The organism is Streptomyces sp. NPDC016851 (assembly GCF_055562795.1).
The window spans coordinates 1-112,475 of the sequence record NZ_JBVHEP010000020.1; the positions used below are offsets into that span (position 1 = coordinate 1).

Consider the following 112,475-nt stretch of genomic DNA (forward strand, 5'->3'; position numbering starts at 1 on the left):
TTGTCGATCGTGGTGTTGTTGGAGCCCGCCAGGTCGGCCGAGCCGCCCCACAGCTCCGGGATCACCGCGCCGAGCGCCTGGAGGACCTTGCCGGAAGCGGCACGCGTGGCCACGCCCTTGCCGACCTCGAAGACCGGGATCTTCTCCTCCCAGCCGGTGGGCAGCTCACCCTGGGCGACCCGGTCGTACTCGGCGGCGCGCTCGGGGTTGTTGTCCCGCCACTGCTGGTAGGCCTTCTCCCACACCGCGCGGGCCGCCTGGCCCCGCTCCAGCGCCTTGCGGGTGTGCGTGATGACCTCGCCCGCGACCTCGAAGCTCTGCTCCGGGTCGAAGCCCAGCACCCGCTTGGTCGCCGCGACCTCGTCCTCGCCCAGCGCCGAGCCGTGCGCGGCCTCGGTGTTCTGCGCGTTCGGGGCCGGCCAGGCGATGATCGAACGCATCGCGATGAACGACGGCCGGTCCGTGACGGCCTTGGCCTGCTGGATCGCCTCGTAGATCGCGGCCGGGTCCAGGTCGCCGTTCTCCTGCGGCTCCACCCGCTGCACGTGCCAGCCGTAGGCCTCGTAGCGCTTGGCGGTGTCCTCGGAGACGGCCGTCTCGGTGTCGCCCTCGATCGAGATGTGGTTGTCGTCCCACAGCAGGATCAGGTTGCCGAGCTTCTGGTGGCCCGCCAGGGAAGAGGCCTCGGCGGAGATGCCCTCCTGGAGGCAGCCGTCACCGGCGATGCAGTAGACGAAGTGGTCGAAGGGGGACTCGCCCTCGGGGGCCTCCGGGTCGAACAGACCACGCTCGTAGCGGGCGGCCATCGCCATGCCCACCGCGTTGGCGACACCCTGCCCGAGCGGGCCGGTCGTCGTCTCCACACCGGTCGTGTGCCCGTACTCCGGGTGACCCGGCGTCTTCGAACCCCAGGTGCGGAAGGACTTCAGATCGTCCAGCTCCAGGCCGAAGCCGGCCAGGTACAGCTGGGTGTAGAGGGTCAGGGACGAGTGGCCGGCGGACAGCACGAAGCGGTCCCGCCCGACCCAGTCGGCGTCCGCCGGGTCGTGCCGCATCACCTTCTGGAAGAGGGTGTAGGCGGCAGGCGCGAGACTCATCGCCGTACCCGGATGGCCGTTACCGACCTTCTGTACGGCATCGGCGGCCAGGACACGCGCGGTGTCGACGGCCCGCTGGTCCAACTCGGTCCACTCGAGGTCTGTTGTGGTCGGCTTGGTGCTCACCCTGGGTCAGGGCTCCTCTCCACATGTCGGATGCCGGTGTATCGGGGCGTCCACCGGCCGCAGCCGAGCCTACCCCCGTGGGACGTGCGTTCTTTCGAGTCACTCCAGAGTGCCGGGACACGTTTCGATCCGCCTCCTGACTGGGCCGTATCCCGTTCGACAGGTGAATACGGAGCCGCTCATCCGGGTGCTCAATCGAGCTTCCGCACGCCCTTCCGAAGCCGCCCTCCAACACGAGCCGACCCCCGCGAATGTCCGACTCTGGGCAACGTCTAAAGTGGCGTGGTACGCGCGAGCCTTTACCGGGACTTCACACGGGTGAGGCTTGCTGGGATGTCTCTGTAGGGGTGTGCGTGACGGCCGTTGAATCCCGTCCAGCGGGGATGCTCGGGACGGACCAGAGCCCGGCCCACCGGCCGTTCGGGGCCCGTGTCAAGGCGTTCGTGGCTCTCACCAAGCCGCGGATCATCGAACTGCTTCTGATCACCACCGTTCCGGTGATGTTCCTGGCGCAGCAGGGTGTGCCCGACCTGACCCTGGTGCTGCTGACCTGCGTCGGCGGTTACATGTCCGCGGGCGGCGCCAACGCGCTCAACATGTACATCGACCGCGACATCGACGCCCTGATGGACCGCACCTCGCAGCGGCCGCTGGTCACCGGCATGGTCAGCCCACGCGAGTGCCTCGCCTTCGGCATCACCCTGGCGATCACCTCCACCCTGCTCTTCGGCCTCACGGTGAACTGGCTGAGCGCCTGGCTCGCCCTCGGCGCGCTCCTCTTCTACGTCGTCGTCTACACGATGATCCTCAAGCGCCGTACCTCGCAGAACATCGTGTGGGGCGGCATCGCCGGCTGCCTGCCCGTGCTGATCGGCTGGTCCTCGGTCACGAACTCCATGTCGTGGGCGCCGATCATCCTGTTCCTCGTCATGTTCTTCTGGACGCCGCCGCACTACTGGCCGCTGTCCATGAAGGTCAAGGAGGACTACGCGCGCGTGGGCGTCCCCATGCTGCCGGTGGTCGCCTCCAACAAGGTCGTGGCCAAGCAGATCGTGATCTACAGCTGGGTCATGGTCGCCGTCTCGCTCCTGCTGACCCCGCTCGGCTACACCGGCTGGTTCTACACGTCGGTCGCCCTGCTGGCGGGCGGCTTCTGGCTCTGGGAGGCGCACGGCCTGCAGAACCGCGCGAAGGCGGAGGTGACGGGCGCGAAGCTGAAGGAGATGCGCCTGTTCCACTGGTCGATCACGTACGTCTCGCTGCTGTTCGTGGCCGTAGCGGTCGACCCCTTCCTGCGCTGACGTACATCACAGGCTCCAGCTCTCGCCTGTTGATCTACTCCTGAGTAGCATCCTGGTCATGGCAGAGACGCAGCAGGCAGACCCGAAGGCCGAGCGCAAGGCGGCCCGGCTCGCCAAGCAGATCAGCTCCTTCTCCAAGGCCCACGGCGGCGCCGAGGGCCAGCTCGCCTACCTCGGCGAACGCGGCGCCCGCATCGTCCTGGTCGGCGAGGACGGCAACTGGGGCGACATGGTCGCCCCGTCCGTCGAGATCGCCGAGAAGGCCGTGGAGAAGTCGGGCATCACGACCCACGAGTCCTTCGACGGCGAATTCGCCGCCAAGGTGAAGACGGGCCGCTACGAGTGGTCACGCATGGCAGGGATCCAGGTAGGCGGCCCCAAGAACAACTGACCTTCTTGGGGGCGCGGGGAACTGCGCGACCAGCCACGGACGGCCCGCACCCGCCAAACACACAGGCGCTCCCCACCGGAACCGCGACCTCAACCCGGTTCACCCGTTAAGACCCTCAGGAACAACAGGGTCCACACCGGGGAGCCCGGATGATCGAAACGCCGTCCCTAGTGGACCAGTACTGCCACGGAGTACTCCGCACGGAGCTGGGCCTCGGCACCTTCGAGGCCCACCTCTCGCACACGGAGGGCCCACCCGCCCCCGGCACCACCCTCTTCGACACCCAGACCGGCTTCGCCGTGCGGCGCTGGTGCCCACCCCTGCTCGGCCTGGAACCGCACTGCACGCCCGCCCGCTACCTGGCCCGCCGCCGCGAACTGGGCGTCCTGGAGTCGGCCCGCCGCCTCCTGCGCGGCAGCGGCATCACGACGTACCTGGTCGACACGGGCCTGCCCGGTGATCTGACCGAACCCGGCGAACTGGCCTCCGCCGGGGCCGCCGAGGCCCGCGAGATCGTCCGGCTGGAGCTGCTCGCCGAGCAGGTCGCCGACACCTCCGGGACCGTCGAGTCCTTCCTCGCCAACCTCGCCGAGTCCGTGCACGCCGCCGCCGCGAACGCCGTCGCCTTCACATCGGTCGCGGGCGTACGGCACGGCCTCGCGCTCGCGCCCGAGCCGCCCGGGCCGGGGGAGGTGCGGGGAGCCGCCGGCCGCTGGATCGCGGGGCGCGAGGTCGGCGGGGAGCTCAGCGACCCGGTACTGCTGCGGCACCTGCTGTGGAGCGCCGTCGCCTCGGGCCTGCCGCTCCAGCTGCACGCGGGGCTCGGCGCGCCGGGCCTGCGGATCGACCGTACGGATCCGGTGCTGCTGACGGACTTCGTACGGGCCACGGCCGGTCTCGGCACGGACCTCGTCCTGCTGCACGGCTACCCGTACCACCGGCAGGCCGCCCACCTGGCCGGTGTCTTCCCGCACGTCTACGTAGATTCCGGCGCGGCTCTGGTCCGCACCGGCGCCCGCGCCGCGACCGTCCTCGCGGAGATCCTGGAACTGGCCCCCTTCGGCAAGATCCTCTTCTCCACCGGCGCCCAGGGACTGCCCGAGCTGCACGTGGTGGGCGCCCGGCTGTTCCGCGAGGCGCTCGGCCGGGTACTCGGCACCTGGGTCGCCGAGGGCGCGTGGTGCCTGGCCGACGCGCAGCGGGTGGCGGGGATGCTGGCGTCGGGGAACGCGCGGCGGGTGTACGGGCTCGACTAGGCCTTTGTCAGGGTCGCCTCGGGTGCGGGGCCGGGGACGTCCACCGTCACCTCGCCGCGCTCACGCAGCGACAGCACCACCCGCAGCACCCAGATCCACATCACCGCGGATCCGAGCATGTGCAGGCCGACCAGGACCTCGGGCAGGTCCGTGAAGTACTGGACGTAGCCGATGACGCCCTGTGCGAGCAGGATCAGGAACAGTTCGCGCGTGCGGTTCAGCGGGCTGCGCGGCGCGTCGACCGCCTTGAGGACGAACCACAGGGCGAACGTCAGCGTCACCACGATCCACGCCAGCACGGCGTGCAGCTTGCTCACCGTCTCCCAGTCGACCGGCATCCGCTCGACCTCGCTGGAGTCGCCCGCGTGCGGACCCGCGCCGGTGACCACCGTGCCGACCAGGATGAGCAGCACGGCGGCGGCGACCAGGAACCACACCAGCTGCCGCACGGCCTTGCCGACCAGGGGGCGCGGCGGAGCGTCGCCCTCACGGGTGCGCTGCCACATCACCGTGGCCACCGCGATCAGCGCGGACGTCGCGACGAAGTGCGCCGCGACCGTGTACGGGTTGAGCCCGACCAGCACCACGATGCCGCCGAGCACCGCGTTGCTCATCACGATCCAGAACTGCGCCCAGCCCAGCCGGGTCAGGCCGCGCCGGTGCGGCTTCTGCGAGCGCGCGGCGATGATCGCCCAGCCGACGGCGGCACACAGCACGTACGTCAGCATGCGGTTGCCGAACTCGATGGCGCCGTGGAAGCCCATCTCGCTGGTGGCGGTGAGCGAGTCGGCGGTGCACTTGGGCCAGGTCGGGCAGCCGAGGCCCGAGCCGGTCAGCCGTACGGCTCCGCCGGTGACCACGATGAGCACCGACATCACGATCGCGGAGAGGGCCGCGCGCTGGACCGTCCGGGATTCCGGGGTCCAGCGCTCGGCGATGAAGGCGAGGGGGTTGCGCAGGGCAGCCCTGGCGTCGGCGCGGGTCACTTTTGGCACGCGACCCATCGTAGGACGCCGCTTGTGCACGCTTTCACGAGGGTCGGTCATGGCTTGCTCCGGTGCTCATTCCCAGCGGAAGAACCGTCCGGCCGCCGCCAGCCCCACGACCGCCCAGATGCCCAGGATCCCCAGGTCGGCCCAGGGCATCCCGGCCCCGTGCTGGAGCACGTCCCGCAGGCCGTCGGACAGGGCCGAGATGGGCAGCAGGCCGAGCACGTCCTGCGCGGCGGAGGGGAACTTGTCGAGCGGCACGATGACCCCGCCGCCGACGAGCAGCAGCAGGAACACCAGGTTGGCGGCGGCGAGGGTCGCCTCGGCCTTCAGCGTCCCGGCCATCAGCAGCCCGAGGCCCGAGAAGGCCGCCGTCCCGAGGATCAGGAGCAGCAGCACGGCGAACGGATTGCCCTGCGGCGACCAGCCGAGCGCGAAGGCGATCACCGTCAGCAGGATCACCTGGAGCACCTCGGTGACCAGCACGGACAGCGTCTTCGCCGCCATCAGACCCCAGCGCGGCAGGGGCGAGGAGGCGAGCCGCTTCAGGACGCCGTAGCGGCGCTCGAAGCCGGTCGCGATCGCCTGCCCGGTGAACGCCGTCGACACCACCGCGAGCGCGAGGATGCCGGGGGCGAGGAAGTCGACGGCCTCGCCGGCGCCCGTGTCGACGATGTCGACGGTGCTGAAGAGCACCAGGAGCAGGGTCGGGATGACGACGGTCAGCAGCAGCTGCTCGCCGTTGCGCAGCAGCATCTTCGTCTCGAGCGCGGCCTGGGCCGCGATCATGCGGGTCAGGGGCGCGGCCCCCGGCTTCGGCGCATAGGTGCCGGTGGCGGTCACGAACGCAGCTCCTTACCCGTGAGCTCCAGGAAGACGTCTTCGAGGGTGTGCCGCTCCACCGAGATCTTCTCCGGCATCACGCCGTGCTGGGCGCACCAGGAGGTGACCGTCGCGAGCAGTTGCGGGTCGATCTTGCCGACGACGCGGTACGAACCCGGTGTCAGCTCGGCGGCCGAGCAGTCGGCGGGCAGGGCCTTCAGCAGCGAGCCGACGTCCAGCCCGGGGCGGCCGGAGAAGCGGAGCGTGTTCTCGGCGCCGCCCCGGCACAGCTCCTCCGGGGAGCCCTGGGCGATGACCCGGCCCGCGTCGATGATCGCCACGTCGTCGGCGAGCTGCTCGGCCTCGTCCATGTAGTGCGTGGTGAGGATCACGGAGACGCCGTCGTCGCGCAGGTCCCGGACCAGGTCCCAGGTGGCGCGGCGGGCCTGCGGGTCGAGCCCGGCGGTCGGTTCGTCGAGGAAGACCAGTTCCGGTCGCCCTATCACGGCCATGGCCAGCGCGAGCCGCTGCTGCTGCCCGCCCGACAGCCGCCGGTACGTCGTACGGCCGCAGGAGCCGAGCCCGAGGCGTTCGATCAGCGCGTTCACGTCGAGGGGGTGGGCGTGCAGCTTGGCCACGTGGCGGAGCATCTCGTCGGCGCGGGAGCCCGAGTAGACGCCGCCGGACTGGAGCATCACGCCGATGCGGGGCCGCAGGTCCCGGGACTGTCCGACCGGGTCGAGGCCCAGGACGCGCACCGTGCCGGAGTCCGGCTTCCGGTACCCCTCGCAGGTCTCGACCGTGGTCGTCTTGCCCGCCCCGTTCGGGCCGAGCACGGCGGTCACGCCCTCCCGGGCCACCAGGTCCAGCCCGTCCACCGCGGTCTTCGTGCCGTACCGCTTCACCAGGGCCTGGACCTGGACCACGGGCTCACTTCGCATGGGTCCAGAGTCTAGGTTCGTGCGGCCCGGCTCAGAGCGGCGGGTGCAGGTACTCCTCGTCACGGGGGCGGTGGACCGTCAGCCACTGTTCGGCGTAGGCCACCGCGTCCGCCACCGGGAACAGCCGCGCCTCGGCCGCCCCGACCTTTCCCCGTACGACGGGACGGTCCCGCTCGAAGTCGTAGCCCAGCTCGTCGAAACGGTCCGAGCTGATCGACACCTCCGTCACGGTCTCCCAGCCGTCGGGGCCCGGCCGGCCCACGGCGACGCGCGGGGACGGTATCCGGTACTCGGCGAGGTGGAAGCTGGTGCAGGAGGCGTAGCCGGCGCCGAGCAGCAGGACCCGGGCGCCCATGGCCTCCAGCTTCGCGAGCGGGCTGCGCTCGCCCAGCCGGCAGTCGGGCGCGTGGCCCTCGGTCACCTCCGCCGCGCGCGGGCCGACCGCCGCGAACGAGGTCTGGGGATGGGCGCTGCGCAGCGCGCCGGGCCAGGTGCGCACGGTCTCCGGGACGACGCCGACCCCGCGGGTGGGCGTGATCCGGGGGTCGTAGGCGGGCATCGTGGCGCGGATGGTCTCCCACCAGTCCGGAGGTACGGGCGGGTTGCCCCACAGCGCCGGGTCGGAGAGGTCGCCGGTCTGCGTCGGAACCACCAGCGTGCCCTGAGGGCCGAGCGCGTCGAGCAGTCCCTGCACGACCGCGACGGCCCCGCCGTTGACCCAGCCGAGGGAGCTGAGCGAGGAGTGCGCGAGGAGGGTCTCACCGGGGCGCACACCCAGCTCGGACAGCTGCGCGCGCAGGGTGTCCCGGGTGACAAGTGGGCCGGTCGGAGGGGGTGTGGACATGGTTCGGGAGTGTCCCCCATGGTGCTTCGGCATGCCACCGTTTTGATCGATCAGAGATCGTTTCCGCAGGTCAGGTTAGCTTTACCTAAGTGACGCAGGGCACCCCCGGGGTGGACGGGCGCCGCTTGCCCGCCCCCGATGAATTACGCAACAATGGCGTTGTGAAAAACGTCGGCGAGGCTCGGGAGAACCCCACGGGGTCCCCTCAGGAGGAGCTCGCGACCGGGGAGCGGTCCACCCGCAACCGAGTCGCGCGGTCCATCCTGGACCACGGCCCGTCGACCGTCGCCGAGCTCGCCGAGCGGCTGGGTCTCACCCAGGCGGCCGTGCGCCGGCACCTCGACGCCCTCGCGGGCGACGGTGTCGTGGAAGCGCGCGAGCAGCGGGTCTACGGCGCGCGCACCCGCGGCCGGCCGGCCAAGGTGTTCGCCCTGACCGACTGCGGCCGGGACGCCTTCGACCAGTCGTACGACAAGCTGGCGGCGGACGCGCTGCGCTGGATCGCCGACCGCGAGGGCGGGAACGAGGCGATCGCCGCCTTCGCCCGCGCCAGGATCGCCGCGCAGGCGGGCGCCTACCGCGAGGCGGTCGAGGCCGCCGCGCCCGAGCAGCGAACACAAGCGCTGGCCAAGGCGCTGAGCGCGGACGGGTACGCTGCTACGGCGCGCAGTGCGCCCCACCCCCAGAAGGGTGAGCAGCTCTGCCAGCACCACTGCCCGGTCGCCCACGTCGCCGAGCAGTTCCCGCAGTTGTGCGAGGCGGAGACGGAATTTTTCGCCGAGTTGCTCGGTACACACGTACAGCGGCTCGCCACCATCGCGCACGGCGACGGCGTCTGCACGACGTTCATCCCCAAGATTTCCCACAACGCATCTGCAAGCACGGCCGGGAGGAACCCCGCATGACTCTCCCCACGGAGACTGCCCACCCTGAGCTCGAGGGCCTGGGCAAGTACGAATACGGCTGGGCCGACTCCGACACGGCCGGCGCCTCTGCCAAGCGCGGCATCAACGAGGACGTCGTCCGCGACATCTCCGCCAAGAAGAACGAGCCGGAGTGGATGACCAAGCTCCGCCTCAAGGGCCTGCGCCTCTTCGAGAAGAAGCCCATGCCGAACTGGGGCTCGGACCTGTCGGGGATCGACTTCGACAACATCAAGTACTTCGTGCGCTCCACGGAGAAGCAGGCGGCCTCCTGGGAGGACCTGCCCGAGGACATCAAGAACACGTACGACAAGCTGGGCATCCCCGAGGCCGAGAAGAACCGCCTCGTCGCCGGTGTCGCCGCGCAGTACGAGTCGGAGGTCGTCTACCACCAGATCCGTGAGGACCTGGAGGAGCAGGGCGTCATCTTCCTCGACACCGACACGGCCCTGAAGGAGCACCCGGAGCTCTTCAAGGAGTACTTCGGGACCGTCATCCCCGTCGGCGACAACAAGTTCGCGTCGCTGAACTCCGCCGTGTGGTCGGGCGGCTCCTTCATCTACGTGCCGCCGGGCGTCCACGTGGAGATCCCGCTCCAGGCCTACTTCCGTATCAACACGGAGAACATGGGCCAGTTCGAGCGGACCCTGATCATCGTCGACGAGGGTGCCTACGTGCACTACGTCGAGGGCTGCACCGCGCCGATCTACAAGTCGGACTCGCTGCACTCCGCGGTCGTCGAGATCATCGTCAAGAAGAACGCCCGCTGCCGCTACACGACCATCCAGAACTGGTCGAACAACGTCTACAACCTGGTCACCAAGCGCGCCGTGGCCTACGAGGGCGCGACCATGGAGTGGGTCGACGGCAACATCGGCTCCAAGGTGACGATGAAGTACCCGGCCGTCTACCTCATGGGCGAGCACGCCAAGGGCGAGACGCTGTCCATCGCCTTCGCCGGCGAGGGCCAGCACCAGGACGCGGGCGCAAAGATGGTCCACATGGCGCCGAACACGTCGTCCAACATCGTGTCGAAGTCCGTCGCGCGCGGTGGCGGCCGTACGTCCTACCGCGGTCTGATCGAGATCGGCGAGGGCGCCGCGGGCTCCAAGTCGAACGTGCTCTGTGACGCGCTGCTGGTCGACACGATCTCCCGCTCGGACACCTACCCCTACGTGGACGTCCGCGAGGACGACGTGTCCATGGGTCACGAGGCCACCGTCTCCAAGGTCTCCGAGGACCAGCTCTTCTACCTGATGAGCCGCGGTCTGAGTGAGTTCGAGGCGATGGCGATGATCGTGCGCGGCTTCGTCGAGCCCATCGCCAAGGAGCTCCCCATGGAGTACGCGCTGGAGCTCAACCGGCTGATCGAGCTGCAGATGGAAGGCGCGGTCGGCTGACGCCCACCGCAGTCCCATCAAGCCCTTACGTAACGGAAAGCGAGCACTACGACAGCCATGGCTGAGGCTCAGAACATCCCGGTGGGGTCCACCACCACCGGCTCGATCGCGGTGGCGGCCGAGTCGACCGTCGCCACCCGCATGAGCGCGCCCCCCTCCTTCGACGTGGCGGACTTCCCCGTTCCGCACGGCCGTGAGGAGGAGTGGCGGTTCACCCCGCTGGAGCGCCTGCGCGGCCTGCACGACGGCACCGCCGTCGCCAACGGCAACGGCGTGAAGGTCGACGTCCAGGCACCCGAGGGCGTCACCGTCGAGGCCGTCGGCCGCGACGACGCGCGGCTCGGCAAGGCCGGCACCCCGGTGGACCGCGTCGCCGCCCAGGCCTACTCGGCGTTCGAGAAGGCCTCGGTCGTGACCGTGCCGAAGGAGACCGTCCTCACCGAGCCGATCCGCATCGCGGTCCACGGCGAGGGCGGCACCGCCTTCGGCCACCAGGTGATCGAGCTGGGCGCCTTCGCCGAGGCCGTCGTGGTCATCGACCACACCGGTGACGCGGTGCTCGCCGCCAACGTCGACTACATCCTGGGCGACGGCGCCAAGCTGACCGTCGTCTGCGTCCAGGACTGGGACGACAAGGCCGTCCACGTCGCCCAGCACAACACGCTCGTCGGCCGTGACGCCTCCTTCAAGTCGGTCGTCGTCACCTTCGGCGGTGACGTCGTCCGGCTGCACCCGCGCGTGCAGTACGCCGGGCCCGGCGGCGAGGCCGAGCTGTTCGGCCTGTACTTCACCGACCAGGGCCAGCACCAGGAGCACCGCCTCCTGGTCGACCACAACGTCCCGCACTGCAAGTCGAACGTCGTCTACAAGGGCGCCCTCCAGGGCGACGACGCCCACGCGGTGTGGATCGGCGACGTGCTCATCGAGGCCAAGGCCGAGGGCACCGACACGTACGAGATGAACCGCAACCTGGTCCTCACGGACGGGGCGCGCGTGGACTCCGTACCGAACCTCGAGATCGAGACCGGCGAGATCGTCGGCGCCGGCCACGCCTCGGCCACCGGCCGCTTCGACGACGAGCAGCTGTTCTACCTCATGGCCCGCGGCATCCCGGAGTACGAGGCCCGCCGCCTGGTGGTCCGCGGCTTCTTCGCCGAGCTGGTCCAGCAGATCGGCCTCCCCGACATCGAGGAGCGCCTGATCGCCAAGATCGAGGAGGAGCTGGAGGCGGCGGTCGGATGACCTTCGTACGCGCCTGCGGACTCGGCGAGCTGGAGGACGACACCCCGAAGCGGGTGGAACTCGACGGCACGCCCCTGTCCATCGTGCAGACCGAGGGCGAGGTGTTCGCGATCCACGACATCTGCTCGCACGCGAACGTCTCCCTGTCGGAGGGCGAGGTCGACGACTGCCACATCGAGTGCTGGCTGCACGGCTCGCGCTTCGATCTCCGCTCCGGCAAGCCCGACGCCCTTCCCGCGACGCGCCCCGTCCCCGTATACCCCGTAAAGATCGAAGGGGACGACGTGCTCGTCTCCCTCACCCAGGAGTCCTGAGGCACCCATGGCAACGCTTGAAATCCGAGACCTGCACGTCACCGTCGAGGTCGAGAACGGCACGAAGGAAATCCTCAAGGGTGTCGACCTCACCGTGAAGCAGGGCGAGACGCACGCCATCATGGGCCCCAACGGCTCGGGCAAGTCGACCCTCGCCTACTCCCTCGCGGGACACCCGAAGTACACGATCACCGGCGGCACCGTCACCCTCGACGGCGAGGACGTCCTGGAGATGTCCGTCGACGAGCGCGCCCGCGCCGGTCTGTTCCTCGCGATGCAGTACCCGGTCGAGGTCCCGGGTGTCTCCGTGTCGAACTTCCTGCGCACCTCCGCGACCGCCATCCGCGGCGAGGCCCCCAAGCTGCGCACCTGGGTGAAGGAGGTCAAGGAGGCCATGGAGCGCCTCAACATGGACCCCGCCTTCGCCGAGCGCAACGTCAACGAGGGCTTCTCCGGCGGTGAGAAGAAGCGCCACGAGATCCTCCAGCTGGAGCTGCTCAAGCCGAAGATCGCGGTCCTCGACGAGACCGACTCCGGCCTGGACGTCGACGCCCTGCGCGTCGTGTCGGAGGGTGTGAACCGCGTCCGCGAGACGGGCGAGGTCGGCACCCTGCTGATCACGCACTACACGCGCATCCTCCGCTACATCAAGCCCGACCACGTGCACGTCTTCTCCGGCGGCCGGATCGTCGAGTCCGGCGGTGCCGAGCTCGCCGACAAGCTGGAGGAAGAGGGCTACGAGGCATACACGAAGGGTGGCGCATCCGCGTGACACAGCTGCCGGGCCTCCTCGACACAGAGGCGCTCCGCAAGGACTTCCCCATCCTGGACCGCCAGGTCCACGACGGTAAGAAGCTCGTGTACCTGGACAACGCGGCGACCAGCCAGAAACCGCGTCAGGTGCTGGACGCCCTCAGTGAGTACTACGAGCGCTACAACGCCAACGTCCATCGTGGCGTGCACGTCCTCGCCGAGGAGGCCACGGCGCTGTACGAGGGCGCGCGCGACAAGGTCGCGGACTTCATCAACGCGCCCTCGCGCGACGAGGTGATCTTCACCAAGAACGCCTCGGAGTCGCTCAACCTCGTGGCGAACATGCTGGGCTGGGCCGACGAGCCCTACCGCGTGGACTCCGACACCGAGATCGTCATCACGGAGATGGAGCACCACTCCAACATCGTGCCGTGGCAGCTGCTCGCGCAGCGCACGGGCGCGAAGCTGAAGTGGTTCGGCCTGACCGACGACGGCCGCCTGGACCTGTCCAACATCGACGAGGTCATCACCGAGAAGACGAAGATCGTCTCCTTCGTGCTGGTCTCCAACATCCTGGGCACCCAGAACCCGGTCGAGGCGATCGTGCGCCGCGCCCAGCAGGTCGGTGCGCTGGTCTGCATCGACGCCTCGCAGGCCGCGCCGCACATGCCGCTGGACGTGCAGGCCCTGCAGGCCGACTTCGTGGCCTTCACCGGCCACAAGATGTGCGGCCCGACGGGCATCGGCGTCCTGTGGGGCCGCCAGGAGCTCCTGGAGGACCTGCCTCCGTTCCTCGGCGGCGGGGAGATGATCGAGACGGTGTCGATGCACTCGTCGACCTACGCCCCTGCGCCCCACAAGTTCGAGGCGGGCACCCCGCCGGTCGCCCAGGCGGTCGGTCTGGGCGCGGCGATCGACTACCTCAACTCGATCGGCATGGACAAGATCCTCGCCCACGAGCACGCGCTCACCGAGTACGCCGTGAAGCGGCTGCTGGAGGTCCCGGACCTGCGCATCATCGGCCCGACCACGGCCGAGGAGCGCGGCGCGGCGATCTCCTTCACCCTCGGCGACATCCACCCGCACGACGTGGGTCAGGTCCTCGACGAGGAGGGCATCGCGGTCCGGGTCGGCCACCACTGCGCGCGGCCGGTCTGCCTGCGGTACGGAATTCCTGCGACCACGCGAGCGTCGTTCTATCTGTACTCCACGCCGGCCGAGATCGACGCGCTGGTCGACGGCCTGGAGCACGTACGGAACTTCTTCGGCTGAAGGGCGTGCTGAACGGTGAAACTGGACTCCATGTACCAGGAAGTCATCCTGGACCACTACAAGAACCCGCACGGGCGGGGCTTGCGGGATGGCGACGCCGAGGTGCACCACGTCAACCCGACGTGCGGTGACGAGATCACACTGCGCGTGAAGTACGACGGGACGAAGATCGAGGACGTCTCGTACGAGGGCCAGGGCTGCTCGATCAGCCAGGCCTCGGCCTCCGTACTGAACGAACTCCTCGTCGGCAAGGACTTCTCCGACGCGCGGAAGATCCAGGAGACCTTCCTGGAGCTGATGCAGTCCAAGGGGAAGCTCGAACCCGACGACGCGATGGAGGAGATCCTGGAGGACGCGGTCGCGTTCGCCGGGGTGTCCAAGTACCCGGCCCGGGTCAAGTGCGCCCTGCTGAGCTGGATGGCCTGGAAGGACGCGACGGCCCAGGTGCTGGGCGGCGCCGACGCCGAGAAGGAGACGACGGCATGAGCGAGACCGTTGAGATGAAGCCGGCCTCGGAGGAAGAGGTCCGTGAGGCGCTGTACGACGTCGTAGACCCGGAGCTGGGCATCGATGTCGTCAACCTCGGCCTGATCTACGGCATCCACATCGACGAAGCGAACATCGCGACGCTCGACATGACCCTTACCTCGGCGGCCTGTCCGCTGACGGACGTCATCGAGGACCAGGCCAAGTCCGCCACGGACGGCCTTGTCAGCGAGCTGCGCATCAACTGGGTCTGGATGCCGCCGTGGGGCCCCGACAAGATCACGGACGATGGGCGGGAGCAGCTTCGGGCGCTCGGGTTCAACGTCTGAGATCCACTGACTGACGAAAGGGCGGCACCCTCCCGGGGTGCCGCCCTTTCGCGTGTTCAGTCCAGCCCGGCCACCAGCCGGAACGCCGAGTCCGCGCGGTACAGGCCGTCGTGCTGGTACGGCTCGACGCGGAGCTGGAAGTTGCGGTGGCGCAGGAAGCGGCCCGGATAGTTCACGGACTCCAGCATGACCGCGCCCGACGCGGCCGAGGGGCGCGGGCAGAAGGTGGCGTCCCTGCGGAACAGGGCAGAGCCGTCGTCGGTGTCCTCGACCAGGACGAAGCTGCGGTGGCGGAGGTAGCGGCCGTCCGCCGTGGTGAAGGAGTGGCAGGAGGAGTCGGCGAGGCCGGAGACGCGCTCGAAAGTGGCGTCCTCGCGCTGCTCGGGGCCGGAGCCGATCTGATCCAGGCGCACGTAGCCGTCGCGGACACGCCAGTAGCGGTCGGGGTAGTTGACCGAGCGTATGGATATCCCGTGCGAGGCCGGGGGCTTCGGGGGCTTCGACGTGCCCTGGGGCGGCGTCGGCTTGGGGGTCTTCTTCCGCGGCTCCGGGCTCGGGTCGGCGTTGGAGGGCGCGCTCGTGGTGGGCGTGGGAGTGGGGGACGGGCGGCCACCGTCCGTGCCCCGCGTTTCGCCGGCGCCCTTGGAGGGAGTCGCGAAGGAGATCAGACCGCCCGGGGCCGAACTGCTGAGGGTGGTCGGTTCCGCCGCCTTTCGGACCGGCTCGCCGGACTCTTTCTCCAGCACGGTGACGGCCGTGACGCACGCGGTGACCGTGGCGACGGCGAGGGCGCCTGCCAGCCAGAGGCGGCGGGTTCCTGGTGCCCGGGTGGTGTCCGGGGCCCAGCCGCTCTCCCACGGGCGGTCCAGTGGGGGCCGGGACTTGTCTTTCGGCATGCTCTTGTTTCCTCCGGCGGGCTCCCTTGACGGCGGTGCAGTTGTGGTCGCCCGGTGTGTGATCGGGGTGACACCGTAGTGGACCAGTGGGTCCGCTGTGAGGCGTTTGTTGAAAGCGGTATCTCTTCCCCCGTTGCGTACGCGTGTACAGACGTTGTGTACGCTCGTACATATGGGTTATCTGCTGCTGGCCGGGGCCATCGCCGCCGAAGTGGGTGCGACGACCGCCATGAAGTACAGCGAGGGCTTCAGCAGGCTCGGACCCTCGCTGCTGACACTTCTCGGCTACCTCGTCTCCTTCGCGCTGCTCGCGCAGACGCTGAAGACCGTCTCCGTCGGAACGGCCTATGCCATCTGGGCCGGCGCCGGCACCGCCGCCATCGCCGCCATCGGGTTCGTGTTCCTCGGGGAGGGGATGACCGTCGCCAAGGCCGCAGGGATCGCGCTGATCATCATCGGGGTCGTGGTGCTGAACCTGGGAGGTGCGCACTGATGCCCCGGCGCCACGACCCCGAGCGGCGGCAGCGGATCATCGACGCGGCGATCCGGGTCGTCGGGGCGAAGGGCATCGCCGGGCTGAGCCACCGCACGGCCGCCGCCGAGGCCGATGTGCCGCTCGGCTCGACGACGTACCACTTCAAGACCCTCGACGAACTGCTGGTGGCCGCGCTGCGGCAGGCCAACGAGGGCTTCGCCAAGGTCGTCGCCGGGCGGGGCGGCCTCGAGGACCCCCGGACCGACCTGGCGGCCGAGCTGGCCGGCTGGATGGGGGAGTGGCTCGCGGGTGACCGCACGGGCGTCGAGCTCGAGTACGAGCTGTACCTCGCCGCCCTGCGCCGGTCCGCCCTGCGGCCCGTCGCCGCCGAGTGGGCCGAGGGCGTCGCCGAACTGCTGTCCCGGCGTACGGATCCGGTGACCGCGCGGGCGCTGGTGGCGGTCGTCGACGGCATCTGCCTCCAGGTCCTGCTGACCGGGGTGCCCTATGACGAGGCGTACGCCCGGGAGGTGCTGGGGCGGGTTGTCGCGGGGGCGCGTGAATCGGGGATGCGTGAGCCGGGGGGCGCGTGAGTCGAGGATGCGTGACTCGGGGATGCGTGAGCCGACGGGTGCGTGAGTCGGGGTACATGATTCGGGGGTGCGCGAGCCGGGGTGCGCCAGTGATGCTCGCGCGGGTGAGGGAGCGCCGGGGCGACCCCGACGGAGGGGCTGTTGCCGCGCGCCGCCGACCAGCGGCGGGACGTACCGCCCGGCACGTGAGACGCCCCCGCACCGGTTCGCATCGACCGCTGTCCGCCGGTTAGGTTGCCCTCATGACCGACACGACTGCTCCTCGCTCCACCGGCGCCGTGGCCGCCGGGCTCGCCACGATCGCCGCCGACGGCACCGTCCTCGACACCTGGTTCCCCGCGCCGGAGCTGGCCGACGCGCCCGGCCCGTCCGGCACCGAGCGGCTCTCCGCCGAGCAGGCCGCCGAGCTGCTCGGCGGCGGTGCGACCGCGGCGATCGGCCCGGACGCCCGCCGTGGCGTCGAGGTGGTCGCGGTCCGCACGGTCATCGCCTCGCTCGACGAGAAGCCGATCGACGCGCACGACGTCTACCTGCGTCTGCACCTGCTCTCCCACCGCTTGGTCAAGCCGCACGGCCAGAGCCTGGACGGCATCTTCGGTTTCCTCGCCAACGTCGCCTGGACCTCGCTCGGCCCGGTCGCCGTCGACGACCTCGAGAAGGTCCGGCTGAACGCCCGCGCCGAGGGCCTGCACCTCCAGGTGACCTCCGTCGACAAGTTCCCGCGGATGACCGACTACGTGGCCCCCAAGGGCGTGCGGATCGCCGACGCCGACCGGGTCCGCCTCGGTGCGCACCTCGCCGAGGGCACCACCGTCATGCACGAGGGCTTCGTCAACTTCAACGCCGGCACGCTCGGCACGTCGATGGTCGAGGGCCGCATCTCCGCGGGCGTCGTCATCGGCGACGGCTCGGACATCGGCGGCGGCGCCTCGACCATGGGCACCCTGTCCGGCGGCGGCAACGTCATCATCTCCATCGGCGAGCGCTGCCTGGTCGGCGCCGAGGCGGGCGTCGGCATCGCCCTCGGCGACGAGTGCGTCGTCGAGGCCGGCCTGTACATCACCGCCGGCACCCGCATCACCATGCCCGACGGCCAGATCGTCAAGGCCCGTGAGCTGTCCGGCGCCTCCAACATCCTCTTCCGCCGCAACTCGGTCACCGGCACCGTCGAGGCCCGGCCGAACAACGCGGTGTGGGGCGGGCTGAACGAGATCCTGCACAGCCACAACTGATCACCCCGTACGAGGTACTCCGCGTGACCTCGTGGTGGTTTTGGCAGATGAACGGGTGGGCGCAGGGTCCTATGAACGGATGGACGCCGTGTCCGGTCAGAAGTCGAAGCTACGGAAGAGGACCGGGGTATGAGGAACGAGCGGGGGCGGGGCGTGGCGCGCTTGCTGGTGGGGGCCGTCGCGGGGCTGGTGGTGTGCTGGCTGCCGGCGGGGGCCGCGTACGCCGACGAGACCAACACGGGGTCGCACAACGGCCATCGGGTCGGGCTGATCAACGTCAACGTCGGCCAGGTCGACGACCCGGCGGAGGACGTGCTGGAGCACACGCTGCTGTTCGGTGACGGGTACGCCTGGAACTGAGCCGGCAGTCCGACGGGCCGGGGCCCGTACCGCGCACACTTGCGGTACGGGCCCCGGCCCGTTTTTCGTGTCCGGCGGGTGGCATAGCGGGAGGCTCCCGCGCGCGTCACAAGGGGTACGGGGGCGGGCAACGGGTCCGCCCCGGGGGAAGGCGAAGGTGACGATGGATGCCGAAGCGCAGGAGAGCTTCCGGGAATTCGTGGCGAACAGGTCGTCCACGCTGCTGAAGACCGCGGTCCTGCTGAGCGGCGGCGACCGGCACGCGGGCGAGGACCTGCTCCAGAACGCGCTGATCAAGGCCGCGGGCCGCTGGCACCGGATCGACGAACCCGAGGCGTACGTCCGGCAGATCCTCTACCGCCAGCAGGTCAGCCGCTGGCGGCTGAAGTGGCCGAGGCGCGAACTGAGCGTCGCCGAACCGCCGGAGACCACCGCCGCCCCGGACGCCTCCGGCGCGGCCGAACTGCGTCTGCTGATGCGGGGCGCGCTGGCCCGGCTGACCGCGCGGCAGCGCACCGTGCTCGTGCTGCGCTACTTCGAGGACCTGCCCGAGGCGGAAGTGGCCCGCATCCTGGGCTGCTCCGTCGGCACCGTACGGTCCGCCACCCACCGCTCCCTGGCCCGGCTACGCGCCCTCGCGCCCGAGCTGACCGCCCTGGGCCCGGCCGCCGCGGAAGAGCGGCCGTCCCGTGACTACTCGCCCGTGGAGGTGCGTCAGTGAACGTCGACGAACTCGTGCGCGACGCGCTGCGCGACCAGGCCGAGGGGCAGCCGCCCGTGGCGCCCGGCTTCGCCGACCGGGTGCTCGCGGTCCGCCGGCGCCGCCGCAGCCGCCGGCTCGCCTCCGCCGCCGCGGCGGCCGCGGCCGTGGTCGCCGTGGCCGTGGCCGTGCCGATGCTGGACTCGGGCAAGCAGGACGTACGCCCCTCGGGCGGCGTGGAGCAGACCAGCATCACCCCTCGTCCGGACCAGTCGCCCCCGCGCGACCTGATCGCCGCCGGGCGGGTCGCCCTGGCCGCGTACTTCACCAGGTCGATCGTCGAGCAGTCCGCCGACCGTGCTATTTCCCAGCGCACGTACTGGCTGCTGAACCCGAAGACGAACAAGTACGTGAAGGACGACCGGTGGTCGTACGTCGCGGTCGCTCCCGGGATGACGACCGCCGCCGTCCTCGAACGGGACCTGCCCGTGCCGCGCATCGGGCTGCTCGACCTGGCGAGCGGTCAGGTCAAGCGGTGGATCCCGGTCGACCGGCCGGTGGCGGGGGTGGAGTTCTCCACCGACGGCAGGAAGCTCGTCGCGACGTCGTACAGCGAGAACCCCGACCGCCGGGTGAAGATCGACGGGTCGGAGGGCTGGGACGCCCCCTTCATGGAGTCGGACCGGACCGGGTTCCACGTCATCGACGTGGCCTCCGGGAGCAGTTCCTGGGCGGGGGTGGAGGTAGGCGGGGGTGCGCACAATCCCGAGGTGTTCCTCAACTCGCGCCAGGACTTCGCGTTCACCCGCGACGGCCGTCTCGTCTGGTCGGGGATGCCCAGCGAACCCGGAGAGAAGTTCTACGACTTCACCGGCAAGGAAGTCCCCGCGCCCGAGCTGGAACGGGACCGGGACTGGTCCGTCGAGGCGGGCGTGTCGCCGGACGGGCAGCTCGTCGCCGGCCCGTTCGCGGGGCGGAAGTGGAAGACGTCCTCCTTCGTGCTCGACGCGCGCACGGGGAAGCAGCGCGAGGTACGGGGGCAGCAGTTGCTCGCCTGGGCGGACGGGGACTCGCTCGTCGCCTGGGACATCGGGCCGGACGGGAACGAGTACCACCAGCGGCTGGTGCTGGTAGACATCGGTGGCAAGAAGACGACACCGCTCAGTGATTTCCGGTCGCCCAAGGACAACACCAAGGGGCGGTGGGAGCCGGTGTTCGCGGAGCGGTGATCAGGCCCGGGTGAGGTCCGCGTGGAGCGCCAGCAGGGCGTCGGTCGTGGCCGGGCCGGCCGGCCGGAGCGGGGCGCGGACCGGGCCCGCGGGGAGGTCCAGGGCGGTGAGCAGCGCCTTTGTCGTCACCGTGCCCGGCAGGCCCGCCGACATGATCGCCTCGATGAGGGGGGTGGCCTGCTGCTGGAGGCGGGCCGCCTGTGCCGTGTCGCCGGCGTCGAACGCGTCCAGGACCGCTCGCAGCCGGGCCGGGACCACGTTCGACACCGTGCTGACGTAGCCGGCCCCGCCCACGGCGTACAGGGCGAGGTTGTGCTCGTCGCAGCCCGCGTAGTACGCCAGCTCCGTGCGGGCCAGTACCTTCTGGGCGGCCAGGAAGTCGTAGGAGCAGTCCTTGACCGCGACGATCCTGGGGTGTGCGGAGAGGCGGAGGATCGTCTCCGGTTCGACTCGGACGCCGGTGCGGTTCGGGATGTCGTAGAGCATGAGCGGGAGTTCACTGGCATCGGCGATCTCGCGGAAGTAGGCCTCGATCGCGTCCTGCGGGGGCTTGCTGTAGTACGGCGCCACCACCAACAGGCCGTCCGCGCCCGCCTTTTCCGCCTCCCGGGCCAGGTCGACGGTGTGGCGGGTGTCGGGCGTGCCGATGCCCGCGACGATCGACGCCCGGTCGGCCACGGCCTCGCGGACGGCTGCGATCAGGGCCGACTTCTCGGCGTCCGTGGTGGTCGGTGACTCGCCCGTCGTGCCGGACAGGACGAGGCCGTCACAGCCCTGTGCGACCAGGTGGGCGGCGAGGCGCTGGGCACCGTCGAGGTCCAGGGCGCCGGACGACGTGAACGGGGTGATCATCGCGCACAGGGCGCGGCCGAAGGGGGGTGTCATGTGAGTAGTGTCGGCAGCGTGACTGTGTAGCTCCAGTTAATTCTGCTACCCGGTATCTGTTAGGAGTGCTTTCCGGTGCCGTCGGCTTCAGGGGAGCCGGCGGCACCGGAGGGGTGGCGCCGCAGGGCCGGCGCTGCAGGGGTAGCGGGTGGCGGGCCGGGTACTCGGGGCTTCCTACGTCGAGAGGAGGCGGAACACCGTGACCGGGACCATCGATCATCGGGTCGTGCACGACGAGCGCCATTCCGTGGGCGAGCTCGTCTCACAGGCCGCGGAGCAGCTCTCCCGGCTCGTGCGGCAGGAAGTGGCTCTGGCCAAGGAGGAGCTGGCCGAGAAGGGGCGGCGTGCGGGGCGTGGCGGTGGGCTGCTCGGCGCGGCGGGCGCCGTCGCCTACGCCGGGCTGCTCGCACTGGCCGGGACGGGGGTCGCCGCCCTCTCGCTGGTGCTGCCCGTCTGGGCCGCTGCGCTCATCGTGACGGGGGTGCTGTTCGTGATCGCGGCCGTACTGGGCGCTGCCGGCCGGGCGCAGTTGCGCCGGGCCACGCCTCCCACGCCTGAGGAGGCGCTCGGCAGTGTCAGGGCGGACGTGGAGGAGATCAGGGAAAGGGCGCATCGATGACGGACGCGACGGGTGGGGCCAAGGGGCCCGATGAGCTGCGGCAGCAGATCGAGCGGACCCGTGGTGAGCTCGGGAACACGGTGGAAGAGCTGGCGGGGAAGGCGGATGTGAAGGGGCGTGCGCGGGCGCGGGCGGCCGATCTCCGGGACAAGGCCGGGGCGATGACCGTGCAGTTGCGGAGCAGCGCCGCGCAGGCCGGTCACACGGTGCACGACAAGGCGACGCATGTGACGCATGCGGGGCCTGGGCCAGTGCGGGGTGTCGTCCGGGCCGGGGTGAAGCATCCCAAGCCGGTGCTGGTCGCCGGAGCGGCTGCGGGGGCTGTGGTGGTGACGGTCGGAGTGCTGCGGCGTCGGCAGCAGGCTGCGCACGGGCCTGTCTGGCGTTTCGTGCATCGCTGAGCGCTGAGCGGGGTGGGGGTGCGTGTAGCGCCTACGCGCCGGGTGGTGGGTCGGGGCCGCGCCGGGGGGTGTCCGTCCTCGGAACGGCGCGATGGGGTTGCGTACCGACTAACCGTCCGTTGACGCGCCAACCGCTGCGGGCGGACACCCCCCGACACGTCCCCTTCCGTGCGTCGGCGCCTGCGGGTGCGTAGTGGCTTAGCTGCGCCCCGCTCCGGGCTGCGCACCCGCCCGACTCCAGTGGTAGCCCGCCGGGCTGCACAGCACCCTCGCTTGACCTCAACCTTGGTCGAGGTTGAAAGCTGGGGTGCAGCAACCGGCGCATACGACTGGAGTGTTCAAATGAGCCGTCGAACCGAGCAGCACCCTGACCTCACCGACCCCCGGACCGGTGCTCCCTTCTTCAGTACCTGGCGAGTCGGTACTCCGGAGCGGCAGCAGCAGACCGTGGAGGTGATCGCGCGGACCTGGGAGCGGCGGCCGTGGCCCGCCGGTGATCTGCTGGGGTACCACGTGTACGCGGGACACGACGGGTCCACGCTGATGCACTACTCGCAGTGGAGCGACGAGCAGGCCTATGAGGCCTTCGTCAAGACGCATCGGCAGGAGCGGGTCGACGAGGTCGACACCGCCGTGCCGGGGATCGAGCGGGTGGGGCTCGGGCGGTACCGGCGATATCGCAGCCGGGAGCGGAACGTCGGGGACGTGCGGGTGCCGGGACTGATCGTCACCGTGCGGATCGACTTCGAGGAAGGGGCCGGGGAGCGGCGCGAGGAGTGGGTCGATCTCGTGCTCAAGGCCCTGGCTGAGGATCCGGAGGGGCACGCCGGGCTGATCTCCGCCCATTTCCATCTGAGTACCGACGGCGGGCACGTGCTGAACTACGCCGAGTGGGAGAGCGACCAGGCCTACGACGAGGCCTTGGCGGCGCCCGGGACCGACGCGTGGGAGCGGGTGCGGACGTACCCGGGGGTGCACGGGGTGAGCGGGAGCCGGTATCGGCATGCCCTGGGGCTCATCCCCGGGTGAGGGGCCGGCTGGACCTCCGGTGCAGCCGGCCCCTGGCCGGGGTTACGGGCGGAAGCGCAGGACCTGCGGGTCGTGGTCGCTGATCTGGTCGTTGAACTCCGCGTTGACGTGCACGCTGTCGTACGCGAAGTCGCAGTCGCGGCGGATCGACGGGCTGATCAGGATCTGGTCGAGGACCTGGCTGTTGCCCTGGTAGACGTACGAGTAACGCTCGCTCCTGGGCAGCGACTTGATCGCCGACCAGAGTTCGCCGCGGCCTTCGAGGAGCTTCGCGGTCTGCGAGAACTCGAAGTCGTTGATGTCGCCCAGGGCGATGACGTCCGCGTTCTTCTGGGTGTCGAGGATGTCCTTGACGAAGGCGTTCACCAGCGTGGCCTGCCGGTGGCGCTGGGTCTCGGAGCTGCGGACCGGCGGCTGGTACTGGGAGGTCAGGCCCTGGTCACCGCCCTTGGAGTTGAAGTGGTTGGCGATCACGAAAACCGTGCGGCCGCGGAAGGCGAACTCGCCGGCCAGCGGCTTGCGGCTGTTCTTCCAGGCCTCGTCGGCGGGGGCGATCCGGCCGGGGCTGAGCGTGAGGTGCGCCTTGCCGCGGATCTTCGTCACGCCGGTCGCCGTCGTGGCGTCGCCGCCCGCGCGGTCCGTGAAGGAGACCCGCTCCGGGTTGAACAGGAACGCCTGGCGGATGTTGCCGCCGGGCTCGCCGCCGTCCGTGTTGTCGGCCGGGTCGATCGAGCGCCAGTCGTACCTCGGGCCGCCGGCCGCGACGATCGCGTCGATCAGCTTGGTCATCGTCTGATCGGCGGCGACCGTACCGTCGTTCTTCGCGCCGTTGTTGTCCTGGATCTCCTCCAGGGACACGATGTCCGGCGACTTCAGGTTGTTCACGATCGCGGACGCGTGCTCGGTGAAGGTGTCGTCCGTCGGGTCGAGGTTCTCGACGTTGTAGGTGGCGACCGCGAGTTCCGAGGAGCGCTGCTTGCGCGTCGTCTCGCGCTTCAGGCCCGCGGACTTGAGCGTGCCGAGTTCGCTCGCGACCAGGGTGTAGCCGCCGAACTGGTTGTAGTCCAGCGGGCCCGCCGTCGTGCCGGTGAGCGTGTCGCCGACGTTCGCCTTCGGGAAGTCCGCCGTCGCGCCGAGGGGCTGGATCTGGAGGCGGCCGGTGTTCTGGGCGTCGTAGGAGCCGTAGACCGTGCCGCCGTTGCGGCTGCGGTTCTCGTGCGGCTTCACCGTCACCCAGAGCTCGGTGTACGGGTCGGTGGCGCCCACCACCCGGGTGTCGGTGACGCGGACGGTCATGCCCTCCAGTGCCTCGTAGTGGTCGAGGGCGTATGCCGAGGGCTTGAGGGGGAGGGCGTTGACGGAGCCGTTCGCCGTGGTGTCGCCGGCCGGCGCGTAGGCGGCGGGGACGGACTTCGCGTCGATCGTCGTGGCGGCGGGGAGCTGGTTGCCGCTGGAGACGACCGTGGTCGTCGGCTTGGTGATCTCCGTCAGGGACTGGTTGCCGGAGGCGGTGCCGCCGGGGACGTACTCCGAGACCGTGCCGCTGACCGTGACGGAGTCACCGACGGCGACCCCCTTCGGAGCGGAGCTGGTGAAGACGAAGACGCCTTCGCTGGTCGCCCGGTCGGCGTCCGGGTGCGGGTCCTGGATCCAGAAGCCGCGGGACGAGCCGTAGGTCCGGATGCCGGTGACGATTCCGGCCACGTCCGTGACCTGCTTGCCTGCGTATGGCGATATCCGGGTGCTGCCCTGGATGTCGTGGATGCGGACCGAGTCCGCGTGGGCGGGTGTGGTGAGGACGATCGTGGATGCCGCGGAACACACGGCGGCGACGGTGAGCGCGGCGAGGCGCGCGGACGACTTGCTCGGCAACGGGAATCCCTCCGGGGACGTGACAGGGCGCCGGGACGAGGGTGGAGCGTGGACTGTCTGCCGCTACCTGTGGGGCGGGCGGTGTGACGCGCGTAGAAGGCGGTGGACCGGCAGGCCTGTGGGGCTGGCCCGGTGAACAAGTGTCCGCCGACTTCTACGCGCGTCAATCTCCAGCCTGCTCAGGGCACTTGTCAAGGTTTCGGCCATGTACAACACCTGACGGGGACATGAAGTAGGCGGCATGGGTGGAAATCCGTCTAGGCTGAGCGGCTGAGTCGTACGAGGCGCCGCTAGGAGAAACAGCCGATGTCAGACAGCTCCCCCCTGCCGCCGGTTCGGCTGACGTCCGAAGCGGAGCTGGCGCGCGACGCGCTGTCCACGCCGTTGCTTTCCCGGGCCGCCCGGCTGGCCCGCTGGGCCGGGCCTCAGACCCGGGTCGACGCCGGGGGAGGGCTCGTCGACGAGCAGGTGCCCGCGGCCGCCGAGGCGCTCGGACTGAGCGGGGACGACGCCGCCGCCGACGCCAGCGAGGCGTGGCGGGTGGCCGTGGACACCGGGCTCGTCGAGATCGTCGACGAGGAGGAGGGAACCGTCACGGCGGGCGAGGACCTCGCGCTGCTCACCGGCGGCTCGCCGCAGGACGTGCTCGCGGTGTGGCTCGCGGCCCTGGAGACGGTGCTCGCCGACGCGAGCGTGCCCGACCTGGACGGTCTCGTGGCCGAGGACGGCGAGGTCGACCTCTCCGCCCTCGACTGGGACCCGGAGGCCGAGGCCGAGTTCCTCGACGGCGTGCTCGGCAGCCTCTATGTGCTGACCGCAGGCGAGGACACACCCGCCGAGGCGCCCGTGCCGCTGCCCGCGCTGGCCGCGTCGGTCATCGTGCCCAGCGACATGGGCGAGCCGACCAACGACGTCCTTGAGCAGGTGTCCGACGCGATGATGCGGCTGGACGACCAGTTCCGGATGCTGGAACCGGTGGGCCTCGTGGCCTACCAGCCCGTCGACGAGGCGCTCATGGCCGATGCCGACGAGGAGCCCGCCGCTCCCGTCGACGACACCGACGTCTCCCGGTACGGCATGGTCCGGCTCACCCCGCTCGGGCTGTACGGCCTGCGGGCCCGGCTGCTCGAGGCAGGGTTCGAGGCGCCGGCCGTCGGGGACCTCTCGGACAAGGGAGCCGACGCGCTGCTCGACGGCACGGCGGCGTACCCGCCCGGTGCTGCGCAGGCCGAGACGGAGCAGTGGCTCCGGCGGCGGGAATCGCTCGACGCGGCCAGGGAGTTGCTGGCGGCGGCCCGGGGCACGGACGCCGGGGCGCCGCTGCGGCGGTTGCGATGTCAGCAGGCCTTGTCGCTGGTGGGTGCTTCGGCCGAGCCGGCGTTGCGGGAGGTGCTCGATGACGCCGAGCTGGGCGGGCTCGCCCGGGTGTGGCTGACCGAGCACGGTGCGGTGGATGTGCCCGCGCCGTCGGAGGCGATGGTCTACTGGCTGACCATCGATACGGTGGCCGCGCAGCTGGCCGCCGAGGGGAACTCCGAGGAGCTGCGGGCGTTGGTCGAGGGGCTTGCGCGGCAGCACGGTGGGTTTTTCGAGGCCGTGTGGCGGGTTGAGCATCCCGCTACGGCTGATGTCCTGGAGGCGATGGGGCGGTTGCATCCCGACAAAAAGGTTGCGAAGGAGGCGCGGAAGGCGGCCTTCAAGGCGCGGTCGCAACAGGGGGGTTGATCCCGTTATGCGGGTGCGGCGCCGTCGTGGCTTGTCGCGCAGTTCCCCGCGCCCCTGGGGTGTTGTTCAACCGGTGTTCATGGATGAGCGGGACGGTGGCGGTGATCGAGGTCCGCCACCCTCCACGGCAACCCCCCGTCACAGGAGACACCCATGTCGCTCACCCGCAGGGACTTCGCCAGAAACTCCGCGATCACCGGTGCCGGTGTCGTGCTGGCGGGCAGCGTCGGCTCCCTCGCCACCGCGCCCAACGCCCTCGCGTCCTACGACACCGACAGTGCGGAGGGCGCGGCGGACGCCCGGCACGGGGTCGGCTACGGGCCACTCGTACCGGACCCCGAGGGGATCCTCGCCCTGCCCGAGGGCTTCACCTACCGCATCATCACCCACAGCGGTAAGACCAAGCTGGAGTCCGGCGAGTTCACGCCGTCCAACCACGACGGCACCGCCACCTTCGACGGCCCCCGCGGCACCACCCTGCTCGTCAACAACCACGAGCTGAAGGGCCCGCGCGCCAACTGGAAGTACCCGGTGCCGCTCACCGAGGGCCTCGTCTACGACCCGGCCGCGGCCGGCGGCTGCACGGTCGTCGAGATACGCCCCGACGGACGGGTGGCGGAGTGGGTCGGCATCGCGGGCACCTCCACCAACTGCGCCGGTGGCAGTACGCCGTGGGGCACCTGGCTCACCTGCGAGGAGAACTCCGACAGGGCCGGCGTCAACGGCATGACCAAGGACCACGGCTACGTGTTCGAGGTCGACCCGAGCGACCGGCGGGCCAACCGCAGCCCCAAGCCGCTGAAGTTCTTCGGCCGCTACGACCACGAGGCCGTCGTCATCGACCCCAAGCGCGGCCACGCCTACCTCACCGAGGACGACGACGAGCCCAACGGTCTCTTCTACCGCTGGACCCCGCCCAAGGGCTTCGCGTACGGCCCCGGAAAGTTCCGTGGGCTCGCCGACGACGCCGGTGTCCTCCAGGCGCCCAAGTGCTTCGACTCCGGTGGGAAGTTCGTCGACGACCTGTCCCGCGCCACCAAGACCGGGACCGTCTACGGCGTCGACTGGGTGGACGTGCCCGACCGTGACGCCCGTACGACCCCCGTGCGCAAGCAGTTCGCCGCCGACGAGGTCACCCGCGCCCGCAAGCTGGAGGGCATGTGGTGGGGCGACGGCGGTGCCTACATCGTCTCCTCGTACGCCCGTGAGGAGAGCCCCGGCCGGCACGACGGCCAGGTCTGGTTCTACGACCCCAAGCGCCGGACACTGACACTGAAGGTGCTGCTCGGTGTGAACCCCGACCCGTCCAAGGACGGCGCGTTCGACGGTCCCGACAACATCACCGTCTCCCCGTACGGCGGCATCGTCCTGGCCGAGGACGGCGAGGGCGTCTCGCACCTCTTCGGCGCCACCGAGAGCGGTCGCACGTACCCGATCGCCCGCAACGACCTGAACGTCGGCACCGAAGAGGAGCCGGAGTACAGCGAGTTCGCCGGTGTCACCTTCTCGCCCGACGGCAAGACCCTTTACGCCAACATCCAGGACCCGGGCATCCTGCTCGCCATCACCGGCCCCTGGAAGCGGCAGCAGCGGTAATTAATTCGCTCGCAGTGCCCGCGCTGCGCCTCCTACAGTGAGATCACAACGTCACGCACCTCCCGGTGCGATGGCAGCGGCTACTTCTCTTCCAAAGAATCCGACGCCGCCGCCGACTTGATCTCGGGAGGCGCAGCATGGGGTGGGTGCCCGGTGCGCAGGCAACGGTTACTTCATTTGATCGGAATGTTGCGGGTTCGAATCCCGTCAGCGACTTCGGGTCGCTGTAGCTCAATCGGCAGAGCATCCGGATAAGTCCGTCGCCGCTTCTGTCCTCGGGCGCCCACCTTTCTCATGCGCGCTTCCCCCGGAAACCTCTCAAGCATTCGGGAACCTGTAAAGAATTCGGGGGAATTCATCATGGCGCGATTCAACGGCAAGGCGGCGCGGGCACGTCCCGTCTCCCGTGTGACCTCCACCGGGCGGGTGCTGCGCACCTACGAGGGCGGCCGGGGCCGCGAGCGTGACGCACGCTCCGAGCTCTTCCTGCTCGCCGTGTCCAACTTCGTTTCCCAGCAGACCTTCTACGAGACCGGCGCCGACCGCGACGACCGCTTCGCGAAGCTCGTGCGCGAACTCGCCGTCACCGACCCGGCGTGGACGGCCGGCCTGCTCGGCTGGCTGCGCGGCGAGGGCAACCTGCGCACGGCCTCCGTCGTCGGCGCCGCCGAGTACGTCAAGGCCCGCCTGGACGCGGGCGCGACCGGCGGCCCGACCGGCCGGCAGGTCGTCGCCTCCGTGCTCCAGCGGCCCGACGAGCCCGGCGAACTGCTCGCGTACTGGACGGCGACGTACGGCCGCAGCGTGCCCAAGCCGGTCAAGCGGGGCATCGCCGACGCCGTACGCCGGCTCTACCACGGCAAGGCGCTGCTGAAGTACGACACCGCCTCCAAGGGCTACCGCTTCGGCGACGTCCTCAACCTCGTGCACGCCGCCCCGGACCCGGACAAGCCCTGGCAGGGCGAGCTGTTCCGCTACGCCCTCGACCGGCGGCACCACCCCGACACCGCGGTGCCGCCCGCGTCGGACCGCGTCCTCACCGCGCACCGCGAGCTCATGGCGCTGCCGGTGGCGGAGCGGCGCGCGGTCGTGACCGCCGAGGGCGGTGCCGAGCGGCTGGCCGCGGCCGGGATGACGTGGGAGACGCTGGCGGGCTGGCTGCAGGGGCCGATGGACAAGGCGGCCTGGGAGGCCGTGATCCCGTCCATGGGCACCATGGCTCTCGTGCGCAACCTGCGGAACTTCGACGAGGCCGGGGTGTCCGACGAGGTCGTCGAGCGGGTCGCCGCGCGGATCAGCGACCCGGCCGAGGTCGCGCGCTCACGGCAGTTCCCCTTCCGGTACCTCGCCGCGTACCAGCACGCGCCGTCGCTGCGCTGGTCGTACGCGCTGGAGCGGGCGCTCGGCCACTCGCTGGCCAACGTGCCCGCGCTGCCCGGCCGGACGCTGGTGCTCGTGGACCGCTCGGGCTCGATGTTCTGGTCCCGGCTGTCCGACCGGTCGGAGCTCAACCGCGCCGACGCCGCCGCGATCTTCGGCACGGCGCTCGCGCTGCGGGCGGAGCGCGCGGACCTGGTCGAGTTCGGCTCGACGAGCGGCCGCGTGAAGTTCCGTAAGGGCGAGTCGGTGCTGAAGATCCTCGACCGCTTCGGCGACCTGGGCGGCACCGACACCACCGAGGCGGTGCGCCGGCACTACCGGAAGCACGACCGGGTGCTGATCGTCACCGACGAGCAGTACACGCACCACCACCAGGGTGACCCGACGGAGCAGGTCCCGGCCGGCGTGCCGGTCTACACCTGGAACCTCGCCGGATACCGGGCGGGCCACGGTCCGTCCGGCACCGCGAACAGGCACGTCTTCGCAGGCCTGTCGGACGCGGCATTCCGGATGGTTCCGCTGGTCGAGGCCTCCCGGGACGCCGACTGGCCCTGGGCGGCCTGAGGGGCCGTGGCCCGCACCGCGAGGGGAGTGCGGGCCACGATCTCGTCCGGGCCCTTGTTCTCACGGAGACTGACATCTAACATTTCAGTTATGGAGGCCATCCGGCCCGTGCCCCGGACCCTGCTCAGGGACCGCGCGTACGAGGCGATCCGGGACGCCATCGTGGCCGGGGAGATCGAACCCGGTGCGGTGGTGCGGGACGCCGAGCTGGCGGAGCGGCTGGGGCTGTCCCGGGCGCCGGTGCGGGAGGCGTTCTCCCGGCTGGTGGACGAGGGGCTGCTGCAGAGCAAGCCGCAGAGCTACACCCGGGTGACCCCGCTCGTGGCCTCCGACGTCAGGGACGCCGCCGCCGTGGTCGGCGCCATGCACGAGCTCGTGACGCGGGTCGCCGTGCCCCGGCTGGGTGCCGCGGACATCGAGGCGATGCGCGCCGCCAACCAGCGGTTCGCCGCGGCCGTCGGCACGGGAGACGTGGTCGGGGCCCTGAGCGCCGACGACGCGCTGCACGACGTCCTCGTCCGGGTGAGCGGCAACCGCGCCGCCGCCGCCACCGTCGCCCGCTACACCCCACTCATCCGCCGCCTGGAGCGACAGCGCTTCGGCGAGGGCGGCAGTTGCCGTTCGGCCGGGCTGCACGAGCGGCTGATCGAGGCCTGCGCGGCCGGTGACGTGGCCGAGGCGGTCCGCGTCACGGCGGAGATCTGGCGCGGGCTCGAAGAGCTCGCCGACTGAGACCGATCGCCATCCCGTCCCGACTCCGGGAGGACCCATGTCCCTTTCCCCGTCCCCTTCCCCTTCCCTTGCCTCGTACGAGCGTTACCCCCTGCTCTTCGGGCCCTCGCCCGTCCATCCCCTGGAGCGGCTCACCGCGCACCTCGGCGGCGCCGCCCTCTGGGCCAAGCGCGAGGACTGCAACTCCGGTGTCGCCTACGGCGGCAACAAGACCCGCAAGCTGGAGTACCTGGTCGCCGACGCGCTCGCGCAGGGCTGCGACACGCTCGTGTCGATCGGCGGGGTGCAGTCCAACCACACCCGTCAGGTCGCGGCGGTCGCCGCCCGGGCCGGGCTCAAGTGCGTGCTGGTGCAGGAGAGCTGGGTGGACTGGCCGGACGCCGTGTACGACAAGGTCGGCAACATCCTGCTCAGCCGCCTCGCCGGAGCCGACGTACGGCTGGTGAAGGCCGGGTTCGGGATCGGGTTCAAGGAGAGCTGGGAGCAGGCGCTCAGGGAGGTCGAGGAGGCGGGCGGCAAGCCGTACGCCATCCCGGCCGGGGCTTCCGACCATCCGCTCGGCGGCCTGGGTTTCGCCCGGTGGGCGTACGAGGTCGCCGAGCAGGAGCGTGAGCTGGGTGTCTTCTTCGACACCGTGGTCGTGTGCTCGGTGACCGGCTCCACCCAGGCCGGCATGGTCGCCGGGTTCGCCGCGCTGGAGGAGGCGGGCGGGCGGCCCCGGCGCGTGCTCGGCATCGACGCCTCGGCGAAACCCGCCGCGACCCGTGGCCAGGTCGCCCGGATCGCGCACAACACCGGGCAGCTCATCGGCCTCAAGCGTGAGGTGACGGAGTCCGACGTCGAACTCGACGAGCGGTACCACGCGGGCACGTACGGCATCCCCGACGAGTCCACCCTGGCGGCGATGCGGCTCGCGGCCCGGACGGAGGGGATGGTCACCGACCCCGTCTACGAGGGGAAGTCCATGGCCGGGATGATCGACCTGGTCTCGCGGGGCGAGATCGGCCGGGACTCCACGGTCCTCTATGCCCACCTGGGCGGGCAGCCGGCGCTGAACGCGTACAGCGCGCTGTTCTGAGCAGTGACTGTGAGGACCCCGCGGTAGCGCTGCGCCGGGCTTCGCGTCTGCCGGGTAGCGGTGGTGGACGGCTGCGGGTGCGTCGTGGTTGTTCGCGCAGTTCCCCGCGCCCCTGACGGGGCGCGCGGGAATCACCCGGCCGGCACGTGGGTTGTCAGCGGTTGACCGAGCCCCAGGAGGAGCCCCCATGCCCGACGAACCAGCCGTGCGAGAACTCCGTCTGGTCGTGACCGCGGACGACTACGACGCAGCCCTGCACTTCTACCGGGACGTGCTCGGCCTGACCGAGCAGGGCGCGTTCGCGTCGGAGGACGGGCGGGTCACGATCCTGGAGGCCGGGCGGGCCACCCTGGAGCTGACCGACCCGAACCACGCCGCCTTCATCGACGAGGTCGAGGTGGGGCGGCGGGTGGCCGGACACGTCCGGGTCGCCTTCCAGGTGGACGACTCCGTCGCCGTCACGGCGAAGCTGGCCGCCGCCGGAGCCGAGGTGGTCGCCGAGCCCACCCGCACCCCCTGGAACTCCCTGAACTCCCGACTCGAAGCCCCGGGCGCCCTCCAGCTGACGCTCTTCACCGAGCTCGACGCCTGAGGGGCCCGAGCGGTCGCCCCTGCCGGGCGGGGTCCCCAGCCGGATAAAGTGCTCAGCATGTGGACCGACGATCAGCGGGCGGAGCCGGGTGCCGAGCGGCCCGAGGGTGCCCGGCGCCGGGCCACGATCCACGACGTCGCACGACTGGCCGGGGTGTCACGGCAGACGGTCTCCCGGGCGGTCAACGACAAGGGCGAGATCGACCCGGCCACCAAGGAACGGGTCCTGGAGGCGGCCCGGCTCCTGGACTACCGGCCCAGCCGTTTCGCGCGCGGACTCGTCCAGAAGGGCGCGGTGACGGCGGGCCTGGTCATCCCGGACCTGAGGAACCCCTTCTTCCCCGAGGTGGCCGCCGGGGTGCTGGAGGCGGCCGAGCAGCGCGGCTGGCAAGTGGTCGTGTGGGACTCCCGGATCGACGAGGCCAGGGAGCGGCAGGCGCTCGACGTGCTCTCCCACCAGGCGGACGCGGTCGTGGGCTACTTCAAGGACCCGGACGACGTCCTCACCAAGCACCTCGGAGGCGTGCCGCTGGTCCTGCTGGAGCGCGGCCCGCAGCAGACCCGGTTCGCGGCCGTGGGCATCGACGCCGCCACCGGGGTCGAGCAGGGCCTGAACCACCTGTTCCGCGCGGGGCACCGCAGGATCGGCATGCTGGACGGCGTGCACGGCCCCGGCCCGCGCAGGCTGGCCTTCCTGGAGCAGGTGCGGCGGCTCGGACTGCCGGTCGACGAGGAGTGGGTCGTGGTGTGCCCGGAGCACAGCGTCGCCGGTGGCGAGGCCGGGATGGAACGGCTCCTGGCGGCGCGGCCCGAGATCACCGCGGTCTTCGGCTTCAACGACCTGATCGCGGTCGGGGCGATGCGCGCCGCCCGCCGCCATGGCCGGAGTGTTCCGGACGATCTGGCGGTGCTGGGCTTCGACGGCCTCTCCCTGGGTGAGCTGGTGGAGCCCGCCCTGACCACCCTGCACATCGACAAGCGGCAGCTGGGACGGCTGGCCGTGGAGCAGGTGGCCCGGCTGCGCGCGGGTGAGGAGCCGCTGCGGGGCGCGGACGCGTGGGTGGTGCCCGAGCTGGTGGTCCGCGCCTCCGCCTGACCCGCCCGGCCCCGTACGAGCGGGCGTCGGCAGATCGTTCCGTGCAGCTCCCTTGACACCGGTTTTCGGACGCCTCGATACTCGACGGCAACGCTCACGTGAACGTTCACGAGCTCCTGAAACCCCCACCGCCACACCGTCGGCCCGACCACCACGCGCCCGCCGACATCGTTGTCTTCCCTTCCCTCACCAGGGGAAGCCTCCCCCCATCCCCGTGAGATGCGAGTGCCGCGCCATGGAACACCGAACGATGTCCCGCAGACGCTTTCTTGGGGCCTCCCTGGGCGGCGCGGGGGCGGGTCTGCTCGCACTGTCCGGATGCGGGTCGGCGGAGGGATCGGCCTCCGCCGGCACCGATCACCTCAGCCTCTGGTACTGGAAGGGCTCGCTCAGCGACAGACTGCTCGCCACCGCCCGGCGGGGCGTACCGGGAGTGCCGGGTCTGAAGGTGCGCGGCTCGCAGATCCCCGACGGCGACATCGACTCCAAGGTGCGCACCAGCCTGGCCGCGCGCGCCTACGTGCCGGATGTGACGGTCGTGAACAACGACAACCTCGCCACGTTCTTCCCCGACGAGAACGAGTTCCTCGACCTGCGGGAACTCGGCGCGGAGTCCGTCCGCGACCAGTACCTCGAGTGGAAGTGGAAGGCCTGCTTCACCCCGACGGGCAGGATGATCGGCTTCCCTCTGGACGCCGGCCCCACCGCGCTCTACTACCGCAGGGACCTCTTCCGGGAAGCCGGACTGGCCCATGAACCGGCGGACGTCGCCGAGGAGATGGCCGGCTGGGAGAAGTTCATCGCCGCCGGGCGGACCCTGCGGGCGAAGGGACCCGGCAAGCCGTACCTGGTGAGCAACATCGGCAACGTCTTCCAGCAGGTCCTGCTCCAGAGCCCCCGGCAGTTCGTCGACGCCGACAACCGCTTCATCGGCGACCAGCAGCACGTCCGGCGGGCCTGGGACCTGTCCGTGGACATCCTCCGCCAAGGGCTCAGCGCCCGGATCACGGACGGCACACCCGACTTCAACGCGGCGATGAGCGGGGGCCGCATCGCCACGATGACCACGGCGGTGTGGGCCATCAACGGCCTGAAGGACACCGCCCCGAAGACCGCGGGGTCCTGGCGGCTCACCACCATGCCGGACGGCCCCGCCAACTACGGCGGCTCGTACATGACGCTGACCCGCTACTGCCGGGACCCCGAGGCCGGCTTCGCCTTCCTGAAGTGGCTGCTCAGCCCGGCGAACCAGCTCGAGAGCTACCAGGAGATGGCCCTGTTCCCCACCACCCCGGCCGCGTACGCCGACCCGGCGATGCACAAGCCCGACCCCTTCTTCGGCGGTCAGCAGCCCATCGACGTCTTCGGACCGGCCGCCGAGAAGGCCCCGGTCGTCTACTTCAGCCCCTACGAGGAGTCCGCCAACACCCCGTTCTTCCAGGAGCTGACCAATGTGGAGATGCTCGGCAAGAACCCCGACCGGGCCTGGCGGGACGCCGTGCACACCGCCGAGACCACGCTGTCCCGGGTGGGGGTGAGCTGACATGGCGACCGTGCTCGACCCGGCAGGAGCGCCCGCGGCGAACGAGAAGCCGCCGGCCGGCCCGACGAAGCCCATCACCCCGGGCGGCCGCAGGCGTCACTTCCCGCCGCTGCTCGCCATCTCCCCGTTCTACGTGCTGTTCGCGGTCTTCGGCGCCTTCCCGATCCTCTTCTCCGTCTACCTGTCCTTCCAGGACTGGGACGGCATCGGCGACATGCGCTACGTCGGGCTCAAGCAGTACGGCTGGCTGCTGCAGGACTCGGTGTTCTGGCACTCGGTGCTCAACACCTTCGAGATCTGGTTCCTGTCCACGGTGCCGATGCTGTTCCTGGCCCTGGTGCTGGCGTTCCTGCTGCACTCGCAGGTCCGCTTCGCCGGGGCCTACCGCGTGGCGTACTTCGTCCCCAACGTCACCTCGATGGTCGCCATGACCGTCGTCTTCGGCTCGGTCTTCGCCCAGGCGGGCCTCGCCAACTCGGCGCTGCGGGCGATCGGGCTGGACGGGGTCGGCTGGCTGTCCTCGGAGTGGGGCATCAAGTCGTCCGTCTCCATCATGATCATCTGGCGGTGGGTCGGCTACAACGCGCTGATCTTCCTCGCGGGCCTCCAGGCCATCCCCACCGAGCACTTCGAGGCCGCCCGCGTCGACGGCGCGAACAGCAGGCAGACCCTCTTCCGGGTCGTCCTGCCGCAGCTGCGGCCCGTGGTGCTCTTCGCCGCCGTCACCTCCACCATCAACGGGCTGCAGATCTTCACCGAGTCCCAGGTGCTCTTCCAGTCGACCGACGTCGGAACCACGGGCGGGCCGGGCCAGGAAGGGATGACCATCGTGCTCTACCTGTGGCAGAAGGCCTTCAAGGAGCACCAGTTCGGCTACGGCGCCGCCATGGGCTGGGTGCTCTTCGCGATCATCGCGGTCTTCACCGTCATCAACTGGCGGCTGGTCGCCGGCTCGGACGACGACCGCCGGCCCGGCATCGCCGGTCTGCTGCGCCGCAAGGGGGCTCGCCGTGGCCGCTGACGAGAGGTCGACCGGGAGCGCGGGCCTGGCCATCGGCTCCGGCAGCAGGCTCGGCCGCAGCTGTGTCCGGGCGGTGCTGCTGCTCGGTGTGCTGGTCTCGCTGTTCCCCTTCTACTGGCTGGTGGTGCTGGCCTCCGGCACCACGCAGGACATCTACCGCTACCCGCCCAAGCTGGTGCCGGGGCCGCATCTGCTGGACAACATGGGGCGGGTGCTCGACACCGTCGACTTCTTCGGCTCGCTGTTCAACACCGTCGTCGTCGCCGTGCTCGGGACCGTGCTGGTGCTGTTCTTCGACTCGCTGGCCGCGTTCGCCTTCGCCAAGTACGAGTTCCCGGCGAAGAAGTTCCTCTTCGGCATGCTGCTGGTGACGTACATGATCCCCGCGCAGCTCTCCCTGGTGCCGCAGTTCGTGACCATGGCCGAGTTCGGCTGGGCCGGATCCCTGAAGGCGCTGATCATTCCCGGCGCGGCGAACGCCTTCGGCATCTTCTGGATGCGCCAGTACGCGCAGAACTCGCTGCCGGACGAACTGCTGGACGCCGGGCGGATCGACGGAGCCGGCTTCTTCCGCCTCTACTGGACGGTCGTCCTGCCACTGTTCCGGCCGGCTCTCGCCTTCCTCGGCATCTTCACGTTCATCGGCCTCTGGAACGACTACATCTGGCCCCTGGTCGTCATGATCGACCCCGACAAGGTCACCCTCCAGGTCGCCCTGGCCAATCTCAACATCCTCTACAACACCGACTACTCGCTGGTGATGGCCGGTGCGCTGATGAGTGTCATCCCGCTGATCGTCGTCTTTCTGATCGGGGCGCGGCACTTCCTGCGGGACCTGGCGGCGGGGGCGATGAAGATGTGAGGCGTGACGTGCGACACCGGGTAGTGCCTTGGAGGGCGAAATGAACGACGGAGTGGCGTGGCTGGCCCGCGAGGACCTCACCTGGCTGGGGTACTGCGTCACTCTGGCCCGGGGCGTGGAGCCCGAGGAGCTGGTGCGGCGCCTCGCCGGCGGCGAGCCTCCCGTGGAGCTCGGCGACCACAGCGCCGACGAGCTGCTCGGGTTCCTCGCCCGGCGCGACCGGGACCGCGGCCGGGACGACAGTGTCGCGGTGCGCTACGGCACGAGCGCGGACCTGTCCTATGCCGTGGCGTACGGGGAGTGGCCCGGGCGCATGGGGCCCGGCTACACCGATGGCCTGTCCGAGCAGGGCGACCACGTGTTCCAGCTCTCCTACGAGACGCAGAATCCGAAGCTGCCGCCGCCGGAGTTCGGCTACTTCCGTGACGGCGCCTACGTGTGCGGCTTCCAGATGTACATGCACACCTGGTCGCACGAGATCACCGATCCTCGCCCGGAGCTGCTCGCCGAAGCGGTGCGGGCCGCGGGCATCCCGGACGAGGACGACAGGGACGCGGCCCATGCCAAGTCCCTCGCCGTCGTGGAGGAGACGTTCCGCCTGACGCTCCCTCGCGAGCAGGTGCTGCACCAGGCCGTTCCCGCCGCTCTGATCAAGGGGCAGTCGCCGGCGTGATGGGCCGGCGTTCTCCGCTCCGACTCCGAATTAAGGTACGGAGAGGTTCCCCGGTTCGTGAGGAGTGGCTGCATGGCGCAGGTCAGGCCCATGCGGGCGGATGCTCGGCGCAACTACGAGCGGTTGCTGAACGTGGCCGTGGAGGCCTTCGCCGAGCACGGGGAGGGCGCGTCGCTCGACGACATCGCCAAGCGTGCCGGGGTCGGCTCCGGCACGCTGTACCGGCATTTCCCGACCCGGCACGCGCTGCTGGAAGCCGTGTACCTCGACCGTGTCGAGGCGATCGCGGCCCGGGCCAACGAACTCGCGGCGGAACTGCCGCCGGGTGAGGCGCTGGGGGAGTGGCTGTACGAACTCGGCGCCGGGATGATCCGGATGCGCGGCCTGCGGGCCCTGCTGGGCCCGGCCGTCACGCAGAGCGGCTCGACCGTCGCCACGGCCTGCGGCGACTCGGTGAGAAGCGCGGCGGGGCGCCTGGTCCGGGCGGCACAGGAGGAGGGCACGCTCCGGCGGGACGTCGACCCGGTCGACGTACTGCGACTGGCTCACGGCGTGTCGACGGCGGCGGAGCTGGCGGACGGGGAGGGCGGGCACATCCGGCGGTATCTGGCGCTGCTGACGGAGGGGCTGCGGCCATCGGCGCGGACCTGAAGGGCCGCCGACCGGCGCGGTGCCGTCGGTTTCTCCAGGGGTTCCGCGGGTACTCCGGCTCTCTCCGTGCCCGACCGACACAGGTGGCGAGAACGATCGACAACCCGGCCCGAACGACGGCACACCGGTACGCGGACGTCGACGGGACCCGCGTCTTCTACCGTGAGGCCGGTCCCCCCGACGCCCCCGCCGTACTGCTGCCGCACGGCTATCCGTCCTCCTCGTTCCAGTTCCGCGCCTTCATGCCGGCCCTGGCCGACCGGTGGCGGCTCATCGCACCCGACTTCCCCGGCTTCGGCTACAGCGACACCCCGGACCCGGCCGGCTTCTCGTACACCTTCGACGGGTACGCCGGCTTCCTGGAGCGGTTCACCAACGCGCTGAGGCTCCGGCGGTACGCGCTCTACCTGCACGACTACGGCTCGCAGATCGGGCTGCGGCTGGCGATGCGCGCACCTGAGCGGGTCGCCGCGCTCATCATCCAGAACGGGGACATCTACGAGGACGAGCTCGGCCCGAAGTACAGCTCGCTCCGGGAGTACTGGGACCACCCGACGCCCGAAGGGCGGGCGCGGCTGCTGGAGGCGGTGACCGAGGAGGGGCTGCGCGACGAGTTCGTCGGCGAGATCGACGAGCGGCTCGTCGAACGGATCAGTCCCGACCTGTGGAAGCTGTCCTGGCCGCTGCTGGCCTCACCACAGCGCCGCGAGATCATGGTCGGGCTGATGGAGGGCCTGCGGGAGAACCTCGACTGGTTCCCGAAGTACCAGACGTATCTGCGGGAACACCGCCCTCCGACGCTGATCGCCTGGGGCCCTCAGGACGGCTACATGCCGGAGGGCGCCGCACGTGCCTATCTGCGGGACCTGCCGGACGCCGAACTGCACCTGCTCGACGGCGGGCACTGGCTGCTGGAGACCCACCTGGAGGAAGTCGTCGCCCTGGTGCGGGACTTCCTCGGCAGGGTGCATGTCCAGCAGCCGGCCCACTAGCTTCGGCGGATGCCGGCTCCGGCCCCTGGCTACAGGGACTGGGCCGCCGGCTTCACCATTCCCCTGACCGTGCGGGACTTCACGAAGTCGCCGATCGCCGTCATCTCCCACTCGCCGGAGAACTGGCGGATCAGCTTGGCCATCATCACGCCGGTCTGCGGCTCGGCGCTGGTGAGGTCGAAGCGCACCAGTTCCTCGCCGGTCGCGCCGTCCAGGAGGCGGCAGTAGGCCTTCGCGACCTCCGTGAACTTCTGGCCGGAGAAAGAGTTGACCGTGAAGACCAGGCCGGTGACCTCCTGCGGGAGGCGGCCGAGGTCGACCACGATCACCTCGTCGTCACCGCCGCCCTCACCCGTGAGGTTGTCGCCGGAGTGCTTGATGGCGCCGCCGACGATGGACAGCTTGCCGAAGTAGCAGCTGTCGATGTGGTTGCGCTGCGGGCCGTAGGCGATGACCGAGGCGTCCAGGTCGATGTCCTTGCCCCGGTACGCCGGCTCCCAGCCGAGGCCCATCTTGACCTGCGAGAGCAGGGGGCGGCCGCCCTTGATCAGGGAGACGGTCTGATTCTTCTGGAGGCTGACGCGGCCCTTGTCGAGGTTGATCTTCCCGGCGCCGGGCGCGGGCGGCGGGGGCGTCGCCGGGGCGGGGGGCGCCGCGGGTGTGGTGACGGGCGGGGCCGGGGGTGCCACCGGCGGCTGCGCCGGGGCCGGCGGCGGGGTCACCGGCTGGGCCGGGGCTGCCGCGGCCGGCTCCTCCACAGAGACTCCGAAGTCCGTGGCGATGCCCGCGAGGCCGTTGGCGTAGCCCTGGCCGACGGCCCGGGCCTTCCACTGGCCGTTGCGCAGGTAGATCTCCACGATCACCAGGGCCGTCTCGTCACCGAGCTGCGGGGGCGTGAAGGACGCCAGGACGGAGTTGTCGTCCGCGTTGCGGATCGTGGCGGTCGGTTCGATGCCCCGGAAGGTCTGGCCCGCGGCGTCCGGGCTGGCCGTGACGACGATCTTCTCGATGCCGGGCGGCACGGTCGTCGTGTCGACCACGATCGCGTCGGGCGCGGTGCCGCCGCCCGAGCGGTACGTCACGCCCGCGCCCGAAGGCTGGTTGTAGAAGATGAAGTCGTCGTCGGAGCGCACCTTGCCGTCGGCGGTGAGCAGCAGGCCCGATACGTCGAGCCGCACCGGGGCGGCGACGTCCACCGTCACGCGGGCGGCGGACAGGGGGATGTTCGAGCCGGGGGTCATAGCTGTCATGACCCGTGAACGAGCGAGGTGGTTTTGCCGTTCCCTTACCCTGCGGCCAATCGGGTCAGCGGCGATTGCGGGGGTGGTCCCGGGCCGCGCGTTCGTTGCCCCGCTTGTAGTTGCCGGTCCAGCGGGCCATGACGAGCTGCGGGTCGGAGGTCTCGACCTCGGCGAGGAACTGGGCGGCCCGGGGCCCGTTCAGCGTGGTGGCGGGGCGGCCGTGGTGCGTGATGCGGACGGTTCCGCCCGCGTGCTGCTCGTAAGCGAATCCGTGGGGTCGTGGCATGCCGTGAGCGTACGGGGGCGGGGGCAGGCGCCCCAGCGAATTTCGCCTGCCCCCGTACGCGGCGGTCCGTCGTCCTACGGCACGACCACGATCTTGCGGCCGACCCCTGACGCGAACTGCTCCAGCGCCTGCGGGTACCGCTCCAGCGGGATGCGGTCGCTGATGAAGATGTCGGGGTCGAGGACACCGTTCGCGAAGAGTTCCGCCGCGCGCTCGAAGCTGTGCAGCACCGCCATCGAGCCGGTGATGGTGATCTCCTGGTTGTAGATGCGGTACGGGTCGATCGTCACCCGGGTCGCGTAGTCGGCCACGCCGAACTGCAGGAACGTGCCGGCCTTCGCCACCCGGTCCAGGCCGTCCTGGATCGCCGCCGCGTTGCCCGTGGCGTCGACGACCAGGTCCCAGCCCTGCGGGCGGTCGAGTTCGTCCGGGCTCGCGGCCGACGCCGAGACGCCGAGGCGGCGGGCCGTCTCCAGGCGGGCCGGGTTCACGTCGACGACGTCCACGCTCGCCGCGCCCGTGCGCTTGGCCAGCTCCAGCATCATCAGGCCCATCGTGCCGGAGCCGTAGATCAGGACGTGCGCGCCGAGGCGGGACCGGAGCACGTCGTAGCCGCGTACCGCGCAGGACAGCGGCTCCACGAGGGCCGCGTCCTGCGTGCGGACGTGCTCGGGGAGCTTCACGCAGTTCGCCACCGGGGCGAGCGCGTACTTCGCCGCGCCTCCGGCCGTCGTGACGCCGATCGCCGCCCAGCGTTCGCAGAGGTTGTTGTGGCCGGTGCGGCAGTAGCGGCACTCGAAGCAGTACAGGGACGGGTCCACCGCCACCCGGTCGCCGGCCGACAGTTCCGTGACCTGGGTGCCGACCCCGACCACCTCGCCCGCGAACTCGTGCCCGGGCACGATCGGCAGCTTGGGGGCGAACTCGCCCTGGAGGATGTGCAGGTCCGTGCCGCACAGCCCGCAGGCCGCGACCTCGACGACGACCTCGCGCGGCCCTGGCGTCGGGTCCGGGACCTCGGCGACGACGGCCTTGCCCACGGACTCGATGACGGCGGCCTTCATTTGACGGCTCCCAACGACAGGCCCTGGACCAGCTTGTCCTGGGCGGCGAACCCCGCGGCGAGCACCGGCAGGGAGATGACGAGCGACGCGGCGCACACCTTCGCCAGGAACAGGCCCTGGCTGGTGATGAAGCCGGTCAGGAAGACGGGGGCGGTCTCGGCGACCACACCCGTGAGCACCCGGGCGAACAGCAGCTCGTTCCAGCTGAAGATGAAGCAGATCAGGGCGGTGGCGGCGATGCCGGGGAGGGAGATCGGGGCGACCACGCGCGCGAGGATCGTGGGCAGCCGGGCCCCGTCCACCTTCGCCGCCTCGATCACCGCGACCGGGATCTCGGCGAGGAACGACTGCATCATCCACACCGCGATCGGCAGGTTCATGGAGGTGTAGAGGATGACCAGCAGCCAGATGTTGTCGAGCATCCCGGCGTTCTTGGCGAAGAGGTAGATCGGGAGCAGGCCCGCGACCGCCGGCAGCATCTTCGTGGAGAGGAAGAAGAACAGCACGTCCGTCCACTTGCGGACCCGGTTGATCGACAGCGCGTACGCGGCCGGGAAGGCCAGCAGCAGGACCAGCAGGGTCGAGGCGAGGGACGCGACGGTGGAGTTGATCAGCGCCGGCCAGGGGCTCGCGCCGCCGCCCGCGCCGAAGAACTCGCGGTAGCCGTCCAGGGTCAGGGCGGCAGCGAAGGACGGCGGGTTGGTCGCCGCGTCCTGCTCGGAGTGGAAGGACGTCAGCGCCATCCACGCGATGGGCAGGAAGAACGCGATGCCGAGCAGCCAGGCCAGCAGGCCCAGGCCCGCACCCTTGCCACGGACACGGCGGACACTCAGGGCGTTCGTGCTCATGCGCCGGACACCTCCTCGCGGAACAGGGACGACACCACGCGCAGGGCGAAGGTCGCGATGATGATCGAGCCGATGACCACCAGGACGCCCGCGGCCGAGGCGAGGCCGTTCTCATGGGCCTGGTAGAAGCTCTGGTAGACGGTGTAGGGGAGGTTGGCGGTGCCCAGGCCGCCGGATGTGATCGTGAAGACGGCGTCGAAGTTCTGGACGATGTAGATCGAGCCCAGCAGGGCGCCCAGTTCGAGGTAGCGGCGCAGGTGCGGGAGCGTCAGGTGGACGAAGATCTGCCAGTCGCTCGCGCCGTCGACCCGGGCCGCCTCGATCTGCTGGTGGTCCCGGCTCTGCAGGCCGGCCAGCAGGATCAGCATCATGAACGGCGTCCACTGCCAGACGAGCGACGCTTCGACCGCGAGCAGCGGGGTGTTGGAGATCCAGTCGGGCTGGGGGCCGCCCACATAGTGCAACAATCCGTTGAACAGGCCGTATTCGGGGTTGTAGAGCACATGCTTCCAGAGCAGGGCCGCCGCGACCGGTACCACCAGGAAGGGTGCGATCAGCAGCGTCCGCACGATGCCCCGGCCGCGGAACTTCCGGTCCAGGAGCAGCGCGAGGACGAGTCCCAGCACCAGGCTGGCCAGGACCACCGCCACCGTCAGCAGGACGGTCGTCCACACCGACTGGCGCAGGTCCGCGTCGGTCAGGACCTCCTGGTAGTTGCCGAGGCCCGTGAAGTGGCGGGCGTCGGGATAGAGGGAGTTCCAGTCGAAGAAGGAGATCACCAGCGTGGCCACGAAGGGCAGCTGGGTGACGGCGATCATGAAGATCAGGGCGGGGAGCAGCGGGGCGCGGGTGGCCCAGGCACGCAGGCGGGCGGAGGGCCGGCGGATGGGGGTGCGTGTCTCGGGAGCGGCCACGGGGGCCGTGGTCATGGCGGTCATCGTCCCTCGTACTCCTCGGAGATCTTCTCGGCGAGCGCCTGCGACTTCTTCAGGGCCGACTCGACGGACTGGCGTCCGGCGATGGCCGCGCTGATCTCCTGGGAGACCTTGGTGCCGAGGTCGGTGAACTCGGGGATGCCGACGAACTGGATGCCGGGCGCGGGCCGCGGCTGCACGCCGGGATCGTTCGGCCGGGCCCCCTCGATGGCCTCCTTGGTCATCTCCTGGAAGGCGGCGGCCTCCTTGCGGTAGTCGGCGTTGGCGTACGTCGACGCCCGCTTGCCGGCCGGCACGTTGGACCAGCCGATCCGGTCGCCGACCAGCTGCTCGTACTTCTTGCCGGACGCCCAGGAGACGAACTTCCAGGCGTCGTCGGAGTTGCGGGAGGCCTTCTGGATGCCCCAGGCCCAGGTGTAGAGCCAGCCGGCGGACTCGGTTTTCTCGACGGGGGCGGGGGCGTAGCCGACCTTGCCCTTGACCGGGGAGTTCGCCGCCTCCAGGGATCCGGCCGCGGAGGTGGCGTCGTACCACATGGCGACCTTGCCCTGGGTCATGTTGTTCAGGCACTCGGCGAAGCCGGCCTGGGCGGCGCCGGACTCGCCGTGCTCGCGGACCAGGTCGACATAGAACTTCGTCGCCTTCTCGAACTCGGGGGAGTCGAGCCGCGCCTTCCAGTCCTTGTCGAACCAGGTGCCGCCGAAGGTGTTCACGACGGTGGTCAGGGGGGCCATCACCTCACCCCAGCCGGGCAGGCCGCGCAGGCAGATGCCCTTCATGCCCGGTTCGGCGCCGTCCGCCTTCGCCGCGAGGTCCGCCACCTGTTGCCAGGTGGGGCGCGCGGGCATCGTCAGGCCCTTCTTCTCGAACACGTCCTTGCGGTACATCAGGAACGACGACTCGCCGTAGAAGGGCTGGCCGTAGAGCTTGCCGTCGTCCCCGGTGAGGGACTGGCGCATCGGCTTGAGGATGTCCTGCTCGTCGTAGGCCGGGTCCTTGGCGACATAGCCGTTCATCTCGTGCAGCCAGCCGTTGCGGGCGTAGATCGGGATCTCGTAGTTGGACAGCGTGGCGACGTCGTACTGGCCGGCCTGGTTGGCGAAGTCCTGGCTGATCTTGTCGCGGACGTCGTTCTCGGGCAGGACGGTGAAGTTGACCTTGATGCCGGTCTCTTTGGTGAAGTGGGTGCGGGTGAGCTTCTGGAGCTCGACCATCTGGGGGTTGTTGACCATCAGGACGTTGATGGCGTCGCCGCCGGATCCGGCCCCGCCCGCCCCGACCCAGCAGCCGGAGAGCAGCGGGGCGAGCAGCGTCCCTGCGGCGGCCATGGCGAGCGTGGCTCGCGGTGGCCGTCGTCGGCTCTGGGTTCGCATGGATCGCTCCTGAATTTATGGGGAGATAAGGGGCATGGCAGGACATGGCTGAGCTCTGCGGGGACGGGGACCGGTGGGTCAGACGCGGATGACCTGCGGGCCGAGCAGTGAGTAGCGGTGGGCCTCGGCCGCCGGGAGGAGCGTGCTCGTCACGATCGTCTCCAGCGCGCCGACCTCGGCGAACCGGCAGAAGCTGACCGCTCCGAACTTGGTGTGCACGCCCGCGAAGACCGTGCGGCGGGCGGCCCGCACCGCCTGGGTCTTGACCTCGCTGACGGCCGGGTCGGGGGTGGTGAGGCCGTATTCGCGGGAGATGCCGTTGGCGCCGATGTACGCCAGGTCCACGACGAAACCGGCCAGCATCTTCGTCGTCCAGTGATCGACGGTGGCGAGGGTGCCGGAGCGGACCCGGCCGCCGAGCAGCAGCACGGACACGCTGTCGGTCTCGGCGAGGGCGCCGGCGACCGGCAGGGACGCGGTGACCACGGTCAGCGGCCGGTCCCGGGGGAGTGCCTCGGCGATGAGCTGGGGGGTGAAGCCCTCGTCGACGAAGACGGTCTCGGCGTCGCCGAGCAGTTCGGCGGCGGCGGTCGCGATGCGGCGCTTCTCGGGGACGTGGCTGGTGGCGCGGAAGGCGAGCGTCGTCTCGAAGCCGGCGCTCTCCACGGGGTAGGCGCCGCCATGGGTGCGGCGGAGCAGGCCGTGGTCCTCCAGGACGCGCAGGTCCCGCCGTACGGTTTCCTTGGCCACGCCGAGTTCGGCGGCGAGGGCGGTGACGTCGACGGAGCCGGCGCGCCGCGCGGCCAGCACGATCTCGCGCTGGCGTTCTTCCGCCGTCCTCGTGCTCATGCCGACACCTGCCTTCCGCTTCTGCTGCCCGTTCGGGCCCGGTGGGACCCGTGGGGGAATTTCTACAGCGGGGATGCGGCACTGACCAGGTCTGTTGCGGGTTCGATACTGCCCGCTTGTGCCCGTTCGACGTGGGGCGGGACCGTCGCGGACCTGCGTCGGCGACGACCGGGGCGTGAGAGCGGGCAGCGATGGTGCCCGAATACGGGGGCGGGCGGGCCCGTTCGGTGCCCGCCCGCCCTCTCGCGACGACTCTTTCCGGTCAGTACGGCCAGATCGGCGGGTCCGTCACGAAGTGGCCGCCGAGGTAGGCGTGCGCCTCGTTCTCCGGGTCCAGCTCGCCCTGCTCGGCGATGAGCTTCTCGGCCCACGGCTCGGAGTCGTCCTGCGGCTCGTAGCCGAGCGCCCGGGCGGTGGTGAGGTCCCACCACAGCCGGGTGTTGGCGGAGGAGCCGTGGACGACGGTGTGGCCGACGTGCTCGGCGGTCAGGGCCGCGTGGAAGAGGCGGGCGCCGTCGGCGGGGCTCATCCACACCGAGAGCATGCGCACGCTGGTCGGCTCGGGGAAGCAGGAGCCGATCCGCACCGAGACCGTCTCCAGGCCGTGCTTGTCCCAGTAGAGCTGCGCGAGGTCCTCGCCGAAGCACTTGGACAGGCCGTAGAAGGTGTCCGGGCGGCGGGGGGTGTCGACCGGGATCAGGGGGTCGTCGCCCTGGGGGCGCGGGGTGTAGCCGACGGCGTGGTTGGAGGAGGCGAAGACGATCCGGCCGACGCCCTCCTCGCGGGCGGCCTCGTAGAGGTGGTAGGTGCCCTCGATGTTCGCCTTGAGGATCTTCTCGAACGGGGCTTCCAGGGAGATGCCCGCGAGGTGGATGATCGCGTCGACGCCGCGGACCGCCTCGCGCACGGCGTCCTGGTCGGAGAGGTCGGCGGTGATCGCGTCCGGCGCGCCCTCGATCGGGCGCATGTCGAGCAGGCGCAGTTCGTAGCCGTAGTCCGGGAGCAGCTCCCGCATCAGGGTGCCGAGGCCACCGGCGGCGCCGGTGAGCAGGACGGTGCGGGGAGCGGGCATCCTCGGTCTCCTTGAATCTCCCACCGTGCAGATCAATGCACGGTACCCGTGCAGATGGATGCACGGCATTCATATGCGTGGACACGCTAAGGATCTGGGGCGGAACCCGTCAAGTATGCCGCGGAAAGAGCGAATCCGCTGGTGCGTGGCGGGTTCGCGCGCTTGACCGGCGTCGCGGCGGCGCCTTAGCGTGGAGTCGTTCAGAAATATAGACGGCAATCATGAATATGGAACCGGGAGAGCTATGGAACCGGGAGAGCTCGTGACGTCAGCCCCTCTCGCCGCCCGACTCGACATCCCCATCGGACCGCTGTTCTTCCCGGTCACCGCCTACGGCCCCGACGGCTCCGTGGACCTCGACACCTACCGCACGCACGTGCGCCGCGGGGTCGAGGCCGGAGCCGCCGCCGTGTTCGCCTGCTGCGGCACCGGCGAGTTCCACGCGCTCACGCCCGAGGAGTTCGAGGCGTGCGTACGGGTGGCCGTCGAGGCGGCCGAGGGGCGCGTGCCGGTCGTCGCGGGCGCCGGGTACGGCACCGCGCTCGCCGTGCGCTACGCCCGGCTCGCCGAGTCGGCCGGGGCGGACGGTCTGCTCGCCATGCCGCCGTACCTCGTCGTCGCCGGGCAGGAGGGCCTGCTGCGGCACTACCGGGAGATCGCCGCCGCGACGCCCCTGCCGGTCATCGTCTACCAGCGGGACAACGCCGTCTTCACGCCGGAGACCGTCGTCGAACTGGCCCGTACCGACGGGATCATCGGCCTCAAGGACGGGCTCGGCGACCTCGACCTCATGCAGCGCGTCATCAGCGCCGTGCGCGGCGAGGTCCCCGGAGACTTCCTCTACTTCAACGGTCTGCCGACCGCCGAACAGACCCAGCTCGCCTACCGCGCCCTCGGCGTCACGCTCTACTCGTCCGCCGTGTTCTGCTTCGCGCCGGAGATCGCCCTCGCCTTCCACCAGGCGCTCCGCAGCGGCGACGACAGCGTGGTGGAGAAGCTGCTGGACGGCTTCTACCGCCCCTTCGTCGAGCTGCGCGCCCAGGGCCGCGGCTACGCCGTCGCCCTCGTCAAGGCCGGCGTCCGGCTGCGCGGACTGGACGTGGGGGAGGTGCGGCCCCCGCTGCACGAGCCGAGCGGGGATCATGTCAAGCAGCTCGCCGAAGTGATCGAGCGCGGCTACGCGCTGCTTGAGGAGGCCAAGTGAAGGCGTCGGCATTCGTCTACCCCTGGGACGTCAACGGGGACCCGGAGGCGCCCGCGCGGATCGCCGCGCTGGGAGTGGAGCAGGTGACGCTCGCCGCCGCCTACCACTCCACGCGCGCGCTCACGCCCCGCCACCCGCGCCACCGCGTCGTCACCGCCGAGCACGCCGCCGTGCTCTACCCGGCGGACGACCGCTGGGACGGGCGGGAGCTGCGCCCCTACCCGGCCGGTGACTGGGCCCCCGGGGACGCCTTCGGCGAGGCCGCCGCCGCGCTCACGGACGCCGGCCTCGAGGTGCACACCTGGGTCGTCCTCGCCCACAACTCCCGTCTGGGCGCCGAGCACCCGGACACCTCGGTCGTCAACGCCTACGGTGACCGCTACCCCTGGGCGCCCTGCATCGCGCAGCCCGCCACGCGCGCGTACCTGACCGACCTGGCGGCCGAGGCGGCCGTACGGCCCGGGGCGCGCGGTACCGAGCTGGAGTCCCTCGGCTGGTACGGCCTCCAGCATCTGCACGCCCACGACAAGACCGGCGGCGTCGGCCTCGGCGACGCCGGGCAGTACCTGATGGCGCTGTGCTTCTGCCCGTCCTGCCGGGAGGGCTACGGCCGGCACGGCCTGGACGCCGACGAGCTGGCCGCCGCCGTACGCACCGCGCTGGAGCCGGTGTGGCAGGGGGTGACGCCCTCCGACGGCGGCTGGACGGGCATCGAGAAACTCCTCGGCGAGACGCTCGCGAACACCACGCGCGCGTACCGGGACACGACTGCGCGCACGCTCCAGGAGGAGGCCGTGGCGGCGGTCCGGGCGGCCGCGCCCGACGGCTTCCAGGTGCTGCTGCACGCGGACCCGGTGTCCTACCACGTCGGTGCGAACCCGGGGGTGGACCCGGCGCACATCCTGTCCGTCGCGGACGGTGTGGTCGTGCCCTGCGCGGGCGGCACCGGCACCCTGACGCCGTTCGCCCTGCAGGGCAGGCAGGGCGCGGTCATCGCCGCCAACTTCACCGTCGTCTCCGGCATGGGCGGCAGCCCCGGCACCCTCGCCGCCGACGCGGCCGAGGCCCGGCGGCTCGGCGCCACCGAACTGCGGCTGTATCACGCCGGGTTGGCGTCCGACGGCGATCTGGAGACGGTCCGCTCCGCTCTCGCGGGGCGCTGAAGCGGCAGGGCCGTCGTCAGCAGCAGGGCGACGACCGGGGCACCAGCACCAGCCGGTGGCGCGCCGGCTCGTCCAAGGCCGCTCCGGCGGCTCGGCGCCACCGAACTGCGGTTCTGTCACGCCGGGTTGGCGTCCGACGGCGATCTGGAGACCGTCCGCTCCGCTCTCGCCCGGGTCTGAAACAGCGGCACCGCCGTCACCAGCAGGGCCACGCCCAGGGCCACCAGCACCGGCCGGTGGCTCACCAGCTCGACCAGGGCCGCACCGGCGGCCAGCCCGGCCACGTTCGGTGTGTACACCAGCGTGTGAGCGGTGGCGGTGACCCGGCCCAGCAGCGGACCAGGCGTCTCGCGCTGCACGGACGTCAGCGTCGCGATCAGCACCGCGGGCAGCCCCGCCCCGATCGCCACGCCGCACACCAGAGCCAAAGGGTCGGACGGCACCGCCCGCAGGGCCACCGCGACGGCCAGCAGGGCGATGCCGTACGCCGCGAAGCGCCGCGCGCCCAGGCGGCGCAGGGCGGTGCCCGAGCACAGACCGACCGCGACCGACCCGGCGCCCTGTACGGCGTACAGCACACCGGCGTACGCGGGGGAGTGCCCGAGGTCGCCGACGACGGCGTAGACCATCGCCCCGTTCAGACCGGCGCACAGCATGGTGGCGCCGCCCGCCAGCACCAGGGGGCGCAGCAGAGGGTGCGCCCACAGGTGGCGGGCGCCCTCGGCGGTCCGCTCCCGGCGGCTGCCGGTGGGCGGCGCGGGCTTGTCCTCCCGCACCCGCAGCAGCGCGTACACGCCCGTGGCCAGGACGAACGTCGCCGCGTCCAGGAGGGCGACGCTCGCGCCGCCGTACGCCGCGTACAGGCCCGCGCCCGCCAGAGGGGCCAGGAGTTTCATGCCCTCCGCGGCCGTCATCCGCAAGCCGTTGAAGTCGCCGAGCAGCGACGGGTCGACGGCGGTCGCCACCAGCGCCGACTCGGCCGCGTCGTGGACGACGCCGACAGCGCCGTACACGAACAGCACCGCGTACAGGAGCCACAGATCGCCCGGGGAGTCGACGCTCACCAGGGTGAGCAGGAGGGCGCCCAGGAGCAGGTTCACGCCGATCAGCAGGGGTTTGCGGCGACTACGGTCGGCGAGCGTGCCCAGCAGCGGTCCGGCCAGGGTCGGTAGCCACATGGCGAGCATGCACAGCGCGGCCAGGCCGTCCGAGCCGGTGAGGTCCTTCACCCACACGCCGGACGCCAGCCACAGCGCCGAGGTGCCGAAGCCGGAGACCACCACGCCGGAGAGGCAGAGCCCGGCGTCGCGGTCGCGCAGGACACGCACCACGGGCCAGGCCGTTGTGTATTTCATGCCTGGTCATCGTGGTTCTAAGGCCCGAGAGCGGGGATCGGGCACCTGCCGTAGAAAACGGGCGGCCGGGCGATGAGATCCGCGGTCGCCGTCGGTCTACCTCCCAGGAAACGAAACCAGGAGGAACAGCGGATGACCGACACCACCCCGACCCTCGACCTCGGCCCGCAGACAGCGGTCCTGGCCCGCCTGGCCGAAGGCGTCACCGACGAGCACCTGGCGGCCCCGACGCCCTGCCCGGAGTACGCGGTGCGCCACCTGCTGGGCCACCTGGTCGGACTGACCGTCGCCTTCCGCGACGCCGGCCGCAAGGACCTGGGCGTCACGACCGACACCAGCCCGGGCTCCGCCCTGCCGGACCTCGGGCCCGGCTGGCGCGAGGAGCTGCCCAAGGTCCTCGCCGAACTGGCCGAGGCCTGGCGCGACCCGGCCGCGTGGACCGGCATGACCCGGGCCGGAGGCGTGGACCTGCCCGGCGAGATCGCGGGGCTCGTCGCCACCGACGAGCTGGTGATCCACGGCTGGGACCTGGCCCGCGCGACCGGCCAGGCGTACACCCCCGACCCGGCCGCGCTCCAGGTCTGCCACGACTTCCTCGCCGCGTCGGTGGACGACCCGAGCCGGGGCGAGATCTTCGGCCCCGTCGTCCCCGTCGGGCCGGACGCGCCCCTGCTGGACCGGGCGGTGGGGCTGAGCGGGCGGGATCCGGGGTGGAAGCCCAGGGTGTAAGAAGCTGGAAGCCCAGGTCGTAAGAAGCAGGAAGCCCAGGTCGTAGAAAGCGATTGCTACTTCCTTCGTCAGAAGCATTGACGAAACAACCGCGCCCTCCTACCGTCATCGCGTCGTACTTCGTACGTCATATATGAGACGCGATACGCGAGATCCGATACGCGATCCCCACCGGGGGCGCGAGATCCGAGAGGCGCGCATGACCTCTGTGCCCACGCCGATCCCCTCCCGCACGCAGTACGTGCTGGAGGGGATCAAACACCGCATCCTCACCGGGCAGTTGACGCCCGGCCAGGCGCTGGTCGAGACCGAGCTCGCCGCGCAGTTCGGGGTGTCGAAGACCCCGGTGCGCGAGGCGCTCAAGACCCTCGCCGGGACCGGGCTGGTCGTGATGAACCAGTACAAGGGCGTCACGGTGCGCATGGTGGACGCGGACATGGCGCGCGAGGTCTACGACGTCCGGCTGCTGCTGGAGCCCGAGGCGCTGAAGCGGGCCGTGCACCGCGGGGCCTCCCTGGAGGCCGCACGCTCCGCGCTGACCCGGGCCGACGCCGCCACCGACACCGCCGAACGCTCCCTGGCCAACCGGGAGTTCCACCGCGCCCTGTACCTGCCGTGCGGGAACCCGCTGCTCGGCCGGATGCTCGACGAGGTCCGCGACCAGGCCGCCCTCGTCTCCGCCGTCGCGTGGGCCGCCTCGCCCTCCTGGGAGCGGGAGGCCGGCGAGCACCGCGAGATCCTCCGGCTCGCCCTCGACGGCGACGCCGACGGCGCGGCCCGCGCCCTGCACTCCCACATCGCGTCCTTCGTGCAGCGTGCTTTCCCCCAGGCGGAACTGGAACAGGAAGGTCAGGAATGAGCAGCGTGGCGTTCGAGACCCAGCGGGCGGCCCTGGCCGACGTGGTGGCGATCCCGGTGACGCCGTTCGCCGAGGACGGCTCCGTCGAGCAGGACACCTACCGGGCCCTGCTGCGCAGGCTGCTCGACGGCGGCATCACCACCCTCACCCCGAACGGCAACACCGGCGAGTTCTACGCCCTCACCCCCGAAGAGCGCCGGCTCGTCACGGAGCTGACGATCGACGAGGCCGGGGAGCGGGCCGTCGTCCTGGTCGGTGTCGGGCACGACGTCCCGACCGCCGTCGCCTCCGCCCGGCACGCCCGGGACCTCGGCGCCCAGATGGTCATGGTCCACCAGCCCGTCCACCCGTACGTCTCCCAGGCCGGCTGGGTCGACTACCACCGGGCCATCGCGCAGGCCGTGCCGGAGCTGGGCGTCGTCCCGTACATCCGCAACGCGCAGCTCCCCGGTGCCCGGCTCGCCGAACTCGCCGACGCCTGCCCGAACGTCATCGGCGTGAAGTACGCCGTCCCGGACGCCGCCAGGTTCGCCGCCTTCGCCCGCGACGCCGGGCTGGAACGGTTCGTGTGGGTGGCCGGCCTCGCCGAGCCCTACGCGCCCTCCTACTTCTCCGCGGGCGCCACCGGCTTCACCTCCGGGCTCGTGAACGTCGCCCCGGCCGTCTCCCTGAACATGATCGAGGCGCTGCGCTCCGGCGACTACCCGGCCGCCATGAAGGTCTGGGAGCAGATCCGCCGCTTCGAGGAGCTGCGCGCCGACAGCGGCTCCGCCAACAACGTCACCGTCGTCAAGGAGGCCCTCGCCTCCCTCGGCCTGTGCCGCCGAGAGGTCCGCCCGCCGAGCAGGCAACTGCCCGAGGGCGAGCGGGCCGAGGTCGCCGCCATCGCCGCCGGGTGGTCGATATGACCGACCGCAAGCGCCCCGAGGAGCTGCGCAGCCACCAGTGGTACGGCACCGAAGGACTCCGCACCTTCAGCCACCGCGCCCGCACCCGCCAGCTCGGCTATCTGCCCGAGGAGCACCTCGGCAAGCCCGTCATCGCGATCCTCAACACCTGGTCCGACATCAACCCCTGCCACGTGCACCTGCGGGATCGCGCCCAGGCCGTGAAGCGGGGGGTGTGGCAGGCCGGTGGTTTCCCGCTGGAGTTCCCGGTCTCGACCCTGAGCGAGACCTTCCAGAAGCCGACCCCCATGCTCTACCGCAACATGCTCGCCATGGAGACCGAGGAGCTGCTGCGGTCGTACCCGGTCGACGGGGCCGTGCTGATGGGCGGCTGCGACAAGTCCACGCCCGCCCTGCTCATGGGCGCGGCGAGCGCGGACCTGCCGGCGGTGTTCGTGCCGGCCGGGCCCATGCTGCCGGGCCACTGGCGCAACGAGGTGCTCGGTTCCGGCACCGACATGTGGAAGTACTGGGACGACAAGCGGGCCGGTGTCATCGGCGACTGCGAGATGCAGGAGCTGGAGAGCGGCCTGGCCCGCTCGCCCGGCCACTGCATGACGATGGGCACCGCCTCCACCCTGACCGCCGCCGCCGAGGCCCTCGGCGTCACGGTCCCGGGCGCCTCCAGCATCCCGGCCGTGGACTCCGGGCACGACCGGATGGCCGCCCGGGCGGGCATGACGATCGTCGACCTGGTCCACAAGGACCGGAAGCTGAGCGACATCCTCACCGCCGACGCCTTCCACGACGCCGTGACGACCGTGCTCGGCCTCGGCGGCTCCACCAACGCCGTGATCCACCTGATCGCCATGGCCGGCCGCGCGGGAGTCCGCCTCACCCTGGACGACTTCGACCGCATCGCCCGCACGGTCCCGGTGCTGGCCAACGTACGGCCCGGCGGACAGACGTACCTGATGGAGGACTTCCACTTCGCGGGCGGGCTGCCCGGGTTCCTCTCCCGGATCACGGACCTGCTCCACCTGGACCGGCCGACGGTCTCGCACGACACGCTGCGGGAGCAGATCGCCGGCGCGCAGGTGCACAACGACGACGTCATCAGGACCCGGGACAACCCGGTCGCCGCCGAGGGCGGGGTCGCCGTGCTGCGCGGCAACCTCTGCCCGAACGGCGCCGTCATCAAGCACATCTCCGCCGAGCAGCACCTGCTCAAGCACACCGGGCCCGCCGTCGTCTTCGACGACTACAAGACGATGCAGCGCACCATCAACGACCCGTCGCTCGGCATCACCCCCGACCACGTGCTCGTGCTGCGGGGCGCCGGTCCCAAGGGCGGCCCGGGCATGCCCGAGTACGGGATGCTGCCCCTGCCCGACTACCTGCTCAAGCAGGGCGTGCGGGACATGGTCCGCATCTCCGACGCCCGGATGAGCGGCACGAGTTACGGCGCCTGCGTGCTGCACGTCGCGCCCGAGTCGCACGTGGGCGGACCGCTCGCCCTCGTCCGCACCGGCGACCCCATCACCCTCGACGTCGAGGCGCGCACCCTCCATCTCCACGTGGACGACGAGGAGCTGGAGCGGCGCCGGGCGGACTGGACGCCGCCGCCCACCCGGTACGAGCGCGGCTACGGCGCGCTCTACAACGAGCAGATCACGCAGGCCGACACCGGCTGCGACTTCGAGTTCCTGGCCCGCACGGGCAAGGTGCAGGACCCGTACGCGGGCTGAACCCACGCGCCACCCACGCACGACGGCACCACCCACGCACCTCAGCACGACCCGGCACGACCCTGCCCGGGAAGTAAGCGCTTCCCGCGCACGCACCGACGCACGACGTACCACGACGTACTGAGAACGGAGAACAGTCATGGCCCAAGCCGCAGCCGTGGCGAAACCGCCCGCGCCACCCCGGCGGCGCCGTGCCTCCGCCACCCCGCGCAAGCTCCCGTACCTGCTGATCGCACCGGCCGCCCTGCTGATGCTGGGCTTCATCGCCTACCCGGTCATCAGCGTCTTCTACTACAGCCTGCAGAACTACAACCCCACCAAGCCCTGGCGGAACGGATACGCGGGCTTCGACAATTTCGTCCACGCCTTCACCGAGGACCCGGTCTTCTGGGACACCCTCGTCTTCAGCGCCAAGTGGGTCTTCGTCGAGGTCGGCCTCCAGCTGCTGTTCGGTCTCGCGCTGGCCCTCATCGTCAACCAGACCTTCGTGGGCCGGGGCCTGGGACGCGCGATGGTCTTCTCCCCCTGGGCCGTCTCCGGCGTGCTCACCTCCGCGATCTGGGTGCTGCTCTACAACTCCCAGACGGGCATCACCCGTTACCTCGCGGACATGGGCATCGGCTCCTACGGGACCAGCTGGCTGTCGGACACCTCCACGGTGTTCCCGGCGGCGATCGTCGCCGACCTGTGGCGCGGGGTGCCGTTCTTCGCGATCCTCATCCTCGCCGACCTCCAGTCCGTCTCGAAGGACCTCTACGAGGCCGCCGAGGTCGACGGGGCCAGCCGGATCAAGCAGTTCTGGCACATCACGCTGCCCCATCTGAAGGACGCCATCATCCTGTCCACGCTGCTGCGCGCGGTCTGGGAGTTCAACAACGTCGACCTGCTCTACACACTGACCGGCGGCGGCCCGGCGGGGGAGACCACGACCCTCCCGCTCTACATCGCCAACACCTCGGTCGACGCCCACAACTTCGGCTACGCGTCCGCCCTGACCACGGTCGCGTTCGTGATCCTGCTCTTCTGCTCGATGGTCTATCTGCGGCTGAGCAAGTTCGGAGGCGAGAGCAAGTGAGCGTCAAGGAAGCCACCAAGACGGCGCCCGCTCCGGTGTCCACGGCCCCCGAACCACCGCGTCCCGCCAAGGGGAAGCGCGCCTGGGACGAGGCGCCCCGCTGGCAGATCTACCTGCCCCTGGGGATCTACCTGGTCTTCACCCTCATCCCCTTCTACTGGATCCTGCTGTTCGCCCTGCGCCCGGCCGGCTCGACCTCGCTCGTGCCCTGGCCGATGACCTTCGACCACTTCGAGAAGGTCTGGACGGAGCGCAGCTTCGGCACCTACTTCGCCAACAGCGTGCTCGTCGGCGTCGCCACCCTGGTCATGACGACCCTCGTCGCCCTGGCCGGCGGCTACGCCCTCGCCCGGTTCGACTTCAAGATCAAGCGGGCGTTCATGCTGGGCCTGCTGTGCTCCCAGTTCGTGCCGGGCGCGCTGCTGCTGGTCCCGCTGTTCGAGATCTTCGCCGAACTCCAGATGATCAACAGCCTCGGCAGTGTCATCCTCGCCGAGACGGTCTTCCAGCTGCCGCTGTCGATGATCCTGATCAGCAACTTCATCAAGAACGTGCCGTACTCCCTGGAGGAGGCGGCCTGGGTGGACGGCTGCAACCGTATGACGGCCTTCCGGATCGTCGTGCTGCCGCTGCTGCGGCCGGGCCTGATCGCCGTCGGCTCCTTCGCCTTCGTGCACTCCTGGAACCACTTCCTGTTCGCCCTGATGTTCCTCAACAACCAGGACAAGCAGACGATCCCGGTCGGACTGAACACCCTGATGAGCGCGGACAGCGTCGACCTGGGCGCCCTCGCCGCGGGCGGCATCATCGCGGCCGTGCCGGTCGTGCTGGTGTTCGCCTTCATCCAGAAGTGGCTGATCACCGGGTTCAGCGCGGGGGCGGTGAAGGGATGAGACTGCGCCGACTCGCCGTAGCGGCAGGGCTGGTGGGCGTGCTCTGCGTCCCCGCCCACGCCGAGGACCGCGCCCATGCCGACGACCGTGACATCAGCCGCGACACCCTGCCCGCGAACGACGGCTGGGCCTCCGCGGGTGAAGGCACCACCGGAGGCGCGGCCGCCGACGCCGGCCACGTCCACACCGTCACGGACCGCGCGGAACTCGTGCGCGCCCTCGACGGCGGCAGCGACACCCCGAAGATCATCAAGATCGCCGGGACCATCGACGCCAACACCGACGACGACGGCGACCGGCTCGACTGCTCCGACTACGCCACCGGCGGCTACAGCCTGAAGAAGTACCTCGCCTCCTACGACCCCCGCACCTGGGGCGCCGCCAAGCCCAGCGGCCCGCAGGAGGAGGCCCGCCAGGCCTCCGCCGCCCGGCAGGCCGAGCGGGTCGTGCTGCCCGTCGGCTCCAACACCACGATCGTGGGGCTCGGCGACTCGGCCGTCCTGAAGGGCGCGAGCCTCCAGGTGCGGGACGCGGACAACGTGATCATCCGCAACCTCGACATCCGCGACGCCTACGACTGTTTCCCCGTCTGGCAGCCCAACACCGGCGGCCTCGGGGACTGGAAGACGGCGTACGACACGATCTGGCTGGCCGGCGCCACCCATGTGTGGGTCGACCATGTGACGTTGAGCGACAAGGGCCACCCGGACGCCGAGGAGCCCACCCACTTCGCCCGCAACTACCTGCGCCACGACGGACTGCTGGACATCACCAACGGTTCGGACCTGGTGACCGTCTCCTGGAGCCGGTTCGCGGACCACGACAAGGCGATGCTCATCGGCAACGGCGACACCGCCACCGGCGACCGCGGAAAGCTCCGGGTCACCCTCCACCACAACGAGTTCGAGTCGGTCGTCCAGCGCGCCCCACGCGTCCGCTTCGGCCAGGTGCACCTCTACAACAACCGCTACGAGATCACCGGCGACGACTACCGCTACTCCCTCGGCGTCTCCACCGAGTCGAAGATCTACGCCGAGAACAACGCCTTCCACGCCCCCGGCCATGTGGAGGTCGCCGACCTGGTCAAGAGCTGGAACGGCAGCGCCCTGCGCCAGAGCGGCACGCTCTTCAACGGCTTTTCGGTTGACCTGCTCATGATCTACAACGCCTACAACTCGGGCAGCGAGCGCGACCTGACGGGCGACGTCGGCTGGACGCCCGGTCTGCACGGGCGGATCGACAGCGCCGCCGCGGCCGACCGGGCGGTGGCCCGCGGCGCGGGGGCGGGGAGGATCCCATGACCGGTCGCATGATCGACTCCATGAACACACCTCTGCCTGTCGTCCTCGCCGGCGCCCGGGGCCACGGCCGCTGGCACGTCGAGAACATCCGCCGCCTCCAGGACAAGGGCCTCGTACGGCTGGCCGGCGTCTGCGAACTGACGCCGCTGACCGAGGCGGAGCTCGACGGCCTGGGCACGCCCGAGCAGTCCGCCGACTTCGGCGCCCTGCTGGATTCCACGGGCGCCCGGATCGCCGTGATCTGCACACCCATCCCCACCCACACCGACCTCGCGCTCACGGCGGCCGAGCGGGGCGTGCACCTCCTGCTGGAGAAGCCGCCCGCCCCCTCGTACGCGGAGTTCCGCCGCATGGCCGACGGCGTCGCGGCGGCCGGTGTCGTCTGCCAGATCGGCTTCCAGTCGCTGGGCTCGCACGCCGTGCCCGCCATCCGCGAGCTGATCGCCGAGGGCGCGATCGGGCAGCTGGCCGGGCTCGGCGGGGCCGGTGCCTGGGTGCGGAACGAGGACTACTTCCGGCGGGCGCCCTGGGCGGGCAAGCGGCGGCTGAACGGCGTCGACGTGATCGACGGGGCGCTGACCAACCCGCTCGCCCACGCCGTCGCCACCGCCCTCGCCCTCGGCGGCAGCACCCGCGCCGAGGACGTCACCGGCATCGAGACCGAACTGCTGCGCGCCAACGCCATCGAGTCCGACGACACCTCCTGCGTCCGGATCACCACGGCGCAGGGCCACCCGGTCACCGTCGCCGCGACCCTGTGCGCCGAGCAGGCGGACGAGCCGTACGTCCTGGTGCACGGCAGCACCGGCCGGATCACCTTCTGGTACAAGCAGGACCGCGTGCTGCTCCAGCGCGCGGACCACGGCCCCGAGGAGTTCGAGCACGGCCGCACCGACCTGCTGGAGAACCTCGTCGCGCACCTCACCACAGGGGCGGACCTGCTGGTCCCGCCGGACGAGACCGGCGCCTTCATGAAGGTCGTGGAGGCCATCCGCACGGCCCCCGACCCGGCACCCCTGCCGGACACCGCCTGGCACCGGATCCCCGGCGAGAACCGCCGAGTGGTGCCCGGCGTAGACGGGCTCGTCGCGGCCGCCGCCGACACCCTCTCCCTCTACTCCGAGCTCGGCGCCCCCTGGGCGCTGAATCCGGAGCACCTGTCGAAAGAGGTGAGCACCAGATGACCAGCAGCAACGACACCGCGGTGCTGCGTGTCGCGGGACGGCCGGTCGGCCGGTACGTCACCCGGCCCGAGCTGCCGGCCCGGCTCTCCCCACGCCCCTATCTGCACCCCGTCACCACCCTGGCCGGCACGGCGGTCACCGAGCTGACCCCCGCCGACCACGCACACCACCTCGGCGTCGGTGTCGCCGTTCCCGACGTCGAGGGGTTCAACTTCTGGGGCGGACGCACCTACGTCCGCGACCAGGGCCCGACCGAGCTTGACAACCACGGCTCCCAGCGGCACGTCTCCTTCCAGCTGCGCGACCCGGACGGCTTCGTCGAGGAGCTGCGCTGGGTCGCCGCGGGCGGCGAACTGCTGCGCGAGCGCCGCACGGTCGCGGCCACCGAACTCACCGACCAGGCCTGGGCGCTGGACCTCACCTTCTCCCTCACCAACGTCACCAAGGACCCGCTGTCGATCGGCAGCCCCGCGACCAACGGGCGACCGGGCGCGGCCTACGGCGGCTTCTTCTGGCGGGCCCGCAAGGAGGCCTCCGCGCCGGAGGTCTTCTCGGCCGGGGCCGAGGGCGAGGAGCGGGTCCACGGCCGGCCCGCCGACTGGCTCGCCCTCAGGGGCGGAACCTGGACGCTGGTCTTCGCCGGCGCCACCGAACAGACCCGCCGCGACCCGTGGTTCGTGCGCACCGAGGAGTACCCGGGCGTCGGCTCCTCGCTGGCGCACGGCGAGCGGCTGCCCATCCCGCCGGGCGAGACCGTCGTCCGCCGGGTCGTCACCGTGGTCGCCGACGGCCGTCTCGACCGGGACGCCGCGGCGGCCCTCGTCCGCAAGGCGGTGAGCCCGTGACCACCGAGACCTACCGCAACCCGGTTCTCGACGCCGACTGGTCCGACCCGGACGTCGTCCGCGTCGGTGACGACTTCTACCTGACCGCCTCCAGCTTCGGCCGCGCCCCCGGACTGCCCTTACTCCACTCCCGCGACCTGGTGAACTGGACGCTGGTCGGCCACGCCCTCGAACGCCTGGAACCGGCGGAGGAGTTCGAGCGGCCCCGCCACGACTGCGGGGTCTGGGCCCCGTCCCTCAGGTACCACGACGAACGCTTCTGGATCTTCTGGGGCGACCCCGACCAGGGCATCTTCCAGGTCAACGCCCCCGAGATCAGGGGTCCCTGGACCCGCCCGCACCTGCTGAAGGCCGGCAAGGGCCTGATCGACCCGTGCCCCCTGTGGGACGAGGACACCGGCGAGGCCTACCTGGTCCACGCCTGGGCCAAGTCCCGCTCGGGCATCAAGAACCGCCTCACCGGGCACCGGATGCGCCCCGACGGCACCGAACTCCTCGACGAGGGCAAGGTGATCGTCGACGCCGACCGCATACCCGGCTGGTTCACCCTGGAAGGTCCCAAGCTCTACCGGCACGACGGCTGGTTCTGGATCCTCGCCCCCGCCGGGGGAGTGGAGACCGGCTGGCAGGGCGCCTTCCGCTCGCGCGGCTTCTTCGGGCCGTACGAGGAGCGGATCGTCCTGGAGCAGAAGGACACCGACGTCAACGGCCCCCACCAGGGCGGCTGGGTGCGCACCGCGTCCGGCGAGGACTGGTTCCTGCACTTCCAGCAGCGCGGCCCCTACGGCCGGGTCGTCCACCTCCAGCCGATGCGCTGGGGCGCGGACGGCTGGCCGGTGCTCGGGGACGACGGTGCCCCCGTCGCCGTACACGAGAAGCCGGACCTGCCACCGCAGCCGCCGGCCGCGCCCGCCACCGACGACGACTTCCCCGGCGGACGGTACGGCCGCCAGTGGCAGTGGACCGCCAACCCGGGCGACGGCTGGGCCACCCAGCACTCCGGGGACGGGCTCCGGCTGACCTGCGTCCGCTCGGCCGACACGCACGACCTGCGCAAACTGCCGAACGTGCTCACCCAGCGGCTGCCCGGCACACCCTGCACGGTCGAGGTGGAACTGCGGCTCGACAGCGACGAGCCCGGGGCCCGGGCCGGTCTCGCGGTCCTCGGGGACGCGTTCGGCTGGATCGGGCTCCAGCGGGGCGCGGACGGGACCGCGCACCTCGTGCACCGGTTCGCCGAGGCCGTCGCGGACGCCGAACGCGACGCCGCCCACCCGCGGCTCGCCCCCGGGGCCCGCGCCCGGCTGCGCATCGAGATCGGCGCGGGCGCCCGCTGCCGCTTCTCGGCCGACGTCGGCGACGGCTTCCGGCCGTCGGGCCCGGTCTTCGCCGCCACCCCGTGGCGCTGGGTCGGTGCCCTGCTCGGCCTCGTCGCCCTCGCGCCCGCCGGTCAGGGACACGCCGGCGCGGCCACCTTCACCCAGTTCCGGATCAGCGCCTCGTAAAGCACCTCAGCCGTAAGCCTGTTGGGAGCCGCAATGACGCACCTCCGTAGCAAGCGCTTGTCGAGACCGGGGCACGGCAAGGTCGTGGCCGCCGTGCTCGGCCTCGTCGCCGCGCTGAGCCTCGGGACACTCGGGGACGCACAGGCCGCCCCGCAGTCCCCGAAGCCCGGGCCCGCCGCCGACCGCTGGACCGACCGGCCGCACGGCTTCGCCTCCCTCGCGGGCGGCACCACCGGCGGGGCGGGCGGCAAGGTCGTCACCGTCACCGACCAGGCCGCCCTCGCCAAGTACGCGGCGGCCGAGGAGCCGTACGTCATCCGCGTCAAGGGCTCCCTGGACATGGACCCCTTCGGCACGGAGATACCCGTCGCCTCCGACAAGACGATCATCGGCGTGAGCGACACGGCCGAGATCGTGCACGGCGGCTTCACCCTCGACCCCGGCACGCACAACGTGATCATCCGCAACCTCGCCATCCGCGACACGGCCATCGAGGGCAACTGGGACTGCAAGGACACCGACTACGACGGCATCCGCCTCGACACCGCCCACCACGTGTGGATCGACCACATCCGCTTCTCGCGGATCTGCGACGGCCAGCTCGACATCCGCAAGGACAGCGAGTACGTCACCGTCTCCTACAACCAGTTCACGAACAACAACAAGACCTTCGGCATCGGCTGGACCCCCAACGTCAAGACGCAGATCACCGTCGACCACAACTGGTTCCGCGCCACCAAGCAGCGCAACCCGTCCGCCGACAACGTCGCCTACGCCCACCTCTACAACAACTACCTGTCCTCGCAGCTCTCCGACGGCGACCCCGTGTGGACGTACGGCAACTGGTCGCGCGGCCGGACCAAGATGGTCATCGAGAACAGCTTCTACGACGGCGTCCAGCACCCCTACCAGGCCGACGCCACCGCCGAACTGGTGCAGCGCGGATCGGTCCTGCGCAACACCACGGGCCGGCACGACGCGTGGGGCGCGGCGTTCGACCCGGGCGCGTTCTACGCCTACCGGCTCGACCCGGCCGCCGCCGTGCCCGCGCTGGTGAAGCGGTTCTCCGGGCCGCAGAAGCGGATCGGCGGCCCGGTCGTCCTGCACGTCCCGGGCGACTACCCGACGGTGCAGGCGGCCGTGGACGCGGTGCCCGACGCCAACGACACCGCCGTCGAGATCGCCGTCGCGCCGGGCACCTACCGCGAGAAGGTGTTCATCCCCGCGAGCAAGCCGAACCTCGTGCTGCGGGGGACTGGACAGGACCGCTCCGACACCGTCATCGTCTTCGACACGCCCGCCGAGTACGGGGGTTCGACGGGCAGCGCCACCGTCCGGATCGCCGCGAACGACGTGACGGCTCGCAACCTCACCTTCAGCAACGACTTCGACGAGGCCGCGCACGAGCTGAAGGGCGAGCAGGCGCTGGCGATGAAGACGACCGGCGACCGGATCGTCTTCGAGGACACCGCCTTCCTGGGCAACCAGGACACCCTGATGACCGACAGCCCCAAGCTGACCACCCTCAGCCGGGTCTACGTCCGCGACTCCTACATCGAGGGCGACGTCGACTTCATCTACGGCCGGGCCACCACGGTGATCGAACGGTCGGTGATCCGGGCGCTGAGCCGGGGCTCGGACACGAACAACGGCTACATCACGGCGGCTTCGACCTGGAAGGGCAACCCGTACGGGTTCCTGATCACCCGGTCGAAGATCGTCAGCGACGCCCCCGCCGGGAGCTTCCACCTGGGCCGGCCCTGGCACCCGGGCGGCGAGCCGGACGCGATCGCGCAGGTGCTGATCCGGGACACCGCGCTGCCGGCCGCGATCAAGTCCTCGCCGTGGACCGACATGAGCGGGTTCTCGTGGAAGGACGCGCGGTTCGCCGAGTACCGCAACCACGGCCCGGGCGCGACGGTCACCGCCGACCGTCCGCAGCTGAGCGACCAGGAGGCGCGTCCGCACACCGTGGCCGCCTACCTCAAGGGCACCGACGACTGGGCACCCCACGCCCGCCACTGACCCCCCACACCTTCAAGTTCCGCTGGATCCAGAAGAAGAGAGCCGACCAATGAAGATCAGCAATCGCAGAAGCAGGCGCGCCGCCACGGCCGTCGCCCTGGGGGCCGTACTCGCGCTGACCGTCACCGCATGCGGCGACGACGGCAGCGGGGCGGGCGGTGACAAGGGCGCCGACGGCAGCGGCAAGGGCAAGATCGTCTTCTGGGACAACAACGGCGGTGTCCGCACCGAGGCCTGGAAGGCGATCATCGCCGACTTCGAGAAGGCCAACCCGGACATCAAGGTCGAGTACGTCGGGATCGCCTCCACCGAGTACCAGTCCAAGGTCGACACCGCCCTCCAAGGCGGCGGTCTGCCGGACGTCGGCGGTGTCGGCGCGGCGATGCTCGCGGGGTTCGCCGCACAGGGCGCGCTGGAGCCGCTGGACGAGCGGCTCGAGAAGTCCTCGCTCAACGGCAAGCTCAACAAGGACATGGTCGAGTCGCTGAAGGCGGCCGGCGGCGGCGACGACAAGCTGTACTCGATCCCGACCTCCGCGAACAACGGTGTGCTGTACTACCGCACCGACCTGTTCAAGAAGGCGGGGCTGGAGGAGCCGACGACCTGGGAGCGGTTCTTCACGGCCGCCGACAAGTTGACGAACAAGGGCAAGAACGAGTTCGGGTACACCATCCGTGGTGGCGCGGGCTCCATCGCCCAGGCGCTGGACGCGATGTACGGGCAGTCCGGGATCACCTCGTTCTGGGACTCCAGCGGTGAGAAGACCACCGTCAACGACCCCAAGAACGTGGCGGCGCTGGAGAAGTACGCGGCGCTGTACAAGAAGGTCACCCCCGCGGCCGACCTCAACAACGACTTCACCAAGATGGTCGCGCAGTGGGACTCCGGCACGATCGGGATGCTGAACCACAACCTCGGGTCGTACCAGGACCACGTGAAGGCGCTCGGGGTCGACAAGTTCCGCGGTATTCCGCAGCCGACCGGGCCCGGCGGAAAGCGCGTCCAGGTCTCCAACCCGGTCGACGGAATGGGGCTGTTCAAGAGCTCCAAGAACAAGGCCGCCGCCTGGAAGTTCATCGAGTTCGCCACGTCCAAGGCGGAGAACTCGGAGTTCAACGAGTCGGCGGGGCAGGTGCCGGCGAACTTGGACGCGGCGAAGGACGCGTGGATTTCGAAGGCCGAGCCCACGAAGCTGGCCGCTGACGCGTTGTCGGACGGGTCGACGACGATTGTGCAGCTGCCGTACTACCTGCCGGACTGGAACACGATCTCCAAGGCCGACAATGAGCCGAACTTCCAGAAGGTGCTGCTCGGGAAGATGAGTGCGAAGGAATTTCTGGACACGTTGGCTGAGCAGCTGAATGCGGCTCAGGAGGAGTGGGATCAGCAGAAGGGTTGATTTTCGCTGAGTTTCGCCGTGGGACGGCCTGTGGTGTGCAGGGTGCGGGCCGTCCCTGGCTTGTCGCGCAGTTCCCCGCGCCCCTAGGGAGTTTCTCTTATGTCTCTCAGTCGAAGACAAGTTGCCGTTGCCGCTGTCGCATCGGTGCCGCTCGCCCTGTCCGTTACAGGTACCGCGCAAGCCGGCGGTCACCGTAATCGCACCCTCTACATCGCCGGTGACTCCACCGCAGCCCAGAAATACGCGAACGCCGCGCCCGAGACCGGGTGGGGTATGGCGGTTCCGTTCTTTCTCCGTAAGGGCATGGCCGTCGCCAACCATGCGGTGAACGGGCGGAGTTCGAAGAGTTTCGTCGACGAAGGGCGGCTGGAGGTCATTCTCTCCGCGATCCAGCCCGGCGATTTCCTCCTCATCCAGTTCGGTCACAACGACGCGAAGGCCGAGGACCCGACTCGGTACACCGAGCCCTGGACGACGTATCAGGATCATCTGCGGATGTACGTCGAGGGCGCCCGGGCCCGTGGTGCGCGGCCCGTGTTGGCCACGTCCGTCGAGCGGCGGAGGTTCGACGCCGGCGGGAAGGCCGTGACGACGCACGGTGAGTACCCGGCGGCCATGCGGGCGCTGGCCGCCGAGGAGGGGGTCGCGCTGCTCGATGTGCAGGCGCTGTCGCTCGCCCTGTGGCAGGAGCTCGGGGTGGAGGAGACGAAGAAGTACTTCAACTGGACCGCCACCGAGCAGGACAACACGCACTTCAATCCGCCGGGCGCGATCGCCGTGGCCCGCCTCGTGGCGAGGGAGCTGCTCCGGACCCGGGTGCTCGGGCCGCGCGATGTGCGCCGGCTGGACGAGCCGATTCCCGAGTCGTGGATCACCTGGCCGCAGGCCGCCGCGTAACACCCCCCAGTCAGAAGGAAAGAGAGCCGCACCATGAACGTTCGGAAGTGGCATGATCATGTCAGAATGGGCGGAGTGAAGGCCGCCGCGGTGGTCGGGTGTGCCGCGCTCGTGCTGTCCGTCAGCGGTACCGCCGCGCAGGCCGGGCCCCGGGACGTGGCCCGCCAGACGCTCGGGGCCAATGACGGGTGGGGGGCGTACGGCACCGGTACCACGGGCGGTGCCGCGGCCGATGCCGCGCACGTCTACACCGTCACCACCTGGGAGCAGTTCCGGGCCGCCCTGAAGGACGGCGGGACCGCGCCCAGGATCATCAAGGTGAAGGGGATGATCGACGCCGTCTCCCAGGGCTGCGAGGCGTTCGAGGCCGAGGGGTACGACTTCCAGAAGTACCTCGCCGCCTACGACCCCGCCGTCTGGGGGCACGACAAGCCGGTCAGCGGTGAGCAGGAGGACCTGCGGGCCGCGTCCGCCGCCCAGCAGGACAAGACCATCAAGGCGATCGTCCCCGCCAACACCACCATCATCGGCGTGGGCAAGAACTCCGGGATCCTCGGCGGCAGCCTCCAGATCAAGGGCGTCGACAACGTCATCGTCCGGAACCTGACCATCGAGGCCCCGGTCGACTGCTTCCCGCAGTGGGACCCGGCCGACGACAACAAGACCGGCGCCTGGAACAGCGAGTACGACGGGGTGGTGGTCTACGGCTCCACGCACGTGTGGGTCGACCACAACACGCTGACCGACGGCCGCCATCCCGACAGCGCCCTGCCGTCCTACTTCGGCAAGACCTACCAGCAGCACGACGGGCTGCTCGACGTCGTCCGCGGCTCGAACCACGTCACCGTGTCCTGGAACTCCTTCAAGGACCACGACAAGACCATGCTGATCGGCAACAGCGACAGCGCCACCGCCGACGACACGGGCAAACTCAAGGTCACGCTGCACCACAACCGCTTCGAGGGCATCGTCGAGCGGGCGCCGCGGGTGCGGTTCGGGCAGGTCGACTCGTACAACAACCACTTCGTGGTCACCAAGGGCCAGAAGTGGGGTTACGTCTACGGCATCGGCAAGGAGTCCCGGCTCGTCGCCGAGCACAACGCGTTCACGCTGGCACAGGGCATCAGCCCGGCGAAGATCCTCAAGAAGTGGAACGAGGCGCCGGTCACCGCGAACGCGAACGTCGTCAACGGCAAGGCCGTCGACCTGATCGCCGTGCACAACGCGGAGATCCCCGGGGAGACGCTCCAGTCGGGCGCCGGCTGGACGCCGACGTTGCGGGCCGGTGTCGACCCGGCGAAGGCGGTCCCGGGCATCGTCGGCGCCCGCGCGGGCGCGGGCCGCGTGTGCTGACCTGACCCGACCGGCACGTGAACCGGCCGGGGCGGCCCGCATCGCACCCCCGCCCCGGCCCTTTCCTTCCCCGCAACAGCCACCCCGCAACAGCCACCCCGCAACAGCCATCCCGCACCAGCCGCACCGCGAAGGAGCAGCCGTATGCTCTCGCAGCCCCATGTCTCCCTCTCCCGCCGGACGTTCCTCGCCGCGAGCGCCGCAGCGGGTGCCGGCGTCGGCCTCACCGCCGCCCCCGCGCGGGCCGCCGGTACCCGGCCGCGCCCGTTCGGCCGGTACGGCTCACCGGCCGCGCGCCGCGATCCGAAGACCGTGTACGTCCACCCGGGCGGCGCCGGTGACTTCACCACCGTCCGGGACGCCGTGGCCGCCGCGACCGGCAGCGGACACACCCTCGTCATCGCCCCGGGCGTCTACCGGCAGACCGTCGCCGTCGATCCCGGCCGTACCGGGATGACCTGGATCGGGTCGAGCGAGAACCCCCGTGACGTCGTCATCGTGTACGACAACGCGGCCGGGACGCCCAAGCCCGGCGGCGGCACCTACGGGACCACCGGTTCCGCCACCGCCACCGTGCAGGCCGACGGCTTCACCGCCCGCTGGATCACCTTCGCCAACGACTGGCTGCGCGCCGACCACCCCGGCATCACCGGCACCCAGGCCGTCGCCCTCAAGGTCCAGGGCGACCGGTCCGCCTTCCACCACTGCCGGTTCCTCGGCCACCAGGACACCCTGTACGCCGACTCGATGGCGCTGGGCACCTTCGCCCGCCAGTACTTCGCCCACTGCTACGCCGAGGGCGACGTCGACTTCGTCTTCGGGCGGGCGACCGCCGTCTTCGAGCAGTGCCGCTTCCGGACCCTGAACCGGACCGACCTGTCGGCGGCCCCGTACGGCTTCGTCTTCGCCCCGTCGACGGCCGCCGCCAACCCGCTCGGGTACCTGGTGACCAGGAGCCGCGTCGACAGCGAGGCTCCCGACGGCCATTACAAGCTCGCCCGCCCCTGGGTGCCCAGCTCCGACCCCACCGCCCGTCCCATGCTCACCGTCCGGGACACCTGGCTCGGCCCGGGCATCGACGCGGTCGCGCCCTACACCAACATGTCGGACTCCTTTCCGTGGCAGGGCCAGCGCTTCGCCGAGTACCGCAACACCGGACCGGGCGCGGACATCTCCGTCCCCGCCAACCGGCCCCAGCTCACCTCCCGGCAGGCCCGGTCGGCGACCCGCGCCGCCTGGCTCGGCGACTGGGAGCCGTGGAAGGAGGTGTGCTGAGTGCACCGGCGCACCCTGCTCACCGGATTCGCCGGCGGCCTCGTCGCCACCGGCGCCGCACCCGCCTTCGCCGCACCCGCCCGTCGCCGCGTCCTGCACGTCCGCCCCGGCGAGTCCGTGCAGGCCGCCGTGGACGCCGTGGACGGCCCCGGCTGGACCGTCGTCGTGCACCCGGGGACGTACCGCGAGGTCGTCGGCGTCCCGCCGGAAAAGACCGGACTGACCCTCAGGGGCGCCACCCGGGACCCGCGGGACGTCGTCATCGTCTACGACAACGCCAATGGCACCCCGAGGCCTGACGGCTCGGGCACCTACGGCACGGCCGGCTCCGCGACCTTCACCTCGGCGGCCCCCGGGCTGACCGTCCGCGACCTGACCCTGGCCAACGACTGGCTGCGCGCCGACCATCCCGACATCACCGGCACCCAGGCGGTCGCGGCGTACACGTACGGCGACCGCACCCGCTTCGAGAACGTCCGGCTCCTGGCCCACCAGGACACCCTCTTCGTCGACACCACCGCGCTCGGCGCCTTCGACCGGAAGTACTTCCGGCACTGCTACATCGAGGGCGACGTCGACTTCGTCTTCGGGCGGGCGACCGCCGTGTTCGAGCAGTGCCACTTCCGCACGCTGGCGCGGGACGTGGACTTCACCCCGAAGGGCATGGTCTTCGCGCCCTCCACGGCCCGGGCGAACCCGTACGGCATCCTCGCCGTCCGCTGCCGCATCACCTCCGGAGCCGAGGACGGTGCCTACAAGCTGGCCCGGCCCTGGGTGCCGTCGTACGAGACCACGGCCTGGCCGTCGCTGGTGGTGCGGGAGACCCGGATCGGGCCGGGCATCGACGCGGTGGCCCCGTACACCAACATGCGCGAGGCCCATCCCTGGCAGTCGATGCGGTTCGCCGAGCACCGCAACACCGGGCCGGGCGCCGCCGTCTCCGTGCCGGAGAACCGGCCCCAGCTCGGCCGCGCGCAGGTCGCGCTCCACACCAGGCAGACGTATCTCGGCGACTGGCGGCCCTGTGCGTAGGGCCGCCGCGCTCCTCCTCGGTCTCTGCCTGCTCTGGCCGGCCTCGCCTGCCTCCGCCGCCGAACGCGCCCCCGTCGGCTGGGCCTCGGCCGGCTCCGGCACCAGCGGCGGGGCGGGCGGCCGGACCTGGACGGTGGACACCCGCGCCGAACTCGAGACCGCCCTCGCGAACGGCGGCGATCCCACCGCGCCCAAGGTGATCCGCGTCGTCGGCGACATCAACGGCCACGAGAGCGACGACGGTTCCCTGCTCGGCGAGCAGGACTACGCGCCCGGATACGACCTCCGCAGGTACATGTCCTGCTTCGGCGAGGACGGCGCCGTCTGGTCCGACACCCGCTTCGAGTACTGCAAGCAGCAGCGGCAGCTGCGCCAGACCGGGTCGAACAAGGAGAAGGCGCAGATCCAGCTCACCGTGCCGAGCAACACCACCCTCGTCGGCGTGGGACGCGACGCCCGCCTGCTCGGGGTGTTCCTGACGGTCAACACCGGCAGCAACATCGTCGTGCGCAACCTGCACCTGGAGGCGCCCGTCGACCACTTCACCAGCTGGTCCCCGGGCGACGGCGCACGCGGTAGCTGGAACGCCCGCTTCGACGCGCTCACCGTGATCACCGGCAAGAACATCTGGATCGACCACTGCACCTTCACCGACGGCCGGTACCCCGACCGCGAGGCGCCCCTCGGGTTCCACGGCGAGCGCGTGCAGCGGCACGACGGGCTGCTGGACATCGAGGACGGCTCCGACTTCGTCACGGTCTCCGACAGCCGGTTCGAGGACCACGACAAGGCGATCCTCATCGGGTCGGGCGACGGACGCGGCGACCGGGACCGGGGGCACCTCAAGGTGACCTTCGTCCGCAACCTGTTCAGCGGCATCGTGCAGCGCGCCCCGCGGGTCCGCTTCGGGCAGGTGCACGTCGTCAACAACGTCCACCGGGGGCAGGCGCCTCTCTACGCCCTGGGGGTGGGCGTCGAGTCCGCGATCTTCTCCGAGCGCAACGTCTTCCGGTATCCCGGGGGACGGCCGTCGCTCGCCGTCGCGGACTACGGGGGCGAACGGTTCCGCGACACCGGCTCCTGGTTCAACGGCCGGCCCGCCCGGCTCAACGCCGTGGCGAGCGGTCTCGGCCTCGGGACCGACGTCGGCTGGGACCCCGCCGATGTGTACGACTACCGCGCCCTGACGTCCCCGTCGGCAATCGAGCGATACGTGCTGCGGCACGCCGGAACAGGGAGGTCATATGGGCACCCATGAGCCGCTCGGCCGGCGGACGTTCGTGGTCGGGGCGGGCACGGCGCTGCTGGCCGGGGGAGCGGTGAGCGGGGCGGAGGCAGCGGTCGTGGAGGGCCCGCTGCCCGACTTCCACCCCGCACTGAAGGACGCCCTCAGGTTCCCGCTCGCCTGGGGGAGATCCCCGGTCCGCGACTTCCGCGCCTGGCGGCGCGCCGCCCGGGCCACGGTCGAGGAGCACCTGCTCGTCGAACGGCAGGACGGGACGCCGTACGCCCCGGAGGTCGCCGGTCGTGCTCAGGGAGAGGGATACACAAGGGAGTTGGTCACCGTCTCCCTCACCCGCTACGAACGCGTGCGCGGTGCCCTGCTCACCCCGCACGGCCGCGGGCCCTTCCCCGCCGTGCTGCTCCTGCACGACCACGGCGCGAGGTTCGACATCGGGAAGGAGAAACTCGTCCGTCCCTGGTACGACGACACGCGTCTCGCCTCCGCCCGGGCCTGGGCGGACAAGTACTTCAGCGGGCGGTTCGTCGGCGACGAACTGGCGCGGCGCGGCTACGTGGTGCTGTGCCTGGACGCGCTCGGCTGGGGCGACCGCGGCCCGCTCGCCTACGAGCAGCAGCAGGCCCTCGCCTCCACCTTCTACAACCTGGGCTCCTCGCTCGCCGGGCTCATGGCCCGGGAGGACCAGCGGGCCGCCGCCTTCCTGGCGGGACTCGACCGGGTGGACGCCCGGCGGGTCGCGGCCGTCGGCTTCTCGATGGGCGCCTACCGCGCCTGGCAGACCGCCGCCCTCAGCGACCACATCGCGGCCACCGCGAGTGTGTGCTGGATGACCGGTCTGAAGGAGATGATGGTGCCCGGCAACAACACGCTGCGCGGGCAGTCGGCTTACTACATGCTGCACCCGGGTCTCGCCCGGCACCTCGACATCCCCGACGTGGCGAGCATCGCCGCGCCCCGGCCGATGCTGTTCCTCAACGGCGGGCTCGACACGCTGTTCCCGGCCGAGGGCGTACGGGTCGCGTACGACAAGCTGCGGGCCGTCTGGCGCTCGCGCCACGCCGAGGACCGGATACGGATGAAGACGTGGCCGGAGTTCGGCCACGTCTTCACCCAGGAGATGCAGGACGAGGTCTTCAGCTGGCTCGACGACGTCCTGTGAGGCTCATCGCCGTACCGGGTCGACGCCCTCCAGGGTCGGCACCACCGGCTTGATGCTGCCGTCGGCCGCGAACTCCATGCGGTCGATGGTGGTCTCCCGGTGCATGCCGTCGCCGCCCGGCCTGCCGGGGCCGTTGAGGGCGAAGCGGTGGTAGACCATGTACCAGTCGTCGGTGCCGGGGGTGTTCACCACCGAGTGGTGACCGGTGCCGAGGATGCCGTACTCGGGCCGCTTCTCGAGGATCGTCCCGCGCTTGGTCCACGGGCCGAGCGGGGACGGACCCGTCGCGTACGCCACGTGGTAGTTCTCGCTGCGGGTGTCGTCCTCCGACCACATGAAGTAGTACGTGCCCTTCCGCTTGATCACGAAGGAGCCCTCGCGGAAGTTGTCCGGGGTGATGTCCTGCACCTTCGACGCGTCGAAGGACACCATGTCGTCGTTCAGCGGCACGACGTACCCGCGGCCGTTGCCCCAGTACAGGTACGCCTGGCCGTCGTCGTCCGTGAAGACCGACGGGTCGATCATCTGGCCCTTGAGCGCCCCGCCCTTGGCGACCAGCGGCTTGCCGAGCGCGTCCTTGAAGGGGCCGGCGGGGGAGTCGGCCACCGCCACGCCGATCTGCTGCTCGGCGCAGAAGTAGAAGTAGTACTTGCCGTTCCGCTCGGCGATCGCGGGCGCCCAGGCGTACTTGTCGGCCCAGGTCACGTCCGGCCCGAGGTCGACGATGACGCCGTGGTCCTTCCAGTGGACCAGGTCCTTCGACGAGTACGCCTTGAACTTGGTGCCGCTCCAGCCCTGGAAGCCGTCCGTCGTCGGGTAGATCCAGTACCTGCCGTTGAGGTAGTGCACGTCCGGGTCGGCGTTCAGGCCGGGCAGCATGGGGCTGCGGGTGCGGACCGCCTCGACCGTCCAGGTGCGCTTGGTGCCGTCGGCCGCCGTCACGGTGTACTTCTGGGGCTTGCGGAAGTCGCGCCGGGTGCCGGACCTCGGGCTCAGCGTGGCGCCCTCACCGACCCACAGCTTCGGGGCGAGGCCCCGCAGTTCGGCGTTGGGCTCCATCGGGAGGACGACCTTCGAGGTGCTCTCCGTGACGATCGAGTAGCCCTTCTGGTGCTTGGCCGTCGCGTCCACCACGGAGGTGGGGGAGCTCGGGTAGGCCGCCAGCAGCCGGTCGTACTCCTTCTGCGTCACCGGGAGCACCGTGCCGTGCCGGGGGCTCGCCGGGAGCTGGTAGTCCGTGGACGGGGTCCACTTGCCCGAGGCGAGGTCGGTGGTCTCGAACGGGATGTAGCCGCGGCCGCCGTACTCGTCGCTGAAGAGGTACCACTTCTTCTCGGTGTTCGACTTGAACACCGTCGGGCCCTCACCGCGGTCCATCGCGCCCTTGCCGATGCAGTCGGCCACGAACTCGTACTTCGTCGAGGTCAGGGACGTCGACTTCTCACCGGTGATGAACTTGGAGCAGGGGCTGGAGGAGCTGGGGTCCCGCTCGTCCTTGGTGTAGCGGTAGTACTCGTCCTTGTACTTCACGACCGTGGAGTCGATCACCGAGTAGCCGGGGTCGTTCCAGATCTTCGGCTCGCTGAAGGTCCGGAAGTCCTTGGTCGTCGCGTACATCATCTTGTTGTACGTGTTGCCCTTGTGGTCCGGGTCGTCGTCGGCGTACAGCTTCGACGCCCAGAAGACGACGTACTCACCGAGTTCGTCGTCCCAGTAGGCCTCCGGGGCCCAGGTGTTGCCCGCGTTGTCCGGGGAGACCTTCACCAGGCGCTGGTCGGTCCAGTTGACCAGGTCGGTGGACTCCCAGACCATGATCGACTTGCTGCCGTGCCGCTGCACCTGGTCCCAGCTGCCGCTGGAGTTCTTGTACATCCGCAGGTCGGTGGCGATCAGGAAGAACTTGTCGCCCTTGGGGGAGCGGATCACGAACGGGTCGCGCAGGCCCTTCTCGCCGATCGTCGACGTCAGGACCGGCTTGCCGGCGTTCAGCTCACGCCAGTGCAGCGCGTCGTTGCCCCGGCTGAGGGCGTAACGGATCTGCTCGCCGTCGGCGGTGCCCTCGCCCGTGAAGTAGGCGAAGAGATAGCCGGCGTACTTGGAGTGCTTCACGGGTGGTGCTCCGGAGTCCGCGGCGCCCGGTGGCGCCGTGAGAAGAGTCAGGAGGAGGCCGGTCAGGGCCACGAACGGAAGCAGAAGCGTGCGGGGGCGCATGACACTTCCTGTCGGAGTCTGGGGGATTCTGTTGGATAGCGGCCCTCGGAGTTTCACCGGCCGGGGACAGGGCGTCAACGGGTGTGCATGAGGCCGGTGGTTCCGAAACTTTCGGAGACCGGGACACGCCCGTGCACGTGACGGCGGCAACCCTTTCGGCGCGCAGCGGCGACTGCTGGGCGGAAACGGTCCGGAGCGGGCCCCTCGCGGACCCTTTCCGGCCCCATCGCCTAGGAAAGGAACGCCCCGTGCTGCTCAGCACCGGACGCCACCGCAGGACCCGCACGCTCGCCATCGCCGCGGCGGTGGTCTGTGCCTCGGGGGCGGGCGGCGTCTATCTCGGGCTCTCGGGCGGCGGCGCGCAGGCCGCCTCGTCGACGGTCACCGTCTCCACCACGGCCCAGCTCGAAGCGGCCGTGAAGAACGCCACCGCCGGTACGGTCATCCAGGTCCGCGGCGGCACCTACCATCCGGCCGCGACCCTCGAGTCCACGGCGAACGGCACGAGTTCCGCGCGCATCACGCTGCGGGCGTACGGCGCCGAGAAGGTCCGGATCGACGGCTCGAAGCTGCCCGACGGCTCCTGGCTGGCCGGCATCCACGGCGACTACTGGACCGTGGAGAACCTCGCCTTCGTCAACTCCCCGGCCCAGGGCTTCGTCGCCACCTCCTCGGCCGGCGGCGTCTTCAGGAACCTCGTCACCGCGGACAACGGCGACTCCGGCTTCACCCTGCGCGGCGACGGCACCACCGGCAACCTCGTGCAGAACCTGGACAGCCACGGCAACTACGACCCCGCCGGCCACGGCCAGAACGCCGACGGCATCGCCGTCAAGTTCGGCTCCGGCACGGGCAACAGGATCACCGGCGCCCGGCTGTACGACAACTCCGACGACGGCCTCGACCTGTGGCAGTTCTCCTCACCGGTCACCGTCGAGCACTCCTGGGCCTTCGGCAACGGCGAGAACCGCTGGAGCGACCCGGCCTTCGAGGGCAACGGCAACGGCTTCGAACTGGGCGGCGGGGGAGCCTCCGTCGCCCACGTCGTCAACGACAACGCCGCCTGGGACAACACGCAGCACGGCTTCACCGAGAACTCCAACACCGGCGCCATCGCCCTGAACCGCAACACCGCGTACGCCAACGCCCACAACGGCTTCTCCTTCGCCACCGGCAAGGCCCGCCTCGGCAAGAACCTCGCCGTGAGCGACAAGGGCGGCCCCGCGAAGCTGGGCTCCGCGGCCGCCTCCGCCGGCAACAACTGGGACAGCGGCATCGCCACCCCGCCCTTCAGGTCGACCAACGCGACAAGCGCGCACGCCGCGCGCGGGGCGGACGGCGCCCTCCCCGCGACGACGTTCCTGACGACCGGCTCCACGGCCATCGGGTCGACGATGGACTAGGTCGTGTCCCTCCGGCTGGTCACCGGCAGGTGTCCGTCCAGCGGGTGACCAGGGAGGTGTCGTTCTTGTCGGCCTCACGAGCCGGGCCGCACAGGAACGGGCCGAAGCGGGTGTCGGCACGCAGCCAGAGGCTGAAGAACGACACGATCCACTTGCCCTGCTTGGCCTTGTCGCCGTAGCCCGTCATCGGGCACAGATGGTCGCCCGGCACCTCGATGTAGAGCTTCTCGGCCCGGGACATGGAGTTGTACCAGGGCACCGCGAAGGTGTCGCCGTGGGCGACGGGGTCGCTCTGGCAGGTCAGGAAGAAGGTGGGCTCGGTGACCGAGGAGAAGTTCCCGTTCGGGTGGTACGGGGCAGTCGGCACGCCCGCCCGGAAGCGGGGGTCGTCCCGGAGGGCCGCCATGACGCCACCGCCGCCCATCGAGTGACCGGCCGCGCCCAGGGTGCCGTTGAGCTTCCCCGACAAGGGGTTGCGGGGGGCCTTGCCGAGCGCGAGCAACTGGGTGCCCGCGGCCCTGATCTGCCGGCCGCGCGATTCGGGATCGTCGGTGAGTGTGTTCGTTCCGACGTTGATGACGACGAAGCCCCAGGAAGCGAGGCGGGGTGCCAGCCACCGCAGGTTCTCCTGGGTGCCCTGGTAGCCCGGCATCAGCACGACGCCCGGGTACGAGCCCCTGGCCGTGGGATACGTGACCGTGCCCGAGCCGTACCCGCTCGGGCGGGGGACGGTGTAGGTGGCGGTGGCCAGCGGCCCGTCGGCGGCCTCCAGGGAGGCGGTCGTCGGGGACGGGATGCCGGCGGCGGTCGCCGGCGCGGCGGTGGCCGTCAGCAGGGTCAGCGCCAAGCCGATGGTGGTCGCCAGTGCGATCAGCGCCGTCAGGGGACGGGACCGGGTCCGTAACGGCGCGCTGGTGCGGGTGGAACGACTGCGGGGACGCATTGCTCTACCTCCGGATGTGATGAGAGCGGCCGGCTAGCGGGACTGTGCGAAGAGCCAGTCGATGACCACGTCGTTCTCGTACGTCTGGGCCCAGGACAGGTGCGGGCTCACCGGTGTCGTTCCGGCCGTGTAGCTCGTGAACAGCACATGGCTGCGCGCGGCCCGGGCCTGCCGCAGGAGGGCCCGCGACCGGGCCTCGAACTCCGTCTTCGGCAGGTCGTTGGCCCACTCCCCACGGGTGACCCGCGCACCGGCGGTCTCCAGTGCGTTCATCAGGGTCCAGGTGCCGGGGTTGCCGAACCGGCCCTCCCGGTAGGGGACGACCGGGTCGTCGACCGAGTGGTCGGCCCAGATCGGGATGTGCGTGATCCTTTCCATGGCGGCCGCGTCGCCCCAGCCGGCCGTGGGCAGGGCAGCCGCGAACACATCCGGCCGCTTGGCCAGCAGGCTGTAGATGCCGCGACCGCCCGAGGACAGGCCGACCAGATACAGCCGGCCCGTGTCCACGTGGCCCGAGTGCTCGCGCACGAAGGTGTCGATGAGTTCGATCAGCGCGGCCTGCACCTTCGCGTCGGTCCAGTCCGTGCCGTCGGGTCCGTCCATGGGACGCGGCAGGGGGATCTGCGGAGAGAGGACGAACGCGGGGTTGCGGCGCTGTCGTTCCGGTTTGGCGAACGTGACCGCGATGCGGTTGGAGGTGAGCTGGGTCATGTTGTTGTCCGCGACCTCGCCGCCGCCGTGCAGGGTGACGGCGAGCGGGTACCGGGTGCGGGTCCGCGGGTTCCGCAGGAATCCCGCGGGCCGGTACAGCCGGAAGTCCAGTTCGAAGCCTGCGGAGTCGGTGAAGGAACCGGCGGTGAAGTCGTCGGCCACGGGCGTGACGACGTCGTCGTTGCGGTGCGCGAACGGACCGGCCTGAAGGACCGTTTCACCCTCCGGGGTGCGCACGTCCGCCACCTGTCTGACGGAGTAGGCACGGTCGAGCGGAAGGGGATCGGTGGTGCCGACCGCCCTCGCGTTGGCGTCGTTGGGATCGAGCTCGATGATCAGGCGGCCGGAGGTGTCGGTGTGGACCCGGGTCACCGTACGGGCCGCTGTCCGTCCGCCCACGGTGGCCCGCACCTGGAAGGCGGTGGGCGGGACCGTCCTGCCGCGTAGGTCGATGCGGTGCGCGTACTGGAGGGCGACCGCTGTCACCAGCCAGTTGTTCCTCGGCGTCACCTGCGTGAGGAGGTCCGTCCGCAGGACCGGGTGGGGACCTGAGACGGCTTGCCGCACTTCGGGCGGGGCTGCCGTGGCCGATGTGCTTACGGCCGGCGCCGCGACCGCGCCCGCGGTGACGGCGAGCACCGTACGTCTGGGGATCGCTCTCATGAGTCCTCGTCTCGGGCATCGTGCTGGGGGCGGGCCGAGGTGTTACGCGAGAGTTTCGGAGCACCACGGGATCCGTGTCCAGCATCAAACCGAGATCTGTCCATGCGATAGGCGCATCAATTCAAGAGGGTGCCCAGGCAGGTACGACGACGCCCCCGCCGGTTCGCACCGGCGGGGGCGGCTGTCGGCCGTCCGGAGGGGGGCTCCGGAGGGCCGGGGGTGCCGGGAGGTCCGGCTGGGGGCCCGGACACCCGGCATCCGGCCGGCCCAAGGGGGGATCAGGGCCGGCCGGAGCTCACATGTGCTGCGGCATCACTGGTAGCTGATGTCCGAGGCCTTGAACTTGCAGGTCTTGCCGTCCGGGCCGGGCGGGGTCAGCTCCTTGGGCTCCTTGCCGGTGTTGTTGCCCTCGAAGCGCACACACGTCTTGATCTTCTTCTTGCTGTCGCCGTGGATGCGGATCTTCGACAGCGTGGCCGTGTCGCCGTAGTTGGCGTTCACGCCGACGATCGAGTTCATCGGCGCCGTCACGTCGATGTCGTTCAGCACGACCGTGCGCTTGTACTGCGTCTTGCAGTTGCCGCAGGAGCGCACCAGCTTCCCGGCGTTCTGCACCTGGAAACCCGACACGTTCAGCGTCCCGGCGCCGTTGAACTGCAACACCTTGTCGTCGGCGTTCTTCGCGCCACCGCCGATCACCTTGTACACGGCCGACGACGACTTGCCCTTGAAGCTGGCCGCGTCCTCGCCGACGTCCGTCCACCACACGTTCTGCAGCGTGCAGCTGCCCTTGCAGTGCACGCCGTCCGCGGCCGGGGTGCCGATGATGACGTTCTTGAGCACCGCGCCGTCGGCCAGCTCGAAGATGGGGTCCTGGCCCTCGTCCTGGCCGTCGCCGCCGAGCGCGCCGGTGCCGTAGAACATCTTCATGCCGCCGTCGCGGACACCGGAGACCGGGATGGTCTTCGACACGGGCGTCTTGCCCTTGTCCGTGGGCCAGGGGGTCGCGGCGCCCGCGGTGGACAGCATCGACGTGGTGACGACCGCCGCTCCCGTGATGCCGAAGGCGGCTAACCCGGCGATCATGGCCCGCCGCTTGTTGACCCGGCGGCGGTGGCGGACGCGCTGTTCTGCTGGTGCAGTCATGTACCGATTCCTCATGGGGGGGGTGAATCTTGCGCCTGGTGGTCGCCACCCGCGAGGAAAGGGTTGCCGCGTCTTCAGATTTTTTTCACGAGTCGTCGTCGGCGTCGTCCACGGCCGCGAAACCGCCGCCCACGGACAGCCGCTGCGCACCGGCGGCGCCCGTCACCGTGTAGCGGTCGGCACCGGCGTCACGGCCGCCGCGCTCGTGGTCGAACTGGCCCGCGAACACCCACTCGCCCGCCGGGACCTTGCGGCCCTCCTTCAGGGTCCAGGTGTAGACGAGGAAGCCGTCGCGCTCGCCGACCGTGAGCCTGAAGTCCTGCTCGGGCAGCGACCGCCAGGCGCCCGCGTCGGAGACCCCGCCGGTCTGGGCGACGCTCAACCGCACGGTCAGCGCGGTCAGTTCCTCGCGCGTCTTGATCGTGACGTTGCTCTGCGCCCAGAAGTCGTTGCTGTGCGGGTCGACCGAGCCGTCCGACCACAGCGGCCCGTCCTCGGTGGCGGCCGGCGGGCGCCCGGTGACGGAGGTGCTCGGCGTCCGCGAGGGCGGCGGAGCGGACTCGCGGCGCTCCGGCGGGGCCGACGGCGTGGGATCCACCGGCGGCGCGGGGGCCCGGCTCGTCGCCTCCGGTGACGGCGTGGGTGTCGGGGAGGTCGCCACGCCCTGCTGCTGCGGGGCGGTGGTCTCCTCCTTCACCGCGGACGCGACCGCGTAACCGCCCACCGCCAGCACGCCCGCCACCGCGGCCGTCGCACCGGCCACCCGCATCCACCCGAACACCGGCGGACGCGTCGCCCGGTGGCCGGAGCCGGCCGGACCGGCCATGCCGCGCTCGACCCGGGCCAGGATCTGCTCCCGGTCGGGCTGGTGCGTCCCGGCCGCCTCGTGCAGCCGGGCGCGCAGCTCCTCGTGCACGTCCCGCCGCATGGTCATCGGTCCCTTCCTCCGCCCTCACCGGTGCGCGCCCGCAAGCTTTCCACGGCCGGCGAGCAGCGGGGAGCGCCCACCGCCGCGTGCATCCGCTGCGGTAGCCCCTGTGTGCCCAGCAACCGCTGGAGTTCGGCCATTCCCTTGGAGGTCTGGCTCTTCACCGTACCCACCGAGACGCCGAGGGCGAGCGCGGTGTCCTTCTCCGAGAGGTCGAAGGCGTGCCGCAGCACCACACAGGCCCGCTTGCGGAACGGCAGTCTGCGCAACGCCTCCTGGACGTCGACCACGCCCGCGACGTCCGGGTTCTCGGTGTTCTCCTCGCGCTGCGACCAGAACAGGGCGATGCGCCGTCGTTCCCGCACGGCGCTGCGGATCCGGGTGCGGGCCAGGTTGGTGACCACACCGCGCGCGTACGCCGCCGGATGGTCGGCCGCGCGCACCCGGTCCCAGCGGTGCCACAGCGCCAGCAACGCGTCCGCCGCCAGATCGTCGGCGGTGTCCGACTCGCCCGTCAGCAGATAGGCCAGGCGGGACAGTTCGGCGTAGTGACGCTCGAAGAAGGCGTGGAACTCCACGGAGGCGGCGTCGTCGACGACTGTGCCCACGGGCGACCTCTCCTCGCAGCGGCTTCGGGCACTCCGGGCTGGGGTGCCGGTGAGTGTCATGTAGATGACATGTGATCATCCGGGGGAGGTCCGGACGAGATCGGGAAGCGTAGCAGCGTTCTCAGGACGGTTCGTACGGAGCTTCGAACGGCGTATGGCAGGCCGGACTCTGATTCCGTAACACGAAGAAAACCTGAACGTGGTTCAACGCGGGAACAATCCAGCCAGCATCCGCACACCGATCACCCAGGCACCGAGGAGCACCAGTCATGTCCGAATCGCAGAAGGTGGCCGACCGGCCCGACGCCGCACCACCGGCGGTGAACAGCGTCGACCGGTTCTTCAAGATCTCCGACCGGGGATCCACCTTCGGCCGTGAGATACGCGGCGGCTTCGCCACGTTCTTCACGATGGCCTACATCCTTGTCCTGAATCCCATCATCCTGGGCAGCGCGAAGGACAAGTTCGGGCACCAGCTGGACGCCGTCCAGCTCACCACCGCCACCGCTCTGGTGGCCGCCGTCATGACGATCATCATGGGCGTGGGCGGCAATCTGCCCCTCGCGCTTGCCGCCGGACTCGGCCTGAACGCCGTGGTCGCCTTCCAGATCGCCCCGCTGATGAGCTGGGACGACGCGATGGGCCTGATCGTCCTCGAAGGCCTGCTGATCTGCGTGCTGGTGGTGACCGGCCTGCGCGAGGCTGTCATGCACGCCATACCCCAGCCGCTCAAGCAGGCGATCAGCGTCGGCATCGGCCTGTTCATCGCCTTCATCGGCTTCGTCGACGCCGGGTTCGTCAGCCGCATCCCGGACGCCGCGAACACCACCGTGCCGGTTCAGCTGGGCGGCACGGGAACGCTCACCGGCTGGCCGATTCTCGTCTTCTGCCTCGGCGTTCTGCTGACGATCGGCCTGCTCGCCCGCAAGGTCAAGGGCGCCATCCTGATCAGCATCGTCACCATGACGGCATTGGCGATAGTGATCAACTCCATAGCCGACATCAAGAGCTGGGGCCTGACCACACCGTCCTGGCCCGACCAGCTCGTCGACGCCCCCGACTTCGGACTCATCGGCGACTTCGACCTGTTCGGTGCCTTCAGCGCCCCCGGCGTCGGGGTCATCACCGTCGTGCTGCTGATCTTCACCCTGATCCTGTCGGACTTCTTCGACACCATGGGCACGGTCGTCGGCATCAGCGCCGAAGCGGGCCTGCTCGACGAGGAGGGCAAGGTCCCGAACCTCGGCCGGGTGCTGCTGATCGACGGCGCCGCGGCGGTCGCGGGCGGCGCGGCCTCGGCCTCCTCGGCGACCTCCTACATCGAGTCCGCCGCCGGCGTCGGAGAGGGCTCGCGCACCGGCTTCTCCAACCTGGTCACCGGCTCACTGTTCGGCCTCGCGCTGTTCCTGACCCCGCTGCTCACCATCGTCCCGCTCCAGGCGGCCGCCCCCGCCCTGGTCGCCGTCGGCTTCCTGATGATGACCCAGGTCAAGCACATCGACTGGGACCGCTACGACATCGCCATCCCCGCGTTCCTCACCATCGCCGTGATGCCGTTCACCTACTCCATCACCAACGGCATCGGCGCCGGCTTCCTCGCCTACGTCGTCATCAAGACCGTGCTCGGCAAGGCCAAGGAGGTCCACTGGCTGCTGTGGGGGACCTCGGCGCTGTTCCTCGTGTACTTCGCGATCGACCCGATCGAGCAGCTCCTGGGAGCCAAGTAGCGAGAAGGGCCGCCCCCGGGGGGAGGGGGGCGGCCCTTCTCGTCTCTACAGACGGCTTATCGGCAGCTGGGGTTCAGTCCTTGAGCGCCGCTTCCATCATCGCCTTCGCGACCGGCGCCGCCAGGCCGTTGCCGCTGACCTCCGAGCGGGCCGCGTTCGACTGCTCGACGACGACCGCCACGGCGACCTCCTTGCCCGACGAGTCGGACTTCCCGTACGAGGTGAACCAGGCGTACGGCACCTGGCTGTTGTTCTCGCCGTGCTGCGCCGTACCCGTCTTGCCGCCGACCGTCGCGCCCGGCACCTGGGCGTTCGTGCCCGTGCCCTTGTCCACGACCGTCTGCATCGCCGACTGCAACTGCTCGGCCGTCGAGGAGGAGAGGATCTCCTTCGAGCCCGCGTCGTCGTCGTAGTCCTGCAACACATCACCGCCGCTGTCGGTGATCTGCGAAACCATATGCGGCGAGACCAGCTTGCCGCCGTTGGCTATGGCCGCCGACACCATGGCCATCTGCAGGGGCGTCGCGGTGACGTCGAACTGGCCGATGCCCGTCAGGGCCGTCTGCGACGGGTACATGTCCGAGGGGTACACGCTCGTGTAGGCCCGCACCGGCACGTCCAGCTCGTCGTCGTTGAAGCCGAACTTCTCGGCCATCGCCTTCACCTTGTCCTGGCCCAGTTGGACGGCCATCTTCGCGAAGACGTTGTTGCACGAGTACTCCAGCGCCGTACGGATCGTGGCGTTCGTGCAGGGCGCGTTCGGGTTCTCGTTCGACAGGTCCTGGGTGGTGCCCGGCAGCGTGTACGGGTCGGGGCTGGCCGTCTTCTCGTCCACCGACGAGTACAGCCCGTCCTCCAGCGCCGCCGCCGCCACGACCAGCTTGAACGTCGAACCCGGCGGCAGCGGCTGCCGCAGCGCCCGGTTGACCATCGGCTTCTCCGGGTCGGCCGTGAGCTTCTTCCAGGCCACCCCCGCCGTGTTGGCGTCGGTCAGCGACGTGGGGTCGTACGAGGGGGTCGACACGACCGCGAGGATCTTCCCGGTCTTCGGGTCGATGGCGACGGCCCCGCCCTTCTTGTCGCCGAGCGCGTCGTACGCCGCCTTCTGCACGTCCGGGTCGACCGTCGTGACCACGTTGCCCGGGGCGGCCCGCTGGTTGGTGATGGTGTCCATCACGGACTTCAGACGGCTGTCCGTGCCGTTCAGGAGGTCGGTGTAGATGCCCTCCAGCTGGGTCGGCGCGTACGCCTGCGAGGCGAAGCCCGTCACCGCCGCGTACAACTCGCCGTCCGTGTACGTGCGCTTGTACTTGAGGTCGCCCGTCTTCGTCGGCGCCGAGCCGGTGACCGACCGGCCGCCCACGATGATGTTCCCGAGCGGCGCCGAGTACGTCTCGATCGCGTTCCGCCGGTTGTCCTTGTCGTCTGCGAGCGCCTGGCCCTCGTAGTACTGCACCCAGGTCGCCCTGACCAGCAGAGCGAAAACCAGCAGCAGCGTGAAGACCGACGCGCGCCTGATCGTCTTGTTCATCCCGAACAGGAGGACGAGCCAGGTGGGGCGGATCGTTCCCACCCGTCCCGTTTTCTCATCCGGCGTTCAGAAACCGCGCCTCGTACGCGGCGATGACCGCCTGCGTGCGGTCCCGAGTGCCCGTCTTGGCCAGTACCGCCGCCACGTGCGACTTCACCGTGGCGGGGCCGACCTCCATGCGGCGGGCGATCTCCGCGTTGGTCAGCCCCTCCGCCATGTACCGCAGCACCTCGCGCTCGCGTCCCGTGAGCCTCGCCACCCACTCCGGCGGCGCCGGGTGCGCGCGTGCGTGCTCCGTCGCGAGCGTGCGGACGGCCGCCGGGAACAGCAGGCTGTCGCTGCGCGCCACCAGCCGGACCGCCTGCACCAGCGCGTCGGCGTCCGCCCGCTTCAGCAGGAACCCGGCGGCTCCGGCGCGCAGCGCGTCGTAGACGTAGGAGTCGTTCTCGAAGGTCGTCACGACGATGATCCGGGGCGGCTCGTCCAGGGTGGCGAGGATCTGCTCGGTGGCGCGGATGCCGTCGATCTCCGGCATCCGGACGTCCATGAGGACGACGTCCGGCCGCAGGTCCCGGACGACGGACACCGCCTCCGCGCCGGTGGCCGCCTCGCCCACCACCTCCAGGTCAGGCTCGGCGGAGAGGATGGCGCGCAGCGCGGTGCGGACCATGCGCTCGTCGTCGGCGAGGACGACACGGATGGGGGCGGGGCGGGTCATACGGGTCCTTTCATCGGCAGACGTACGTGCAACCGCCAGCTCTTCCCGGCCGATCCAGCCGGTCCGGACGAACCGATGACCGGTCCGGCCGTCATGGTCCCGCCCAGCAGCCTGGCCCGGTCCGCGATGCCGCGCAGCCCGTGGCCGCCGCCGGGGCGGGAGGACGCGGGATCGGTGACCGTCGCGGGGCCGGTCACCGGATTCTCCACGGTGATCTCCAGCGCTCCGCCCGTCACGGCGATCCGCACGTCCACGGCGACCCGGTCGCCCGCGTGCCTGAGGGCATTGCTCAGCCCCTCCTGCACGATCCGGTAGCCCTCCCGGGACAGCAGCGCGGGCAGCGCCTCCAGGTCGGTGCCGACCGTGGCCGTCACGCGCTGTCCGCCCGCCCGGGTGCGACGCAGCAGCCCGTCGAGGTCGGCCGCGAGCGTCGGCGCCGGGGCCGTGCCCGGGGCGTCGCCCTCGCGCAGCACGCCCAGCACGGCGTCGAGTTCGCCGACGGTGCGCCGGGTCGTGTCCTCGATCGCGGCGAGGGCCTCGCGGACGAACTCCGGGTCGGAGTCGAGGACGCGGCGCGCCGCGCTCGCCTGGAGACCGACCGCGCTGAGCGCGTGGCCGACGGAGTCGTGCAGCTCCCGCGCCAGCCGGTTGCGTACGGCCAGGTCGGCGGCGCGTGCCTCGGCGGCCGCGAGCCGGCCCTCGGGAGACGGGCCGAGCAACGCCGGCGCCCAGCGGGCCAGCAGTGCGCCGCCACCGGCCGCGCACCCCGCCAGGGCGACGAGCATCGCCGCGCCCGCGACCGGCGCGAGCGCCAACCCCCAGGTGTGGTCGAGGGCTTCGGGCAGCCCGAGCCGGGTGCCGCCCAGTGCCGCGACGACCGGCAGCACGATCAGCACGACGGCGAACGGCGGCACGGCCAGCGACATCCCGGCGATGATCCCGCCGAGCCCGAGATGCAGGGTGAACCAGCCCGCCGTACGGCCCTTCTCGCCCCGCGTCCGGGCCGGCCCGAAGGCGAGCCGGTCCGTGTCGACACCGCACAGCCAGCGCACGGCGGCGGCCTCCAGCGGCCGGGTCAGCGGGAACAGGGACGTCACGGCGGCTAGCGGCAGGCCCACGCCGAAGGAGGCGAGCTGGAGCGGAAAGGACGTGAAGACGTCCGTGCCGCCGGTGGCCGGACCGATGATCACCGACCCGACCAGGACGTACGGCATGGCGAGCGCGCCGCCGAGGATCAGATGCACCCAGCGCAGCCGGGCCCGCCGGCCGAACAGCGACCGGGCGGCCTGTCTCACGCCGCCTGCCGCGCGGCCCTGGCCGAGCGCTCCGCGAAGTAGTAGACGCCGATGGCGGCGACGAGGAAGCCGACGAGCATCTGACCAGCGTAGGCGAGGCTCATCAGCGGCGTCGGACGGTCGGCGATGTCCTCGGCACCGCTGAGGGAGGCGAGCGAGAGCCAGCCGCCCCAGCAGGCCACGGCGCCCGAGCCGACCCAGGCCAGGCCGAGCGGCACGGCCACGGGCAGCGCCCGCCCGCGCCGGAAGGCCAGCAGGAAGCCGCCGGTGACGGCCGCGAGGAGGAACACCACGTACACGGCTTCCAGGACGTGGAAGTCCGCGCCCCGGTCCGCCGCCCGGCCGTCGCTGAGTCCCGCGGTGACACCGCAGGCCCAGAGCACGTGGAGGGTGAGGGGCAGCAGGGCGAGCACACCGGCCGTGACGGCCAGGGCGCGGTGGGCCGGTCCCGCGACCCCCACGGGCAGCTCCCACACCCGCCCGCGCCACAGATGCCCCCAGCGGTCCCGGGCGTAGAGCACGAACAGGGCGCCCAGCGCGAGTCCTTGGAGGATGAACCCCGTGTAGACCACGGTGAACACCCACTCGTCGAGGAAGGCCTCCTGGCCCGGAGACTCCGCGCTCCCTCCCGCGAACGCCCTCACGACCAGCTGCGCCGGGAACCCGGCCATGATCGGCGCGAGCAGCCCGGTGGCGACCCAGACGGGGAAGGCCAGGAGCCAAGCGGGCACCCGCAGCCCCCATGGCCGGGTCAGCATCAGCGCCAGCACGATCACCGCGCTGTCCAGCAGCACGGAGAGACCGTTGATCACGGCCATGCCCACCCGGTCGTCGAGCAGTCCGCTCCCTTCCGGAATGCCGAGGTGGCTCCCGGCGATCCAGGCGGCCTTGAGCCCGAGGTACGGCACGCAGGAGAGCACGGCGACGGCACGAAGGACGCGCCGGGGACGGCTGGGACGGACGGCGGGGCCGTCGACGGCTGCGGGAGTGAGTGACTGCGTCATGCGCTCAGGCTCCCGCGCGGTGGGCCGGCGGCACCTCCTGCACGACGACGATCCGCCTCCGCCGGGCGGGGGAGGGCGGCTCAGCCCTCCAGGAGGAGCACCGTCTCCTCGATCTCCGCACCCCGCGCCGAGGCGTACCCGCTGGCCGTCGCGACGGCACGGAAGCCGCACTTCTCCAGCACGCGCAGCGAGCCCGCGTTGTCCGACGCCGCCCGTGCGTACAAGGGGCGCTCGGGCACCTCCGTCAGCAGCGCCCGCAGGGCCGCCGTGGCGATGCCCTTCCCCCAGTACGCGCGGTCGACCCAGTACGTCACCTCGCGTTCGCCCGCCACGCCGTACACCGCCGCGCTGCCGACCACGTCACCGTCGGCCAGGACCGTGCGGACCACGTCGGCCGAGGACCGGATCTTGGCCCAGTGGGTGTCGAAGGCGTTCCGGTCGGCCGGGTCCTTGGGGACGAAGGCCGCCATGTGGAGCGCCTCGGGGTCGTTCATCTGCCGGAAGAAGACCGGCAGATCGCTGTCGTGGACCGCGCGCAGCTCGACGTTCATGCCTCAGAGCCTACGGGTGGCCAGTGTCAGCCGGTCCCGCGCGTCGAACAGCGCGTCCTTCACCAGCTGTTCGTGCGCCGGCGTGAGCCGCGCCACCGGAACCGAGCAGCTGATCGCGTCCCGCGCCGGCGTGCGGTACGGGATCGCCACGCCGAAGCAGCGCAGCCCCAGCGTGTTCTCCTCGCGGTCCACGGCGAAGCCCTGCTCCCGGACCTGGTGCAGCTCCTCGATGAGCTTCTCGCGGTCGGTGATCGTGTTCTCGGTCAGCGCGGGCAGCGTCTCCGGGAGCATCTTGCGGACCTGCTCGTCGGAGTAGGTGCTCAGCAGCGCCTTGCCGAGGGACGTGGAGTGCGCGGGCAGGCGGCGGCCGACCCGGGTGAAGGGGCGCAGGTAGTGCTGCGACTGGCGGGTGGCGAGGTAGACGACGTTCGTGCCGTCGAGGCGGGCCAGGTGGATCGTCTCGGTCGTGTCGTCCGAGAGCCGGTCCAGCGTCGGGCGGGCCGCCGCCACGACCTCGTCGCCGTCGATGTAGGAGGTGCCGACCAGCAGGGCCCGCACGCCGATGCCGTACCGCGTGCCCGTCGCGTCCGTCTCCACCCAGCCCAGCTCGACGAGCGTGCGCAGCAGCATGTAGAGACTGGACTTGGGGTAGCCGACGGCCTCCTGGACCGCCGCGAGCGAGTGCATACCGGGACGCCCGGCGAAGTATTCGAGCAGTTCAACCGTTCGTACCGCGGACTTGACCTGCGCCCCGCCGCCCGTCTCGCCAGCCGACATCGCCCTTGACCCCTTCGTTCGACGGGAAATAGTCTCCACAGCATATTCATCATCAGAGACAGCGTTCAGTATATCGAACGCCCCTGGTGGATGACCCAGTACTGCGGCATTACATGTGTGGAGGGACCCGCGGTGGCAGCAGCACCAGTCTGGAGTGTCGACCCCCGAACCGGGAAGCAGCGTGAACAGGTTGCGGTGGAGGCCACAGCCCAGGAGGTGGACGCCGCCGTCCGTGCCGCGCAGGAGGCGCGTGGCTCACTCGCCGACCGTACCGTGCGCGCGGCCTTCCTGCGCAGCGCCGCCGAGGAGCTTCAGGCGGCCAAGGACGGTCTCGTCGAGACCGCCGACGCCGAGACCGCGCTCGGCCCGGTCCGGCTGACCGGCGAGCTCGCCCGCACCTGCTACCAGCTGCGGGCCTTCGCCGACATCGTCGACGAGGGCGCCTTCCTCGACGTCGTCATCAACCACCCCGACGACACCGCGACCCCGCCGATCCCGGACCTGCGCCGCTACAAGGTGTCCCTGGGTGTCGTCGCCGTCTACTCGGCGTCGAACTTCCCGTTCGCCTTCTCGGTCGCCGGCGGCGACACCGCGAGCGCCCTCGCGGCCGGCTGCCCCGTCGTCGTCAAGGCCCACCCGGACCATCCGGCCCTGTCCGAGTACGTCGCGAAGGTGCTGCGCCGCGCCGCCGCCCGGCACGACATCCCCGAGGGTGCCCTCGGGTTGGTGCACGGCTTCGAGGCGGGCGTCGAGCTGATCAAGCACCCGCTGGTCGCGGCGGCCGGTTTCACCGGTTCCGTGCGGGGCGGGCGTGCGCTGTTCGACGCGGCCGCCGCGCGTCCCGTGCCGATCCCCTTCCACGGCGAGCTGGGCTCGCTGAACCCGGTCGTCGTCACCGAGGCCGCCGCCGCCGAGCGGGCCGAGGCGATCGGCTCGGGCCTCGCCGGTTCGATGACGCTGGGCGTCGGCCAGTTCTGTGTGAAGCCGGGCCTCGTCCTCGCTCCGTCCGGCGCCGCCGGTGACGCCCTGCTGAAGTCGCTGACCGACGCCGTCAGCGACACCGACGCCGGGGTCCTGCTCGACCACCGCATGCGTGACAACTTCGTCGCCGGTGTCGCCGAGCGGGCCGAGCTGCCCGACGTCGACTCCCCGGTCACCCCGGGAGCGGGCGGCGAGCACACCGTCAGCGCGGGCTTCCTCACGGTGCCGGCGAGCAGGCTGGCGCAGGAGGGGGAGCACGACCTGCTCCTGGAGGAGTGCTTCGGGCCGGTCACCGTGGTGGCCCGTTACGAGGACGAGGACGAGGTGAAGGCCGTGCTGTCGCGGCTGCCGGGCAACCTCACGGCGACGGTGCAGCTGTCCGACGAGGAGGCCGCGGGCCAGGGCCGTGGCGCTGAGCTCCTGCAGGAGCTGACGCCGCTGGCCGGGCGTGTGCTGGTGAATGGGTGGCCGACGGGTGTCGCCGTCGCGCCGGCTCAGCATCACGGTGGGCCGTACCCGGCGACGACGTCCACGTCCACGTCGGTGGGCGGTACGGCGATCGAGCGGTGGTTGCGGCCGGTTGTCTACCAGAACGCTCCGGAGGCGCTGCTTCCTGCGGAGCTGCGGGATGAGAACCCGCTGGGGCTGCCGCGGCGGTTCAACGGGCATTTGGAGCGGTAGCGCCGTTGGGGTGCGGGGGACTGCGGACTGACGGTTCGTTGTGGTTGATCGCGCAGTTCCCCGCGCCCCTTGAGGTCGGACCTGAAAGACTTGGTCGAATGGATCTCGAACTTCCCGAACTTCCTTTCCCCCTGCGCTCTTACGGGCCTGAGGCGCACTGGTCCTATGAGGACGGGGTGCTCACCGGGTGGGCGGGGGCGCGGCAGGATCGGTTTGTGCCGCCCACGGGGGAGGGGCTGGACCCCGCCTCCGACGCGCCGCGGCTGCTGGGGGCGCCCGAAGGGGACTTTCAGCTGATCGCCCGGGTCACGGTCGGGTTCGGTGCGGCCTTCGACGCCGGGGTGCTCTACGTCCATGTCGCCGAGCGCGCCTGGGCCAAGCTCTGTCTGGAGTACTCCCCGGACGTGCCCACCGTCTGCACGGTGGTCACCCGGGGGCACTCCGACGACGCCAACTCCTTCAGTGTCGACGGTAGTTCCGTCTGGCTCCGGGTGAGCCGCACCGGCCGGGCCTTCGCCTTCCACGCCTCCCGCGACGGCGAGCGCTGGACCTTCGTCCGCCTCTTCACCCTCGGCGACGAGAAGGAGACGGGCGCGGCCCTGATCGGCTTCATGACCCAGTCGCCGATGGGGGAGGGCTGCGTGGTGACGTACGACCACATCGAGTTCAGGCCGCACTGGCCGAACGACCTGCGCGACGGCAGCTGAGGCGTGGTGATGATCCGTACCGTCCTGCCCGCCGAGGTGGAGGACGTCGTCGCGCTGCACGCGCGGGCCCGGGCGACGTACTACCCCGAGGGGCTGCCACAGGACGGCACCGACTGGCTCGCGGCCTGGCGGAGCGCCCTCGCGCGACCGGACGGCCGGGTGCTGTGCGCCGTCGAAGAGGGGCGCATCGTCGGCCTGGCGTCCTTCCGCACCCCCGAGGACGCCCCGGCGGACACGGTGAAGCTGTTCCAGTTCCACGTCGACCCCGGACACTGGCGCCAAGGCATCGGCAGCGCCCTGCACACGGCCTGCGTCGAGGCGTGGACATCCGGCGGCAGGCACCACACGGCCGTTCTCGACGTACACGTCGACAACCGGCGGGCGCAGCGGTTCTACCGGCGGCACGGGTGGGTGCCGGAACCCGCCGAGCCGGGGGATCACCACCTGACGATGCGGCTCCCCCTGACCGCGGAATGAACCCAGCTGTTTGAATGTTCACCAACTCGGCGGAGGGAGCCTCCGCACCCCGTACGAGCTGGAGAGAGCCGAAGACATGCGCGTCGAGATCTGGAGCGACATCGCCTGCCCCTGGTGCTACGTGGGCAAAGCCCGCTTCGAGAAGGCGCTGCGGGAGTTCCCGCACCGCGACGACGTCGAGGTGGTGCACCGCTCCTTCGAACTGGACCCGGGCCGGGCCAAGGACGACATCCAGCCTGTGATCACGATGCTCACCAGGAAGTACGGCATGAGCGAGGCCCAGGCCGAGGCCGGTGAGGACAACCTGGGCGCGCAGGCCGCCGCCGAGGGGCTGGACTACCGCACCCGGGGCCGCGACCACGGCAGCACCTTCGACATGCACCGCCTGCTGCACTTCGCCAAGGAGCAGGGGCACCAGGAGCGGCTGCTCGACCTGCTGTACCGGGCCAACTTCGCCGAGGAGCGCTCCGTCTTCAACGACGACGAGCGGCTCGTGGAGCTGGCCGTGGCCGCCGGGCTGGAGGCGCAGGCCGTCCGCGCGGTGCTCGCCGACCCCGGCGCCTACGCCGACGCCGTCCGCGCCGACGAGCGCGAGGCCGCACAGCTCGGCGCGAGCGGGGTGCCGTTCTTCGTGCTCGACCGCACGTACGGCGTCTCCGGTGCCCAGCCCGCGGAGGTCTTCGCCCAGGCCCTGGCCCAGGCGTACGGCGAGCGCTCGCCCCTGACGATCGTCGACAGCGGGGACGCGGACGCCTGCGGGCCGGACGGCTGTGCGGTGCCCCAGCGCTGAAGCCGCAGGTCGGCGCGTATGTATAAGCGCCTCTTAGCGGCATCACGCAGAAATCGGCAATGGACGGGGAGATCCAGGGGACGCAGAGTGGTTCCATGGAGACCTTCGAGAACCTCGTCCGTGCCGAGTTCGCCCCGAAGCACACCTACCTCAACACCGCGAGCAACGGGCTCCTGCCCGCCCGTACCGTCACCGCCCTGCACCAGGCGGTGCGGATGCGCGCGGAGGGCGTGCCGACGGGTCCCCTGTACGAGGACGTCGAGGCCGCCCGCGCGTCCTTCGCCCGGCTGGCCGGTGTGCCGGCCGAGCGGGTCGCCACCGGCGCCTCGGTCGCCGAGTACGGCGGGCTGATCGCCGCCTCGCTGCCCGAGGGCGCCGAAGTCCTCACCGCGGAGGCCGACTTCGCCTCCCTGGTGAACCCGTTCCACGCGCGCGGTGACCTCAAGGTGCGCGCCGTGCCCCTGGAGCGGCTCGCCGAGTCCGTCCGCCCCGGCACCGCGCTCGTCGCGGTCAGCACCGTCCAGTCCGCCGACGGCCGGCTCGCCGACCTGCCGGCCGTGCGCGAGGCGGCCCGGACGCACGGGGCCCGCACCTACGTCGACGCCTCCCAGTCGGCCGGCTGGCTGCCGATGGAGGCCGACGCGGACGACTTCCTCGCCGCCGTCGGCTTCAAGTGGCTCCTGGGACCGCACGGGGCCGCGTTCTTCGTCGCCCCGCAGGACTTCGGCGGGCTCACGCCGCTGCTCGCAGGCTGGGTCGCCGGTGAGTTCCCCTGGGACAGCTGCTACGGCCCCGTCGAGGAACTCGCCCACTCCGCACGGCGTTTCGACATCAGCCCCTCGCTCTTCAGCTACGCCGGGCTGCGCGCCTCCCTGGAGCTGCTGGAGGACATCGGCGTCGACGTCGTGCACGCCCACGACGTGGCCCTTGCGGACCGCTTCCGCGTCGGGCTCGCCGAGCTGGGCCACACGCCGGTGCCCGCGCCGGGCTCGGCGATCGTGTCCGTGCCGGGGCTCGGCCACCGGCAGGGCGAGCTGAGCCGGGCGGGCATCGAGGTGTCCGACCGGTCGGGGAACCTGCGGGCGGGGTTCCACCTCTACAACACGGCGGCGGATGTCGACCGGCTCCTGGCCGCCCTGAAGGCATGACGGCATGAAGGCGTGAAAAACCGGGTGGGGCCTCCCGTCCCACACGAGGAGGCCCCACCCGGCAGCTTGGTCACACGGTCACCGCACCGGCGTGAAGTCCCGCGCACCGATGAACTCCGGCCGCCGCACCGGCGCCGCGAACGGTTCCACCGCCGTGTTCTCCACGCTGTTGAACACGATGAACACGTTGCTGCGCGGGAACGGCGTGATGTTGTCGCCGGAACCGTGCATGCAGTTGCAGTCGAACCACGTCGCCGAACCGGCCTTGCCCGTGAACAACTTGATGCCGTGCTGTGCGGCCAGCTGGGTCAGCGCCTCGTCGGACGGCGTGCCCGCGTCCTGCATCTGCAGCGACTTCTTGTAGTTGTCCTTCGGCGTGGCCCCCGCGCACCCGAGGAACGTCTTGTGCGACCCCGGCATGATCATGAGCCCGCCGTTGGTGTCGTAGTTCTCGGTCAGCGCGATCGAGACCGACACCGTGCGCATCCGCGGCAGACCGTCCTCGGCGTGCCACGTCTCGAAGTCCGAGTGCCAGTAGAAGCCACTGGCCCCGAAGCCCGGCTTGACGTTGATCCGCGACTGGTGGACGTAGACGTCCGAGCCGAGGATCTGCCGCGCCCGGCCGACGACCCGCTCGTCCCGCACCAGCTTGGCGAACACCTCGCTGATCTTGTGCACCTCGAAGACCGAGCGGATCTCCTTGGACAGCGGCTCGACGATCGACCGCTCGTCGGCACGGATGTCCGGGTCGTTCACCAGCCGGTTGAGCTCGTTCCGGTAGACGACGACCTCGTCGTCGGTGATCAGCTGGTCGATGGCGAGGAAGCCGTCACGCTCGAAGGACAGCAGATCGGCCGGCGCGACCGGACCGGGCGCGTCGGGGGCGCCCCAGACGACCGGGTCCTGGCGCGGGGTGAGCACCTCGGTGGCGCCCCGACTGGGATAGAGGTCGGGGATACCGGTGGTGGTGTCGGTGATGGCGGTCATGAAACGTCACACCTCCTCGGTGAGCAGCGGGTAAACGCCGTTCTCGTCGTGGTCCTCCCGTCCGGTCACGGGCGGATTGAAGACGCAGAGGCAGCGGAAGTCCTTCTTGATCCGCAGCGTGTGCTTCTCGTGCCCGTCCAGGAGGTACATGGTCCCGGGCGTGATGGTGTACGACTTCCCGGTCTCGTGGTCGGTGAGCTCGGCCTCGCCCTCCACGCAGACGACGGCCTCGATGTGGTTGGCATACCACATCGACGTCTCCGTACCCGCGTACAGGATCGTCTCGTGCAGGGAGAAGCCGACCTTCTCCTTGGCGAGGACGATGCGTTTGCTCTCCCACGTGCCGGACGCCGACTTCACGTGCCGGTCGGTACCTTCGATCTCCTTGAACGAACGGACAATCACGGTGCTGCGATGCCTCCTAGATGGGGTGGTGCCGGTTGCTCGGTCAGGCGGTCTCGCGGACGGCGCGGGCCAGCGTCGACAGGCCCTCGTCCAGTTCCTCGGGCGTGATGGTCAGGGCGGGGAGCAGTTTCACGACCTCGCTCTCCGGCCCGGACGTCTCGATGAGCAGGCCGAGTTCGAAGGCGCGCTTGGCGACCTTGCCCGCGCGGTCCTTGTCGTGGAACTCCAGGCCCCACACCAGGCCGCGGCCCCGGTACTCCTTGACGTCGGCCAGGTTCTCCTCGGTGATGGAGATCATGGCCTGCTCGACCTGCTCGCCGCGCTTGCGGGTCTGCTTCTCCATCGCGGAACCGTCGGCCCAGTACGCCTCCAGGGCCGCGGTCGCCGTGACGAAGGCGGGGTTGTTGCCGCGGAAGGTGCCGTTGTGCTCGCCGGGCTCCCACACGTCGAGCTCCGGCTTGAACAGGCACAGCGACATGGGCAGGCCGTAGCCGCTGATCGACTTCGAGACGGTGACGATGTCCGGCGTGATGCCCGCCTCCTCGAAGGAGAAGAAGGCGCCGGTACGGCCGCAGCCCATCTGGATGTCGTCGACGATCAGCAGCATGTCCTGCCGCTCGCACAGCTCGGACAGGGCGCGCAGCCACTCGGGCCGGGCCACGTTGATGCCGCCCTCGCCCTGCACGGTCTCGACGATCACGGCGGCCGGCTTGTTCAGACCGGAGCCCTGGTCCTCCAGCAGCCGCTCGAACCACAGGAAGTCCTCGACGGTGCCGTCGAAGTAGTTGTCGAACGGCATGGGCGTGCCGTGCACCAGCGGGATACCGGCGCCGGCCCGCTTGAACGCGTTGCCGGTCACGGCCAGCGAGCCCAGCGACATGCCGTGGAAGGCGTTGGTGAAGGACACGATCGACTCGCGCCCCTTCACCTTCCGCGCCAGCTTCAGCGCGGCCTCCACGGCGTTGGTGCCGGTCGGGCCCGGGAACATGACCTTGTACGGCAGGTCGCGCGGCCGCAGCAGCAGGTTCTGGAAGGCCTCCAGGAACGTGCGCTTGGCGGTGGTCGACATGTCGAGCCCGTGCGTGACGCCGTCGCGCTCCAGGTAGTCGATCAGGGCGCGTTTCAGGACGGGGTTGTTGTGCCCGTAGTTCAGTGACCCCGCTCCGGCGAAGAAGTCGAGGTACTCATGGCCGTCCTCGTCGTACATGCGGCTGCCGACCGCACGGTCGAAGACGGTGGGCCAGCCGCGGCAGTAGCTGCGTACCTCGGACTCGACGGTCTCGAAGACGCTCAGGTCGGGCTGGGTGATGGTCACGACGAATCGCTCCTCGGTGCGTGGGGGAAGTCTGCGGGAGTCAGGGAGAAAGTCAGGGGGCCAGCGGGCCGATGCGGTACAGGACCTCGGGGTCGTGCGGCCCGTCGGGGAACACGGCCGTGTCGAACAGCACCTCGCGCTCCAGCCGGGCGCCGTGCCGCTCGGCGAACGACGTGAACAGGCGCTCCGAGGCGGTGTTGCCCGGGGTGATGGTGGTCTCCACCGTCGTCACCCCGCGCTCGGTGGCGGTCCGGGCGACCAGACCGTCGAGCAGCGTGGCGGCCAGCCCGCGCCCGCGGTGCGCCTCGTCCACCGCCACCTGCCAGACCAGCAGGGTGTGCGGGCTGTCCGGCCGCACGTACCCGGTGATGAAACCCATCGGCTCGCCGTGCTCGTCACGCGCTACGGCCGACGTGGCCGCGAAGTCGCGGCACCACAGCAGATAGCTGTAGGACGAGTTCAGGTCGAGAACCTTCGAGTCCTTCGCCATCCGCCACAGTGCGGCTCCGTCAGCCACCGTGGGGCGGTCGATTTGCGGATCTGCTTGTACGGCAGTCATGCGAATTGAACTTACCCAGCGAAATTCAAAATTGCATCGCCGAGAGGGGTTACGTATGAGCCGGTCCTGTGTTATCGCGCGAGCGCGAGGCATGCCGCAAAAGGGCAGCGATATGCCCGATATTGTCCGGGTAATACCGGGCAAAGCAGTCACGGTGTGTAACGCGTCACAGCCGTGTAATCGCCACGAGATCTGCCCGAATTCCTTCTCCAGGTGTCCTCAAAATCTTTGGGTTTAGGATCGGAGAAAGCGGGCAGAAGAATACGGGAAGCTGTTCTTGAAAGAATTCCTAATTGTGTGCCAGCTTACATGTGGGTCGTCTCGGAAACACGTTTAATTCAAGCCCCGGTCACTCCGTCGATACGTTCCCGCAGGAGATCGGCGTGACCGTTGTGCCGGGCGTACTCCTCGATCATGTGGATCAGGACCCAGCGCATGCTGACCTCCATCCCGGGCACCGGGCCCTCGGCGACCCGCCCGACGTGGTCCAGCGGCAGCCCCGCGCACAGCTCCCGCCCCCGCGCGATCTCCCGCCGCCAGATCCCGAGCGCCTCGTCGAGCCCCCGCCCCGGGTCCAGCGTGTAGCCGGTGCCGTCCTCGTACACCGGTGGCACGTCGAGGCCGGCGGCCACCCGCTGGAACCAGTTCCGCTCGACCTCGGCGAGATGCTGCACCAGCCCGAGCAGCGTCAGCCCGGACGGCTCCGCCGACGCCGTCCGCACCTGCGCGTCGTCCAGCCCGGCGCATTTCAGCTCCAGCGTGGCCCGGTGGAAGTCCAGCCAGCTCTCCAGCATGGCCCGCTCGTCACCGGTGAGATGCGGGACGGGACGGCCGTCGGGGAGGGTGATGGGGGTGTCGGCGGGCCCGCTGTCGGCACGGGTGTCGGTGGTCATGCGGGGAGCATGCCACGGCCCACTGCCAACGGCGACGGGCCCGGGCTGCCGCCCGGCGGTGGGCGACGGCTCCCGTCCGGTGCCGGGCCTCGCTCCAGCCCGGCGGCTGGTCCCGGCCACCGCTCGGCGTTGGGCCCGGGCTCCAGCCCGGCGGTGGACGCTGGTTCCAGCTCGGCGGTGGGCCCCGCTCCGCTCAGCCTTGGACCCCGGCTACTGCCCGGGGTAGGCCCCGGCTCCCGTCCGGCCGTGGACCCCGGCTACCGCCACGCCTCCTCGGTTGCCCGCAGCGCCCTGCCACATCCACCGACAGTCCCGCCTCGGAGAGCGCGGCCCCGGCACCGCCGGACTCCGCCGTGGGCCCCAGCTCCCACGCGGCGGTGGGTCCGGATCCCGCGCGGCGGTGGATCCTGGCCCCCGCCCGGGGTGGGCCCCGGCTCCCGCCCGGCCGTGGGCCCCGGCTCCCGCCACGCCTCCTCGGTTGCCCGCAGCGCCCGCGCCACATCCACCGACAGCCCCGCCTGGGAGAGCGCGGCCCCCGGCACCGCCGGACTCTGCCGTGGGCCCCAGCTCCCACGCGGCGGTGGGTCCGGATCCCGCGCGGCGGTGGACCCTGGCTCCAGCCGGGCGATGGGCCCCAGCTACCGCCCGGGGTGGGCCCCGACTCCAGCCCGGCGATGGGCCCTGGCTACCGCCCGGGGCGGGCCCCGGCTCCCGTCCGGCCGTGGACCCCGGCTACCGCCACGCCTCCTCGGTCGCCCGCAGCGCCCCCGCCACGTCCACCGACAGCCCCGCCTCCGAGAGCGCGGCGCCCAGCGCCGCCAGGCTCGCCCGTACGGCCCCCGGCGTCGCGTCCGCTCCGTAGTGGTTGACCCGGATCATCTCCTTGGCCAGCGCACCCCCGCCGGCCGCGAGCGGCACCGCCGGGTCCGCCTGGAGCGCCCTGGCCACCAGCTCCGACGCCACCACCCCGGACGGCGCCCGGAGCGTCGTCGCGACGGGCGCCGCGTCCCGCGCCTCGTACACGTAGGGCTCCAGCCCGCCGCCGAGTGCCACCGCCCCGGCTCGCGTGGCCGCCGCGGCCGACGCGTGCCGGGCCATCATCGCGTCGAGCCCCGCCGCCTCGATCCGCTCCACACACGCCTCCAGCGCCAGCATCTCCAGCTGCGCCGGGGCGTGCAGCAGTGTCTTGCGGCCGCCGTCGATCCACCGCTCCTTCCAGTCGAGCAGCGACAGGTACGACCGGCGCGGCGCGCGAGGGTTCGCCGTCATCCGGGCCCAGGCCCGCTCGCTCACCGACACGGCCGACACACCGGCGGGCCCGCCCATCGCCTTCTGCGCCCCGATCACGCACAGGTCCACGCCCCACGCGTCCGGCAGCACCGGCTCGGCACCGATCGACGCCACCGCGTCCAGGTAGAACAGGGCCCCGTGCGCGCGCACCACCTCGCCGATCTCCGCGACCGGATTGGTGTTGCCGGTCGCCGCCTCCGCGTGCACCAGCGACACGAAGTCGATCTCCGGGTGCTCGGCGAAGGCCTGCCGGATCTGCTCGGCCGTGACCGCCGTGTGGAAGGGCACCGCCAGGTCGACCACCGTCGCCCCGCAGTCCCGCAGCCAGTCGCCGAAGGTCTGCCCGTACGGGCCCGTGATCACGTTCAGGGCCGTCGTGCCCGGACCGGCCGCGGCGCGGATCGCGCCCTCCAGCGGCAGCAGTGCCTCGCCCTGCATGATCACGACGTCCTGCTCGGTGCTCAGCAGCCGGGCCACCCGGTCCTCGATCGCGGCGAAACGGTCCGCCCCGAGCGGGGCCAGGTCCAGAAACGGATGCGTCACGGTGGCACTCTCTTCACGTGCGGGGACAACTCGCGGGACTACTCGCGGGAACAACGGGAACGAGCGTAACCGCCGCGCACCAGCCCGCTACGACCGAGCCCCAGCCCCCTACGACCGGTGACTTCGCAGGCCCGACGCCCCCGCAGCCATCGGATTGTTTTCAGTCACTCAAACTTCTCCTTATGATCAGAACCCACAGTTCACTCACAGGAGGCTCGCCGTGAACACGCACCCCGGGCATCGGGCCCGCATCCTGGCCGCCACCACCGCGACGGCCGGGCTGCTGCTCGTGGCCGGCTGCACCTCCACCGACGACGGCGGCAGCGGCAAGAAGACGGCCGCGGGCGGCGTCGAACTCGTCAGGGCGGGCCAGCTCACCACCTGCACCCACCTGCCGTACCCGCCGTTCCAGTCGGAGATCGACGGCAAGGTGCAGGGCTTCGACGTGTCGCTGATCGACCTGGTCGCCAAGGATCTGGGCGTGAAGCAGGACATCGTCGACCAGCCCTTCGAGAACTTCAAGACCGGCGGGTCCCTCAACGCCGGCCAGTGCGACCTCGCCGCCGCCGGCATGACCATCACCGAGGAGCGCAAGAAGAACGTCGACTTCTCCGACCCGTACTTCAACGCCACCCAGGCCGTACTGGTCGACAAGAAGAGCGGCATCTCCTCCTTCGCCGGCCTCAAGGGCAAGAAGCTCGGCGCCCAGGCGCAGACGACCGGTGAGGACTACGCCAAGAGCAAGGGCCTCGACCCGGTCTCCTTCGAGTCCTCCGACGCCGTCCTCAACGGCCTGCGCACCGGCCAGGTACAGGCCGTCGTCATCGACTACCCGGTCGTCCAGGGCTGGCTGAAGGACAAGGCCAACGCGGACGCCTTCAAGGTCGTCGACAACATCGAGACCGGCGAGCAGTACGGCTTCACGGTGAAGAAGGGCAACACCAAGCTCCGCGCCGCCATCAACAAGGCGATCGAGGACGCCAAGGCCGACGGCACGTACAAGAAGCTGTACGAACAGTGGATCGGCCCGTACGACGAGTCCGCCGCGTCGCCCGCCGCCTCATGACGGACACGGCCACGCCCGAAGTCCAGCCGAAGAAGAAGGGCCTCACCCGGCGGCAGAAGCGCAGCCTCTCGCGCGGCGTCCAGTACGCCGTCTTCGTCGCGGCCGTGATCGCCTTCGCGGTCTCCGCCGACTGGGACCGGCTCCAGAACCAGTTCGCGCAGGCGGACATCGCCGAGCGCATGTTCCCGGACGTCATCGAGCTGGCGCTGAAGAACACCGTGCTCTACACGGTGACCGGTTTCGCCGTGGGGCTGGCCCTCGGCATGGTGATCGCGCTGATGCGGCTGTCCTCCGTGGGCCCGTACCGCTGGCTCGCCGGGATCTACATCGAGATCTTCCGCGGTCTGCCCGCCCTGCTGATCTTCATCTTCATCGGCGTCGCCGTGCCGCTGGCCTTCCCCGGCACCGAGATCATCGGCGGCACGTACGGCAAGGTCGCCCTGGCGCTCGGCCTGGTGGCCGCCGCGTACATGGCGGAGACGATCCGCGCCGGCATCCAGGCCGTGCCCAAGGGGCAGATGGAGGCGGCCCGCTCGCTGGGCTTCTCGCCCGCGCGGGCCATGATCTCCATCATCATCCCGCAGGCGTTCCGCGTCATCCTCCCGCCGCTCACCAATGAACTGGTGCTGCTGTTCAAGGACTCCTCGCTGGTGCTGTTCCTCGGCGTCACCCTGGAGGAGCGCGAACTGTCCAAGTACGGCCGCGACCTGGCCAGCCAGACCGCCAACTCCACGCCGATCCTGGTCGCCGGACTGTGCTACCTGCTGGTCACGATCCCGCTCGGCTTCGTCGTACGCCGCATGGAGGCGAAGGCCCAGGAGGCCGTGAAATGAGCCGACCCGAGATCGAGGTACGCGCGCTGCACAAGTCGTTCGGCGCCAACGAGGTGCTGCGCGGCATCGACCTGGAGATCGGCCGGGGCGAGGTGGTCTGCGTCATCGGCCCGTCCGGCTCCGGCAAGTCGACGCTGCTGCGCTGCGTGAACCTGCTGGAGGAGCCGACGAAGGGCCAGGTGTTCGTCGGCGGTGCGGAACTGACCGACCCGGACGTCGACATCGACGCCGCACGCCGCCGCATCGGCATGGTCTTCCAGCAGTTCAACCTGTTCCCGCACCTGACGGTGACCGAGAACCTCACGCTGCCGCAGCGCCGGGTGCTGCGCCGCGACAAGGCGGCGGCCGCGAAGGTGGCCGCCGAGAACCTGGCGCGCGTGGGCCTGTCCGAGAAGGCGGCGGCCTACCCCTCCTCCCTCTCCGGCGGCCAGCAGCAGCGCGTCGCCATCGCCCGGGCCCTGGCCATGGGCCCCGAGGTGATGCTGTTCGACGAGCCGACCTCGGCGCTGGACCCCGAACTGGTCGGGGACGTCCTCGCGGTGATGCGCATGCTCGCCGACGAGGGCATGACGATGATGGTCGTCACCCACGAGATGACCTTCGCCCGCGAGGTCGCCGACCGGGTCGTCTTCATGGACGGCGGCATGATCGTCGAGGACGGCACCCCCGAGCAGGTCATCGGCAACCCGCGCCACGACCGCACCCGCCACTTCCTCTCCCGCCTCCTCGACCCCGCCATGGCCGAGGTGGAGGAGGAGACCTCGGACCAGGTGGGCAAGGCCGACTAGCACCTCACTAAGGTGCCGTACATGAGCGATCGCACGGTGCTGCACGTGAAGGGACGGGTGCTCGTCGGACCCGAGGAGGTCCGCGACGAGCTGTGGGTCGTCGACGGCCGGATCTCCTACGACCGCCCCGCCGGCGCCCGCGACATCCGGACCGTCAGGGGCTGGGCCCTGCCCGGCCTCGTCGACGCGCACTGCCACGTGGGACTCGACCGGCACGGCGCGGTCCCCAGGGACGTCGCCGAGAAGCAGGCGCTGACCGACCGGGACGCGGGCACGCTGCTGATCCGCGACGCGGGCTCGCCCTCCGACACCCGCTGGATCGACGACCGCGACGACCTGCCGAAGATCATCCGCGCCGGGCGGCACATCGCCCGCACCCGCCGCTACATCCGCAACTACGCCTGGGAGATCGAGCCGGACGACCTGGTCGCCTACGTCGCCCAGGAGGCGCGGCGCGGCGACGGCTGGGTGAAGCTGGTCGGCGACTGGATCGACCGCGACCTCGGCGACCTGTCGGCCTGCTGGCCGCGCGGGGCGGTGGAGGCGGCGATCGCCGAGGCGCACCGGCTGGGCGCCCGGGTCACCGCGCACTGCTTCTCGGAGGACTCCCTCCAGGACCTCGTCGAGGCGGGCATCGACTGCATCGAACACGCGACGGGCCTGACCGAGGGCCTCATCCCGCTGTTCGCCGAACGGGGCGTCGCCATCGTCCCGACCCTGGTCAACATCGCCACGTTCCCGCAGCTCGCCGACGGCGGCGAGACGCGGTTCCCGCGCTGGTCGGCCCATATGCGCCGGCTCCACGAGCGCCGCTACGACACCGTACGCAGCGCCTACGACGCCGGGATCCCGGTCTTCGTCGGCACCGACGCGGGCGGCGGACTCGCCCACGGTCTCGCGGCGGCGGAGGTCGCCGAGTTGGTCACCGCGGGCATCCCGCCCGTCGAGGCCCTCGCGGCGGGAACCTGGACGGCCCGGACCTGGCTCGGCCGCCCCGGCCTGGACGAGGGCGCCCCGGCCGACCTCGTCGTCTACGACGAGGACCCGCGCAAGGACGTGGGCGTGCTGGCGGCACCGCGCAGGGTGGTGCTGAACGGGCGCGTGGTCGGGTAGCCGCGCGGGCGGCGGCCGGGCAGGACACCCGTATCGGCCGCCGCCCGGCCGCCGCCCGGCCTCCGGCCGAGCCGTCTGCCGCACGCGCCGGCGTCACACCGCGGGGAGCACCCCCGGCGAGGCGGGCCTGGCGGAGACGGGCGGCGGCCCCGTATTTCCTGGGCGGCGCGGTCATCCTGCTCGCGGCGGGCGGGGGAGGTGTTTCCGGCACGCCGCCGGGGCTGATCTCCGGCCCCGGGCCCGGATGGCAGGGCCGGGGGACCTCTGGGAGCGTGGAAGGGGAAGACACGGGGGGGCTGGCCCTCAGCGCGGGAGGCAGCATGCGCATCGCACCCCTGACCGGACTGGTGGCTGTCGTCCTGACGCTCGTCGCCTTCCTGTTGACCGGCGACACACCCGACTACGACTCCACCGGCGCCCAGGTCAGAGCCTTCTACGCCGACCGCGAGGCCCAGGCCGGGGTCAGCGTGTACTTGCTGGCGATCGCGGCGGTGTTCTTCGTCTTCTTCGCCGCCCACCTGGCCCGTGTCGTACGGGACGTCCCGGCGAACGGCGGCTGGCTGCACCGGGTGGCCCTCGGCGGCGGGCTGCTCCTCGCCATCGGCTTCCTGACCGGGGCCGCGCTGACCCTGGCCCTGGTGGACCTCGCCGACGAGCCGACGGCCTCCGGCCCCGCGCTCCAGGCCCTCAACGCCCTCAACGAGAACTTCTACATCCCCTTCGTCGGCGGCATGGCCCTGATGCTGCTGGGCACGGGCCTGGCCACCGTCCGCGCCGCCGTCAGCCCGCTGCCCCGCTGGCTGGCCCTGGCCGCCGTCGTGATCGGCGTGCTGATGTTCATCCCCTGGATCGGCTTCTTCGCCTTCATGGCCGCCGGGCTCTGGGTCGTCGTGACCAGCGTCCTGCTGTCCCTCCGGCCCCAGGACGGCACACCGACCGAGACGGAGACGGTGGGGGCCGCCCGGCGGTGAGCCGTCAGCCCGCCGGCGCACGGCGGGGCCGTCAGCCCGCCAGCGCACGCTCCAGCGCCCGCAGGAACCCGTCCATCGTGCTGCGGTCGCGGACCGCCAGCCGCAGCCACTCCCCGTCCAGGCCGGGGAAGGTGTCCCCGCGCCGCACGGCGTAGCCGAGGTCGCGCAGCCGGGCGCGTACGGCCGCCGCGTGCGGAAGCCGGATCAGGACGAACGGGCCCTGCGCGGGCTCGACCATCCGCAGCCCGGCCGGGGCGAAGCGGGCCAGGCCCGTCAGCAGGTGGGCCCGGTCCGCGGCGACGCGGTGCGCCGCGTGGGCCGCCTCCGCCAGCGCCCGTGGTCCCACGCACGCCCGCGCCGCGGCCAGCGCCGGCGTCGACACCGGCCACAGCGGCTGCGCCCGCTCCAGGTCCGCAATGGTCTCCGGCGCTGCCAGCACGTACCCGATCCGCAGCCCGGCCAGCCCCCACGTCTTGGTCAGGCTGCGCAGCACCACGAGGCCGGGCACGTCGACGCGGTCCGCGAGGGACTCCCGCTCGCCCGGCACCGCGTCCATGAACGCCTCGTCCACCACCAGCAGCCGCCCGGGCCGGGCGAGAGACGCGATCACCTCCGCCGGGTGCAGCACCGACGTCGGGTTCGTCGGATTGCCGATCACCACCAGGTCCGCGGTCTCGGGGACGGCCGCCGGGTCCAGCCGGAAGCCGTCCTCCTCCCGCAGCAGCACCCGGTCGACCGTGTGGCCCGCGTCCCGCAGGGCGGCCTCCGGCTCCGTGAACTGCGGGTGGACCACGACCGGCCGGCGCACCTTCAGCGCCCGCGCCAGCAGCACGAACGCCTCCGCCGCCCCCGCCGTCAGCAGCACCCGCTCCACCGGCAGGCCGTGCCGCGCCGCCACCGCCGCGCGCGCGGCCCGCCCGTCCGGGTAGGCCGCCAGATCGCCCAGCGACGCGGCGATGTGCTCCCGCAGCCACGCCGGCGGGGTGTCCGCGCGGACGTTCACGGCGAGGTCGACGAGCGAGCCGCCGTCGTCCCGGACCTCCGCGTCCCCGTGGTGCCGCAGATCGTGGCCGCCGTCAGTGGGCATGGAAGTGCGCCCCGTGGTGATGGCCGTGCCCGTGGTGGTGGCCGTCGTCGTCCGGGTGGAAGTGCGGCTGCTGCGGCAGCCCCACCTTGTCCTCGAAGCCCGGCAGCGCGACGCGGTACACGCACGAGTCGCAGTTCATCCGCAGATCGCCCTCGACGGCCTCCGTGTACCGCTCCCACACCAGGTCCAGCAGCTCCGGCTCCGACCCGATGACGTCCGCCGAGCGCACCTCGACCTCCGGGTGAGCCGCAGCCCAGCCCTCCGTCTGCAGCTGCACCCGGTCCGGCAGGATGCCGGTGAACAGGAAGTAGGGGAGCACCACGATCCGGCGGGCGCCCAGCCGCGCGCACCGGTCGAGTCCGCTCGGCACGTCCGGCGCCGCCAGCGACACGAACGCCGTCTCGACCCCCGCGTACCCGCGCCCCTCCCACAGCAGCCGCGCCGCCTTGTACACCTCGGCGTTGGCGTCCGGGTCCGTCGACCCGCGCCCCACCAGCAGCACCGTCACATCGGCCCGGTCACCCGGCCGGCGCCCCGCCGTGCCACCCAGCGCCTCGTCCAGCCGCCGCTCCAGCACGTTCAGCAGCGCCGGGTGCGGGCCCAGCGGACGGCCGTACGTGTACGAGATCCCGGGGTGCCGCTCCTGCTCGCGGGCCAGCGCCGCCGGGATGTCGCCCTTGGCGTGCCCGGCGGACACCAGCATCAGCGGCACGGCGGCGAACCGCCGCACGCCCCGCTCCACCAGTTCGGCGACGGCCTCGCCCAGCGGCGGCGGGGACAGTTCGATGAAGCCGCCCGCGACGGGCAGTTCCGGGTGGCGGGCCCCCAGCTCCCGCACGAAGTCGCGGAACGCCTCGGCTCCGGCGTCGTCACGTGTGCCGTGGCCGGCGATGAGCAGGGCTGGCGGGGTGGTCACAGGTTCTCCTCGGCGGACGTGGGGTGGTGGACTGCGCGGTTCACTCGGGCTCCTCCTGCCAGCGGTAGCCGCGCGGCGTCACCATGCGCCCGGCGATCTCGCGGGTCGCGGTGTTGCCCACGGTGACGACCGTCATCATGTCGACCGTCGCCGGGTCGAGCGCGGCCAGCGTCGTGAGCCGGGCGGACTCGTCCGGCCGCGAGGCGTTGCGCACGACACCGACCGGCGTCGTCGGCGCCCGGTGCTCGGCGAGGATGTCCAGCGCCTTGGGCAGCTGCCAGTCGCGGCCGCGCGAACGCGGGTTGTAGAACGTCACCACGAGGTCGGCCTCGGCCGCCGCCCTTACCCGCCGCTCGATGACCTCCCACGGCGTGTGCAGGTCGGACAGGCTGATCGACACGTGGTCGTGCCCCAGCGGCGCGCCCAGGATCGCCCCGGCCGCCAGCGCCGCCGTCACGCCGGGCACACCGACCACGTCGATGTCGTCGGAGGCCTCGGCGAGCGCGGGGGAGGCCATGGCGTACACGCCCGCGTCCCCGCTGCCGATCAGCGCGACGGCGTGCCCCTTGCTCGCCTCCTCGACGGCCGTGCGCGCCCGCTCCTCCTCGGCCCCGAGGCCCGACTCCAGGATCCGGGTGCCGGGCCGCAGCAGATCGCGGATCTGGTCGACGTACTGGTCGAGCCCGACGAGCACGGACGCGCGCCGCAGTTCCGCCTTCGCGCGCGGCGTCAGCAGGTCCCGGGCACCGGGCCCGAGCCCGACCACCGCGAGCCGCCCGCGCCCCGGCCGCCGTACGACGGCACAGGTCGCCATGGCGGGGCTCGCCGCCGACTTCCGCTTGGGAACGAGGAGTTCGCCCCCGCGCACCAGGGCGGCGGCCTCCGCGACCGAGGGCGTACCCACGGCGGCGAGCGGCGCGTCGGACGGATTGGGCACGTCCACCCCGGCCAGCTCACCGGCGGAGTACGTCACCAGGGGCACACCGAGCCGCCCCGCGGCCTCGACGAGGCCGGGCTCCCCGGCCTTGGCGTCGACGGTGGCCAGCTCGGCGACCGACGCCGCGGACAGCCCGGCCTCCCGCAGGGCGTCCTCGACCAGCCCGAGCACCTCCTCGACGGGAGCGCCCTTCGACGCCCCGACCCCGACGACCAACGACGGCGGCCGCAGCACCACCTCCCGCTCGGCCGCCTCGACGAGACGGTCGGTCAGCCGGATCGTGTACGGCCCCTCGGCGGCGACCGGGAGCGGCGGCAGCGGCCAGGCCACCTCGGCCCGCAGCGCCACCGCCTCACCGTCCAGCAACGCCCGCGAGACCCCGGCGACATCACCCTCCACGGGCAGGCCGAGGGTGTCGAGACCGGGCAGGTCCACGGCGTCCGTCGCCGTGGTCACCACCGGCTCGGCGCCCAGCAACTCCCCGACCTCCCGGGCGAGTTCGTTGCCCCCGCCCGCGTGCCCGCCCAGCAGGGACACCGCGAACCGCCCGCCCTCGTCGACGCACACCACGCCCGGGTCCGCCGTCTTGCCGGCCAGCAGCGGCGCCACGAGTCGCACCACCGCGCCCGTCGCCAGGAAGCACACGAGCTGCTCGCACTGCGCGAACGCGGCCCGCACGGCGTCCCCGACGGGACCCTCGTACACGCGCGTGCGGTCCGGCCACGCGGCGGCCAGCCGGTCCCGCGCGGCCGCTCCCGCCGCGGTGGCGGAAATGAGGCCGATCACTGAGCGACTCCCTCTTCGATTTCCTCGATGCCTGCAGGAGGCCGGACGTTCATCTACCGGCACCCCGTTCGCGCAGGGCCTTGCGGGCCTCCGGGTCGGCCTTGCGGTAGCCGTGGAAGTGACCCGGGTGGTACAGGTGCGAGCGCGTGCCGTGCGCGTCGAGCGCCGGGCCGACCAGGAACAGGGTGTGCTTCCAGAGCTTGTGTTCCTTGACCGTCTCCTCCAGCGTGCCGACCGTGCACTTCACGATCAGCTCCTCCGGCCAGGTCGCCTGGTACGCCACCACCACCGGGGTCGTCGTCGGATAACCGCCCTCCAGCAGCTCCCGCACCAGCTGCCCGCTGCGGGCCGCGGACAGGAAGACCGCCATGGTGGTGCCGTGCTTGGCGAACTCGCGGACCTCCTCCCCGGGCGGCATGGGCGTCTTGCCGCCGCCGAGCCGGGTCAGCACGACGGACTGCGCGACCTCGGGGATGGTCAGCTCGCGCTGCGCGAGCGCGGCCACGGCGGAGAAGGCGGACACCCCGGGCACGACCTCGGTCGCCAGGCCGATCTCGGCACACCGGTCGAGCTGCTCCTGGGTGCCGCCCCACAGGGCGGGGTCACCGGAGTGGATCCTGGCGACGCGCAGGCCCTCCTCCCGGGCCCGCCGGTACACGCCCACGACGTCCTCCAGGGACAGGGCCGCCGAGTCGAGGACCTCCGCGTCCTCGCGCGCGTGCTGGAGAACCTCCGCCTGGACCAGGCTCGCCGCCCAGATCACCACGTCGGCCTCGGCGATGGCCCGTGCGGCACGGAACGTCAGCAGGTCGGCGGCACCGGGGCCGGCACCGACGAAGATCACCTTGCCCGTGGGGGCGTCGGCCATGGGTTGGTCCTCTCGTACAGGGGAGTTCCGGTGGGCGGCGTGGTGCACGGGCGGGTCAGAGCTTTCCTCCCCGCCCGCCGTCGCGCCGGGCGGGGGAGATGAGCGTCGACAGATAGGGCAGGGGAGCGCCGTCCAGGTCGGCGGCCGGCCGGATCGACTCCTCCGTCAGCCCCAGCGCCGACCCCCACACCGCGTCACCGATCCGCCCGGTCTCCCGCAGCGCGTCGGCGACCTCGTGCGCCTGCCGGCCGAACTTGTAGGCGACGACCGTCCCGGGTCCGGCGAGGGCCTCCTTGAGCACGGCCGACCCCGCCGTGACGGGCACGAGCGTGAGCGGCTCGGTCCCCTCGGTCAGCACGGCGCCCGACCGCGCGGCGAGGTCCTGCATGGCGGTGATCCCGGGCACCGTCTCGACGACGGTCCCCGGCACCAGCTCGGCGACGGTCTGCGCGAGATACGTGAACGTGGAGTACACGTTGGGGTCCCCGATGGTCGCGAAGGCGACGGCACCGTGCCCGCGCAGCAGCTCGGCGACCCGCTCGCCCGCCGCGTCCCAGGCCGCCTCACGCCGTGCCCGGTCGCTCCGCTCGTTCAGCGCGAACACGACCCGGACGACCTTCTCCTCGGGCACGTAGTGCAGCACGGTCGCCTCGGCCCGCCCGCGCTCTCCCGTGTCCAGCACGGGTACCACGACGACTTCGGCCTCCCGCAGGGCGTTCACACCCTTGACGGTCACCAACTCCGGATCCCCGGGCCCGACCCCGACACCGACCAGCCTGCTGCTCATGACGTCCGGCACCTCTCCACGAACCGACGGGCGACACCGGGCTGTGCCGCCCAGTGCGTGTGCAGATAGCTCGCGTGCACACCGCGCCGCACGAACCCCTCGACGCGCCGCTCAGGGGTCCTGAGGCCCCAGGCGGGTTCGGCCCCCGCCCCGGGCTCCACGGCGGTCCGATGGAACTCGTGCCCCCGCATCCGCGTCCCCGCCGCCGCGAGCACACTGTCGCCGACGGCCACCGCGTCCCGGTACCCCAGGGTCAGCCGCCCGGTCATCCGCGCCCCGGCGTCCAGCACCCCGCACATGGGCAGTCCGTCCAGCTCCCGGCACAGATACAGCAGCCCAGCACACTCGGCGGCCACCGGAGCGCCGCTCTCCGCCAGGTGGGCAACGGCCTTGCGCAGGGGCTCGTTGGCGGACAGCTCGGCGGCGTACACCTCGGGGAACCCACCCCCGATCACCAACCCCCGCGTCCCCTCGGGCAGTTCCTCGTCCCGCAGCGGATCGAAGGGCACGACATCGGCACCGGCGGCGGTGAGCAGCTCGGTGTTCTCGGCATAGGAGAAGGTGAACGCGGACCCACCGGCGACAGCAACAACCAGCCCGTCCGGCGATTGAGGACGAGGCCGTTCAGGCCGACCGGGGCCCGGGGCGGCAGCCCCGGTGGGGGTGCAGGGGGCGAAGCCCCCGCGGGGGTCCAGGGGGGCGGAGCCCCCCGGCGGGGTCGAAGGGGCGGAGCCCCTGGAGGACGGGACGGGTAGGGGCGGCGGGGGCGAAGAAGCCACCGCCTCAGCCGCATCCCAGGCCTCGCACGACAACACCCCCGCACTCCGGGCCAACTCCATCAACCCGTCGAGATCACAACCGTCGGAGACCTGCGCGGCCATCGCCGCAACCGCCTCCACGGCCTCGGCCCGCCGCTCGGCGACCGGCACCAGCCCCAGATGCCGCGACGGCGTGTCCACCTGCGGAGCCCGCCGCAACACCCCGAGCACCGGCACACCCGTCTGCTCCAGCGCCTCCCGCAGCATCACCTCGTGCCGGTCCGACGCGACCTTGTTCAGGATCACGCCCCCGACCCGCACCTCCGGATCCCAGGAGACGAACCCGTGCACCAGCGCCGCCACCGACCGGGACTGCGACGACGCGTCGACGACCAGCACCACCGGCGCCCGCAACAGCTTCGCGACATGCGCCGTGGAGGCCAGCTCGCCCTCCCCGGCGGCCCCGTCGTACAGCCCCATCACGCCCTCGACGACGGCGAGGTCACACCCGCGCGCCCCGTGCAGGAACAGCGGACCGACCAGCTCCGGCCCGCACAGGTACGCGTCGAGGTTGCGCCCCACCCGCCCGGTCGCGAGCGCGTGGTACCCGGGGTCGATGTAGTCCGGCCCGACCTTGTGCGGGGACACGGCGAGCCCCCGCGCGGCGAACGCGGCCATCAGCCCCGTGGCGACGGTGGTCTTGCCGCTGCCCGACGAGGGCGCGGCGACGACCAGCCGGGGCACGGACGAGGACATCACCACTCGATGCCCCTCTGCCCCTTCTGCCCCGCGTCCATCGGGTGCTTCACCTTCGACATGTCGGTCACGAGGTCGGCGAAGTCCACGAGCTTCTCGGGAGCGTTGCGCCCCGTGATCACCACGTGCTGCGTCCCGGGCCGGTTCCGCAGGACGTCCACGACCTCGTCGGTGTCGATCCACCCCCAGTGCATCGGGTAGGCGAACTCGTCCAGCACGTACAGCCGGTAGGTCTCCGCAGCAAGGTCCCGCTTGACCTGCTCCCAGCCCTCCCGGGCCTTCTCCTCGTTGTCCAGCTGCGCATCGCGCTGCACCCAGGACCAGCCCTCGCCCATCTTGTGCCAGGCGACGGACCCGCCCTCGCCGGAGGCGCCGAGCACACGCAGCGCGTTCTCCTCGCCGACCTTCCACTTCGCCGACTTGACGAACTGGAACACCCCGATCGGCCAGCCCTGGTTCCAGGCCCGCAGCGCGAGCCCGAAGGCGGCCGTCGACTTGCCCTTGCCGACGCCCGTGTGCACGACCACCAGCGGCCGGTTCCGGCGCTGCCGGGTCGTCAGACCGTCGTCCGGAATGACACTCGGCTGTCCCTGCGGCATTACGCGGCCCTCCTCGAAGTCCCCTGCACATCCCTGACCAACCCGGCGATCGAGTCGGCCCGCAGCTCGTCCAGCGTGACGGCGGTGCCGCCCAGCTCACCGGCGAGCTGCCCGGCGAGCCCCAGCCGCACCGGCCCGGCCTCGCAGTCCACGACGACGGACGCGACGCCCTCGGCCGCGAACAGCCGTGCCGCCCGCCCGGCCAGCGCGACCGGCTCCGGGCCCCCGGTGGCCCGCCCGTCCGTCACCAGCACGACCAGCGGCCGCCGGGCGGGATCCCGCAGCCGCTCCACCCGCAGCACGTCGTGCGCGCGCAGCAGCCCGGCGGCGAGCGGTGTACGCCCGCCGGTCGGCAGCGACTCCAGCCGGGCCGCCGCCGCGTCCACGGACGAGGTCGGCGGCAGCGCGACGTCCGCGCCCGAACCCCGGAACGTCACCAGCCCCACCTTGTCCCGCCGCTGGTAGGCGTCCAGCAGCAGCGACAGCACGGCCCCCTTCACGGCACTCATCCGCTGCCGCGCCGCCATCGACCCGGAGGCGTCCACGACGAACAGCACGAGATTGCCCTCGCGCCCCTCGCGGGTGGCCTGCCTCAGATCGTCCCGGCGCACCACCAGACCCGGCCCGGACCGCCCGCGCGCCCGCTGGTGCGGCGCCGCGGCCTGCACGGTCGCCGCCAAGTGCAGCTTCGTGAGGGTTCCCCGGGGCCGCCGGGAGCCGGTCGTGCGCCCGTGCTCGGTCCGCGCCCTCGAACGCCGCCCGGCGGCGCCCTCGCCGATCCCTGGCACGCTCAGCACCTTGGTCCGGAACGGCTCGGCAGACCGTACGGCCGACTGCTCACCGGCGCCCGACGGCTGCGGCTGCCCGCCCTCCCCGGCCTCGGGCGTGGCCCCGGTGTCATCGCCGTCGCCCTGCGGCCCGTCCTCGGGCTCCGGCTGCCCGCCGCCCCCACCGGGCCCGTCCGGCCCCTGGTCCGGGTCCGGGTCGGGGTCCTGGTCCGGGCCGTCGTCCCCGGAGAACTCCTCCAGGGTCTCGTCCAGCTTGTCCTCGTCAAGGCCCGGCGCGTCGAAGGGGTTGCGCCGCCGCCGGTGCGGCAGCGCGAGCAGCGCGGCCTGCCGGACGTCCTCGGCGAGCACGT

At 71.1% G+C, this 112,475-nt stretch carries 108 protein-coding genes (1 of these 108 running past the window's edge); 65 read left to right on the forward strand and 43 right to left on the reverse strand.

The window, feature by feature from the left end:
• A partial coding sequence (locus tag ACZ3I3_RS28120) for a thiamine pyrophosphate-dependent enzyme (RefSeq protein ID WP_467369631.1) occupies positions 1-1,223 on the reverse strand: 1,223 nt, incomplete at its 3' end.
• A 383-nt stretch (positions 1,224-1,606) separates the two neighbouring features.
• On the opposite strand from ACZ3I3_RS28120, the gene ACZ3I3_RS28125 reads away from it, so the two are divergent.
• From ACZ3I3_RS28125 to ACZ3I3_RS28135, 3 genes are all read left to right on the forward strand, one after another.
• Positions 1,607-2,524, forward strand: coding sequence for a heme o synthase (locus tag ACZ3I3_RS28125; protein ID WP_467369633.1), 918 nt, complete (start codon positions 1,607-1,609; stop codon positions 2,522-2,524).
• 58 nt (positions 2,525-2,582) lie between these two features.
• The gene (locus ACZ3I3_RS28130; RefSeq protein ID WP_467369635.1) at positions 2,583-2,915 is read left to right on the forward strand and encodes a hypothetical protein; all 333 of its coding nucleotides are present in this window, start codon (positions 2,583-2,585) and stop codon (positions 2,913-2,915) included.
• 149 nt (positions 2,916-3,064) lie between these two features.
• Complete coding sequence (locus ACZ3I3_RS28135; RefSeq protein ID WP_467369637.1) at positions 3,065-4,171, forward strand: amidohydrolase family protein; 1,107 nt, start codon at positions 3,065-3,067, stop codon at positions 4,169-4,171.
• Here the strand turns inward: ACZ3I3_RS28135 and ACZ3I3_RS28140 are convergent.
• From ACZ3I3_RS28140 to ACZ3I3_RS28155, 4 genes are read right to left on the reverse strand one after another with little or no spacing between them, the layout of a single operon-like run.
• Positions 4,168-5,217: a COX15/CtaA family protein gene (locus tag ACZ3I3_RS28140; protein ID WP_467369638.1), complete on the reverse strand. Its 1,050-nt coding sequence runs from the start codon at positions 5,215-5,217 to the stop codon at positions 4,168-4,170. The two genes, ACZ3I3_RS28135 and ACZ3I3_RS28140, sit on opposite strands and share 4 nt — an antisense overlap.
• A gap of 15 nt (positions 5,218-5,232) precedes the next feature.
• The gene (locus ACZ3I3_RS28145) at positions 5,233-5,949 is read right to left on the reverse strand and encodes an ABC transporter permease (protein WP_467369905.1); all 717 of its coding nucleotides are present in this window, start codon (positions 5,947-5,949) and stop codon (positions 5,233-5,235) included.
• Positions 5,950-5,999: 50 nt separating this feature from the next.
• Positions 6,000-6,923 carry an ABC transporter ATP-binding protein gene (locus tag ACZ3I3_RS28150; RefSeq protein WP_467369640.1) on the reverse strand — a complete coding sequence of 308 codons (924 nt, stop codon included), beginning with the start codon at positions 6,921-6,923 and terminating at the stop codon, positions 6,000-6,002.
• Positions 6,924-6,954: 31 nt separating this feature from the next.
• Positions 6,955-7,767, reverse strand: coding sequence for an AAC(3) family N-acetyltransferase (locus ACZ3I3_RS28155; protein ID WP_467369642.1), 813 nt, complete (start codon positions 7,765-7,767; stop codon positions 6,955-6,957).
• Between the two features lie 161 nt (positions 7,768-7,928).
• Here ACZ3I3_RS28155 and ACZ3I3_RS28160 point away from each other — a divergent pair, with 161 nt between their 5' ends.
• From ACZ3I3_RS28160 to ACZ3I3_RS28195, 8 genes are read left to right on the forward strand one after another with little or no spacing between them, the layout of a single operon-like run.
• Positions 7,929-8,672, forward strand: coding sequence for a helix-turn-helix transcriptional regulator (locus ACZ3I3_RS28160; RefSeq protein WP_279546939.1), 744 nt, complete (start codon positions 7,929-7,931; stop codon positions 8,670-8,672).
• The gene (gene sufB, locus ACZ3I3_RS28165) at positions 8,669-10,090 is read left to right on the forward strand and encodes a Fe-S cluster assembly protein SufB (RefSeq protein WP_020273984.1); all 1,422 of its coding nucleotides are present in this window, start codon (positions 8,669-8,671) and stop codon (positions 10,088-10,090) included. Before ACZ3I3_RS28160 ends, sufB begins: the two co-directional genes overlap by 4 nt.
• A 57-nt stretch (positions 10,091-10,147) precedes the next feature.
• Entirely contained in the window at positions 10,148-11,332 is a 1,185-nt protein-coding gene (gene sufD / locus ACZ3I3_RS28170; protein WP_467369644.1) for a Fe-S cluster assembly protein SufD, read from the forward strand.
• Positions 11,329-11,646, forward strand: a complete 318-nt coding sequence (locus ACZ3I3_RS28175) for a non-heme iron oxygenase ferredoxin subunit (RefSeq protein WP_467369646.1) — start codon at positions 11,329-11,331, stop codon at positions 11,644-11,646. The genes sufD and ACZ3I3_RS28175 overlap by 4 nt, the downstream gene beginning before the upstream one ends.
• Before the next feature lie 7 nt (positions 11,647-11,653).
• Positions 11,654-12,418, forward strand: a complete 765-nt coding sequence (sufC, locus tag ACZ3I3_RS28180; protein WP_010039743.1) for a Fe-S cluster assembly ATPase SufC — start codon at positions 11,654-11,656, stop codon at positions 12,416-12,418.
• Positions 12,415-13,671, forward strand: coding sequence for a cysteine desulfurase (locus tag ACZ3I3_RS28185; RefSeq protein ID WP_467369649.1), 1,257 nt, complete (start codon positions 12,415-12,417; stop codon positions 13,669-13,671). The genes sufC and ACZ3I3_RS28185 overlap by 4 nt, the downstream gene beginning before the upstream one ends.
• 15 nt (positions 13,672-13,686) lie before the next feature.
• Positions 13,687-14,157 (forward strand): Fe-S cluster assembly sulfur transfer protein SufU, encoded by a 471-nt coding sequence (gene sufU / locus ACZ3I3_RS28190; protein ID WP_059419772.1) that lies wholly within the window; start codon positions 13,687-13,689, stop codon positions 14,155-14,157.
• Positions 14,154-14,486, forward strand: a complete 333-nt coding sequence (locus tag ACZ3I3_RS28195) for a metal-sulfur cluster assembly factor (protein ID WP_053670670.1) — start codon at positions 14,154-14,156, stop codon at positions 14,484-14,486. The genes sufU and ACZ3I3_RS28195 overlap by 4 nt, the downstream gene beginning before the upstream one ends.
• Before the next feature lie 56 nt (positions 14,487-14,542).
• Here ACZ3I3_RS28195 and ACZ3I3_RS28200 read toward each other — a convergent pair whose 3' ends face one another.
• A complete protein-coding gene (locus tag ACZ3I3_RS28200) occupies positions 14,543-15,382 on the reverse strand; it encodes an AbfB domain-containing protein (protein ID WP_467369651.1) in 840 nt (279 codons plus the stop codon).
• A gap of 172 nt (positions 15,383-15,554) precedes the next feature.
• Between ACZ3I3_RS28200 and ACZ3I3_RS28205 the strand changes: the two genes are divergently transcribed.
• The 6 genes from ACZ3I3_RS28205 (at position 15,555) to ACZ3I3_RS28230 (ending at position 19,971) form a co-directional block, all read left to right on the forward strand.
• Positions 15,555-15,875 carry a DMT family transporter gene (locus tag ACZ3I3_RS28205; RefSeq protein ID WP_467369653.1) on the forward strand — a complete coding sequence of 107 codons (321 nt, stop codon included), beginning with the start codon at positions 15,555-15,557 and terminating at the stop codon, positions 15,873-15,875.
• Positions 15,875-16,450: a TetR/AcrR family transcriptional regulator gene (locus tag ACZ3I3_RS28210; RefSeq protein ID WP_467369655.1), complete on the forward strand. Its 576-nt coding sequence runs from the start codon at positions 15,875-15,877 to the stop codon at positions 16,448-16,450. The genes ACZ3I3_RS28205 and ACZ3I3_RS28210 overlap by 1 nt, the downstream gene beginning before the upstream one ends.
• Before the next feature lie 242 nt (positions 16,451-16,692).
• Positions 16,693-17,682, forward strand: a complete 990-nt coding sequence (gene dapD, locus ACZ3I3_RS28215; protein ID WP_467369657.1) for a 2,3,4,5-tetrahydropyridine-2,6-dicarboxylate N-succinyltransferase — start codon at positions 16,693-16,695, stop codon at positions 17,680-17,682.
• Between the two features lie 129 nt (positions 17,683-17,811).
• Entirely contained in the window at positions 17,812-18,042 is a 231-nt protein-coding gene (locus tag ACZ3I3_RS28220) for a hypothetical protein (RefSeq protein WP_467369659.1), read from the forward strand.
• A gap of 163 nt (positions 18,043-18,205) precedes the next feature.
• Positions 18,206-18,763, forward strand: a complete 558-nt coding sequence (locus ACZ3I3_RS28225; protein WP_467369661.1) for a SigE family RNA polymerase sigma factor — start codon at positions 18,206-18,208, stop codon at positions 18,761-18,763.
• Positions 18,760-19,971 carry a WD40 repeat domain-containing protein gene (locus tag ACZ3I3_RS28230; protein ID WP_467369663.1) on the forward strand — a complete coding sequence of 404 codons (1,212 nt, stop codon included), beginning with the start codon at positions 18,760-18,762 and terminating at the stop codon, positions 19,969-19,971. Before ACZ3I3_RS28225 ends, ACZ3I3_RS28230 begins: the two co-directional genes overlap by 4 nt.
• Here the strand turns inward: ACZ3I3_RS28230 and dapA are convergent, their stop codons facing one another.
• Positions 19,972-20,856, reverse strand: a complete 885-nt coding sequence (gene dapA / locus ACZ3I3_RS28235; RefSeq protein WP_467369665.1) for a 4-hydroxy-tetrahydrodipicolinate synthase — start codon at positions 20,854-20,856, stop codon at positions 19,972-19,974. It lies immediately after the preceding gene.
• 199 nt (positions 20,857-21,055) lie between these two features.
• Here dapA and ACZ3I3_RS28240 point away from each other — a divergent pair, with 199 nt between their 5' ends.
• From ACZ3I3_RS28240 to ACZ3I3_RS28250, 3 genes are all read left to right on the forward strand, one after another.
• On the forward strand, positions 21,056-21,475 hold the full coding sequence (locus ACZ3I3_RS28240; protein ID WP_467369666.1) for a phage holin family protein: 420 nt from the start codon (positions 21,056-21,058) through the stop codon (positions 21,473-21,475).
• Positions 21,472-21,876, forward strand: coding sequence for a DUF3618 domain-containing protein (locus ACZ3I3_RS28245; protein WP_467369668.1), 405 nt, complete (start codon positions 21,472-21,474; stop codon positions 21,874-21,876). Before ACZ3I3_RS28240 ends, ACZ3I3_RS28245 begins: the two co-directional genes overlap by 4 nt.
• 342 nt (positions 21,877-22,218) lie before the next feature.
• Positions 22,219-22,905 carry an antibiotic biosynthesis monooxygenase gene (locus tag ACZ3I3_RS28250; RefSeq protein WP_467369670.1) on the forward strand — a complete coding sequence of 229 codons (687 nt, stop codon included), beginning with the start codon at positions 22,219-22,221 and terminating at the stop codon, positions 22,903-22,905.
• A gap of 42 nt (positions 22,906-22,947) precedes the next feature.
• On the opposite strand, the gene ACZ3I3_RS28255 is transcribed toward ACZ3I3_RS28250, so the two are convergent.
• Positions 22,948-24,777 (reverse strand): endonuclease/exonuclease/phosphatase family protein, encoded by a 1,830-nt coding sequence (locus tag ACZ3I3_RS28255; protein WP_467369672.1) that lies wholly within the window; start codon positions 24,775-24,777, stop codon positions 22,948-22,950.
• A gap of 306 nt (positions 24,778-25,083) precedes the next feature.
• Here ACZ3I3_RS28255 and ACZ3I3_RS28260 point away from each other — a divergent pair, with 306 nt between their 5' ends.
• From ACZ3I3_RS28260 to ACZ3I3_RS28320, 13 genes are all read left to right on the forward strand, one after another.
• On the forward strand, positions 25,084-26,502 hold the full coding sequence (locus ACZ3I3_RS28260; protein WP_467369674.1) for a hypothetical protein: 1,419 nt from the start codon (positions 25,084-25,086) through the stop codon (positions 26,500-26,502).
• Positions 26,503-26,655: 153 nt separating this feature from the next.
• Positions 26,656-28,098: an alkaline phosphatase PhoX gene (locus tag ACZ3I3_RS28265; protein WP_467369676.1), complete on the forward strand. Its 1,443-nt coding sequence runs from the start codon at positions 26,656-26,658 to the stop codon at positions 28,096-28,098.
• 360 nt (positions 28,099-28,458) lie between these two features.
• Positions 28,459-30,042: a TROVE domain-containing protein gene (locus tag ACZ3I3_RS28270; protein ID WP_467369678.1), complete on the forward strand. Its 1,584-nt coding sequence runs from the start codon at positions 28,459-28,461 to the stop codon at positions 30,040-30,042.
• Between the two features lie 90 nt (positions 30,043-30,132).
• Positions 30,133-30,774, forward strand: coding sequence for a GntR family transcriptional regulator (locus ACZ3I3_RS28275; protein ID WP_467369680.1), 642 nt, complete (start codon positions 30,133-30,135; stop codon positions 30,772-30,774).
• Positions 30,775-30,811: 37 nt separating this feature from the next.
• On the forward strand, positions 30,812-31,852 hold the full coding sequence (locus ACZ3I3_RS28280) for a 1-aminocyclopropane-1-carboxylate deaminase (RefSeq protein ID WP_467369681.1): 1,041 nt from the start codon (positions 30,812-30,814) through the stop codon (positions 31,850-31,852).
• A gap of 187 nt (positions 31,853-32,039) precedes the next feature.
• Positions 32,040-32,444 carry a VOC family protein gene (locus ACZ3I3_RS28285; RefSeq protein ID WP_467369683.1) on the forward strand — a complete coding sequence of 135 codons (405 nt, stop codon included), beginning with the start codon at positions 32,040-32,042 and terminating at the stop codon, positions 32,442-32,444.
• A 57-nt stretch (positions 32,445-32,501) separates the two neighbouring features.
• Complete coding sequence (locus ACZ3I3_RS28290) at positions 32,502-33,539, forward strand: LacI family DNA-binding transcriptional regulator (protein WP_467369685.1); 1,038 nt, start codon at positions 32,502-32,504, stop codon at positions 33,537-33,539.
• A 250-nt stretch (positions 33,540-33,789) separates the two neighbouring features.
• Positions 33,790-35,082 carry an ABC transporter substrate-binding protein gene (locus tag ACZ3I3_RS28295; RefSeq protein ID WP_467369687.1) on the forward strand — a complete coding sequence of 431 codons (1,293 nt, stop codon included), beginning with the start codon at positions 33,790-33,792 and terminating at the stop codon, positions 35,080-35,082.
• A 1-nt stretch (position 35,083) separates the two neighbouring features.
• Positions 35,084-36,103, forward strand: coding sequence for a carbohydrate ABC transporter permease (locus tag ACZ3I3_RS28300; RefSeq protein WP_467369689.1), 1,020 nt, complete (start codon positions 35,084-35,086; stop codon positions 36,101-36,103).
• Positions 36,093-36,965: a carbohydrate ABC transporter permease gene (locus ACZ3I3_RS28305; RefSeq protein WP_467369691.1), complete on the forward strand. Its 873-nt coding sequence runs from the start codon at positions 36,093-36,095 to the stop codon at positions 36,963-36,965. The genes ACZ3I3_RS28300 and ACZ3I3_RS28305 overlap by 11 nt, the downstream gene beginning before the upstream one ends.
• Positions 36,966-37,005: 40 nt before the next feature.
• Complete coding sequence (locus tag ACZ3I3_RS28310; protein WP_467369693.1) at positions 37,006-37,638, forward strand: DUF6461 domain-containing protein; 633 nt, start codon at positions 37,006-37,008, stop codon at positions 37,636-37,638.
• A 72-nt stretch (positions 37,639-37,710) separates the two neighbouring features.
• Positions 37,711-38,289, forward strand: coding sequence for a TetR/AcrR family transcriptional regulator (locus ACZ3I3_RS28315; protein WP_467369694.1), 579 nt, complete (start codon positions 37,711-37,713; stop codon positions 38,287-38,289).
• 83 nt (positions 38,290-38,372) lie between these two features.
• The gene (locus ACZ3I3_RS28320; RefSeq protein WP_467369696.1) at positions 38,373-39,281 is read left to right on the forward strand and encodes an alpha/beta fold hydrolase; all 909 of its coding nucleotides are present in this window, start codon (positions 38,373-38,375) and stop codon (positions 39,279-39,281) included.
• A 29-nt stretch (positions 39,282-39,310) separates the two neighbouring features.
• Here ACZ3I3_RS28320 and ACZ3I3_RS28325 read toward each other — a convergent pair whose 3' ends face one another.
• The 8 genes from ACZ3I3_RS28325 to ACZ3I3_RS28360 form a co-directional block, all read right to left on the reverse strand.
• Positions 39,311-40,522 carry a TerD family protein gene (locus ACZ3I3_RS28325; protein WP_467369907.1) on the reverse strand — a complete coding sequence of 404 codons (1,212 nt, stop codon included), beginning with the start codon at positions 40,520-40,522 and terminating at the stop codon, positions 39,311-39,313.
• A gap of 64 nt (positions 40,523-40,586) precedes the next feature.
• Positions 40,587-40,808 carry a hypothetical protein gene (locus ACZ3I3_RS28330; RefSeq protein WP_467369698.1) on the reverse strand — a complete coding sequence of 74 codons (222 nt, stop codon included), beginning with the start codon at positions 40,806-40,808 and terminating at the stop codon, positions 40,587-40,589.
• Positions 40,809-40,882: 74 nt separating this feature from the next.
• Entirely contained in the window at positions 40,883-41,872 is a 990-nt protein-coding gene (locus tag ACZ3I3_RS28335) for a zinc-dependent alcohol dehydrogenase family protein (protein ID WP_467369700.1), read from the reverse strand.
• Positions 41,869-42,720: a carbohydrate ABC transporter permease gene (locus ACZ3I3_RS28340; protein ID WP_467369702.1), complete on the reverse strand. Its 852-nt coding sequence runs from the start codon at positions 42,718-42,720 to the stop codon at positions 41,869-41,871. Before ACZ3I3_RS28340 ends, ACZ3I3_RS28335 begins: the two co-directional genes overlap by 4 nt.
• Entirely contained in the window at positions 42,717-43,658 is a 942-nt protein-coding gene (locus ACZ3I3_RS28345) for a carbohydrate ABC transporter permease (protein WP_467369704.1), read from the reverse strand. Before ACZ3I3_RS28345 ends, ACZ3I3_RS28340 begins: the two co-directional genes overlap by 4 nt.
• The gene (locus ACZ3I3_RS28350) at positions 43,655-45,028 is read right to left on the reverse strand and encodes an ABC transporter substrate-binding protein (protein ID WP_467369706.1); all 1,374 of its coding nucleotides are present in this window, start codon (positions 45,026-45,028) and stop codon (positions 43,655-43,657) included. The genes ACZ3I3_RS28345 and ACZ3I3_RS28350 overlap by 4 nt, the downstream gene beginning before the upstream one ends.
• A gap of 78 nt (positions 45,029-45,106) precedes the next feature.
• Positions 45,107-45,877, reverse strand: coding sequence for a DeoR/GlpR family DNA-binding transcription regulator (locus ACZ3I3_RS28355; RefSeq protein ID WP_467369708.1), 771 nt, complete (start codon positions 45,875-45,877; stop codon positions 45,107-45,109).
• Positions 45,878-46,139: 262 nt separating this feature from the next.
• The gene (locus tag ACZ3I3_RS28360) at positions 46,140-46,949 is read right to left on the reverse strand and encodes an NAD-dependent epimerase/dehydratase family protein (protein WP_467369710.1); all 810 of its coding nucleotides are present in this window, start codon (positions 46,947-46,949) and stop codon (positions 46,140-46,142) included.
• Positions 46,950-47,211: 262 nt separating this feature from the next.
• On the opposite strand from ACZ3I3_RS28360, the gene ACZ3I3_RS28365 reads away from it, so the two are divergent.
• Both ACZ3I3_RS28365 and ACZ3I3_RS28370 read left to right on the forward strand, forming a co-directional pair.
• On the forward strand, positions 47,212-48,153 hold the full coding sequence (locus ACZ3I3_RS28365; protein ID WP_467369712.1) for a 5-dehydro-4-deoxyglucarate dehydratase: 942 nt from the start codon (positions 47,212-47,214) through the stop codon (positions 48,151-48,153).
• The gene (locus ACZ3I3_RS28370; RefSeq protein WP_467369713.1) at positions 48,150-49,316 is read left to right on the forward strand and encodes a hypothetical protein; all 1,167 of its coding nucleotides are present in this window, start codon (positions 48,150-48,152) and stop codon (positions 49,314-49,316) included. The genes ACZ3I3_RS28365 and ACZ3I3_RS28370 overlap by 4 nt, the downstream gene beginning before the upstream one ends.
• A 116-nt stretch (positions 49,317-49,432) precedes the next feature.
• On the opposite strand, the gene ACZ3I3_RS28375 is transcribed toward ACZ3I3_RS28370, so the two are convergent.
• On the reverse strand, positions 49,433-50,671 hold the full coding sequence (locus ACZ3I3_RS28375) for an MFS transporter (RefSeq protein ID WP_467369715.1): 1,239 nt from the start codon (positions 50,669-50,671) through the stop codon (positions 49,433-49,435).
• 132 nt (positions 50,672-50,803) lie between these two features.
• Between ACZ3I3_RS28375 and ACZ3I3_RS28380 the strand changes: the two genes are divergently transcribed.
• The 18 genes from ACZ3I3_RS28380 (at position 50,804) to ACZ3I3_RS28465 (ending at position 72,080) form a co-directional block, all read left to right on the forward strand.
• Entirely contained in the window at positions 50,804-51,400 is a 597-nt protein-coding gene (locus tag ACZ3I3_RS28380; RefSeq protein WP_467369717.1) for a TIGR03086 family metal-binding protein, read from the forward strand.
• A 199-nt stretch (positions 51,401-51,599) separates the two neighbouring features.
• Positions 51,600-52,259 carry a GntR family transcriptional regulator gene (locus tag ACZ3I3_RS28385; protein WP_279546672.1) on the forward strand — a complete coding sequence of 220 codons (660 nt, stop codon included), beginning with the start codon at positions 51,600-51,602 and terminating at the stop codon, positions 52,257-52,259.
• On the forward strand, positions 52,256-53,167 hold the full coding sequence (locus ACZ3I3_RS28390) for a dihydrodipicolinate synthase family protein (protein ID WP_356923213.1): 912 nt from the start codon (positions 52,256-52,258) through the stop codon (positions 53,165-53,167). Before ACZ3I3_RS28385 ends, ACZ3I3_RS28390 begins: the two co-directional genes overlap by 4 nt.
• Positions 53,164-54,894 (forward strand): L-arabinonate dehydratase, encoded by a 1,731-nt coding sequence (gene araD, locus ACZ3I3_RS28395; RefSeq protein WP_467369719.1) that lies wholly within the window; start codon positions 53,164-53,166, stop codon positions 54,892-54,894. Before ACZ3I3_RS28390 ends, araD begins: the two co-directional genes overlap by 4 nt.
• Positions 54,895-55,033: 139 nt before the next feature.
• A complete protein-coding gene (locus ACZ3I3_RS28400; RefSeq protein ID WP_467369721.1) occupies positions 55,034-55,969 on the forward strand; it encodes a carbohydrate ABC transporter permease in 936 nt (311 codons plus the stop codon).
• The gene (locus ACZ3I3_RS28405) at positions 55,966-56,862 is read left to right on the forward strand and encodes a carbohydrate ABC transporter permease (RefSeq protein ID WP_467369723.1); all 897 of its coding nucleotides are present in this window, start codon (positions 55,966-55,968) and stop codon (positions 56,860-56,862) included. The genes ACZ3I3_RS28400 and ACZ3I3_RS28405 overlap by 4 nt, the downstream gene beginning before the upstream one ends.
• Complete coding sequence (locus ACZ3I3_RS28410) at positions 56,859-58,163, forward strand: pectate lyase family protein (RefSeq protein WP_467369725.1); 1,305 nt, start codon at positions 56,859-56,861, stop codon at positions 58,161-58,163. The genes ACZ3I3_RS28405 and ACZ3I3_RS28410 overlap by 4 nt, the downstream gene beginning before the upstream one ends.
• Positions 58,160-59,347, forward strand: coding sequence for a Gfo/Idh/MocA family protein (locus ACZ3I3_RS28415; protein WP_467369727.1), 1,188 nt, complete (start codon positions 58,160-58,162; stop codon positions 59,345-59,347). Before ACZ3I3_RS28410 ends, ACZ3I3_RS28415 begins: the two co-directional genes overlap by 4 nt.
• On the forward strand, positions 59,344-60,192 hold the full coding sequence (locus tag ACZ3I3_RS28420; RefSeq protein WP_467369729.1) for a DUF6807 domain-containing protein: 849 nt from the start codon (positions 59,344-59,346) through the stop codon (positions 60,190-60,192). Before ACZ3I3_RS28415 ends, ACZ3I3_RS28420 begins: the two co-directional genes overlap by 4 nt.
• Positions 60,189-61,697, forward strand: coding sequence for a glycoside hydrolase family 43 protein (locus tag ACZ3I3_RS28425; protein ID WP_467369731.1), 1,509 nt, complete (start codon positions 60,189-60,191; stop codon positions 61,695-61,697). The genes ACZ3I3_RS28420 and ACZ3I3_RS28425 overlap by 4 nt, the downstream gene beginning before the upstream one ends.
• A gap of 33 nt (positions 61,698-61,730) precedes the next feature.
• Positions 61,731-63,722, forward strand: a complete 1,992-nt coding sequence (locus tag ACZ3I3_RS28430) for a pectinesterase family protein (protein WP_467369733.1) — start codon at positions 61,731-61,733, stop codon at positions 63,720-63,722.
• Between the two features lie 49 nt (positions 63,723-63,771).
• Positions 63,772-65,121, forward strand: a complete 1,350-nt coding sequence (locus tag ACZ3I3_RS28435; RefSeq protein WP_467369735.1) for an ABC transporter substrate-binding protein — start codon at positions 63,772-63,774, stop codon at positions 65,119-65,121.
• A gap of 99 nt (positions 65,122-65,220) precedes the next feature.
• Positions 65,221-66,018: a rhamnogalacturonan acetylesterase gene (locus ACZ3I3_RS28440; protein WP_467369737.1), complete on the forward strand. Its 798-nt coding sequence runs from the start codon at positions 65,221-65,223 to the stop codon at positions 66,016-66,018.
• Positions 66,019-66,051: 33 nt separating this feature from the next.
• Positions 66,052-67,371: a pectate lyase family protein gene (locus ACZ3I3_RS28445; RefSeq protein WP_467369739.1), complete on the forward strand. Its 1,320-nt coding sequence runs from the start codon at positions 66,052-66,054 to the stop codon at positions 67,369-67,371.
• A gap of 144 nt (positions 67,372-67,515) precedes the next feature.
• Positions 67,516-68,646, forward strand: coding sequence for a pectinesterase family protein (locus ACZ3I3_RS28450; RefSeq protein ID WP_467369740.1), 1,131 nt, complete (start codon positions 67,516-67,518; stop codon positions 68,644-68,646).
• Positions 68,647-69,678, forward strand: coding sequence for a pectinesterase family protein (locus tag ACZ3I3_RS28455; protein ID WP_467369742.1), 1,032 nt, complete (start codon positions 68,647-68,649; stop codon positions 69,676-69,678).
• The gene (locus ACZ3I3_RS28460) at positions 69,671-70,936 is read left to right on the forward strand and encodes a pectate lyase family protein (protein ID WP_467369744.1); all 1,266 of its coding nucleotides are present in this window, start codon (positions 69,671-69,673) and stop codon (positions 70,934-70,936) included. Before ACZ3I3_RS28455 ends, ACZ3I3_RS28460 begins: the two co-directional genes overlap by 8 nt.
• Positions 70,923-72,080: a dienelactone hydrolase family protein gene (locus ACZ3I3_RS28465; RefSeq protein ID WP_467369746.1), complete on the forward strand. Its 1,158-nt coding sequence runs from the start codon at positions 70,923-70,925 to the stop codon at positions 72,078-72,080. The genes ACZ3I3_RS28460 and ACZ3I3_RS28465 overlap by 14 nt, the downstream gene beginning before the upstream one ends.
• 3 nt (positions 72,081-72,083) lie before the next feature.
• Here ACZ3I3_RS28465 and ACZ3I3_RS28470 read toward each other — a convergent pair whose 3' ends face one another.
• Positions 72,084-74,291 (reverse strand): glycoside hydrolase family 43 protein, encoded by a 2,208-nt coding sequence (locus ACZ3I3_RS28470; protein WP_467369748.1) that lies wholly within the window; start codon positions 74,289-74,291, stop codon positions 72,084-72,086.
• A gap of 248 nt (positions 74,292-74,539) precedes the next feature.
• Here ACZ3I3_RS28470 and ACZ3I3_RS28475 point away from each other — a divergent pair, with 248 nt between their 5' ends.
• Complete coding sequence (locus ACZ3I3_RS28475; protein ID WP_467369750.1) at positions 74,540-75,694, forward strand: right-handed parallel beta-helix repeat-containing protein; 1,155 nt, start codon at positions 74,540-74,542, stop codon at positions 75,692-75,694.
• A gap of 19 nt (positions 75,695-75,713) precedes the next feature.
• On the opposite strand, the gene ACZ3I3_RS28480 is transcribed toward ACZ3I3_RS28475, so the two are convergent.
• The 5 genes from ACZ3I3_RS28480 to ACZ3I3_RS28500 form a co-directional block, all read right to left on the reverse strand.
• A complete protein-coding gene (locus ACZ3I3_RS28480; RefSeq protein ID WP_467369752.1) occupies positions 75,714-76,637 on the reverse strand; it encodes a poly(ethylene terephthalate) hydrolase family protein in 924 nt (307 codons plus the stop codon).
• Between the two features lie 33 nt (positions 76,638-76,670).
• Positions 76,671-78,011 carry a prolyl oligopeptidase family serine peptidase gene (locus ACZ3I3_RS28485; RefSeq protein ID WP_467369754.1) on the reverse strand — a complete coding sequence of 447 codons (1,341 nt, stop codon included), beginning with the start codon at positions 78,009-78,011 and terminating at the stop codon, positions 76,671-76,673.
• 312 nt (positions 78,012-78,323) lie between these two features.
• Positions 78,324-79,157: a pectate lyase gene (locus ACZ3I3_RS28490; protein ID WP_467369755.1), complete on the reverse strand. Its 834-nt coding sequence runs from the start codon at positions 79,155-79,157 to the stop codon at positions 78,324-78,326.
• A gap of 85 nt (positions 79,158-79,242) precedes the next feature.
• On the reverse strand, positions 79,243-80,091 hold the full coding sequence (locus ACZ3I3_RS28495) for a hypothetical protein (RefSeq protein WP_467369757.1): 849 nt from the start codon (positions 80,089-80,091) through the stop codon (positions 79,243-79,245).
• Positions 80,088-80,693, reverse strand: coding sequence for a SigE family RNA polymerase sigma factor (locus ACZ3I3_RS28500; RefSeq protein WP_467369759.1), 606 nt, complete (start codon positions 80,691-80,693; stop codon positions 80,088-80,090). The genes ACZ3I3_RS28495 and ACZ3I3_RS28500 overlap by 4 nt, the downstream gene beginning before the upstream one ends.
• Before the next feature lie 269 nt (positions 80,694-80,962).
• Here ACZ3I3_RS28500 and ACZ3I3_RS28505 point away from each other — a divergent pair, with 269 nt between their 5' ends.
• Positions 80,963-82,420: an NCS2 family permease gene (locus ACZ3I3_RS28505; RefSeq protein WP_467369760.1), complete on the forward strand. Its 1,458-nt coding sequence runs from the start codon at positions 80,963-80,965 to the stop codon at positions 82,418-82,420.
• A 73-nt stretch (positions 82,421-82,493) separates the two neighbouring features.
• Here the strand turns inward: ACZ3I3_RS28505 and ACZ3I3_RS28510 are convergent, their stop codons facing one another.
• The 6 genes from ACZ3I3_RS28510 to ACZ3I3_RS28535 all read right to left on the reverse strand — a co-directional run bounded on the left by ACZ3I3_RS28510 (position 82,494) and on the right by ACZ3I3_RS28535 (position 88,296).
• The gene (locus ACZ3I3_RS28510) at positions 82,494-83,951 is read right to left on the reverse strand and encodes a peptidoglycan D,D-transpeptidase FtsI family protein (protein ID WP_467369909.1); all 1,458 of its coding nucleotides are present in this window, start codon (positions 83,949-83,951) and stop codon (positions 82,494-82,496) included.
• Positions 83,952-84,006: 55 nt separating this feature from the next.
• Positions 84,007-84,669, reverse strand: a complete 663-nt coding sequence (locus ACZ3I3_RS28515) for a response regulator transcription factor (protein WP_467369762.1) — start codon at positions 84,667-84,669, stop codon at positions 84,007-84,009.
• Positions 84,666-85,964 carry a sensor histidine kinase gene (locus tag ACZ3I3_RS28520; RefSeq protein WP_467369764.1) on the reverse strand — a complete coding sequence of 433 codons (1,299 nt, stop codon included), beginning with the start codon at positions 85,962-85,964 and terminating at the stop codon, positions 84,666-84,668. The genes ACZ3I3_RS28515 and ACZ3I3_RS28520 overlap by 4 nt, the downstream gene beginning before the upstream one ends.
• Positions 85,961-86,968, reverse strand: coding sequence for a hypothetical protein (locus tag ACZ3I3_RS28525; protein WP_467369766.1), 1,008 nt, complete (start codon positions 86,966-86,968; stop codon positions 85,961-85,963). The genes ACZ3I3_RS28520 and ACZ3I3_RS28525 overlap by 4 nt, the downstream gene beginning before the upstream one ends.
• An 80-nt stretch (positions 86,969-87,048) precedes the next feature.
• Positions 87,049-87,519 (reverse strand): GNAT family N-acetyltransferase, encoded by a 471-nt coding sequence (locus ACZ3I3_RS28530; protein ID WP_467369768.1) that lies wholly within the window; start codon positions 87,517-87,519, stop codon positions 87,049-87,051.
• Between the two features lie 3 nt (positions 87,520-87,522).
• On the reverse strand, positions 87,523-88,296 hold the full coding sequence (locus tag ACZ3I3_RS28535; protein WP_010037854.1) for an IclR family transcriptional regulator: 774 nt from the start codon (positions 88,294-88,296) through the stop codon (positions 87,523-87,525).
• Between the two features lie 132 nt (positions 88,297-88,428).
• On the opposite strand from ACZ3I3_RS28535, the gene ACZ3I3_RS28540 reads away from it, so the two are divergent.
• From ACZ3I3_RS28540 to ACZ3I3_RS28560, 5 genes are all read left to right on the forward strand, one after another.
• Entirely contained in the window at positions 88,429-89,958 is a 1,530-nt protein-coding gene (locus ACZ3I3_RS28540; RefSeq protein ID WP_467369770.1) for an aldehyde dehydrogenase (NADP(+)), read from the forward strand.
• Positions 89,959-90,056: 98 nt separating this feature from the next.
• Positions 90,057-90,665 carry a DUF1349 domain-containing protein gene (locus ACZ3I3_RS28545; RefSeq protein ID WP_467369772.1) on the forward strand — a complete coding sequence of 203 codons (609 nt, stop codon included), beginning with the start codon at positions 90,057-90,059 and terminating at the stop codon, positions 90,663-90,665.
• A gap of 9 nt (positions 90,666-90,674) precedes the next feature.
• Positions 90,675-91,142: a GNAT family N-acetyltransferase gene (locus ACZ3I3_RS28550; RefSeq protein ID WP_467369774.1), complete on the forward strand. Its 468-nt coding sequence runs from the start codon at positions 90,675-90,677 to the stop codon at positions 91,140-91,142.
• Positions 91,143-91,218: 76 nt separating this feature from the next.
• Positions 91,219-91,932: a DsbA family oxidoreductase gene (locus ACZ3I3_RS28555; RefSeq protein ID WP_467369775.1), complete on the forward strand. Its 714-nt coding sequence runs from the start codon at positions 91,219-91,221 to the stop codon at positions 91,930-91,932.
• Positions 91,933-92,027: 95 nt separating this feature from the next.
• Positions 92,028-93,080 carry an aminotransferase class V-fold PLP-dependent enzyme gene (locus tag ACZ3I3_RS28560; RefSeq protein ID WP_467369777.1) on the forward strand — a complete coding sequence of 351 codons (1,053 nt, stop codon included), beginning with the start codon at positions 92,028-92,030 and terminating at the stop codon, positions 93,078-93,080.
• A gap of 78 nt (positions 93,081-93,158) precedes the next feature.
• Here ACZ3I3_RS28560 and thpD read toward each other — a convergent pair whose 3' ends face one another.
• The 6 genes from thpD to ACZ3I3_RS28590 form a co-directional block, all read right to left on the reverse strand.
• Positions 93,159-94,058, reverse strand: coding sequence for an ectoine hydroxylase (gene thpD, locus ACZ3I3_RS28565; RefSeq protein WP_467369911.1), 900 nt, complete (start codon positions 94,056-94,058; stop codon positions 93,159-93,161).
• 15 nt (positions 94,059-94,073) lie between these two features.
• A complete protein-coding gene (locus ACZ3I3_RS28570) occupies positions 94,074-94,472 on the reverse strand; it encodes an ectoine synthase (protein ID WP_010037840.1) in 399 nt (132 codons plus the stop codon).
• Between the two features lie 43 nt (positions 94,473-94,515).
• A complete protein-coding gene (gene ectB / locus ACZ3I3_RS28575) occupies positions 94,516-95,787 on the reverse strand; it encodes a diaminobutyrate--2-oxoglutarate transaminase (protein ID WP_356923245.1) in 1,272 nt (423 codons plus the stop codon).
• 52 nt (positions 95,788-95,839) lie between these two features.
• Positions 95,840-96,346 carry a diaminobutyrate acetyltransferase gene (gene ectA, locus ACZ3I3_RS28580; protein ID WP_356923246.1) on the reverse strand — a complete coding sequence of 169 codons (507 nt, stop codon included), beginning with the start codon at positions 96,344-96,346 and terminating at the stop codon, positions 95,840-95,842.
• A gap of 338 nt (positions 96,347-96,684) precedes the next feature.
• Positions 96,685-97,239: a DinB family protein gene (locus ACZ3I3_RS28585; protein ID WP_467369780.1), complete on the reverse strand. Its 555-nt coding sequence runs from the start codon at positions 97,237-97,239 to the stop codon at positions 96,685-96,687.
• A 732-nt stretch (positions 97,240-97,971) separates the two neighbouring features.
• Positions 97,972-99,072, reverse strand: a complete 1,101-nt coding sequence (locus tag ACZ3I3_RS28590; RefSeq protein ID WP_467369782.1) for a pyridoxal-phosphate-dependent aminotransferase family protein — start codon at positions 99,070-99,072, stop codon at positions 97,972-97,974.
• Positions 99,073-99,292: 220 nt separating this feature from the next.
• Between ACZ3I3_RS28590 and ACZ3I3_RS28595 the strand changes: the two genes are divergently transcribed.
• The 5 genes from ACZ3I3_RS28595 (at position 99,293) to ACZ3I3_RS28615 (ending at position 103,843) form a co-directional block, all read left to right on the forward strand.
• Complete coding sequence (locus ACZ3I3_RS28595; protein WP_279545959.1) at positions 99,293-100,138, forward strand: basic amino acid ABC transporter substrate-binding protein; 846 nt, start codon at positions 99,293-99,295, stop codon at positions 100,136-100,138.
• A complete protein-coding gene (locus ACZ3I3_RS28600; RefSeq protein WP_467369785.1) occupies positions 100,135-100,971 on the forward strand; it encodes an amino acid ABC transporter permease in 837 nt (278 codons plus the stop codon). The genes ACZ3I3_RS28595 and ACZ3I3_RS28600 overlap by 4 nt, the downstream gene beginning before the upstream one ends.
• A complete protein-coding gene (locus tag ACZ3I3_RS28605; RefSeq protein ID WP_279545957.1) occupies positions 100,968-101,759 on the forward strand; it encodes an amino acid ABC transporter ATP-binding protein in 792 nt (263 codons plus the stop codon). Before ACZ3I3_RS28600 ends, ACZ3I3_RS28605 begins: the two co-directional genes overlap by 4 nt.
• A 21-nt stretch (positions 101,760-101,780) precedes the next feature.
• Positions 101,781-102,872, forward strand: a complete 1,092-nt coding sequence (locus tag ACZ3I3_RS28610; RefSeq protein ID WP_467369787.1) for an amidohydrolase family protein — start codon at positions 101,781-101,783, stop codon at positions 102,870-102,872.
• Positions 102,873-103,192: 320 nt separating this feature from the next.
• Entirely contained in the window at positions 103,193-103,843 is a 651-nt protein-coding gene (locus ACZ3I3_RS28615) for a hypothetical protein (protein ID WP_467369789.1), read from the forward strand.
• A gap of 31 nt (positions 103,844-103,874) precedes the next feature.
• Here ACZ3I3_RS28615 and cobC read toward each other — a convergent pair whose 3' ends face one another.
• The 8 genes in view from cobC to ACZ3I3_RS28655 are tightly spaced (at most 55 nt apart) and all read right to left on the reverse strand, a layout consistent with a single transcriptional unit that may run on beyond the window.
• Entirely contained in the window at positions 103,875-104,930 is a 1,056-nt protein-coding gene (gene cobC, locus ACZ3I3_RS28620) for an Rv2231c family pyridoxal phosphate-dependent protein CobC (RefSeq protein WP_467369790.1), read from the reverse strand.
• On the reverse strand, positions 104,920-105,846 hold the full coding sequence (locus ACZ3I3_RS28625; RefSeq protein ID WP_467369792.1) for a sirohydrochlorin chelatase: 927 nt from the start codon (positions 105,844-105,846) through the stop codon (positions 104,920-104,922). The genes cobC and ACZ3I3_RS28625 overlap by 11 nt, the downstream gene beginning before the upstream one ends.
• A 40-nt stretch (positions 105,847-105,886) precedes the next feature.
• Positions 105,887-107,569: a precorrin-3B C(17)-methyltransferase gene (gene cobJ / locus ACZ3I3_RS28630; RefSeq protein WP_467369794.1), complete on the reverse strand. Its 1,683-nt coding sequence runs from the start codon at positions 107,567-107,569 to the stop codon at positions 105,887-105,889.
• 49 nt (positions 107,570-107,618) lie between these two features.
• Entirely contained in the window at positions 107,619-108,437 is an 819-nt protein-coding gene (gene cobM, locus ACZ3I3_RS28635) for a precorrin-4 C(11)-methyltransferase (protein ID WP_467369796.1), read from the reverse strand.
• 55 nt (positions 108,438-108,492) lie between these two features.
• Positions 108,493-109,224 carry a precorrin-2 C(20)-methyltransferase gene (cobI, locus tag ACZ3I3_RS28640; protein WP_467369798.1) on the reverse strand — a complete coding sequence of 244 codons (732 nt, stop codon included), beginning with the start codon at positions 109,222-109,224 and terminating at the stop codon, positions 108,493-108,495.
• Positions 109,221-110,738: a cobyrinate a,c-diamide synthase gene (locus tag ACZ3I3_RS28645; RefSeq protein WP_467369799.1), complete on the reverse strand. Its 1,518-nt coding sequence runs from the start codon at positions 110,736-110,738 to the stop codon at positions 109,221-109,223. The genes cobI and ACZ3I3_RS28645 overlap by 4 nt, the downstream gene beginning before the upstream one ends.
• Positions 110,738-111,337: a cob(I)yrinic acid a,c-diamide adenosyltransferase gene (gene cobO, locus ACZ3I3_RS28650; protein WP_086854042.1), complete on the reverse strand. Its 600-nt coding sequence runs from the start codon at positions 111,335-111,337 to the stop codon at positions 110,738-110,740. The genes ACZ3I3_RS28645 and cobO overlap by 1 nt, the downstream gene beginning before the upstream one ends.
• On the reverse strand, positions 111,337-112,475 hold the 3' portion of the coding sequence (locus tag ACZ3I3_RS28655; RefSeq protein ID WP_467369801.1) for a putative cobaltochelatase. The gene runs 886 nt beyond the window's last position; 1,139 of the gene's 2,025 nt are visible here — the last part of the coding sequence; the start codon falls outside the window, past its right edge; the stop codon is at positions 111,337-111,339. The genes cobO and ACZ3I3_RS28655 overlap by 1 nt, the downstream gene beginning before the upstream one ends.

Bases quoted from the DNA above. Each gene is read 5' to 3' on its own strand.
- ACZ3I3_RS28145 (WP_467369905.1), bottom strand. From the start codon at position 5,949: ATGATCGCGGCCCAGGCCGCGCTCGAGACGAAGATGCTGCTGCGCAAC.
- cobI (WP_467369798.1), bottom strand. From the start codon at position 109,224: ATGAGCAGCAGGCTGGTCGGTGTCGGGGTCGGGCCCGGGGATCCGGAG.
- ectA (WP_356923246.1), bottom strand. From the start codon at position 96,346: ATGACTGCCGTACAAGCAGATCCGCAAATCGACCGCCCCACGGTGGCT.
- cobM (WP_467369796.1), bottom strand. From the start codon at position 108,437: ATGGCCGACGCCCCCACGGGCAAGGTGATCTTCGTCGGTGCCGGCCCC.
- ACZ3I3_RS28490 (WP_467369755.1), bottom strand. From the start codon at position 79,157: ATGACTGCACCAGCAGAACAGCGCGTCCGCCACCGCCGCCGGGTCAAC.
- ACZ3I3_RS28400 (WP_467369721.1), top strand. From the start codon at position 55,034: ATGGCCCAAGCCGCAGCCGTGGCGAAACCGCCCGCGCCACCCCGGCGG.
- cobC (WP_467369790.1), bottom strand. From the start codon at position 104,930: ATGCCCACTGACGGCGGCCACGATCTGCGGCACCACGGGGACGCGGAG.
- ACZ3I3_RS28435 (WP_467369735.1), top strand. From the start codon at position 63,772: ATGAAGATCAGCAATCGCAGAAGCAGGCGCGCCGCCACGGCCGTCGCC.
- ACZ3I3_RS28220 (WP_467369659.1), top strand. From the start codon at position 17,812: ATGAGGAACGAGCGGGGGCGGGGCGTGGCGCGCTTGCTGGTGGGGGCC.
- ACZ3I3_RS28315 (WP_467369694.1), top strand. From the start codon at position 37,711: ATGGCGCAGGTCAGGCCCATGCGGGCGGATGCTCGGCGCAACTACGAG.
- ACZ3I3_RS28280 (WP_467369681.1), top strand. From the start codon at position 30,812: ATGTCCCTTTCCCCGTCCCCTTCCCCTTCCCTTGCCTCGTACGAGCGT.
- ACZ3I3_RS28260 (WP_467369674.1), top strand. From the start codon at position 25,084: ATGTCAGACAGCTCCCCCCTGCCGCCGGTTCGGCTGACGTCCGAAGCG.
- ACZ3I3_RS28195 (WP_053670670.1), top strand. From the start codon at position 14,154: ATGAGCGAGACCGTTGAGATGAAGCCGGCCTCGGAGGAAGAGGTCCGT.
- ACZ3I3_RS28225 (WP_467369661.1), top strand. From the start codon at position 18,206: ATGGATGCCGAAGCGCAGGAGAGCTTCCGGGAATTCGTGGCGAACAGG.
- ACZ3I3_RS28310 (WP_467369693.1), top strand. From the start codon at position 37,006: ATGAACGACGGAGTGGCGTGGCTGGCCCGCGAGGACCTCACCTGGCTG.
- ACZ3I3_RS28485 (WP_467369754.1), bottom strand. From the start codon at position 78,011: ATGAGAGCGATCCCCAGACGTACGGTGCTCGCCGTCACCGCGGGCGCG.
- ACZ3I3_RS28560 (WP_467369777.1), top strand. From the start codon at position 92,028: ATGGAGACCTTCGAGAACCTCGTCCGTGCCGAGTTCGCCCCGAAGCAC.
- ACZ3I3_RS28440 (WP_467369737.1), top strand. From the start codon at position 65,221: ATGTCTCTCAGTCGAAGACAAGTTGCCGTTGCCGCTGTCGCATCGGTG.
- ACZ3I3_RS28250 (WP_467369670.1), top strand. From the start codon at position 22,219: ATGAGCCGTCGAACCGAGCAGCACCCTGACCTCACCGACCCCCGGACC.
- ACZ3I3_RS28140 (WP_467369638.1), bottom strand. From the start codon at position 5,217: ATGACCGACCCTCGTGAAAGCGTGCACAAGCGGCGTCCTACGATGGGT.
- sufC (WP_010039743.1), top strand. From the start codon at position 11,654: ATGGCAACGCTTGAAATCCGAGACCTGCACGTCACCGTCGAGGTCGAG.
- ACZ3I3_RS28335 (WP_467369700.1), bottom strand. From the start codon at position 41,872: ATGAAGGCCGCCGTCATCGAGTCCGTGGGCAAGGCCGTCGTCGCCGAG.
- ACZ3I3_RS28645 (WP_467369799.1), bottom strand. From the start codon at position 110,738: ATGTCCTCGTCCGTGCCCCGGCTGGTCGTCGCCGCGCCCTCGTCGGGC.
- ACZ3I3_RS28495 (WP_467369757.1), bottom strand. From the start codon at position 80,091: ATGACCATGCGGCGGGACGTGCACGAGGAGCTGCGCGCCCGGCTGCAC.
- ACZ3I3_RS28350 (WP_467369706.1), bottom strand. From the start codon at position 45,028: ATGCGAACCCAGAGCCGACGACGGCCACCGCGAGCCACGCTCGCCATG.
- ACZ3I3_RS28125 (WP_467369633.1), top strand. From the start codon at position 1,607: ATGCTCGGGACGGACCAGAGCCCGGCCCACCGGCCGTTCGGGGCCCGT.
- ACZ3I3_RS28245 (WP_467369668.1), top strand. From the start codon at position 21,472: ATGACGGACGCGACGGGTGGGGCCAAGGGGCCCGATGAGCTGCGGCAG.
- ACZ3I3_RS28510 (WP_467369909.1), bottom strand. From the start codon at position 83,951: ATGAACAAGACGATCAGGCGCGCGTCGGTCTTCACGCTGCTGCTGGTT.
- ACZ3I3_RS28290 (WP_467369685.1), top strand. From the start codon at position 32,502: ATGTGGACCGACGATCAGCGGGCGGAGCCGGGTGCCGAGCGGCCCGAG.
- ACZ3I3_RS28295 (WP_467369687.1), top strand. From the start codon at position 33,790: ATGTCCCGCAGACGCTTTCTTGGGGCCTCCCTGGGCGGCGCGGGGGCG.
- sufD (WP_467369644.1), top strand. From the start codon at position 10,148: ATGGCTGAGGCTCAGAACATCCCGGTGGGGTCCACCACCACCGGCTCG.
- ACZ3I3_RS28275 (WP_467369680.1), top strand. From the start codon at position 30,133: ATGGAGGCCATCCGGCCCGTGCCCCGGACCCTGCTCAGGGACCGCGCG.
- ACZ3I3_RS28130 (WP_467369635.1), top strand. From the start codon at position 2,583: ATGGCAGAGACGCAGCAGGCAGACCCGAAGGCCGAGCGCAAGGCGGCC.
- cobO (WP_086854042.1), bottom strand. From the start codon at position 111,337: ATGCCGCAGGGACAGCCGAGTGTCATTCCGGACGACGGTCTGACGACC.
- ACZ3I3_RS28175 (WP_467369646.1), top strand. From the start codon at position 11,329: ATGACCTTCGTACGCGCCTGCGGACTCGGCGAGCTGGAGGACGACACC.
- ACZ3I3_RS28355 (WP_467369708.1), bottom strand. From the start codon at position 45,877: ATGAGCACGAGGACGGCGGAAGAACGCCAGCGCGAGATCGTGCTGGCC.
- ACZ3I3_RS28555 (WP_467369775.1), top strand. From the start codon at position 91,219: ATGCGCGTCGAGATCTGGAGCGACATCGCCTGCCCCTGGTGCTACGTG.
- ACZ3I3_RS28200 (WP_467369651.1), bottom strand. From the start codon at position 15,382: ATGCCGAAAGACAAGTCCCGGCCCCCACTGGACCGCCCGTGGGAGAGC.
- ACZ3I3_RS28470 (WP_467369748.1), bottom strand. From the start codon at position 74,291: ATGCGCCCCCGCACGCTTCTGCTTCCGTTCGTGGCCCTGACCGGCCTC.
- ACZ3I3_RS28380 (WP_467369717.1), top strand. From the start codon at position 50,804: ATGACCGACACCACCCCGACCCTCGACCTCGGCCCGCAGACAGCGGTC.
- ACZ3I3_RS28300 (WP_467369689.1), top strand. From the start codon at position 35,084: ATGGCGACCGTGCTCGACCCGGCAGGAGCGCCCGCGGCGAACGAGAAG.
- ACZ3I3_RS28135 (WP_467369637.1), top strand. From the start codon at position 3,065: ATGATCGAAACGCCGTCCCTAGTGGACCAGTACTGCCACGGAGTACTC.
- ACZ3I3_RS28325 (WP_467369907.1), bottom strand. From the start codon at position 40,522: ATGACCCCCGGCTCGAACATCCCCCTGTCCGCCGCCCGCGTGACGGTG.
- ACZ3I3_RS28525 (WP_467369766.1), bottom strand. From the start codon at position 86,968: ATGACGCAGTCACTCACTCCCGCAGCCGTCGACGGCCCCGCCGTCCGT.
- dapA (WP_467369665.1), bottom strand. From the start codon at position 20,856: ATGACACCCCCCTTCGGCCGCGCCCTGTGCGCGATGATCACCCCGTTC.
- ACZ3I3_RS28450 (WP_467369740.1), top strand. From the start codon at position 67,516: ATGCTCTCGCAGCCCCATGTCTCCCTCTCCCGCCGGACGTTCCTCGCC.
- ACZ3I3_RS28210 (WP_467369655.1), top strand. From the start codon at position 15,875: ATGCCCCGGCGCCACGACCCCGAGCGGCGGCAGCGGATCATCGACGCG.
- ACZ3I3_RS28615 (WP_467369789.1), top strand. From the start codon at position 103,193: ATGCGCATCGCACCCCTGACCGGACTGGTGGCTGTCGTCCTGACGCTC.
- ACZ3I3_RS28530 (WP_467369768.1), bottom strand. From the start codon at position 87,519: ATGAACGTCGAGCTGCGCGCGGTCCACGACAGCGATCTGCCGGTCTTC.
- dapD (WP_467369657.1), top strand. From the start codon at position 16,693: ATGACCGACACGACTGCTCCTCGCTCCACCGGCGCCGTGGCCGCCGGG.
- ACZ3I3_RS28550 (WP_467369774.1), top strand. From the start codon at position 90,675: ATGATCCGTACCGTCCTGCCCGCCGAGGTGGAGGACGTCGTCGCGCTG.
- ACZ3I3_RS28600 (WP_467369785.1), top strand. From the start codon at position 100,135: ATGACGGACACGGCCACGCCCGAAGTCCAGCCGAAGAAGAAGGGCCTC.
- ACZ3I3_RS28605 (WP_279545957.1), top strand. From the start codon at position 100,968: ATGAGCCGACCCGAGATCGAGGTACGCGCGCTGCACAAGTCGTTCGGC.
- ACZ3I3_RS28445 (WP_467369739.1), top strand. From the start codon at position 66,052: ATGAACGTTCGGAAGTGGCATGATCATGTCAGAATGGGCGGAGTGAAG.
- ACZ3I3_RS28430 (WP_467369733.1), top strand. From the start codon at position 61,731: ATGACGCACCTCCGTAGCAAGCGCTTGTCGAGACCGGGGCACGGCAAG.
- ACZ3I3_RS28155 (WP_467369642.1), bottom strand. From the start codon at position 7,767: ATGTCCACACCCCCTCCGACCGGCCCACTTGTCACCCGGGACACCCTG.
- ACZ3I3_RS28585 (WP_467369780.1), bottom strand. From the start codon at position 97,239: ATGACCACCGACACCCGTGCCGACAGCGGGCCCGCCGACACCCCCATC.
- sufB (WP_020273984.1), top strand. From the start codon at position 8,669: ATGACTCTCCCCACGGAGACTGCCCACCCTGAGCTCGAGGGCCTGGGC.
- ACZ3I3_RS28515 (WP_467369762.1), bottom strand. From the start codon at position 84,669: ATGACCCGCCCCGCCCCCATCCGTGTCGTCCTCGCCGACGACGAGCGC.
- ACZ3I3_RS28205 (WP_467369653.1), top strand. From the start codon at position 15,555: ATGGGTTATCTGCTGCTGGCCGGGGCCATCGCCGCCGAAGTGGGTGCG.
- ACZ3I3_RS28545 (WP_467369772.1), top strand. From the start codon at position 90,057: ATGGATCTCGAACTTCCCGAACTTCCTTTCCCCCTGCGCTCTTACGGG.
- ACZ3I3_RS28265 (WP_467369676.1), top strand. From the start codon at position 26,656: ATGTCGCTCACCCGCAGGGACTTCGCCAGAAACTCCGCGATCACCGGT.
- ACZ3I3_RS28345 (WP_467369704.1), bottom strand. From the start codon at position 43,658: ATGACCGCCATGACCACGGCCCCCGTGGCCGCTCCCGAGACACGCACC.
- ACZ3I3_RS28480 (WP_467369752.1), bottom strand. From the start codon at position 76,637: ATGCGTCCCCGCAGTCGTTCCACCCGCACCAGCGCGCCGTTACGGACC.
- ACZ3I3_RS28340 (WP_467369702.1), bottom strand. From the start codon at position 42,720: ATGAGCACGAACGCCCTGAGTGTCCGCCGTGTCCGTGGCAAGGGTGCG.
- ACZ3I3_RS28410 (WP_467369725.1), top strand. From the start codon at position 56,859: ATGAGACTGCGCCGACTCGCCGTAGCGGCAGGGCTGGTGGGCGTGCTC.
- ACZ3I3_RS28505 (WP_467369760.1), top strand. From the start codon at position 80,963: ATGTCCGAATCGCAGAAGGTGGCCGACCGGCCCGACGCCGCACCACCG.
- araD (WP_467369719.1), top strand. From the start codon at position 53,164: ATGACCGACCGCAAGCGCCCCGAGGAGCTGCGCAGCCACCAGTGGTAC.
- ACZ3I3_RS28465 (WP_467369746.1), top strand. From the start codon at position 70,923: ATGGGCACCCATGAGCCGCTCGGCCGGCGGACGTTCGTGGTCGGGGCG.
- ACZ3I3_RS28610 (WP_467369787.1), top strand. From the start codon at position 101,781: ATGAGCGATCGCACGGTGCTGCACGTGAAGGGACGGGTGCTCGTCGGA.
- ACZ3I3_RS28420 (WP_467369729.1), top strand. From the start codon at position 59,344: ATGACCAGCAGCAACGACACCGCGGTGCTGCGTGTCGCGGGACGGCCG.
- ACZ3I3_RS28360 (WP_467369710.1), bottom strand. From the start codon at position 46,949: ATGCCCGCTCCCCGCACCGTCCTGCTCACCGGCGCCGCCGGTGGCCTC.
- ACZ3I3_RS28330 (WP_467369698.1), bottom strand. From the start codon at position 40,808: ATGCCACGACCCCACGGATTCGCTTACGAGCAGCACGCGGGCGGAACC.
- ACZ3I3_RS28415 (WP_467369727.1), top strand. From the start codon at position 58,160: ATGACCGGTCGCATGATCGACTCCATGAACACACCTCTGCCTGTCGTC.
- ACZ3I3_RS28285 (WP_467369683.1), top strand. From the start codon at position 32,040: ATGCCCGACGAACCAGCCGTGCGAGAACTCCGTCTGGTCGTGACCGCG.
- ACZ3I3_RS28535 (WP_010037854.1), bottom strand. From the start codon at position 88,296: ATGTCGGCTGGCGAGACGGGCGGCGGGGCGCAGGTCAAGTCCGCGGTA.
- ACZ3I3_RS28375 (WP_467369715.1), bottom strand. From the start codon at position 50,671: ATGAAATACACAACGGCCTGGCCCGTGGTGCGTGTCCTGCGCGACCGC.
- ACZ3I3_RS28390 (WP_356923213.1), top strand. From the start codon at position 52,256: ATGAGCAGCGTGGCGTTCGAGACCCAGCGGGCGGCCCTGGCCGACGTG.
- ACZ3I3_RS28150 (WP_467369640.1), bottom strand. From the start codon at position 6,923: ATGCGAAGTGAGCCCGTGGTCCAGGTCCAGGCCCTGGTGAAGCGGTAC.
- ACZ3I3_RS28270 (WP_467369678.1), top strand. From the start codon at position 28,459: ATGGCGCGATTCAACGGCAAGGCGGCGCGGGCACGTCCCGTCTCCCGT.
- ACZ3I3_RS28385 (WP_279546672.1), top strand. From the start codon at position 51,600: ATGACCTCTGTGCCCACGCCGATCCCCTCCCGCACGCAGTACGTGCTG.